The organism is Rhizobium album (assembly GCF_003122325.1).
GTDB classification, from domain to species: domain Bacteria; phylum Pseudomonadota; class Alphaproteobacteria; order Rhizobiales; family Rhizobiaceae; genus Metarhizobium; species Metarhizobium album.
This window is the reverse complement of the sequence record NZ_QFBC01000002.1, coordinates 557,157-671,173: the sequence shown is the minus strand read 5'-3', so window position 1 is coordinate 671,173 and position 114,017 is coordinate 557,157. Positions and strand designations below refer to the sequence as shown.

Here is a 114,017-nt window from a genome sequence, read left to right as displayed (position 1 = left end):
TGACGCAATATGTCTACCGGGTGATGACGCCGTTCACGACGCTGCTCTACAAGACCTGTCCGAATTCCGAGACGCGCCAGGACCTGATCTGCCTCTTCGTCCAGCCGCTCGATCCGGATCGCTGCCGGGCGCATCCGGTGATGTTCCTGATCGACGACGTCTCGACGGTGACGGAGCTGGTCGGCTTCCAGCAGGTCATCTTCCTGCAGGACCGCATCATCCTGGAAAACCAGCGGCCGGTGCTCCTGCCGATGGAACCGCGCACCGAAATCCCGACGCGGGCGGATGCGACCTCGATCGCCTATCGCCGCTGGCTGAAGGAAAAGGGCATTACCTACGGCACGACGGCACAGGCGGCATGAGCATGACACAGGCAGCGGCGGATATCGCCATCGTCAACGCGGTCATCCTGCCGATGGCGGGGCGGCCGAAGATCGAAAGCGGCGCGCTGACGATATCAGGCGATACGATCGCCGCCGTCGGACCGGCCGCCGAGATCGATACGCAGGGGGCGGCCAAGGTGATCGATGCCAGGGGCCGCGTCGTCATGCCGGGTTTCGTCAACTGCCACACCCATATCGCCTCCAACATGCTGCTGCGCGGACTGCTGGAAGACGTGCAGCTCTTCGAATGGCTGAAGACGATGTGGCGGCTCAAGCGCAATTTCGATCCCGACACGCTCTACTGGGCGAGCCTGATGGGCCTGGTCGAGATGGTGAAATCGGGCATGATCACCTTCAACGAACATTTCGACGCCTATGCCGTCAGCCCGGAACTGGAGGCGCTGAAGGTGGTGCCGCTCCGGGCGACGCTCGGTTACGGTTTTGCCGATCGCGGCATCTACGAGCCGATCACTGACTGGTCGTGGAAGGCGCTGGAGACGTTCGGCGATCGCGTCGCGTTATATCACCGCAGCGGCAACGATCGCATCCACCTGGCTCTGTCGCCGCACGCGCCCTATTCCTGCGGTGCCGACATGTATCGGCTGGTGCGGGAAGTGGCGGATGCCGAGGATGTCGTCATCCACACCCATCTCGCCGAGGGGCCGCAGGAAATCGCCCATGTCGCCGAGACCTACGGCACGACGCCGGTGCAATGGCTGCATTCGCTGGGTTTCCTGAAAGGCGACGTCACGGCCGCCCATTGCACCCAGCTCAACGACGACGATATCCACATCATGGCGGAGACGGGCACCAGGATCGCCCATTGCCCCTGCTGCAACGCCAAGCTCAATTCCGGCACGATGCGGCTGCGCTGCATGCAGGAGGCGGGCATCACCGTCGGGCTGGCGACGGACGGGCCGGCCAGCCACAATACGCTGGACATGTTCCAGGAGATGAAATTCGCCGGCATTATCCACAAGGACAAGACTGGCGACGTGGAATTTCTCAAGACCAACGCGCTTCTGGAACTGTCCACCCATGGCGCCGCGAAGGCGATGAACCGGCCGGAGGTCGGTTCGCTGGCCCCGGGCAAGAAGGCGGATGTCATCATCGTCGATCTCGACAAGCCGCATTGCCTGCCGGTCTACGATCATGCGGCCGCGCTCGTCTATTCGGCGCGGGCCGACGATGTCGTCACCACCATCGTCGACGGGCGGGTGATCATGGAGGATCGTATCCTGCCGGGGATCGACGAAGCCGAAATCCGCGCCAGGTTCCGGGAAAAAGCCCTGGCGCTTCGCGATCGCAGCCTTTGACTGGGGCGTGTCCAGCCGAAGCGATGTCGCTTCGGTGTCGGACAATGTGATAAGATCACGGCTTGGGTATATAAGGAGGCCATATTTTGCGGCCAGCCCTCCGGGCAGGCTGATATTGAGGACATGTGCATGACCCACCTGCGGAACAAGGCGATCTGCGCCTCCGGTTTCCACTCCCCGGAACGCGGTCTCATCGATCGTCTCGACGACGTGCTGATTTCGATCGACGAGAACGGAACGATCGCTTCGATCCATCGCCATGGCGATCCGAACTACCGCGCCATCCGCGAAACCCGCGCTGCAGCCGGCGAACTGGTGACGCTGCCGGAAGGCTCTTATCTTCTCCCCGGCTTCGTCGACCTGCATGTGCATGCGCCGCAATTTCCGCAGCTCGGCAATGCGCTCGACGTGCCGCTGGAGGTGTGGCTGCAGAGATACACCTTTCCTCTGGAGGCGCGAGGACCATGCCTTCGCTCGCCGCGCCTACCGTCTCCTCGTCGACGACCTGATCGCCAACGGCACGACGACGGCGCTCTATTTCGCCACCATTCACCAGGATGCGACGCGCATTCTCGCCGATACCTGCCTGGAACGCGGCCAGCGGGCGCTGATCGGCAAGGTGGCGATGGACAATGCCGAGGAGTGCCCAGACTATTATCGCGACGCCTCGGCGGATGCAGCGCTGTCCGGCACGCGCGATCTGATCGACTATATCCGCAGCCATCCCGACAATGCGGAAAAGCGCGTGCTGCCGGTGGTGACGCCGCGCTTCATCCCCTCCTGCACCGATGCGACGCTGGAAGGGCTCGGCACTATTGCCCGTGACTGCGGCTGCCATGTGCAGACCCATTGTTCGGAAAGCGACTGGGCGCATGGCTACGTGCTGTCGCGCCACGGCATGACCGATACGGCAAGCCTCGATCGCTTCCGCCTGCTCGGACGCCACAGCGTGCTGGCGCATGCGAATTTCCTGACGGAAAAGGATGTCGAGACGCTGAAGGCGCGGCAATCGGCGGTGGCACATTGCCCGCTCTCCAACGCCTATTTCGCCAATGCCGTCTTCCCCTTGCGGGCGGCACTGGAGAAGGGGCTGAATGTCGGCCTCGGCACGGATATTTCCGGTGGGCCGAGTGCCTCGATGTTCGAAAACTGCCGGGCGGCGATCATGGTCTCGCGCATGTTGGAAAGCGGCGTCGATCCGCGGCTCGACGCTGCGTCGCGTAGCACCTTCGGCCCGGCGCGCCTCGATTTCCGCGATGCCTTCCATGTGGCCACCGCAGGGGGTGCGAAAGCCCTCGACCTGCCGGTCGGCCAGTTCTCGCCCGGATATCGATTCGATGCGATGGTGGTCGATACCAATGCAGATAAAGGAACGATTCGCCTGTGGGATGATCTCGATGCCGGCGACGACATCCTGCAAAAGATCATTTTCGGTGCATCCCGGGCGAATATAGCCGGCGTATGGGTGGATGGCCGTAAGCTTGCCTGAGCATTCCTGTTTATAGTTGGGGTTTTTTCGTAATTGTGATCGCATCGACATGTGCGTCGCACTATAATGCACTCACAAGTCGTGACCGGATGCAGCGTGAGGAAAAGAAGTCATGCCAATGGCGACGGGCCTTATTGAAACGAGCAGCGCCTTGCGTTTTTTGCAGCAGCTGTCAAAGGATTTTGGCCAGGAACCTGCCGATGGCGGTCGCGAGGCGTGTGCGGAAGCGGCCATGCCCGGAGGCGGCGTCGCCCGCATGAATGCCGATGAGGGCGGATTGACGGTAACGCTTCTCTCCGACGATCCCGCTGTCATTGCCCTGTCGAAGCGCCTCATCGAAGGCTACATCGCCAATTGTCCGTTCCGCGAGCAGCTCGACCACGTCGAATGGGTCGATCGCGACGATCCGGTCGCCAGCTTCAGCGACGCATGAAATCCCCGAAAATATCCTGAAGTTCGCTGATCCGCCGGGTACGCTGGCTTGTCGCCTCTCCGCCGGCCACGATGACGGATGTCAGGAGAAAGTCCAGCAGCGCGGTCAGTGGCGTAAAACTGTCCCACATCCTCGGGCGCGTCGTGGGAAGGACCAGCGTGAGGTCGGCGGCTTCCCGCGACCAGTCGCAATGCGGGTCGGTGATCAGCAGCACCTTGTGGCCGGCTTTTTTCGCCGTGCGGGCCAGCGTGCGCGACTTGGAGGCAAAACGGCGGCAGGTGATGACGATGAGCAGGCTGTTGCCTGCATCGCGGCCGAGCAGTTCGGCATAGGTGCCGTTCTGGCCGTCCATGTAACGAACCTTGTCGCGGGCATAGGTCAACTGTTCGGTGAAGTAGCGTGCAACGCCGCCGATATTGTGGAAGGAGGCCACAAAAACCTCGTCGGCAGAGATGATTGCCTGAACCGCGGCGGCCCAGATCGGCTGGGTTGTCATGGTGTGGAGTTGCTGCAAGGCGTCGATCTGTTTTGCCATCATCTCGGTAAGCAGCTGCCCGTCCTGCATGTCCTTGTGCAGGACGTCGAGGTGATCGTTGACCTGCCATGCGGAGAAGACGGCGTTGTCGTTGCTGTCGGGCCGTATCTCGCCGAGGCCTTGGTAGCCGAGCGTACGCAGGAAACGCCCGACGGTCATCGGGCTGAGATCGAGCTGCACGGCGATCGATGCGGCCGTTTCCACGGAGAGATCGGAGAGGTGATCGGAAAAATACTTGGCAATCTTGCGCTCGGCAGGCGTCCCGCTCCTGGCGTACTGCTGCAGTTTTTCAACGAGGTCTTGCACGCCCCTTCGCCTTTCGCCCGGCGTATCGAGCCCTTGGCCGACACGCATGCCATCCAGACGGACAGGAACAGGAAGCGTCCCGAAAAGAGCCGGAAAATAAGCGGGTTTGCCTGCCACCTCTGCCGTTCTGTTCTTATATTAGGATCATCTTTATTTTCAAGTGTTCGGCGTGGAATATTTCCGCTTGTGGAAGGATCTTCTTTCCGCAGGATTGTAGACGGGTCTCCTTGTCCGGGCCGATGCGCTTTCCTACTTCTAGGCAATCTTGGAAAAAGGACAGTTGCATGATCCTAGACGCTGCCCGGCTCGCCTTCTTCAATCTTTTCGCGCCGCAGACGCGGTCGGTATTCTGGAAGGTACTTGGACTGACCATCCTGGTCCTGGCCGGATTGTGGTTTGCCTTGCGCAGCCTGTTCATCCATTTCGCGCTGCCCTGGATCGACAGTTTCCTGCCGGGAATTCCCGACTGGGCGGGATGGCTCGCATTCGTCTTCGGCATTTTCGCCAGTATCGGCCTGGCCTTGGCGCTCGGCCTGCTTCTGTCGCCCGTCACCGCCGTCATCGCCGGCCTGTTCCTCGACGACGTGGCCGAAGTGGTGGAGAAGCGCGATTATCCGGGCGACGCGCCGGGCCGGGCGCTGCCGCTGGCGGAGGCGATCAGCGGATCGATCAAGTTTCTCGGCGTCGTCATCGTCGGCAACTGCATCGCCCTGCTGCTGCTGTTCATTCCCGGCGTTAACCTGATGGCGTTCTTCCTCGTCAACGGCTACCTGCTCGGGCGGGAATTCTTCGAGTTCGCCGCCATGCGCTTTCGCTCGCCAGCCGATGCGCGGCTGTTCCGTTCACGGCATTCGGGCACGGTTTTCCTTGCCGGCCTGTTGATTGCGGCGTTTCTGGCCGTACCGCTGCTCAACCTGCTGACGCCGCTGTTTGCCGCCGGGCTGATGGTGCATCTGCACAAACTGCTGTCGAAGCGCGATGGGATTGCCGCACCGCGCTGACGACTGCGGTCATTGCGGCAGGGCGGATGCCTCATACATGGCGGCGAATTCCGCGTTGGGCGGGATCGGCTTGATAATGTCGATCAGCACGCCGTTCGGATCGGCGGTGATGAAGTGCCGCTGGCCGAAATCTTCGTCGCGGATCTCCTTGAGGATCGGCAGGCCTGCGCCGCGGCACGCCTCGTAGACGGCGTCGACGTCGTCCACCTCGAAGTTCAGCAGCAGGCCGGAAACCTTGCCGCGGCCTTGCTCGGGAACGGTTTCGTGCGTGCCGTCGAGCACGGCGAGCGTCACATGCTCGTCTTCGCTCGATTGCAGGTGCACGTACCAATCGCTTTCGAACAGCGGCCGGAAGCGGAAATGGGCGCAATAGAAGGCGGCCGTTCCGGCGACGTCGTCGGTCATGATGACGGGGTAATAGCTCGTCGATTTCATCTCTTTTCCTCCGGCGCATATTTGCGTACAATCTGTATGTTTTATTAAATAACATGCATGCAGTTTGTACGTAAAGAGGAAAAATGAGCCGCAGCAATCGTGAACGCACCGAGGCAACCAGGCAGGCGCTGATAACAGCGGGTCGCAGACTGTTCGTCGACCGCGGTTATGCCGAGACGCCGACCCCCGACATCGTGACGGCCGCCGGCGTAACGCGGGGCGCGCTTTATCATCACTTCGAGGACAAGAAGGCGCTGTTTCGCGCTGTCGTCGAGCAGGAGGCGGCAGCCGTGGCGCTGGCAATCGAGGCGGGGTCGGCAGACGTCACCACGCCGCGGCAGGCGCTCCTGGCCGGTGCTTCGGCCTATTTCGATGCCATGGCGGTCGAAGGAAGGACACGGCTTCTGCTGCTGGAGGCGCCGGCGGTGCTTGGCCCTTTCGACATGGCGGCCCTCGACGGCGACCATGCCGAGGCTTCGCTGCGGAGCGGCTTGCTGGATGTGGTGAAGGGATCGCGGTCGGAGGCGCTTCTCGGGCCGCTGACCGCACTGTTGTCCTCCGCCTTCGACCGGGCGGCCCTTGCCATCGCCGGCGGTGGCGATCGCGCCGGATACGAAGCGGCGATCGCTCTCCTACTCGACGGCCTCACCGATGAGCTGCGGCGGTAACTCGACGAGCGGCGCTGGAATATCCACGGTCTTTTCGGGCGATCGACAGAGGTCGGCGATGATGCAATGCTCGCATTCGGGTCGCCGCGCCTTGCAGGTGTAGCGCCCGTGCAGGATCAGCCAGTGATGGGCGTGGTAGAGATAATGTTTCGGAATGGTCCGCAGCAGGTTTTCCTCGACCTCGTCAGGGGTCTTGCCCGGCGCCAGCAGGATGCGGTTGGCGATGCGGAAGATATGGGTATCGACGGCCATCGTCGCCTGTCCGAAAGCCATGGAGAGAACGACGTTGGCGGTTTTGCGGCCCACCCCCGGCAGCATCACAAGTTCATCGCGTGTCTGCGGCACCTCGCCGCCGAAGCGTTCGATCAGCATGCGCGACAGCGCGATGACGTTTTTCGCCTTGTTGCGGTAGAGGCCGATGGTCTTGATGTAAGCGGTGACGCCTTCCTCACCGAGCGCCAGCATCTTTTCCGGCGTGTCGGCCACCTTGAAGAGGCTGCGCGTCGCCTTGTTGACGCCGACGTCGGTGGCCTGCGCCGACAGGGCAACGGCCACGACCAGCGTGAACGGGTTGCTGTGTTCCAGTTCGCCTTTCGGTTCCGGACGCTGCACCGAGAAGCGGCGGAACATCTCCTCCAGCTCCGCCTTGGTATAGGCGGTTTTGGCAAGGCCGGTTTTGGCAGGGCCGGTTTTGCGACGCGGTGCCGCATTTGACTTTTTCAAACTTTGGGTGCTGGATTGCGGCGCAGGTTTTTTCATGGAGAAGCTATATCCAACCGCCATGGCAGAAGGCAACGCCGAGACATTCAACGACCAGCCGGTTTTTGCAGCCGAACTCGTGCCCTACCGTTCGCTGGGGGGCAAGGGGTTTCGAGTGCTGCTGCTGATCACCGGCGTCATCTGTTTTGTGCACGGCCTGTTCTTCTGCATAACGGGCGCCTGGCCGGTCGGCCTGTTCTTCGGCGTGGATTTCCTGCTTCTGTGGGGTGCCTTCGCGATGAACTACCGGGCCGCTAAGGCACGGGAAGAGGTGACGGTCTCGCGCACCAACCTGTCGATCCGCAAGTTTGCGCCGTCCGGCCGAATGGTCGAGCATTGTTTCAATCCCTTTTGGGCGCGCTTCCGCGTCCGCCGGCATTCGGAGATCGGCATCGTCTCGATGCATGTCGCCGGCGAGGGGCGGCGCACCGATATCGGCTCCTTCCTCAATCCGGACGACCGCGAAAGTTTCGCCAAGGCGATGACCGGCGCACTGGCCACCGTGCGCCAAAGGATCTGAAAACCGGCAAGAATCGGGTGGTTTGTCCCGGCCTTTCGTGGTCTTGTCGGGGCCAAGGAGAAAACCGATGAACATGATCGCGAACCTGAAAACCGATATCACGCCTGAAGGCCCGGACTACGAAACCGTCCGCAAGGTGATCGAACTCATCTCGGAGGACTACCGTGACCAGCCGTCGCTGGAGACGATTTCCGCGGCGCTGAACCAGTCGCCGACGCAGCTCCAGAAGACGTTCACGCGCTGGGCCGGACTGTCGCCGAAAGGTTTCCTGCAGGCCGTGACGCTGGACCACGCCAAGCGGCTTTTACGGCAGGAAGAGCTGCCGCTGCTCGAAACGTCGCTGGAGGTGGGACTGTCCGGCCCGGGGCGCCTGCACGACCTTTTCGTCACCCATGAGGCGATGTCGCCGGGCGAATGGAAGGCAAGGGGCGGCGGCCTGACGATCCGCTACGGCTTCCATCCGTCGCCCTTTGGCATTGCGCTGGTGATGGCCACCGATCGCGGCCTTGCCGGGCTTGCCTTTGCCGATGTCGGGCAGGAGCAGCCGTGCCTGGAAGACATGACCTGCCGCTGGCCGAATGCCGAATATATCGAGGACAGCGAAGCGACGCAGTCTTACGCCACGCGTATCTTCCAACCCGGCCAATGGTCGGCGGACCAGCCGCTGCGGGTGGTGCTCATCGGCACGGATTTCCAGGTGCGCGTCTGGGAAAGCCTGCTGAAGATTCCGCTCGGCCGCGCCGTGACCTATTCCGACATCGCCCAAGACATCGGCCAGCCCACCGCCAGCCGCGCCGTCGGTGCCGCCGTCGGCCGCAACCCGATTTCGTTCGTCGTGCCCTGCCACCGCGCGCTCGGCAAGAACGGTGCGCTGACGGGCTATCATTGGGGGCTGACGCGCAAACGCGCCATGCTCGGCTGGGAAGCCGGGCAGATGTAGAGCAATTCCAGCAAAAGTGCTGAACGGTTTTGCGTCCGGAATTGCGTAAAAACAAAAAGCTCCGGACGGCGTCAGGCCGAATGCTGCGTCAGGGGGCTACGGATGTCGGCGGACAGTCCATAAGCTCCAGCAAGGCCCTCGCAGCACTTTCGTCGGTGATCAGCGTGTTGCAGCCGATGCGCTTGATCGTCGCCCGGATCGCCACCGCCCGGTGGGCGCCGCCGGAGGACAGCACGATGTGTTTTGCCTTCTTCAGCGTATCGAGATCCACCGACATCACCCGCTGATTGATCGAGTGGTCGACGGAGTTGCCGTCCTTGTCGAGGAAGTTGAACATCGTGTCGCAGACGCAGCCGGCGTCGATCAGTTCGTTCAGTTCCGCCTTGGAAATCCAGCCTTCCGACAGGGATGTCGAATGCGGGCCGATATCGCCGCAACTGACGATGGCGAGGTCGAGCGTTTCCGCCAGCCGGTAGATCGTGTCCAGGCCGCATTTTTCCACGAGATTGCGTTTGGTCTGGACGGAATCCACCAGCAGCGGCGCCAGGAACATGTAGCATTCGGCGCCGAGCTGGCTGGCCAGCCGCCAGGAATAGTCGATCGGGTTGGTGACGTGCACGGCGACGATGCCGCCGAGCAGCGAGACGACCTTGCAATTGTCGCGCCGCGGCGGGCGGAAGCTGGAAAGCGACGCCGTCATCGTCCGGCCCCAGCCGACGCCGATGGTGCTGTCGTCGGCGATCACCTCCGACAGAAACTGGCCGAGCGCCATGCCGACACCCTTGGCCAGCGTATCGACATCGCTGGAAACCGGCGCCGGCACCACGATCGCCTCGTCGAGTCCGTAGGCGCGTTCCAGCTTCACGGCGAGTTCGACGCAATCGCCGATGCCTTCATTGATGAAGATCTGCACCTCGGAGCGCTTCATCGCCTCGTCGAGCAGGCGGATGACGGTCGTGCGGCTGATGCCGAGTTGCGTCGCCACATCCTTCTGCGTCAGGCCCTGGTTGTAATAGAGCCAGGCGGCCCGCAGGCGCAGCGAAGCGGCCTCTGAATAGGCCGTATGCGTGCCGCGTCTGAGCTTGACCACGAAGCCTCCGGGATTTTCTTCTGGCGACCGTGATCGCCGATGGCTGTGATATTGAGGAGGATGGTACTTATGTCAACTCCAATGCGCAAATGTCCTTGACTTTTCGCCCCGACACTGGCGATAGTCCGGCCACGAAACCAGCCCCATGGTCGCGCGTTTATCTTATGCGCCGCAAGGCGGGTCAGAGGTTCAACAAGGGACAGAGACGATGACTTCCAAGCTTGACCAACTGCGCCAGATGACCACCGTGGTGGCCGATACCGGCGATATCGAGGCGGTTACCCGCCTGAAACCGGTCGATTGCACCACCAACCCGACCATCGTGCTCAAGGCGCTGGGCACCCCGATGTTTGCCGATGCGGTCAAGGAAGCGGTCTCTTGGGGCAAGTCGCAGAACGGCTCCAGCGAGGGCGTCGTTGCCGCCGTCGCCGACCGCCTGGCGATCTCCGTCGGTGCCGCCCTCGTCGGCCTCGTGCCCGGCCGGGTCTCGACCGAAGTCGATGCCGACCTGTCCTTCGATACCGAAGCCTCGATCGCCAAGGCCCGCCAGATCGTCGCCGCCTACAAGGAACGCGGCATCGGCCAGGATCGCATCCTGATCAAGCTCGCCTCCACCTGGGAAGGCATCCGCGCCGCCGAAGTGCTGCAGAAGGAAGGCGTCGACTGCAACCTGACCCTGCTGTTCAGCAAGGCCCAGGCGATTGCCTGCGCCGATGCCAAGGTGTTCCTGATCTCGCCCTTCGTCGGCCGCATCATGGACTGGTACGCCAAGTCCACCGGCAAGACCTACACGGCGGAAGACGATCCGGGCGTGCTTTCGGTCCGCTCGATCTACGACTACTACAAGACCAACGGCATCGACACGATCGTCATGGGCGCCTCGTTCCGCAATGTCGGCGAAATCGAAGCGCTGGCCGGTTGCGACCGCCTGACGATCAGCCCGGCGCTGCTCGAGGAACTCTCCAAGGCCGAAGGCACGCTGGAGCGCAAGCTTTCGCCGGATAAGGCGGAAAAGCAGGAGCCGGTCAAGGTCGACGAAAAGACCTTCCGCTGGATGATGAACGAAGACGCCATGGCGACCGAAAAGCTGTCCGAAGGCATCCGCCTGTTCGGCAAGGATCTCGGCGCGCTGCGCGCCATGGTCCAGAAGGAACTGGCTGCGGCCTGATTTTTCCGCACGACGGTTTGCCCCTTGCCCCTTCCTGCTTGCGCGGGGAGGGGTTTTGTTATGTGATCGCGGCAAGACGGCAGGAGTGAAGGCATGGCGGACAAGAATGGGCTGGAGCGCGGGGGTGGTCCACTGGTTTTCTTCCGCCGGCACCAGAGCCTGACGATCGGTGTTGTCGCCGGCGTAGCGGTGTTCGCCTTCCTCACCTCGGCACAGTTGACGGCCGACAACCTGCTGCTCGGCTGGGTCGTCGGGGCGCTGATCTATATCGGCCTGACATGGTACCGGATGCTGACCACCAACCTGCACCGGCTTCGCCGCCGTGCCGCGGCGCTCGATTTTTCCGATAGCTTGCTGCTTATTCTGGCAAGCGGCGCGGCGCTCGCGAGCATGGCGGGCATCGCGGTGGAGCTTCACGGGCTGAAGGATACCGTGCCTTCGGATATCTGGATTCGCGCCGGTGTGGCGGTGTCGACGATCCTGATCTCATGGGTTTTCCTGCATACCTTGTTCACCGTCCACTATGCGCACCGCTATTATGCCGGTGCGCAGGGCGGAGAGGGTTTGAAGTTTCCCGAAAATCCGCAGGAGCCGGTTTTCTGGGATTTCCTGTATTTCGCCTTCACCATCGGCGTGGCGGCGCAGACGGCGGACGTCTCGATCAGCTCCATGCCGATGCGCCGGCTGGCGCTGCTGCATTCGGTACTGTCGTTCTTCTTCAACACGACCGTGCTGGCGCTGGCGGTGAATGTCGGGGCGAGCTTCGTCTAGAATTATTTGCAGAGCCGAACCTTCTTCACCACCGGATTGCCGTAGGCATCATAGCTGCGCACCTTCTTCACCCAGCAGGTCGGCACCCGGCCGTATCCGTCCGACACCTGCTGATAGGAGGCGACCGAGGAACAGTCCTGATAAGCGGCGAGGCTCGGGGAGGTGGCGGCGAGAAGAGTGATGACGGCAACGGCAAGAGAGGGCAGAAGACGCGACAATGATGTTCTCCTTGCGCCGTTTCGGATCGGTCGGCGCTGCTTCGGTGGAGCGGACGGGCCTGTCCCATCCGTTGAGAACACAATCTCACAGGCTTGCCGCCTGGTCTGTTCCGGCCGGAACAGGCGCCGTCACGCCATATGGAAGACGGTTTGCAGCGGCACGGCCACCGGCTCGTTGTCAGGCCTGGTTTCCATGATGTCGGCCATATGCGCCCACCAGCGCTGCATTACGGCGTGTGCGGGCAGATCGGCCATGCGGTGATCGTCGGTGCGCCAGAGCACGCCGAACAACAGGCCATATTCCTCGTCGAGGTGGATGGAGTAATCGGTAATGCCGGCTTCCTTCAGGAGAGCAACCAACTCCGGCCAGATGGCGTCGTGACGCGCCTTGTATTCCTCCGTCATGCCGGGGTTGAGCCGCATGCGGAACGCGTATTTTTCCATGGTGATCCTCCCTGCCCGCCGGATCTTTGCCGTGCGGGCAAGGGGAAGGCAAGCGGCATCAGGCGCCTACAGGGCGCGAAATCTCGTCGAGATACCAGTTGATGTAGCGCAACTCGTTCTGCTCCATCGGCGCGATCGGGCCGGGTTCGTAGAAATGCGAGCGGACGCCGCGAGATGTATGCTCGATAATCGCCTTGTCCTCGTCGGTGGTCACCGTCCAGAGCCAGGTCAGCTTGTCGAAATCGTAATCGACGCCGGCCTCGGCCTTCTCGTCGACAAGCCAGATCAGTTCCATCTCGCAGGCTTCGACGCCCCGCGGAATGAAGCGGTAGATCATGCCGTGGTCGGCGTAGCAGACGAGGAAGGAAGTGCCGCCGAGATGGATGGAGGTGACGCCGCCGTCGAAATCGCTGAAACGACCCATCAGGGTCGACAGCGGCGAACCATCCTTGCTGCCGGTCTTGACGCCGTCATAAAGCGCATAACGGAAGGCGTGGATGGCTTCCTTGTTGTTGCGCGAGGTCTGCCAGTGATCGCCGGAACCGACGTCGATGCCGAGCGCGCAGGTGCGGGCTTCCATCTTGGCGTTCAGTTCCTCGATCATGTGCAGCGGCTGTTCCAGCGCATGCGTCTCGGAATATTCCGGATGCGCCGGGCCGCAATGGTAACACTCGACATAGTTCTCGACCGCGAGTTTCCAGTTGGCGTCGACCGGATAGGTCTGGCGATGGGCGACCTTGGCCTTGCCCCAGCCATACTGGCCGGCGGTGGCATGCAGCAGGTTTTCCACCTCGGAAAAATCCAGCGGCTCCTTGGCGAAGGAGATGAAGACCAAGCCTTCGACGACGCGCACATGCAGCTTCTTCAGCCCGTGGTCCTCGCGCTTGAAATCCTTCGGCATCAGCCGGGCCGCCTTCAGCGCGCCGTCATTGCCGTAGGTCCAGGCATGGTAGGGGCAGACGAAGGCCTTGGCATTGCCCTTTGGCTTGGTGCAAACCTCGGCGCCGCGGTGGCGGCAGAGGTTCAGCATGGCATGTACGGTGCCGTCCTTGGCGCGCGTCAGGATCACCGCTTCCGAGGCGAGCTTGAAGACTTCGAAATCGCCCGGGTTGGGAATGACGCTTTCATGGGCGAGACAGTGCCAGTGGCGGAAGAACACCCGCTCCAGGTCCCGCTCGTAGATCTCCGGATCCATGTAGAAGGGGCGGGTGAGCGCATAACCCGGACGATGGGCGGCGACCAGCTGGTCGATGCGGTCGAGGGGTTTTTCGCGGGTTTTGATTTCGGGCGCGAGCATGATGTTCATCTCCTTGAAGACAAACCGGAAAATCCGCGTTCCGGCGCGCGTATGGTGTCTGTTGCGGGAGCCTCTTGCTCCCTCTTCTCCCCGCTGGGGAGAAGAGGTTACATCCGCACCCGCTCGGCCTTCGGATCGTACATCGGCGCCAGCGAGGCCTCGGCCTTCACCCGCGTGCCGGCAATCTCGATTTCGTAAGCCGAGCCCAGCACGTCCGCCTCGCTTTCGCCCTTGCACGGCACGTAGCCGAGGCCGATGGCGCCGCCGAGGTGGTGGCCGTAATTGCCCGAGGTGACGATCGAGACGATCTTGCCGTCACGCACCAGCGCCTCGTTGTGGAAGAGCAGCGGCTGCGGATCGGTCAGCTTGAACTGCACCAGCCGGCGGTCGAGCCCGGCCTCCTTCTTGCGCAGCACCGCATCGCGGCCGATGAAATCGCCCTTGCCGGTCCTGACGGCAAAACCGAGGCCGGCTTCGAGGACGTGGTCCTCGTCGGTGATGTCGTGGCCGAAATGGCGGAAGGCCTTTTCGATGCGGCAGGAATCGAGCGTGTGGATGCCGCAGAGTTTCAGGCCGAGATCGCGGCCGGCGTCCTCCAGCGTTTCGAACACATGCGCCGTCTGGTCGGAGGAGACGTAAAGCTCCCAGCCGAGTTCGCCGACATAGGTGACGCGGTGGGCACGGGCGAGACCCATGCCGATCTCGATCTCTCGCACCGAGCCGAAGGGATGGGCGGCATTGGAGAAATCGTTCGGGCTGACCTTCCGCATCAACTCGCGGGCCTTCGGCCCCATGATGCAGAGCACGGATTCCGCCGCCGTCACATCGGTGATGACGACGAATTCTTCCCTCCCGAGGTTGCGCCGCAGCCAGGAGAGGTCGCGCTGCAGCGTCGCGCCGGGCACGACGAGGAGATAAGCGTTTTCCGAAAGGCGGGTGACCGTCAGGTCGCTCTCGATGCCGCCGCGATGGTTGAGCATCTGGGTGTAGACGATCCTGCCCGGCTCGACGTCCATCTGGTTGGCGCAGAGCCGCTGCAGGAAAGCGAGCGCATCGCGGCCCTCGACGCGGATCTTGCCGAAGGAGGTCATGTCGATGAAGCCGACGCCGTTGCGGATCGCCAGATGTTCGGCCTTCTGGTTCTCGAACCAGTTCTGCCGCTGCCAGCTATAGCGGTATTCCTGCTCCTGGCCCGGATTGGCATACCAGTTGGCGCGTTCCCAGCCGGCGACTTCGCCGAAGACGGCGCCACGGGCCTTCAGGTGCTCGTGCAGCGGCGTGCGGCGCACGCCGCGGGCGGTCGCCATCTGGCGGTAGGGGAAATGGTCGGCATAAAGCAGGCCGAGCGTTTCCGTGACGCGTTCCCTGAGGTAGGTGCGGTTCTTCTGGAAGGGCTGGGCGCGGCGGATATCCACTTCCCAGAGGTCGAAGGGCGGCTCGCCGTCGTTCATCCACTGCGCCAGCGCCATGCCGGCGCCGCCGGACGAAACGATGCCGATGGAATTGTAACCGGCCGCGACCCAGTAACCCTTCAGCTCCGGCGCCTCGCCGAGATAATAACGGTCGTCGGGCGTAAAACTTTCCGGGCCGTTGAAGAAGGTGTGGATGCCGGCGGTTTCCAGCATCGGCATGCGGTTGATGGCGTTTTCGAGGATCGGCTGGAAGTGGTCGAAATCCTCCGGCAGCTGGTCGAAGCAGAAATCCTCCGAGATGCCGTCCATGCCCCAGGGCTTGGCTTTCAGCTCGAAAGCGCCGATCAGCATCTTGCCGGCATCCTCCTTATAGTAGGTGCATTCATCGGGCACGCGCAGCACCGGCAGCTGCTTCAGGCCCGATATCGGCTCGGTGACGATGTAGAAATGCTCGCAGGCATGCAGCGGCACGGTGACGCCCGAAAGGTTGCCGAGCTCACGGCCCCACATGCCGGCGGCGTTGACGACGTTTTCGGTCTCGATCGTGTAGGTTTCGCCGTTCTGCTCGCAGGTGACGCCGGTCACCCGGCCGTCTTTCCTGAGCACGGCGGTGACCTTGACGTTCTCGATCACCGTCGCGCCGTTCTGCCGCGCACCCTTCGCCAGCGCCATGGCGATGTTGGCGGGGTCGCACTGGCCGTCGAGCGGCAGATGCACCGCCGCCTTGACATCGGCGGTGTTGAGGTGCGGATACATGCCCTTAACTTCATCGACGGTGATCTCGCGCACATCGACGCCGAAGGCGCGGGCAAGCGAAGCCTGGCGATAGATCTCTTCTTTGCGCTCCTCCGTCAGAGCCACCGTCATCGAGCCGCATTGGCGCATACCGGTGCCGATGCCGGTTTCGGCTTCCAGCTTGACGTAGAGGTCGGCGGAATATTTCGCGAGCCGCGTCATGTTCTGCGAGGCGCGCAGCTGGCCGATCAGGCCGGCGGCATGCCAGGTCGTGCCCGAGGTCAGCTGCTTGCGCTCCAGCAGCACCACGTCCGTCCAGCCGAGCTTGGCCAGGTGATAAGCGACGGAACAGCCCGATACGCCGCCGCCGATGATGACGGCTCTCGCCTTGTTGGGGATCGCCTTCATCTTTAAGCCCTCAGCCTTTCATTCTTCGGATCCCACAGCGGCTGGTCTTCCTGCACCACCGCCGCCCGGCGTTCGCCGTAGATTTCCACCTCCACCTGCGTGCCCGGCACGGCGAGGTCGGCGCGCAGCATGCCAAGCGCGATGGATTTGGCCGTCCGGAAACCCCAGTTGCCGGAGGTCGTCTCGCCGACCACCTGGCCGCCATGCCAGAGCGTCGACATGTAGGGCGCATCACAATCGCCGGCATCGACGGTCAGTGTCACGAAACGTTTCGAAACGCCTTGCTGCTTTTCGCGTTCCAGCGCAGCCTTGCCCTTGAAGTCCGGTTTCGTCCAGTCGACGAAACGTTCCAGCCCGCCCTGCAGCACGGTGTAATCGGTGGAAAGATCGCCTTTCCAGGCGCGATACCCCTTTTCGATGCGCAGGCTGTCGAGCGCCTCCATGCCAAAGGGTTTCAGGCCGTGCTTCTGGCCGGCGGCCCAGACGGCGTCGAAAATCGCAGGTGTATCCTCGACCTTCGAATGGATTTCCCAGCCGAGCTCGCCGGCGAAGGAGACGCGCACCAGCTGGCACCATCGGCCGGCGATCTGTGCCGACTGATGCGTCAGCCAGCCCTTGGACAGATCGGCGTCGGTGACCTCGGCAAAGATGTCACGCGCCTTCGGGCCGGAGAGGATCTGGCAGGAGAAGCCGGTGGGAACGTCGTCGATGGTGAATTTGGCGCCAGCGGGAAGATGCTTCTTCAGCCATTCGAGATCGTGCCACTGGGCGGTGGCGGCGGTGATCAGGAAGAAGAAATCCTCCTCCAGCATCATCACCGACATCTCGGTGACGATGCGGCCCTTGTCGTCGGCGAAATAGGCGAGGCCGATGCGGCCGGGTTTCGGCACCTTGCCGGTGATCAGCGACGACAGCCACTCGGTCGCGCCTTCGCCCTTGACGCGGTAGCGCGAAAAGCCGGGCAGGTCGAGGATGCCGGCGGCATCGCGCACGGCGAGGCATTCCTCTTCGATGCGCGGCGACCACGGCCCCTGCCGATCCCAGGTCTGGGTTGCTGCCTCGGACGTGTCGTCGCCGGGCCTGGCGTACCACATGGCACGTTCCCAGCCGTTATAGGGCTTGAACTGGGCGCCGAGGGCGGCGATGCGGTCGTGGATCGGCGAAAGCTTCCTGTCGCGGCCGGCCGGCCAGTAATGTTTCGGGAAATGCATCGCATATTCATGGCCATAGATTTCCATGCCCTTGGCGATGCAATAGTCCTGGTCGGTGTAATCGGTGTAGCGGCGCGGATCGCAGGACCACATGTCCCACTCCGTTTGGCCCTCCGTCACCCATTCGGCGAGCACCTTGCCGGCGCCGCCGGCCTGGCAGATGCCGAAGGTGAAGACGCAGGCCTCGAAGGCATTCGGCACGCCGGGCATCGGGCCGATCAGCGGATTGCCGTCGGGCGCATAGGGGATCGGGCCGTTGATCATCTTCGACAGGCCGGCGGTGCCGAGAATCGGCACACGCTCGATGGCATCGTTGAGATACCACTCCAGCCGCTCCAGATCGTCCGGGAAGAGCTGGAAGGAAAAATCCTCAGGCATCGGATCGTCCGGGGTGATCCAGTGCGCCTTGCAGTTCTTTTCGTACGGGCCGAGGTTCATGCCCGTCTTTTCCTGGCGCAGGTAATAGGAACTATCGACGTCGCGCAGCAGCGGCAGCTTGTGGCCGACTTCTTTCGTCCAGGCGGCAAGCTCGGGGATTTCCTCGAACAGCATGTATTGATGGCTCATCACCATCATCGGCACGTCGCGGCCGAACATTTTGCCGACCTCGCGAGCATAATAGCCGGCGGCGTTGACGACATATTCGCAGCGGATGTCGCCCTTCGGCGTGGAGATGACCCACTCGTCGTTTTCCCGGCGGGCGCCGGTGACGGGACAGAAGCGGATGACCTTGGCGCCCATGTCGCGCGCGCCCTTGGCGAGCGCCTGGGTGAGCTGCGCCGGGTCGATGTCGCCGTCATAGGGATCGTAGAGGGCGCCGGTCAGGTCGTGGGTTTCGAGGAAGGGATAGCGGCTCTTGATGTCGTCGGGGGTGAGGATATCGAGATCCATGCCCTGGTAACGGCCCATGCCGACGACACGCTTGAACTCCTGCAGCCGCTCCTTCGAATGGGCGAGGCGGATGGAGCCGGTGACATGATAGTTCATCGGGTAATCGGCCAGCGTGCCGAGGTCACGATAGAGCGACGCCGAATAGCGCTGCATGTTCATGATCGACCAGGAGGAGGAGAAGGTCGGCACGTTGCCGGCCGCATGCCAGGTGGAGCCTGCGGTCAGCTCGTTCTTTTCCAGGAGCACGCAATCCGTCCAGCCGGCCTTGGCCAGATGATAGAGCGCCGACGCGCCGACGGCGCCGCCGCCGATGATCACGACACGGGTTGTTGATGGCAATTCCGACATGCAGCGTTCCCTCGTTTTGACGTCAGTCTTCGCAATGAAATTGACGCTCATCAAGCGGTGGGATTTTGTTTTATTGATCGAAGTTTTCGATTAGATTTGCCGAGACTGGATGAGGCTTCATGGAAATACGCGTCAAAAAATGCAGATCGAACTCATCGAAACCTTCCTCGACCTCATGGAAACCCGCAGTTTCAACCGCACTGCCGAGCGGATGAACCTGACGCAATCGACCGTTTCCCACCGCATCAAGGCGCTGGAATCCTCCTTCGACCGCAAGCTCTTCACCCGCAACAAGGGCGGAACGGTGCCGACGGCTTCCGGCCTGCGTTTCCTCGACCATGCCAAGGCTCTCCAGCGCCAGTGGCACGAGGCGGCGCGGGCGGTGGAAAGCGCCGGCACCTATGAGCGGTCCATGCGCATCGGCGTGCAGCACGACGTCGCCGAAAGCCTGGCGGGGCACTGGATGCAGGCGATCCGCCGGGACCTGCCGGCCACCTCCATCTATATGGAGGCGGATTATTCGATCCAGATGAACCGGGATCTCGCCGCCGGCGACCTCGACCTCGCCATCCTCTATACCCCGCAATACCTGCCGGACCTGCATTACGAACGCATCGGCGAGATGACCTATCTGCTGGTCGCCACCGATGCGCAAAGCGTCGCCGATCTCAAGGCCGAGACCTATATCCAGGCGGTCTATTCCCCGGCCTTCGACCGGGCGCACCGGCTGGCGCTGCCGCATCTTTCGGCGCCGCCGCTTGCTTCCGGCCAGAACGTCGCCATCACCGGCCTCTTGCGGACGCTGGGCGGCGCGGCCTATGTGACGGCCGCAACGGCGTCCGCCCTGGTTGCGGAAAACGCGGCGCGGCCGATCGCGGATGCGCCGCCGATCGCCCAGACGGTCTATGCCGCAACCAGCGTCCGCACCCGCCACGCCCACCAGCACCGCCGTATCATCGGCGTGATGGCGGAGCTTCTGGAGCGCGATGCTTTTCCTTTGAAGTGACCAGACCCTGCGAAATGATCAGGCCCTGCGAAATGACCGGGCTTACGCCGCTCGTGGCGAGAGCCGGCGCGGGGCGTTCCACGGCATGCGCTGCAGCAGCATGGCGAGCCCGCACCAGCCGCTCAGCCCGGCAATCGCCAGCATCGTGCCTGCAAGGCCAGCGACGCCGAAGCCGGCGGGGTATCCCGCAAAGCCTGCGAGGGTGGCGAGAAGCACCAGCGTCCCGACGACGATCTGGACCTGGCGGAAGATCGGGATGCCGGTCGAGGCAGCGGACACCCCGCCGGCGACGGGCAGGCCCGCGCCCTTCCAGGCTTCGATGCCGCCGGCAAGATTGTAGACCGGCCGGTTGCCTCGTCCCATCGATGCGATGTCGCAGGCCGCCGCGCCGCGCCCGCCCTTCTGGCATTGAAAGATGACCGGCCTGTCATCCGGCAGCCCGTCGAGCAGGCCTGAAACGGAGGAGAGCGGCATGGACACCGCCAGTGCTATATGTTCGGCCCGGAATTCGTCCGGCTCCCGCACGTCGATCAGCACGGCCTTGCCGGTCCTTATCCATTCGGCTGCAGTTTGTGGTGTTATCGTTTCGGTGGCGGGCATGAGCTTCGGTCCTTTGCACAGAAGTGGCGATAGAGCACGGCCATGATTTCCATCACGGCCGGATGGGCGATGAAGTAATAGAGCGTGCGGTGATCGCGCCGGTAGTCGACCAGCCCCTCGGTTTTAAGCTTGGCGAGATGCTGGGACATCGATGTCTGGGCAAGGCCGGTCGCTTCGATCAGCTCGCCGACGCTGGCTTCGCCCTCCGACAATTTGCAGAGGATCATCAGCCGGTGACCGCTGGCGAACCCCTTGAGGAAGGCCGACACGTCATCCGCCTTGTCAGCCATGTCCGTGAGATCGACCGGAAAATTCATGCTCTCTCCTTTACAATTCATAAAAAAGTAATATCATGAAAATATAAATTGTAAAGGAGAATTCGATGCCCAAGGATTACGTTGCCATAACCCGCGACATTTCCGCCTATTCGGGCGAGATGCGCAAAATCGTGCCGGAGACCATGCAGGCTTTTTACGGCCTGTCGAAATCGGCGTCTGCGGCCGGTCATGTCGATGCGAAGACGAAAGAACTGATCGCGCTGGCGATCGGCGTCACGCAGCGATGCGACGGCTGCATCGGCTTCCATGCCAAGGCGCTGACCCAGATGGGCGCGACGCGCGAGGAAGTGGCCGAAGTGCTGGGCATGTGCGTCTACATGGGCGGCGGTCCCGCTCTGATGTATGCGGCGGATGCGCTGCGCGCCTTCGACCAGTTCGCTGGCGTGGCGGCGGCCTGATTCTGCTGCACGGGGTGCGCTTGTTTCGGCGGCGGCCCCGTGCTCTAACCTCGTCCCATGGCCTTCACCTTCCGACAGCTCCAGTATTTCGTCGCCGTTGCCGAGCAGGGTTCGGTGACGCGGGCGGCGCAGAATCTCTCGATCTCGCAATCCTCGGTCACCGAAGCCTTGAAGGAACTGGAAAGCGATCTCGGAGTGGCCCTGTTCGAGCGGCATCCGCGCGGCCTGTCGATCACCCATAACGGCCACCAGTTCCTGCGGCATGCGACGAAGATCCTCGCCACCGTTTCGGATGCGCGCAACAGCTTTTCCGGCGGCCTCGCCACCCGGGGCGGCAAGCTGAACATCGGCGTCACATCACTGGTCGCCGGTTATGTTCTGTCCGACCTGCTTGCCCGTTTCCGCCGCGCCTGCCCCGAAGTCGATGTGTCGGCGATCGAGGACAATGGCGGTTATCTCGAACACCTGCTGATCGGCGGCGAACTGGATGTCGCCGTCATGGTCATCTCCAACCTGCGCGACCGCATGGCGCTGCAGGCGGAAATCCTCGAAACCTCGCCCTATCGCCTCTGGCTGCCGATGGGGCATTCGCTTGTATCTGCCGACATCATCTCGGTGGCCGATGTGGCGCGCGAGCCGTTGATCATGCTGACCGTCGACGAAATCGAGGAAAACACCGGCAAGCTCCTGTCGGCGCTCGGCGCCCGTCCGCATGTGGCCTTCCGCACCCGCTCCGTCGAAGCGGTGCGCAGCCTCGTCGCCACCGGCGCTGGCGTGGCGCTTCTGCCCGATCTCGTCTACCGCCCCTGGTCGCTGGAAGGCGACCGGATCGAGAGCCGCGACGTCTCCGGTTCGCTGCCGGTGGTGCAGGTCGGCATGGTCTGGCGCAAGGGCTCCAGCCTGCCGCAATCGGCACGCGATTTCATCGGCATCGCCGAGGCTTTGCGATCGGCCCGGCCTCGCTGATCGGGTCGATATCGGAAATTCCGATTTCAACTTTCTGATAAATGAATTTGCGAATACGGCGAAATCGCGTCACTGTCTGCCTGGGAACAAACGCCACGAATGTGGACAGAAGGGAGACTGCCGATGACGACGTTCATGCGATCCTGCACAGCGCTTGTCGCAACTTTAAGCTTTGCTACGCAAGTCATTGCAGCCGAACCGCTCAAGGAACTGGGCAAGGGCGAAGGTGCGGTCAGCATCGTTGCCTGGGCCGGTTACATCGAGCGCGGCGAAACCGACAAGAATTACGACTGGGTGACCAAGTTCGAAGCCGACACCGGCTGCAAGGTCACCGTCAAGACCGCCGCCACTTCCGATGAAATGGTGGCGCTGATGAACGAAGGCGGCTTCGACCTCGTCACTGCTTCGGGCGACGCCTCGTTGCGCCTCGTTGCTGGCAAGCGCGTCCAGCCGATCAACACCGATCTCATCCCGAGCTGGAAGACGATCGACGAGCGGCTGCAGAACGCGGCCTGGCACACGCAGGACGGCGTGCATTACGGCACGCCCTATGTCTGGGGCGCCAACGTGCTGATGTACAATACCGATGCCTTCAAGGACAAGGCGCCGGACAGCTGGAACGTCGTCTTCGAAGAGCAGACCCTGCCGGACGGCAAGTCGAATTCAGGCCGCGTCCAGGCCTATGACGGGCCGATCTACATCGCCGACGCCGCACTCTACCTGATGACCCACAAGCCGGAACTCGGCATCAAGGATCCCTACGAGCTGAACGAGGACCAGTACAAGGCGGCCCTCGACCTGCTGCGCGGCCAGCGCAAGCTGGTCGGCCGTTACTGGCACGACGCGATGATCCAGATTGATGACTTCAAGAACGAAGGCATCGTCGCCTCCGGTTCATGGCCGTTCATGGTCAACCTGCTGACCGCCGAAAAGGCCAAGATCGCCTCCACCTTCCCGAAGGAAGGCATCACCGGCTGGGCCGACACCACCATGCTGCATGTCGACAGCGAACATCCGAACTGCGCCTATATGTGGATGGAGCATTCGCTTTCGCCCAAGGTCCAGGGCGATGTTTCGGCCTGGTTCGGCACCGTTCCGTCCGTTCCGGCGGCCTGCAAGGGCAATGAACTGCTGACCGACAGCGGTTGCGCTACCAACGGTTACGAGCATTTCGACCAGATCAAGTTCTGGAAGACGCCGCGTGCCAAGTGCGAAAGCCAGGGCGAGTGCGTTCCGTATCATCGCTGGGTCTCGGACTACATCGGTGTGATCGGCGGTCGCTGATTTCTTCCTTCTCCCCGGTGGGGAGAAGGTGGCCGAAGGCCGGATGAGGGGGCGACGGCGCGGCATTTTCGCCCGTCGCCGATGCTCCGGCCGTTTGCGGCTTCGCCGCTCACCCCCTCATCGCCTCGCAAGCTCGGTACGTCTCCCCGTTGGGGGGAAGCGGGAATTCGTGTCATCCGGAAGCCTGTTTAAAACCCGATTGAGAGACACGCTCAGTCAATTCGGAGCCCCCCATGACAGCCGCAGTCGAATTCCAGAATGTCTCCCGCCATTTCGGCCAGGTCCGGGCGGTCGATGGCGTCAATCTGACGATTGCGCCCGGCGAGTTCTTCGCCATGCTTGGGCCCTCCGGTTCGGGCAAGACCACCTGCCTGCGGCTGATCGCCGGCTTCGAGCAGCCGACCGGCGGGCATATCGAAATTTTCGGCGAGACGGCCGAAGGCGTGCCGCCCTACCGGCGCAACGTCAACACCGTCTTCCAGGACTACGCGCTTTTCCCGCACCTCAACATCCTCGACAACGTCGCCTACGGGCTGATGGTCAAGGGCGTCGACAAGGCGACGCGTTACCGCGAGGCGGAAGCCGCCCTCGAACTGGTGAAGCTGCCGGGTTACGGCGCCCGCCGGCCCGGCCAGCTTTCCGGCGGCCAGCGGCAGCGCGTGGCGCTCGCCCGCGCCCTCGTCAACAAGCCGCGGGTGCTCCTGCTTGACGAACCGCTCGGCGCACTCGATCTCAAGCTGCGCGAACAGATGCAGGAAGAGCTGAAAAGCCTGCAGCGGGCGCTCGGCATCACCTTCGTCTTCGTCACCCACGACCAGGGCGAGGCCCTGTCGATGGCCGACCGTGTTGCCGTCTTCAACAACGGCAACATCGTGCAGGAAGGCACGCCGGAAGAGATCTACAAGCAGCCGAAGGTGCGTTTCGTCGCCGATTTCGTCGGCTCATCGAATGTGCTCGCCCCAGACGTGATGAAGCGACTGGGCGGCGAGGCCCGCTGGGCGAGCCTCAGGCCGGAGGCGATCCGCCTGAAACCGACCGGCGAGGGCGTACCGGCCAAGGTGCTGCAGGCAAGCTTTCTCGGCGCCTCGAACCGCCTGCTGGTCGAAGCCGGTGGCGCGAAACTGCATGTCATGCTGCCCGCCGACCAGGCGGTTCCCGCCATCGGTTCCGATATCGCCCTCGGCTGGGGCCTGGCCGATGCCCATTACATGGATGATGCGGCATGACCAGCGCAGCCACAACCTCCATCCTGCCCCGCCGCGGCGGCTTTTTCGGCGCCCTGTCGGATGCCTTCTGGCGCCGGCCGAAACTTCTCCTGTTCCTGATGCTGACGCCGCCGCTGCTCTGGCTCGGCATCATCTATATCGGCTCGCTGCTGGCGCTGTTGCTGCAGAGCTTCTTTTCGGTCGACGAATTTTCCGGGCTGATCAATTACGAATTCACGCTGGCCACCTATGCCGAACTGCTGCGGCCGGCGAATTTCGACATCATCCTGCGCACGGTGATCATGGCCGCGGCCGTCACGCTGTTTTCCGCCGCCATCGGCTTCCCGATCGCCTATTATGCGGCGCGTTACGCCAAGGGCAAATGGAAGGCGATCTTCTATCTCGGCATCATGCTGCCCTTGTGGTCGAGCTATCTCGTCAAGATCTATGCCTGGAAGCTGATCCTCGCCAAGGAAGGCATCCTCACCTGGATCTTCGCCAAGCTGCATCTGCTCTGGCTTCTGGACGGCATCCTCGCCTTGCCGGTCATCGGCGGCAACTCGCTGTCGATCAGCTACATCGGCACCTTCCTCGTCTTCGTCTATATCTGGCTGCCCTACATGATCCTGCCCACCCAGGCGGCGCTGGAGCGTGTGCCCGGCAACCTCCTTGAAGCCTCGTCTGATCTCGGCGCCACGCCGCGCCAGACGTTCCGCACCGTGCTCCTGCCGCTGGCGCTGCCCGGCATCATCGCCGGCTCGATCTTCACCTTTTCGCTGACGCTCGGCGATTACATCATCCCGCAGATCATCGGTTCGTCCAGGCTGTTCATCGGCCAGGCGGTCTACAGCCAGCAGGGCACGGCCGGCAACGTGCCGCTGGCCGCCGCCTTCTCGGTGGTTCCGATCGTCATCATGGCCATCTACCTCTGGATCGCCAAACGCCAGGGAGCTTTCGATGCGCTCTGATCGCGGCCACCGCGCCCCGCTTGTCCTGAAAATCGCCGCCGGCGCCGGATTGCTGTTCCTGCACCTGCCGATCCTCTTGATCTTCGTCTACGCCTTCACCACCGAGGAAAAGTCCTACCAGTGGCCGCCGCCGGGCTTTACCACGCAATGGTTCGCGGTCACCTGGAACCGGCCGGATGTCTGGCAGGCGCTCGGTCTCTCGGTGCAGGTCGCGACGATCGCCACCGCCATCGCGCTGCTGCTCGGGACGCTGTGTGCCGCCGCCGTCAGCCAGACGAAGTTTTTCGGCCGGGAGGCGATCTCGCTGCTCGTCATCCTGCCGATCGCGCTGCCCGGGATCATCACCGGCATCGCGTTGCGCTCCGCCTTCAGCCTGTTCGACATCCCGTTTTCCGTCTGGACCATCATCCTCGGCCACGCCACCTTCTGTGTCGTCGTGGTCTACAACAATGCGGTCGCCCGCTTCCGCCGCACCTCGGGTTCGCTGATCGAGGCCTCGATGGACCTTGGCGCCGACGGTTTCCAGACCTTCCGCCATGTGGTGTTGCCGAACATCGGCACGGCGCTGCTGGCCGGCGGCATGCTCGCCTTCGCGCTGTCCTTCGACGAGGTCATCGTCACCACCTTTACCGGCGGCCAGCAATCGACGCTGCCGATCTGGATGCTGGAGGAACTGATCCGGCCGCGTCAGCGCCCGGTTACCAACGTCGTCGCCATGGTTGTCGTGCTCGTCACCTTCCTGCCGATCTTGGCGGCCTATTACCTCACCCGCGACGGCGACCAGGTCGCCGGCAGCGGCAAGTAACGACCATGTCAAGGGAGAACGCCATGGATACCGAGATGCTGATCGGATCCCGCTTTGAAGCGGGCACGGAGGCCGACGAGCACGTCCTCAACCCCAAGACCGGCGAAACCGTGCTGGACCTGCCGGAAGCCTCGCTCGGCCAGATCGACGCGGCGGTGGATGCGGCGGAAAAAGCCTTCCTCTCCTGGTCGCAGACGACGCCCGGCCAGCGCTCGGCCTACCTTCTGAAGATCGCCGATGCCATCGAGGCGGACGCGGAAGCCTTCGCGGCACTTGAATCGCTGAATTGCGGCAAGCCGATCAATGCCGTGCTCAACGACGAGCTGCCGGCCATCGTCGACTGCTGGCGTTTCTTCGCCGGTGCTGTCCGGTCGCTGACGACGCCGGCGGCGGGCGAATACCTGCCGGGCCATACCTCGATGATCCGCCGCGATGCGATCGGCATCGTCGGCTCGATCGCGCCGTGGAACTATCCCTTGATGATGATGGCCTGGAAGCTGGCTCCGGCGATTGCCGGCGGCAACACCGTCGTCTTCAAGCCTTCGGAACAGACGCCGCTGACGGCGCTCAAGCTCGCCAAGGTCTTGGCCGAGGTGTTGCCGGAAGGTGTGGTCAACGTCGTGCTCGGCCGCGGCGAGACGGTCGGCAACGCCTTGATCAACCATCCGAAGATCAACATGGTGTCGATCACCGGCGACATCGCCACCGGCAAGAAGGTGCTGGCGGCGGCGGCGAAAACCGTCAAGCGCACCCATCTGGAACTCGGCGGCAAGGCGCCTGTCATCGTCTATGACGACGCCGATCTCGAAGCCGTGGTCAACGGCATCCGCACCTTCGGTTATTATAACGCCGGCCAGGATTGCACTGCCGCTTGCCGCATCTATGCCGATGCGAAGATCTACGACCGGCTGGTCGCCGACCTGTCTTCGGCCGTCTCGACGATCAAGCTCAACCAGGCCGACGATACCGAAAACGAGATCGGCCCGCTGATCTCCCGCCGCCAGCGCGACCGCGTCGAAAGTTTCGTGACGCGTGCCCGCGAACACAAGCATATCGAGGTGACGGCAGGCGGTTCCGTGCTCGGCGACAAGGGTTTCTTCTTCCAGCCGACGGTAATCGCCGGCGCCACCCAGGACGACGAGATCGTCCGCCGCGAGGTGTTCGGCCCGGTGGTTTCGGTGACACGGTTCGACGAAGCCGAGCAGGCGATCGCCTGGGCGAACGACAGCGACTACGGCCTTGCCTCCTCCATCTGGACCAAGGACATTTCAAGGGCGATGAAGACGGCAGCCCGTCTGCAATACGGCTGCACCTGGATCAACACCCACTTCATGCTCTGCAACGAAATGCCCCACGGCGGCGTCAAGCAGTCCGGCTACGGCAAGGACATGTCGGTCTACGCGCTGGAGGATTACACCGCCGTGCGCCATGTGATGATCGCGCACGGCTGAGGAAGATATGATTTTGGCCCAACCCCTCGTGCATTCAGAGGGGTTGGGAAGGTTTCAGCCCGCCGCCGCCCGGTCCGTCCGGCGCGCCGCAAGCGTTACGCGGATGAAGGCGGCGACGAAGAGGGCGGACATCAGGAGCACGATGGTGGGCGCCGGGGCGCTGTCGATGAAGAAGCTCAGGTAGATGCCGAGGATGGACGTCACCGCGGCGATGATCACCGCGACGATCTGCATGCTGCGGAATGTCCGCGTCAGCAGATAGGCGATCGAGCCCGGCGCCACCAGCAAGGCCACCGACAGGATGATGCCCACCGCCTTCAGGGCGCCGACCACCGCCAGCGACAGCACCGCCAAGAGGCCGTAATGCAGCACCCGTACCGGCAGGCCGATGGCGCGGGCATGCTGCGGGTCGAAGGCATGCACCAAGAGGTCCTTGCGCTTGACGATCAGGAAGGCGGTTGCGGCGAGCGCGATCAGGGCCGTTTCGATCAGGTCGGCGGCGGAAATGCCAAGCATGTCGCCGAACAGGATATGGTCGAGGTGCACGTCGCTCTGCACCTTCACATAGAGCACGACACCCAGGCCGAACATGCCGGAGAAGACGATGCCGAGCACCGTATCTTCCTTGATGCGGCTGTTTTCCTTGAGATAACCGGTGGCGATGGCGCATACCATGCCGGCGACGAAGGCGCCGATCGATAACGGAATGGCGAGGATATAGGCGATGACGACGCCGGGCAGCACCGCGTGCGAGACGGCGTCGCCCATCAGCGACCAGCCCTTGAGCACCAGGATACAGGACAGCAGCGCCATCGGCACGGCAATCGCCAGCGTGATGGCGAAGGCATACAGCATGAAAGGCAACTGGAAGGGCAGGATGGCGAGTTCGACGGTTTCGCTCATGCCGTTTCCTCCAGGGCAAGCCGCGCCCGGCGGCGGTTGGCAAGGATGCCGTGTTTCGGCGCGAAGACGAAGGCAAGCAGGAAAAGTGCGGTCTGCATGACGACGATCACCCCGCCGGTCGCTCCGTCGAGGAAGTAGCTGATATAGGCGCCGAGCGCGCTGGTCACCGCGCCGATCAACAGGCTAAGCGCAATGACGCGGCCGAAGCGGTCGCTGAGCAGATAGGCAGTGGCACCGGGCGTGACGACGAGGGCAATGACGAGGAAGGCGCCGACCGTCTGCAGTGCTGCCACGGTCGAGGCGCTGAGCAGGGTGAAGAACAGGATTTTCAGAAAGGTCGGGCGCAGGCCGATGGTGCGGGCATGGCTCTCATCGAAGAAGGTCACCATGAAATCCTTCCATTCCAGCGCCAGTACGGCCAGGCTGACGCCGCCGATGATGGCGAGCTGCAGCGTGTCTTCCGGGGTGATGGCGAGGATATTGCCGAGCACGATGGTCTGGATGTTCACCGAGGTCGGCGACAGCGACACCATGAACAGGCCGAGGCCGAAGAAGGAGGTGAAGATCAGGCCGATGATCGCATCTTCCTTCAGTCGGGTCTTCTGGTTGAGGAAGAGCATGGCGCCGGCCGCAAGGCCGCCGGAAATGAAGGCGCCGAGGGCGAAGGGCAGGCCGAGCATGTAGGCGCCGGCAACGCCGGGCACGATCGAATGCGAAAGCGCGTCGCCGATCAGCGACCAGCCCTTCAGCATCAGGTAGGCCGACAGGAAACCGCAGACGCCGCCGACAAGGGCGCTGACCCAGATGGCGTTGACCATGTAGTCATACGAGAAGGGTTCAAGAAGCGTGTTCATCGCTTTCCTTCTCCTTGCCGCCATTGCCGTAGATGACGAAGGGTCGTTCGTCGTCGCTGATCACCTTGAGGTGGCGCGGATCCTCGTCGTCGTGCAGGTCGGTGCCGCCGAGGATGAAGTGCCGCAGCACGCGGCCGAAGGCGCGTTCGAGGTTGGCTTCGGTAAAGGTCTCGTCAGTCAGGCCGGCGGCGATCACCGTGCCCTTGACGAAGACGGTGCGATCGCAGAATTCCGGCACGCTGCCGAGATTGTGGGTGGATACCAGCATCACCCGTCCTTCGTCGCGCAGCGCCTTCAGGAGGTCGATGATCTGCTCCTCGGTGGTGACGTCGACGCCGGTAAAGGGTTCGTCGAGCAGGATGATCTGGCCTTCCTGCGCCAGGGCGCGTGCGAGGAACACCCGCTTGCGCTGGCCGCCGGAGAGTTCGCCGATCTGCCGCTTGCGAAACTCCTCCATGCCGACGCGTTTCACGGCGTCGGTCACCATGTCGCGGTCGCGCCGGGAGGGGATGCGCAGCCAGTTCATGTGGCCATAGCGGCCCATCATCACCACGTCCTCGACGAGAACCGGGAAATTCCAGTCGACTTCTTCGCTCTGCGGCACATAGGCGACGAGGTTCTGCTTCAGTGCCTCGCGGGCCGGCATGCCGAGAATGGTGACCGTGCCTTCGGCCAGCGGCACGAACCCCATGATCGACTTGAAAAGCGTCGACTTGCCGCTGCCGTTGACGCCGACAAGCGCGGTAATCGTGCCGCGCGGCACCGAAAAGCTCGCCTTGCGCAGGGCGGTATGACCGTTGCGATAGGTGACGGAGACGTTCTGAACTTCCAGGCCCTGGGAACTATTCTTGGATTTGCCCATCCTCATTGCGAAAGACCTTTGACGATAGTGCCTGTCGTGACGCGCAAAAGGTCGAGATAGGTGGGAACGGGGCCGCTTTCGTCGCTCAGCGAGTCGACATAAAGAAGGCCGCCGTAATGCGCGCCGGTCTCGGAGGCCACCTGCCTGGCCGGTTTGTCGGAAACGGTGCTTTCGCTGAAAATCGCCTTGATGTCGTGGGCGCGCATCGCGTCGATGACGGCGCGCACCTGCTGCGGCGTGCCCTGCTGGTCGGCGTTCACCGGCCAGAGAAAAAGCTCCTTCAGGTTGAAATCCCTGGCGAGATAAGAAAAGGCGCCTTCACTGGTTACAAGCCAGCGTTGATCGTCGTGCAGCCTGGCGAGTTCCTGGCGCATCGGTTCGATCTCGGCCCTGATCTTGTCGGAGTAGGCTTTGGCGTTGGCGGCGTAGGTTGCGGCGTTGGCTGGGTCGATCTGCGTCAGGCCCTTGCGGATGTTCTCGACATAGATGAGCGCATTGTCCGGCGACATCCAGGCATGCGGATTGGGCTTGCCCTCGTAGGGGCCGCCGCCGATGCTCAGCGGCTCCACGCCGTCACTGACGACGACGCTCGGGATGTCCCCAAGATTGGCCAGGAACTTTTCGAACCAGCGTTCGAGATTGAGGCCGTTCCAGAGGACGAGATCGGCATCCCGCGCCTTGAGGATATCGCGCGGCGTCGGCTGGTAGTTGTGAATTTCTGCGCCCGGCTTGGTGATGCTTTCAACATCGGCCGCCTCGCCGGCGACGTTGCGGGCCATGTCGGCAATAATCGTAAAGGTCGTAATTACCTTCGGCTTTTCAGCAGCTTGTGCTGCACCGACGAAGGCGGAAATGGTGAAGAAAAGCACTGTAAGGCAACGGATTCGGGAAAACATGGTTCATCCTGTCATTGCGGATGCGAATGATTTGCATTCTGAATATAGGCCGCTTTTTGCTGCTGTCAACGCTATTGCAAATCATTCGCAAGAGCATTGCGGCGGGAGGGTGAAAAGACTGCGGTGATTTTCTTCAGGTTGCCATGAAGAATAAGAGTTTAGCTGTCGTTTTAAGTATTCAGAAACGTCGTTCCACTAACGTCGATCCGGCCGAGAAATAGGTTTGGAGAAGGTCAATGACGGAGCAGTCGGCGTGAAAGCCAAGCTGCGCATCTTCCGGTTACCCCGGAAACTCGTGTTCTTCATGGGTGGCATCCTGCTGCTCGGTGGAGCCACGGGTGCGTTTGCGCTTTATGCCGGCAAGGATGGGTTACTGGGCTTCGGACCTTCGGAGAAGGTTGCCGATCTCGCGTGCACGACCGTCAAGACGTTCAAGATCAAGAAGAAGGACCGTTTCTGGGTCCGCAAATTCATCAAGACCGAACCGGCGGAAGGTCTGGCTCGGGTGATGACCGCCCTGCGGGTCGCCGAAGCCGTCTATACGCAACAGCAGCCGGATCTCGTCCAGGTCGTGGTTCTCGACCAGAACGGGCCGGAAATGCGTGCCGCCATGCGCGGGCGCGCCGTCGGCGCCGATGTGGTCTACGTGCCGCATCCGGAGAAGATCGCCGAGCTGCAGGACACGCCTGTCTATACCGCAAAATATGTCGATGGTGCCGCCACGGCCGACGGCCAGTTCTATGGCGAAAAGATCCAGCTGCCGCTGGAGCATATCGAAAGCCTGGTGAAACTTCTGGGCGAACGGGCCGATTGCCAGGAGCCGGCGGGCGTCGAGGTGAAGGCCGGTGACCACGGCAAGAAGGAAGAAAAGGGCCATGGCGAGGCGACCGAAGGCCATGGCGCCGAGGCCGAGCAGAGGGATAGCAGCGGCCATGGCGAGGAGCCGGCAGCCGACAGCCCCGTAGCCGAGAGCGGCCATGACGCGGCTCCGGAAGGCGAGGCGGGCGCCAGGCAGGACGAGGCGGTGGTCGAAAACAATCATGCTGCGGAGGATGCCGGCGAAGAGGCGCCTGCCGAGGAAGACCAGGCCGCCGCGGGCACGGATGAAAGCGCCGTCACGGCTGCGACCGGAGACCATGCGACGCCGGCCGACAAGGATCACGCCGTGGCCGAAGAGCCGGCAGATGGCAAGGCGCTCTCGGTAGCGGCGCATGCTGCCGTGCCCGGTGCGGAAGAAAACGACGCGGCAAAGGATGCCGTAAAACACGAGGAAAAGCCGGTTAAGGACCAGAGTTCGGCAAAACCGGTCAAGACGCATGGCGAAAAGGCCGAGGCGCATGACGCACCGGCCGAAGAGGAACACGCCGCGGAGCCCTCGAAGAAACATGCGGAGAAGGCGGCGGAACAGCATGGCGCCGTCGCCGAACAAGAGATGCCGGCCGAAAGCGAAGAGCAGGCCTCGGCCCAGAGCGACGAGTTCATCGACGAGCCGTTCATCAACGAAACCAACTGACCAGCTTTTGCGGCGAATGCCCGTGTGCATGAAAAAACCGGAGGCGATGCTGTCGCCTTCGGTTTTCTTTGACTGGTCGTTGCCGATGGAAAGCGGCCGAAGCCGCCAACCTCAATCGTTCTTGCTGCGGCGCGCCGGGAAGAGGATGACGTCGCGGATCGACGGGGAATTGGTGAGCAGCATCACCAGGCGGTCGACACCGATGCCGAGGCCGCCGGCGGGCGGCATGCCCTGGTCCATGGCATCGAGGAATTCGTCGTCGAGCTGCTTTTCCTTTTCGCCGCGGGCATGGGCCTGATCGAGCTGTTCCACCATGCGGCGGCGCTGCTCTTCCGGATCGTTGAGTTCGGAGAAGGCGTTGCCGAGTTCCCAGGTGTTGCAATAGGTCTCGAAACGTTCGACGAGGCGCGGTTCGCCCGGCACTTCCTTGGCGAAGGGCGAGATGTCCTTCGGGAAATGCGTGACATGGCTCGGCTGGATCAGGGTCGGCTCGACCTTTTCTTCGAAGATGAAGGCCAGGCACTCGCCCCAGGTCCAGTCCTTCTCGACCGCAAAGCCGGCGGCCTTGGCGGCAGTGCGGGCTTCTTCGTCGGTCTTGATCGACAGGAAGTCGATGCCGGTCGCTTCCTTGACGGCATCGGGCATCGGCACGCGCTTGAACGGGCCCTTGAAGGAGAGCTGCTTGTCGCCGAAGGCAAATTCGGTCGTGCCGTGGATTTTCACGGCCAGCTCGGCAAACATCCGCTCGACGAGGTCCATGATGTCCTCGTAGTCGGCATAGGCCCAGTAGCACTCCATCATCGTGAATTCCGGGTTATGCCGGGTGGAGACACCTTCGTTGCGGAAGTTGCGGTTGATCTCGAACACCTTGTCGGTGAGGCCGGACACCAGCGTGCGCTTGAGATATAGCTCCGGCGCGATGCGCAGGAACATGTCGAGCTTCAGCGTGTTGTGATGCGTCTTGAACGGCTCGGCGGTGGCGCCGCCATAGACCGAATGCAGCATCGGCGTCTCGATTTCCATGAAGCCGTCGTTTTCCATGAAACGGCGGATGCCGGAGACGATCTGCGAACGCTGCTGGAAACGCAGCTTCGATTCCTCGTTGGTCATGATGTCGAGGTGGCGCTTGCGGTAACGCAGCTCAATGTCGGAGAGGCCATGCCATTTTTCCGGCATAGGCAGCAGCGACTTCGTCAGCATGGTGATCGCCTGGGCATTGATCGTCAGCTCGCCGCGCTTGGTGCGGCGCACGATGCCGGTGACGCCGATGATGTCGCCGATATCGATCATCGGCAGCAGGGCGCGGGCGTCCTCCGGCGTGGTGTCCTTGTGGCTGAAGATCTGGATCTTGCCGCCGGCATCATGGATGTCCATGAACATGCCGGAATTGCGCGAGGAATAGACGCGGCCGGCGACGGTGACGACGTCCTGCGTCTCGGTATCCGGCTCCAGCGCCTCGTATTTTTCGGCCAGCTCGGCATTGGTCAGCGTGCGGTGGAAATGCGCCGGGTAGACGTCGCCGATCTGCTCGCGCAGCAGCTTCAGCTTCTGGGCGCGGACTTCCGTCGCGTCGGAGGAGAGGGCGGGGGCGATCTTGGTTTCGGTCATTCTGCGATCTTTCTGATTACTTTGCGCCGACCATCGACGCGACGACGGTCGCGGCGGTCTTGAGGCGCTGGCGCACGACGGAGCGGCCGAGCAGCGCCATCGAATCGAACAGCGGCAGCGAGCGGGACGAGCCGGAGACGGCGACGAACAGCGGCGGAGTGACGACGCGCAGCTTCTTGCCCAGCCTGTCGGCCACGGCGCGCAGTTCCGCATCGATCGACTCGACGTTCCATTCGAGCATCTTTTCCAGGTCGACCTGCACGGCGTTGAGGATTTCCAGCGTTTCCTCCGGGCTGGTCTTCAGGCCGGCAAACGAGGCCGGCGTCAGGCCGACGTCGCTGGACAGCAGGAAGCCGGCAAGGCCCGGCAGTTCGCCGAGCTTGGAGACGCGGCTTTGCGACAGCTTCAGGCCTTCGGTCAGCCGGCTGTTCTCCGACGCCCAGGCAAGCGTGCGGGCGATGAAATCCTCCTGCGAAAGCTGCTCGCGGATCCAGCGGCCGTTCAGCCAGTCGAGCTTCTGGATGTCGAAGATCGCGCCGGCCTTGGACAAGTTGTCCGGATCGAACTTTTCGGCGAGCTGATCCATGGTCAGCAGTTCCTCGCCCTCGGCGATCTGGATGAAGAACAGGCCGAGGAAGTTCATCAGCGCTTCCGGCAGGTAGCCGAGCGCCGAATAATAGGAGATCGAGGTCGGGTTCTTGCGTTTCGACAGTTTCGACTTGTCGGCATTGCGCATCAGCGACAGGTGCATGAACACCGGCGCATCCCAGCCGAAATAACGGTAGAGCAGGATGTGCTTCGGCACCGAAGCCAGCCATTCCTCGCCGCGGGCGACATGGGTGATCTTCATCAGATGGTCGTCGATGACGTTGGCCATGTGATAGGTCGGCATGCCATCGGCCTTGATCAGCACCTGCATATCGACCGAATCCCACGGGATCGACACGTCGCCGTAGACGCCGTCGTTGAAGTCGCACGAGCCTTCGGCCGGGATCTTCATGCGGATCACCGAGGCCTCGCCGGACGCGACGCGGGCGGTCACTTCCTCGGCCTTGATGTTGAGGCAGAGACCATCATACTTCGGCGGCTTGCCGGCGGCGCGCTGTGCCTCGCGCATCTGCTCCAGCCGCTCGGGCGTGCAGAAACAGCGGAAGGCATGGCCCTTGTTGAGCAATTCCTGGCCGTAGGGCGTGTACATCGCCTTGCGGTCGCTCTGGCGGTAGGGGCCATGCGGGCCGCCGATATCGGGACCCTCCGACCATTCCAGGCCGCACCATTTCAGCGCATCCAGCACCTTCTGCTCGAATTCGGGGGTCGAGCGGGTGGCATCGGTATCCTCGATGCGCAGGATGAAGGTGCCGCCGTGTTTTTTCGCAAACAGGTAGTTGAACAGCGCGATATAGGCGGTGCCGACATGCGGCTCACCGGTCGGGGAAGGGGCAATGCGTACGCGGACGCCGGAAGTGGTCATAATCGTTGCCTGTGGTGACATGCGGGGGCGCGCACCCGGACGGCAGCGCGCGAAATCGGCCTGCCGGAGGTATGCGGGTTTCATGGCCGGATGATGACGCGGAAAGAAGGCAGAGGCGCCGTTTTCCGGGGCGTTATCCGTTCGCTGGCCTTAGGCCACAATCGCCGGGGAACGTCAAGGAAAACCGCACGTCAGCGAAGCGGCCAGACGAACAGAAGCACCGGAATGCTGACGATGATGATGAGAATCGACAAAGGCAGACCCAGGCGGGGATAATCCGAAAAGCGGTAGCCGCCAGGCCCCATGACCAGCGTGTTGCATTGATGGCCGATGGGCGTGAGGAAATCGCTGCCGGCGCCGATCGCCACCGCCATCAGAAAGGCCTCCGGGCGGTAGCCGAGCGTCGTCGCGAAACTGGCGGCGATCGGTCCCATCACCAGAACGGTGGCGGCGTTGTTGAGGAACGGCGTGATTGCCATGGCGGTGATCAGGATCAATGCCAGGGCGCCGTAGGGTGGCATGTGGGCGGCCGCCTGGCCGAGCCAGGCCGCAATCAGCTCGCTTCCCCCGGTCGTTCTCAGGGAATCGCTGACCGGGATCAGCGCCGCCAGCATCACCAGGATCGGCCCGTCGACGGATTTGTAGACATCCGTCAGCGGCACGGCGTTGAAGGCGACCATGGCAAGGGCAGCGGCGAAGAAGGCGACGGAAACCGGCGCGATGCCGACAGCGGTCGCCGTCATCGCGGCGATCAGGATCGCCAGCGGGATGAAGGCGCGACGCCGCGTGCCGAGCAGCATTTCCCGCTGCGCCAGCGGCAGCAGGCTGAACTCCTGCAGGAAGGCCGGCAGGTTCGTGCGGCTGCCTTGCAGCACGATGACGTCGCCGCCGCGTAGCGTCAGTTCCGACAGTCGTTCACGGATACGCTGGCCCTGGCGGCTGACGGCAATCAGGTTGACGCCGTGGTTGTACGACAGGGCAAGCTCTCGTGCCGACAGGCCGACAAGGCTCGATTGCTGGCTGATGACCACCTCGATGGCCATGACATCGCCCTCGGGCTGGTCGCCGGTCTTCAGCGGCGAACCGGAAAGCTTGAGCTTGCCATTGGAAACGATGCGATCGAGGCCGCCGGGGCTGCCGGCCAGCAGAAGCGTATCACCCGCCTTGAGGCTGAGATCGGGGAAGGGCGGCATGCGGGTGTGGCCGCGCAGCACTGTGGTCGCCACCACTTCACCGTCGCCTAAGCGCAGCAGGTCGCTCAACGGTTTTCCGATGGCGGCGGAGGTGTCGGTCAACGTCGCTTCGGAGGCGTAGTCGGTGATTTCCACGGCTTCGTGCAGGGCGGCGTTCTGCTTGTTGCGCTCCGGCACCAGCCTGTTGAAGACGATCAGGAAGACGACGCCGACCAGTGCCAGCGTGGCGCCGACCGGGGTGAAATCGAACATGGTGAAGCGCTCGCCGGTCAGTTCGGCGCGGATTTCCGAAACCACGATGTTCGGCGAGGTGCCGATCTGCGTCATCAGGCCGCCGAGCAGGGCCGCGAAAGCCATCGGCATGAGGTAACGCGAAGGCGAGGCATTGGATTTGCGGGCAAACTGCAGCGCGACCGGCATCATGATCGCCAATGCGCCGATGTTCTTGATGAAGGCCGAAAGCACGGCAACGGCGACGAGCAGCAGTGCAAGTTGGGTTCGCACCGATGTCAGGTTCGGAAAGAAACGCTTGATCGCCACGTCGACGATCCCCGAGCGGGCGACGCCGGCGCTGACCACGAGCGCGCTGCCGACGATGATGACGATGTCGTTGCTGAAACCGGAAAATGCGTCTGCTGCCGGCACGATCCCGACTGCGACTGCGACGATCAGCGCGACGCAGGCGACGATGTCATAACGGAAGCGGTCGAGAATGAACGCCACCATCATGGCGGCGATAACGGCGAAGGCAAGGATCTGGTCGGTCGACATCTGGCAGCGGGTGTCCTTGTCGGCGGTTGCCACGCGGGGGACCGCGCGGGCGGAGTGGCGAGTCAACACCGGCAAAATCGGAAAGTTCCTGGCGTGAAAAGATAAAGAAGCGGCGATTTCTTCAGTTTTCCGGGAACCTGTCGATCATTCTGGCGTTTGGTGGGCAGGGATGGCGGACTGTGCCAACCGGACATGATGGAGAAGGAGAACACGGAAATTTTTCCGGTTTCTCTCCGTGGCCAACGAAATGGCAGGCGAGCTTCTAACCCATCCGGTCCCCATCCTCGTTCCCTGCCCCATGAACAAAGGCCCGCATCGACGATGCGGGCCTTCCTTCGTTGTCGGATGTCGGGCACATCAATGCATGGTGCCGCCTGGCGCATTTCGCTTGCGCCGGTTGCGGGCCACCATGTTGAGCGCCTCGACGAGGCCGGAGAACGCCATGGCGGCATAGACGTAGCCCTTCGGCACGTGGAAGCCCATGCCTTCGGCGATCAGCGTCGTGCCGATCATCAGCAGGAAGGCGAGCGCCAGCATGACGATGGTCGGGTTCTTCTCGATGAAATTGGCCAGCGGCGTCGCCGCGAGCAGCATGACGGCAACGGCGACGACGACGGCGACGACCATGACCGGCAAGTGCGGCGTCATGCCGACGGCGGTGATGATGCTGTCGACGGAGAAGACCAGGTCGAGCAGCAGGATCTGGCCGATCGCCGCGCCGAAGCTGGTGGCGACGGTGCCGCCCACCATGTCTTCCTTATGGTCGACGGGATCGACATTGTGATGGATTTCCTTGGTTGCCTTCCAGACCAGGAAGAGGCCGCCGGCGATGAGGATCATGTCCTTCCAGGAGTAGCCGTGGTCGAAGAGCTCGAAGACCGGCTGGGTGAGCTGAACGATCCAGGCGACCGTGCCGAGCAGGCCAAGGCGCATGACCAGCGCCAGGCCGATACCGATGCGCCTTGCCTTTTCGCGCATTTCCTGCGGCAGCTTGTTGGTAAGGATGGAAATGAAGATCAGGTTGTCGATCCCAAGCACGACCTCCATGACCACCAGCGTGATCAAGGCGACCCATACGGCGGGATCCGCAGCCAACAGAGCAATGTCCTGCATCCAGTTCTCATCCTTTCAAGAGGGAATACCATGCGGATAGCACACGCGCATGTAAGGATAAAGACTGCAGAGGCAAGCGGGGGCGATCTGGATGGCGGCTATTTGCGGTAAATCGCTGCCGTGTTACTTGGGCGGTTCTCCGCGGTAGGCTGACATGAAGACATGGACGGCGCTTTTGATCACACGTTGTATTTCTTCGAGCGGCGGCATTTCCTTCATGTCGCCGAACAGGCGCAGCTTGAAATAGGTGCCGCTCGACAGCTCGATGAACTGTCGCGCCGCAAGATCGGTATCGTCGATGATCAGCGTGCCGGCGGCAACCTGGCGGTCGAGATATTCCTGCAGCACGGCCCGGACATTGGAGGGCGAGGAAAAGAAACGATGCGCCAGCCCCGGCATGCGGTCGATGACGCCGAGCACGCTGCGCATGGAACAGATGACGTCGCCGCTGGTTAGGTGCCGGCAAAAGGTCGTGCCGAAGTGGAGAAGCGCATCCTCGACACCGTCGCGCTCGGTCAGCGCGTTGCGGATCGAGGCGACGAAACGGCCACGCTCTCGCTCGATCAAAGCGGCGAACAGGTCTTCCTTGTTCTGGAAGTAGACGTAGAGCGTCCCCTTCGAGACGCCGGCTTCGCGGGCGACATCGCTCATGCTCGCCGCATCGAAGTTGGTGCCCATGAAGATCGTCTTGGCGCCGTCGAGGATCTGCTCGCGCTTGACCGGATCTTCGCCCGCCACGCGCCGGCCGCCCACGGGTGTCGGCGTTTCCATTTCTGCAACGGTTGCAGCGTTATGTTGTGCCTTGGTCGACATTGGCAACCTGCTTGTTAACCTCGATCGAACCAGTCGGTTCGATTTACCCTTGATATGCACGCAAAAACGCTCTATGTCAAATCGAACTGAACCGTTCGGTTCGATTTCATCCGCTTTATGAACTGGTGTGAATATGTCAGGCTCGCAAAAATCCAGTGTCGCCCGCGTGGTCGATGTTTCCGAAAATGCCGAGGAAACCTCGGCCCATGGGGCTGCCGTAACCGAGCAGCGAGACACGTCCGCGGAGGCCAAGGTCGAGCAGGCGCCGGTCGCGATCGCGCCGCCGCCGCAGAAGAAAAAGCGCAGTTTCCTGCTGCCCGTCCTCGTGCTCGCCGCCCTTGGCGCTGCCGGCTGGTACGGCTACAACTGGTGGATCGACGGTCGCTTCATGGTGTCCACCGACGACGCCTATATCGAAGGCGATATCGCGATGATTTCGCCGAAGGTTTCCGGTTATGTCGAGAGCGTGCAGGTCGTCGCCAACCAGGCGGTGAAGGCCGGCGATCCGCTGGTGACGCTCGATACCGGCGACTATACGATCGCCGTCGAGCAGGCCAAGGCCCAGATCGTCACCGAGCAGCTGTCGCTGCAGCGCATCGACGCCCAGATCGTTGGCGCCGAGGCGGCCCAGAAGCAGGCCGAAGCCCAGCTTGGCGCGCTGCAGGCGGCCCTGCGCGGCGCCGAGATCAACCAGAAACGCGCCAGCGACCTGCAGCAGAAGGACGTCGGCACGGTCGCGTCGCTGGACAATGCCCAGGTGGCGCTCGACCAGGCGAAGGCCAACCTCGCCGCCGGCGATGCCGCCGTCGCTTCCGCCAAGGCAAACATCATCCTCTTGCAGGCGCAGCGCAAGGAAGCCGAAAGCACGATCCGCTCCTCGGAACTGACCCGCGACAAGGCCGAGCGCGATCTCAGCTTCACGACGCTTCGTGCCCCTTATGACGGCATCATCGGCAACGTCTCGGTGCAGACCGGCGACCTCGTATCGCCCGGCCAGCGGCTTGCGGCGCTCGTGCCGGTGAAGGAACTCTATATCGAGGCGAACTTCAAGGAAACGCAGATCGGCCACCTGAAGACCGGTGAAAAGGTCCGCGTCCATGTCGACGCCTTCGATGACGAAGCGATCGAAGGCGTCGTGCAGTCGATCGCTCCGGCTTCCGGCTCCGTCTTCTCGATGCTGCCGCCGGAAAACGCCACAGGCAACTTCACCAAGGTCATCCAGCGGGTGCCGGTCCGTATCGCCCTGCCGAAGGACGTGCTGGACAGCGGCCGCCTGCGGGCCGGCCTGAGTGTGGTCGTTGACGTCGACACGCGCACCGCTCCGGGCGCTGCCGTCGCCGAGGCGAAGTAACCACGGGATACGAGGCGCACGGCCATGGCCACGGCAACGGTGAATGCGGCAACGGCGCCCCGGGCGCCGGCACAGGATAGTATGGACCCGAAACGGCTGATCGCGTTCTTCGCGATGGTCTTCGGCATGTTCATGTCGATCCTCGACATCCAGATCGTCTCGGCCTCGCTTGCCGAAATCCAGGCCGGCCTCAGCGCCGGTTCGGACGAGGTGGCGTGGGTGCAGACGGCCTATCTGATCGCCGAAGTGGTGATGATCCCGCTGTCGGGCACGCTGGCGCGCATCGTTTCCACCCGCGTGCTGTTCTCGGTTTCGGCGGCCGGCTTCACCCTCGCCAGCGCGCTGGCGGCGACGGCGACGAACATCGACCAGATGATCATCTACCGCGCGCTGCAGGGTTTTATCGGCGGCGGCATGATCCCTTCCGTGTTCGCGGCAGCCTTCACCATCTTCCCGCCGTCGAAGCGCAGCATCGTTTCGCCGATCATCGGCCTCGTCGCCACGCTGGCGCCGACCATCGGCCCGACGGTCGGCGGCTATCTCAGCCATGCCTTCTCCTGGCACTGGCTGTTCCTCATCAACGTCATTCCCGGCATCATCGTCACCCTCGTCACCTGGAATTTCATCGATTTCGACAAGCCGGAACTCAGCCTGTTCAAGAAATTCGACTGGTGGGGGCTGCTCTCCATGGCCGTCTTCCTCGGAGCGCTGGAATATGTGCTCGAAGAGGGCAATGCCAACGACTGGTTCAGCGACGAGGCGATCTGTTACGGCGCCCTCGCCAGCGCCATCGGTGCCGTCGTGTTCTTCTACCGGGCCTTCAAGGTGGAATTCCCGGTGGTGGATCTGCGCGCCTTCTCCGACCGCAATTTCGCCTTCGGCTCGCTGTTCTCCTTCGTGATGGGCATCGGGCTCTACGGCCTGACCTATCTCTACCCGCTCTATCTCGGCCGTATCCGCGGCTATGACAGTCTGATGATCGGCGAGACGATGTTCGTTTCGGGCCTGGCGATGTTCTGCACCGCGCCGATCGCCGGCAAGCTGTCGACCAAGCTCGATCCGCGGGTAATGATGATGATCGGTTTCGGCAGCTTTGCCGCCGGCACCTGGATCATGAGTTCGATGACGGCGGACTGGGATTTCTACGAATTGCTGATTCCGCAGATCCTGCGCGGCTGCGGGCTGATGCTCTGCATGGTGCCGATCAACAACGTTGCGCTCGGCACGCTGCCGCCGGCCAAGATCCGCGGCGCGTCCGGCCTTTTCAACCTGACCCGCAACCTCGGCGGCGCCGTCGGCCTCGCTGCCATCAATACCCTGCTCACACAGCGCGAGCAGGAACATTATGCCCGCCTGTCGGAACATGTCCAATGGGGCAATCCCGAAGCGATGGACAAGCTGAACGCCATCACGTCGAACTATCAGACCTATGGACTGGACGGGACCGCCATCGCCATCAAGAAACTGGCCGGCATGGTGTCGCAGCAGGCGGCGATCATGTCCTTCATCGACATTTTCCTGATTTTGACGGCGCTGTTCACCAGCCTGATCTTCTTCGCCATGCTGATCAAGAAACCCCAGTCCGGGGTCGGCGGAGGTGGCGGCGGGCATTGACCGCCCGCCTGCCTTTCTTATGCCTGCGACCGGTTGCGAATTTCTGATTTACGTACATCAAAAACTCGGCTAACACTCCGATCAGGAGGAGTGATGAGACCGACCGTGCATGACATTGCCGCGAGCGCGGGCGTCAGCCTTGCGACCGTCGACCGGGTTCTGAACCGCCGGCCGGGCGTGCGGGCGGCGACGCGTGCCAAGGTGGAGGCGGCGATCGACCGGCTCGGTTATGTCCGCGATGTCGCGGCTGCCAATCTCGCCAAGGGGCGTGTCTATCCGCTCGTCTTCATTCTCCCAGATAGCAACAATTCCTTCATGCACGGATTGCATGCGGAGGTTCGCGAAGCCATCGCGCGTGCCGCTGCAGAACGCACCGATATCCGGGTGATCGAAATTCCGGCCTTCGATCCTGCTGCACTGGTCGTGGCGCTGGATGCGGCGCGGGCGGAAAGGCCCGCCGGCGTGGCGTTGGTGGCGATCGACGCCGACGAGGTTCGCGATGCCGTGGCGCGGCTGGCGGAAAAAGGCGTTCCCGTTGTCACGCTGGTCTCCGACCTGCCGGGATCGCGCCGCGACCACTATGCCGGGGTCGACAATATTGCCGCCGGGCGCACGGCCGCCAGCCTGCTCGGCCGGTTCCTGGGTGGCAGGGCAGGGCCGGTCGCCGTGCTGGCCGGATCGATGCTGGTGCGCGACCATCGCGAGCGGCTCGAAGGGTTTGCCGCCGTGCTGCAGGCGGAGTTTCCCGACATCACCATCCTGCCGGTGCTCGAGGGCCGCGACGAGCCGCAACGCGCCGAGACGCTGGTTGCCGCAACGCTGGCGGCGCATGCCGATCTGCTCGGCCTCTACAGCCTCGGCGCCGGCAATCGCGGCCTCATCGCTGCGCTGAAAGCGCAGGGCGGCGAGCGGTCGCTGACGGTGATCGCCCATGAGTTGACGGTTCACACGCGGGCGGCGCTGCAGGACGGCATTATCGACGCCGTGCTCAACCAGGATGCCGGTCATGAGGTGCGCAGCGCCATCCGCATCTTGAAAGCGAAGGCCGATGGCCTTGCGGTGGTCGAGGCGCAGGAGCGCATTCGTATCGACATATTCTTGCGAGACAACCTGCCATGACAAAAAGGCAGGCAGAGGAGAAACATCATGTATCTAGGGCTTGATCTCGGCACATCCGGTGTCAAGGCAATGCTGATCGACGGCGACCAGCGCGTCATCGGTTCGGCCAACGGCGCGCTCGAAGTGTCGCGGCCGCATCACGGCTGGTCGGAACAGGCGCCGGCCGACTGGATCCGCGCCACGGAAGAGGCGATCGGCGGTCTCAAGGCGTTGCATCCGGCCGAACTTGCGGCGGTGCGCGGCATCGGCCTGTCCGGCCAGATGCACGGCGCGACGCTGGTGGATGCGGACGACAAGGTTCTCCGCCCCTGCATCCTCTGGAACGACACCCGCAGCCATGTCGAGGCGGCGGCACTCGATGCCGACCCGCGGTTCCGGGCGGTGACGGGCAATATCGTCTTCCCCGGTTTCACCGCGCCAAAACTCGCCTGGGTCGCCAGGCATGAGCCGGATATCTTTGCCAAAATCGCCAAGGTGTTGCTGCCGAAGGACTTTTTGCGCCTCTGGCTGACCGGGGAGCACATTTCGGAAATGTCCGACGCCGCCGGCACCTCCTGGCTCGACACCGGCAAACGCGCCTGGGCGGCAGAGCTTCTGGCGGCAACCGGCCTCGACGAGCGGCAGATGCCGACGCTGGTCGAAGGCACCGATCCCGCCGGTACCCTGCGCAGCGAACTGGCCGGCAAGTGGGGCATGGGCGACGCCGTTGTCGTGGCGGGCGGAGCGGGCGACAATGCCGCCTCGGCCTGCGGCATGGGCACGGTGTCGGAAGGTGCTGCCTTCGTCTCGCTCGGCACCTCGGGCGTGCTGTTTGCCGCCAACGGTTCCTATCTGCCGAAGCCGGAAAGTGCCGTGCACGCCTTCTGCCACGCGCTGCCCAATACGTGGCATCAGATGGGCGTGATCCTCTCGGCCACCGATGCGCTCAACTGGCATTCGCATGTCACCAGCAAATCCGCGGCCGAATTGACGACCGAGCTGGGCGAGGCATTGCGGGCGCCGAGCGGCGTCACCTTCCTGCCCTATCTCTCCGGCGAACGTACGCCGTATAACGATGCCGCCATCCGCGGCGCCTTCATCGGCCTCGGCCACGACACCGGCCGGGTGGCGTTGACGCAGGCGGTGCTGGAGGGCGTCAGCTTCGCCATCCGCGACAGTTTCGAGGCGCTTCGGTCGGCCGGCACGACGATTTCCCGCGTCACGGCGATCGGCGGCGGCTCGCGCTCGCGTTACTGGCTGGCCTCGATCGCCACGGCGCTCGGCGTGCCCGTCGATATTCCCGCCGACGGCGATTTCGGGGCGGCCTTCGGCGCCGCCCGCCTCGGCCTGATCGCGGCGACGGGTGCCGATCCGGTGGCCGTCTGCTCGGCGCCGGAGACGGCCGAGACGATCGATCCGGTCGCGGAATTTTCGAGCGCCTATGCCGACGCCTATGGCCGCTACCGGGCGCTGTATCCGGCGATCAGGCCGCTTTCGGCGCTTTAGCGGCTTGCGGTTTTGCCCCTCGCCCTCTCCCTGCTTTCGGGGAGACGTTGCCGGCAGGCGGATGGGGGGCCTCGTGCCAACACTCAAGACAAGAAACCATCCAAGGAGACCCACCCATGAGCACCGGATTTTTCGGCGACATCCAGAAAATCAAATATGAAGGCCCCGATAGCACCAACCCGCTGGCTTTCCGTTATTATCAGCCCGACGAAATCGTCATGGGCAAGCGCATGGAAGACCACCTGCGTTTCGCCGTCGCCTACTGGCACAGCTTCACCTGGCCGGGCGGCGACCCGTTCGGCGGCCAGACCTTCCTGCGCCCGTGGTTCACCGACGGCATGCAGGCGGCGAAGCTGAAGGCCGACGTCGCCTTCGAATTCTTCTCGCTGCTCGGCGCACCCTATTATTGCTTCCACGATGCCGACGTGCGGCCGGAAGGCGCCAATTTTGCCGAGAACACCAAGAACCTCAACGAGATCGTCGATTATTTCGCGGAAAAGCAGGCGGCGACGGGCGTCAAGCTTTTGTGGGGCACCGCCAACCTGTTCTCGCATCGCCGCTACATGGCGGGTGCCGCAACCAATCCGGATCCGGACGTCTTCGCTTTCGCCGCCGCGACCGTAAAAACCTGCCTGGATGCCACGCAGCGTCTCGGCGGCGAGAACTACGTGCTCTGGGGCGGCCGTGAAGGTTACGAGACGCTGCTCAACACCGATATCGGCCGCGAACTCGACCATATGGGCCGCTTCCTCAACCTCGTCGTCGAATACAAGCACAAGATCGGCTTCAAGGGCACGATCCTCATCGAGCCGAAGCCGCAGGAGCCGACCAAGCACCAGTATGATTACGACGTCGCCACGGTCTACGGCTTCCTCAGGAAGCATGGCCTGGAGAACGAAGTGAAGCTCAACATCGAGCAGGGCCATGCCATCCTGGCCGGCCATACGTTCGAACACGAACTGGCGCTTGCCAATGCGCTCGGCATCTTCGGCTCGATCGACATGAACCGCAACGACTACCAGTCCGGCTGGGATACCGACCAGTTCCCCAACAACGTGCCGGAAATGGCGCTCGCCTATTACCAGGTGCTGCAGGCCGGCGGTTTCACTACGGGCGGCACCAATTTCGACGCCAAGCTGCGCCGTCAGTCGCTCGATCCGGACGATCTGCTGATCGGTCACATCGGCGGCATGGATTGCTGCGCCCGCGGCCTGAAGGCGGCAGCGCGCATGGTCGAGGACGGCGCATTGTCGAAGCCGCTCGATGCCCGTTATGCCGGCTGGAATTCGCCGGAAGCACAGAAGATGCTGCGCGGCGAATATTCGCTCGAACAGATCGCCGCCAATGTCGAGGGCGGCGACATCAATCCGGAACCGAAGTCCGGCCGCCAGGAGCTTCTGGAAAACGTCGTCAACCGCTACGTCTGAGCGCTGATGGTGAAAAACCTTCCCGGCCGGGTTTGATCGGCCGGGAACTCGTGCTAAACCGCAGACCTGCAACGTTACAGGAAATTTCATTGGAGGAGATTTCATGAAAACCATTAAGGGCCCCGCTCTGTTTCTCGGTCAATTCGCGGGAGATCAGGCTCCTTTCAATTCCTGGGACGGCATTACCAAGTGGGCAGCGGAAAAAGGCTATATCGGCGTGCAGGTGCCGACATGGGCGAGCCAGCTGATCGACTTGAAGAAGGCGTCCGAATCCAAGGATTATTGCGACGAATTTGCCGGCAAGGCGCGCGAGAACGGCATCGAGGTGACCGAGCTTTCGACCCACCTGCAGGGCCAGCTTGTCGCCGTCAATCCGGTCTATGACGAAGCCTTCGATGGTTTCGCGGCGCCGGAAGTGCGTGGCAACCCGAAGGCACGGCAGGCCTGGGCGGTCGAGCAGGTGAAGATGGCGCTCACGGCCTCGCGGCATCTCGGCATCAATGCACATGCGACCTTCTCCGGGGCGCTGGCCTGGCCGTTCATCTATCCCTGGCCACAGCGGCCGGCCGGGCTGGTGGAAGCCGCTTTCGACGAGCTTGCCCGCCGCTGGAGACCGATCCTCGACCATGCCGAAGAAAACGGCGTCGATATCTGCTACGAAATCCATCCGGGCGAAGACCTGCATGACGGCATCACCTACGAGATGTTCCTCGAACGCGTCGGCAACCATCCGCGCGCCAACATGCTCTACGATCCGTCGCACTATGTCCTTCAGTGCCTCGATTACCTCGACAACATCGACATCTACAAGGACCGCATCAAGATGTTCCACGTCAAGGATGCGGAGTTCAATCCGACCGGGCGGCAGGGCGTTTATGGCGGCTATCAGGGCTGGGTCAACCGTGCCGGCCGGTTCCGCTCTCTGGGCGATGGCCAGGTGGATTTTGGTGCGGTTTTCTCCAAGCTCACCGCCAATGATTTCGACGGCTGGGCCGTGGTGGAATGGGAGTGCGCCCTCAAGCATCCCGAAGACGGGGCGCGTGAAGGCGCCGAATTCGTGCGTGCCCACATCATCCGCGTCACGGAAAAGGCCTTCGACGACTTCGCTGGCGCCGGCACCGACGATGCCGCCAACCGAAGGATGCTAGGGATCTGATCTGGTTTAAGAGCGTGCTCAAGATCGTCTTCTCCCCGAAGAAGGCAGAAAACGGTCGGCAAGTTGCACGAAGCGGATAGACCAGCGATCAAGCAGTTAAAAGATAAGGAGGAAACACATGGCTATCGAAGGTTCCAAGGAAGAAGGCCGCGCACCGCGCATCCGGTTGGGCATGGTCGGTGGCGGAGCAGGGGCCTTTATCGGTGCGGTGCATCGCATGGCGGCGCGCCTCGACGACCAGTTCGACCTGATCGCCGGTGCCCTGTCGTCGACGCCGGAAAAGGCGATCGCGTCGGGCCGTGATCTCGGGCTCGATCCGTCGCGCACCTATTCTAGCTACAAGGAAATGGCGATCCGTGAGGCGAAGCTGAAGAATGGCATCGAGGCCGTTTCCATCGTCACGCCGAACCACGTGCATTATGACGCAGCCAAGGAATTCCTCAAGCGCGGCATCCATGTGATCTGCGACAAGCCGCTGACCTCGAACCTCGCCGATGCCAAGAAGCTGAAGAAGGTCGCGGATGAGAGCGGTGCGCTTTTCATCCTCACCCACAATTACACCGGCTATCCGATGGTGCGTCAGGCGCGCGAAATGGTGGCCGATGGCGCGCTTGGCGATATCCGTATCGTCCAGGCGGAATATCCGCAGGACTGGCTGACGGAAGCGGTGGAGCAGACCGGCTCCAAGCAGGCCGCCTGGCGCACGGACCCGGCGCAATCCGGCGCCGGCGGCTCGACGGGTGATATCGGCACCCATGCCTACAATCTTGCTTCCTTCATCTCCGGGCTGGAACTCGACAGCCTGGCGGCCGATCTCGACAGTTTCGTCGAAGGCCGGCGGCTGGACGACAATGCCCATGTGATGCTGCGCTTCAAGGCGAATGGCTCCGAAAAGCCGGCCAAGGGCATGTTGTGGTGCAGCCAGGTGGCGCCCGGCCATGAAAACGGCCTCAAGGTGCGCGTCTACGGCACCAAGGGTGGCCTCGAATGGGTGCAGGCCGATCCGAACTATCTCTGGTTCACGCCCTTCGGCGGCGAAAAACGCCTGATCACCCGCGGCGGGGTCGGTGCCGGCGCCGCTGCCGCCCGCGTCACCCGCGTTCCCTCCGGCCATCCGGAAGGTTACCTCGAAGCCTTCGCGACCATCTATTCGGAAGCGGCGCGGGCGATCAATGCTCGCAAGGCCGGCGAGGCGGTGGACCCTGCGGTGATCTATCCGACGGTCGATGACGGCGTGAAGGGCGTTGCCTTCGTCGAGGCGTGTGTTGCTTCCTCCAGGAAGAACGGCGGCTGGATCAAGCTTTAAGCTGTCATTCCGCGAAATAAGCCATGTCTCTTCCGGGAGGCATGTCGTAAAAGATGCCGAATGATGGGTTGCTGCCTTGAATGCGCCGCAGCCCTCACCTAGGTTGGCGCCATCTGCAATACCGACAGGATGTGTGCACCATGGATTTTGACCCGATCGCAATGCCCCACCGCTTTGCCATCCGGGAGTTTTCCATTCGTGCCTGCCTCCATAACCCTGTCCAATCTTACGTGGTCGACGCCTGACGGGCGGCCGCTTTTTTCCCATCTCGACCTGAGCTTCGGCCCCGAGCGCACCGGTCTCGTCGGCCGTAACGGCGTCGGCAAATCGACGATCCTGCGGCTGATCACCGGCGTGTTGCAGCCGCAATCCGGCACGGTGTCCGTCGAAGGCCGCATCGACCTTCTGCGCCAGAGCGTCCAGGTGGAGGCGGAGGAGACCGTTGCCGATCTTTTCGATATCGTCGAACCGCTCGCCGTGCTTGCCCGCGCCGAACGGGGCGAAGCGTCGGCGGAAGACCTTGCCGTCGCCGACTGGACGCTGGAAACGCGTCTGGCCGCTGCCCTGGCCGATATCGGGCTCGATGCAGCCCCGGAGACGCGGCTGGCGGCACTGTCCGGCGGCCAGCGTACGCGGGCGGCACTCGCCGCGCTGATCTTCACCGAACCCGACATGCTCCTGCTCGACGAGCCGACCAACAATCTCGATCGGCCCGGTCGGGAAGCCGTCATCGACCTGCTGGCCCGCTGGCGGGGCGGGGCGATCGTCGTCAGCCATGATCGTGAGCTTTTGGAGACGATGGACGCCATCGTCGAACTCACCGCGCTCGGCGCCAAACGTTATGGCGGCGGCTGGAGCCAGTTCGAGGAGCGTCGGCGCATCGAGCTGGCTGCAGCGGAGCAGGACCTGGCGGGCGCGGAAAAACGTCTGGCGGAACTTGCCCAGAACACCCAGCAGCAGGTCGAGCGTCAGGCGCGTCGCGATGGCGTCGGCAAGCGGAAAGCGGCGCGCGGCGACATGCCCCGCATCATTGCCGGCGGTTTGAAGCGGCGTGCCGAGGAGACCGGCGCGGATAAGGCGCGGCTCGCCGAACGGCGGCGGCAACAGGCGATGGAGGATGCGGCGGCCGCACGCGAGCGCATCGAAATCCTGCAGCCGTTTTCGGCACAGATCGGCACGGCATCGCTGCCGGCGGGCAAGCCGGTGCTGCGTGTCGATGATGTCACCGCGGGCTATCTGCCCGACCGGCCGATCCTGCAGGGTTTTTCCTGCAGCATCACCGGACCGGAGCGGGTGGCCATCGGCGGACCGAACGGATCGGGCAAGACGACGCTGCTGGCGCTGATAACCGGGGCCTTGCAGCCCTGGAGCGGTTCGGTGGCGGTCAGCGTGCCTTTTTCGCTGCTGGACCAGACCGTGAGCCTGCTCGATCCGGCGCTGTCCATCCGTGACAATTTCCGCCGCATCAACCCGCAATCCGACGAAAATGCCTGCCGGGCTGCCCTGGCGCGGTTCATGTTCCGGGCCGACGCTGCGTTGCAGATGGCGTCGACGCTCAGCGGTGGCCAGCTGTTGCGCGCCGGTCTCGCCTGCGTGCTCGGCGGGCCGCGTCCGCCGCAACTGCTGATCCTCGACGAGCCGACCAACCATCTCGACATCGATTCCATCGCCGTGGTCGAGCGTGGCCTGCGTGCCTATGACGGCGCATTGCTGGTGGTCAGCCATGACGCGGTCTTTCTCGAAGAAATCGCCATTTCGCGCCGGGTGCAGCTGGGTGAACCTGCTTCCTGAGCGCTCGGCCGCCTTTTCGTGTCCGCAACGTTACAGGGGTGAGATTTCACTCCTGTAACGTTGCAGATTCGGGTGTAGTGCCCCTGTACAAGCGCATTGCCCTCCGTTACATCGCCTTTGCAGATTAAAGAGCAGCATTTGAAGAGACGAACCGATATGATCGATCCGAAGATCCTTGCCGCCCGTTTCCCCGGTGATTTCCTGTTTGGCGTGGCCACGGCTGCGTTCCAGATCGAAGGGACGTCCAAGGCCGATGGGCGCAAGCCGTCGATCTGGGATGCGTTTTCCAACATGCCGGGACGCGTCCGCAACCGCGACAACGGCGATGTCGCCTGCGATCACTACAACCGGCTGGAGCAGGATCTCGACCTGATCAAGGAGATGGGCGTTTCCGCCTATCGCTTCTCCATCGCCTGGCCGCGCATCGTGCCTGAAGGCACCGGCCCGATCAACGAAAGCGGCCTCGATTTCTACGACCGGCTCGTCGATGGCTGCAAGGCACGCGGCATCAAGACCTTCGCGACGCTGTATCACTGGGACCTGCCGCTGGCGCTGATGGGCGACGGCGGCTGGACGGCGCGTTCGACGGCCTATGCCTTCCAGCGTTATGCCAAGATCGTCATGGGCCGCCTCGGCGACCGGCTGGACGCGGTGGCGACCTTCAACGAGCCCTGGTGTTCGGTCTGGCTCAGCCATCTCTACGGCATCCATGCACCTGGCGAGCGCAACATGCAGGCCGCCCTGTACGCGATGCATCATACCAACCTGGCGCATGGCCTCGGCATCGAGGCGATCCGGGATGCAGCGCCGAAGGTGCCGGCCGGGCTGGTGCTGAACGCCCATTCCGTCCTGCCGGCCAGCGACAGCGCCGAGGACAGGGCGGCGATGCAGCGCGCCTTCGATTTCCACAACGGCGCCTTCTTCGGCCCGGTGTTCAAGGGTGCCTATCCCGGCGCCCTCATCGAAGCCCTGGGGGACCGGATGCCGGCTGTCGAGGCCGACGATCTGCGGATCATCAGCCAGAAGCTCGACTGGTGGGGCCTGAACTATTACACGCCGATGCGTGTCGCCGATGATCCGGCGCCCGGCGCGGAGTTTCCAGCCACCGTCAATGCCGCACCGGTCAGCGACGTCAAGACCGATATCGGCTGGGAAGTCTATTCGCCGGCGCTGAAGTCGCTGGTCGAGGAACTGTATGCCCGCTACGACCTGCCGGCTCTCTACATCACCGAAAACGGTGCCGCCTACAACATGGGCGTGGAAAATGGCGAGGTCGATGACCAGCCGCGCCTCGATTATTACGCCGACCACCTGTCGGTCTGTGCCGACCTGATTTCCGAAGGGTATCCCGTTCACGGCTATTTCGCCTGGAGCCTGATGGACAATTTCGAATGGGCGGAGGGCTACACCATGCGTTTCGGCCTGGTGCATGTCGATTACCAGACGCAGGTGCGCACCGTGAAGAAGAGCGGCAAGTGGTACGGCGAACTCGCGGGTGCGTTTCCGCACGGCAATCATCGGGCCGGATGAGGTCCGGTCCAGGCGGTCGCTGCCTTCGACGTCTTCGGGACGTCTTCAGCGGGCATCGCCCCAGGACTTCGTCTCATGCGCGAATATAGCGGAGCGTGACAGCCCCATTTAACGGAATTTGAAGCTTTTTCGAGAAGACTAGGGAGTGGCTCGTGGAGTGTTCAATGCGTTTTTCCTCGCGGCTTATTCCGCAGACAAGCGAAGGGCGGCGGCAGTTGGCCGTTGCCGGCGTTCTGCTGGCATTTGCCTTCGTCGTCATGGTGGTGACGTCCATCGTGCTGACGGCGATCGGCGAGGTTGCGCGTCATGCCAATATTCTCGATGACGGGCGCTCGCGCGAAACCACGAACGGCGCTCTGAAAACGTTCCGCTTCCAGCTGAAGGCCACCCTCACCGATTATGCCGCCTGGGACGACGCGACGCGATACGTCTATGCGGCCGACGGAGCGGAATGGATCGTCAGCAATTTCGGCGACATGACCTTCGACAGCGATCTTTTCGATACGGCGATGATCATCGATTCCGAGCGCAACGTGCACATGGCCTATCACGATGGCAAGCCGATGCAGGTTTCCATCGACGATTATTTCGGTCCGGCGATCTGGACCTTGTTCGACGAGGCCCGCAAGCCGGATACCGGCAGAGATCCGGATGCGACCGGTTTCGTACGGACGCCGGACGGCATCGCGGCTGTCGGCATATCGTTGATCCGCAAAAAAAGCGGCGAAATCCTCGTCAAGGAGGAGGATTACCGTTACCTGGTTTTCGCCCGGCACCTGGACAACAAGGTGGCGCAGCTGTCGCGGGTCTACGTCATCGACGGGCTGCACCTGGCGCCGCCGGAAGCCGAAAGCGCCTTCTCCGTGCCGATCGTCGATCCGGACGGCCGGACGCTTGCCAGGATGTTGTGGACGTCGCGCGGGCCGGGAGACGCGAGTTTTGCCCAGGTGCGGCCGATGGTGCTGGTCGCGGTCGGCATCGTCGGCTGTTTTTTCCTTGCGCTTCTGCTCATCGGTGTCGTCGCCATGCGCCGTCTCAAGGAGGACGAGACGCGGGCCAGCCAGCTCGCCCTGCAGGACCGCCTCAGCGGGCTTCTCAACCGTGCCGGCCTTTACGCCGGTCTCGAGCAACTGGTCGAAAAGGCGCGGCAGGACAAAAGCGACGTCCTGCTGCTTTATCTCGATCTCGACGGTTTCAAGGAGGTCAACGATGCCTACGGCCATGGTATCGGCGACCAGCTGATTCGCGGCGTTGCCGCCGGGCTGAAAATGCTCGTTCCCCCCGGCGCCATGCTGGCGAGGCTGGGCGGCGACGAGTTTGCCGTGGCGCTCGTCACCCGCCGGATCGACCGGATCGCCGACCGCCTGTCGCAAAACATCCTGGAATTCTTTTCCGAGCCCTTCGTCATCGGCGAGCGCGTCGCCATCGTCGGCGCGAGCATCGGCGCCTCCTCTTCGCCCATGGGGCTGATCGCCAGCGAGGAAGCGCTGCGCCGCGCCGATCTTGCCATGTACAAGGCCAAGGAGAGCGGTCGCGGCCGTTTCGTTCGTTATGAGCCGGATATGGACGTCGACCGGCAGGAGCGCAACGACATGGAAGTCGATCTGCGCCGCGCCATCGAAATGGAGGCGTTGTACGTCGTCTACCAGCCGGTCATCGCCGCGGGCGGCCGCCGGACCATCGGCGTCGAAGCGCTGGTGCGCTGGGACCGGCCGGGCCATGGGCCGGTGTCGCCGGATCGTTTCATCCCGATTGCCGAAACCACCGGTCTGATCGACAGCCTGGGGTTGTTCGTGCTGCGCAAGGCTTGCCTGGAGGTGCTGGACTGGCCCGGTATCAGCATCGCCGTCAACATTTCCCCCGGCCAGTTCCGAAACCCTGCCTTCACCTCCAATATCCAGCGCGTCATCCAGGATAGCGGCATCGATCCCTCGCGCATCGTCCTTGAAGTGACGGAGGGATATTTCATCCAGAATCCCGCACGCGCCCGCTGGACGATCGCCAAACTCAAGCAACTTGGCGTGAAGATTGCCCTCGACGATTTCGGTTCGGGCTTTTCGAGCGTCGGTTACCTGCGCCAGTTCGGTTTCGACCGGATGAAGATCGACCGCTCGCTGGTGGCGGCGCTGGACGAAAGCCCGACGGCCGGCGAGTTGCTGCAGGCGACGGTGTCGATTGCGCGGGCGCTCGGCATTCCCGTCACGGCGGAGGGCATCGAGAAGGAGGAGCAGGCGATCGCGCTGGAACTCTGCGGCTGCGACGAGTTGCAGGGTTTTTATTTCGGCCGTCCGACATCGCCGGAGCAAATTCTGGCCCGCCTTCAAAACGAAGGCGGCAAGGACGATCATACCGCCGCCGCGTGATATTCCTTAACTGCCGAGATGCCGCTGGCCGCGCTTCTTGGCGAGCGCGATCTGCTGCTGCCGGTCGCGGTAACGCTGGCGATCCGCGTCGCTGCGGCGTTCGTAGCAATGCGGGCAGGAGACGCCTTCCTCGAAATGCCGTGATTGCAGGTCCTTGCGCTCCAGCGGCTCGCGGCAGGCATGGCAGAGGATGTGCTCGCCTTCCTTCAGGCCGTGGGTGACGGAGACGCGCTCGTCGAAGACGAAACATGCGCCTTCCCACAGGCTTTCTTCCTGCGGGATTTCCTCCAGATATTTCAGGATGCCGCCCTTGAGGTGGTAGACCTCGTCGAACCCCTGTTCCTTCATGAAGGCGGTGGCCTTTTCGCAACGGATGCCGCCGGTGCAATACATGGCGATCTTCGGCTTGTTGTGCAGGCCGGGATTTTGCCGCACCCAGTCCGGAAATTCGCGGAAGGTGCGGGTCTTCGGATCGACCGCGCCGCGGAAGATGCCGATGGCGGTCTCGTAGTCGTTGCGCGTGTCAATGACCAGCGTATCGGGGTCGCTGATCAGCTCGTTCCACTCTTGCGGTGAAACATAGGTGCCGACCACCTTGTTGGGGTCGATGTCCTCGACGCCCATGGTGACGATCTCTTTCTTCAGCCGCACCTTCATGCGCAGGAAAGGCATCTTCGAAGCGCGGCTTTCCTTGTGCTCGAGGCCGGCAAATTCCGGCTGGACGCGCAGGAAGGCGAGCAGGCGGGCGATGGCGGCATCCGTGCCGGCCACGGTGCCGTTGATGCCTTCATGGGCGATCAGCAGCGTGCCCTTGATGCCGTTTTCGGTGCAGAGGTCCTGCAGCGGCGCGCGAAAACTCTCGAAACGCGGAAACGCCGCGAAATGATAGAGCGCCGCAACGCAGAATGTGCCCTCTGTTTCAGGGCTGAATGTCGTCGATGTGTCCATGGGCAGTGAAATACAGTTTTCGCTCATGCCGCGCAATCCGCTTTGCAACGGGGCGCGGCGGCACTCTGTCGCGTGTCATCCTGCTGCTTTTGCCCAGAGGTGGCCGATGAGGTCCGCTTCCCTGTCCGATGCGTCGGCATAGACATCCTCGGCTGCGGCGAGGCTGTCCTTGCGCAGCTGTTGCAGCCGCCGCCCGACCGCAGCCTTGACCGGCCCTGCCGCAATAGAGGCGGCGAAGTCTTCGTCGGTCTCCAGCAGATCGACGAGAACGCTCAGGTCGTTGCCGTCGCCAAGCAGGTCCGTCAGCGTTTTTGCCGCCTGCTTCTTGGCCATCATCGCCGATGGCCAGAGCGGTTTCAGCAACTGGTTGTACATCCAATAATCCTGGCTGCGCTTGCGCAGGTCATGGAAATCGGCGGCAGCGCCGCCGGCGCGACAACTGGAGAGGGCGGCGATTGCCCGTCCGTGCGTCTTGCGCCAGCCTTTGGCCAGCCGTTTGGCCGTAACCCGCCGGCGATTGTCGAAGTCGAGTTCCTCCAGCGCCTCCATGCCCTGCCGGCAGCTGTCGATGGCGGCCATGGCACGGCCTTCCAGCTCGGCATCGTCGCTTGCCATCGCATCGCGCCGTTTGCCGAGGGCCTTGAGCAGGCCGTCGAGCGCCTGCCGTTCCTTCCTGTTGTCGGCAAGATCGACGAGCTTGCCGGCCGCCTCGATCCGCGCCGTCGCGTCGCGTAGGCCCGAAAGGCTTTTGGCCGCGTGGTGCAGCCGGTCGTTCTCCTGCTTGCGGAAATCCTTGGCGTCGGCGCAAACGAGGCGGTAGAGGCCGCGTAACCGCTTGAAATTCTTGCGGGCGTCGTGGATTGCCTCGTGCAATCCGGCCGGTCGTTCCGCAAGTGCGGCGATGGCCTCCCCGAACTGTTCCCTGCCGATACGGCGGATTTCGGCGGTGAAAGACCGGTCAGGCAGGATGCGATATGCCATAGCCGATCTCCTCGCGCAGGTCCTCGGTCGCCAGCGACTGGTTGGAGTAGCGGTGGTCGCCCGTCACCTCCGGTCCCAGCCAATCGGGAAGGGTGGGATTGTCGGCCTCGTGTTTCATCTCCACCTCGGCGACGGTCAGTCCGCGATAAATTCCATCATAGACGTCGATTTCCCAGGTGAAGCCGTGGTGCACCACCTTGTAGCGCGTCTTCTCGATGACGATGCCGATGGCCTGCTTGATCATGTCGCAGGCGTCCGCCAGCGGGATCTCGTACTCGAATTCTTCCCGGGCCAGCGCATTGCGGCCGATCTTGATGGTCAGCAGCGCTTTTTGCCCTTCGATCACCCGCACCCGCACGGAGCGATCGTCCATCGAGGCGATATAGGCTTGCTGGAACGTGGCACCGGCGGAGGCGAATTCACGCCAATGGGTATCAAGGACGAGGAATTTCCGCTCGATTTCTTTTGCCATAGGTTCCGTCAGATCCGTTGCGCAGTCGGGCGCACCCTAGCGCAGCGATGCCGGTTGATAAAGTCGCAGTCCTCTCATGGTCCTTGCTTTTATCTCGACATCGCCGTGCGGGCGGGGTATTCGAGGGGTAATTCAATCGTTTTAAAGGACGTGCGGTCATGGGTGAAAAAACCGAAAAACTTCTTTCCATCCTCAAGCTGCAACCGGTCGTTCCGGTGCTGATCGTCGAGGATGCCGCCTCTGCCGTGCCGCTTGCCCGGGCGCTCGTCGCCGGTGGCCTGAAGGCGATCGAGATCACCATGCGCACGCCGGCGGCACTGGATGCCGTCCGGGCCGTGGCGGCCGAGGTCGAGGGAGCCGCCGTCGGTGCCGGCACGATCCTGAACGCGGCGCATTTCGAGGCGGCCGTGGCTGCCGGTTCCACCTTCGTCGTCAGCCCCGGCACGACGCAGGAACTGCTGGATGCAGCGCGCCATTCCGACGTGCCGCTGCTGCCGGGTGCTGCGACCGCCAGCGAGGTCATGGCGCTGCGGGAGGAGGGCTACAAGGTGCTGAAATTCTTCCCGGCCGAACAGGCGGGCGGTGCCGCCTACCTCAAGTCGCTGTCCTCGCCGCTCGCCGGCACTTTCTTCTGCCCGACGGGCGGCATCTCGCTGAAGAACGCCAGGGACTATCTGTCGCTGCCGAACGTCGTCTGCGTCGGCGGCTCCTGGGTGGCGCCGAAGGAGATGGTGGCAGCCGGCGACTGGGCGGGCATCACCAGGCTTGCGGCGGAAGCGGCCGCCCTCAAGAGCTGACTTTTTACGGTTTATCGCCGCTGCAGGGCGCTTTTCCGCTGCCTCTCCCTTTGTATTCGCCGGCATCCCTTCCTATCTTGCCGGCGAAGAAGTCAACCACGGAGACGACAGGCATGTTCGACGCGCGCAAGATTTTGGATCAGTTCCTCGGCTCCCAGATCCCCGGTGTCGGCGGTTCCGTCCGCGACCGCGCAGGGCAGGCGACGCAGATGGCCAAGGACAACCCGCTGGCCGCCGGCGCGCTTGCCGCCGCGATCTTCGGCACCAAGACCGGCCGCAACATTGCCGGCAACGCGCTGACCATCGGCGGGCTTGCCGCCATCGCCGGCCTCGGCTACCAGGCCTACAAGAACTACCAGGCCGGCAAGGAGCCGCAGGCAGCGGGCACGACCACAGGCGCCGACACCGGCCCGGTCTTCCTGCCGCCGCCGAGCGACTCCGGTTTCAGCACCGAGCCGCAGGTCTTGCGCAACGATTTCGTTCTGGCGCTGATCCAGGCAATGATCGCCGCCGCCAAGGCCGACGGCCATATCGATGACACCGAACGCGCCCGGATCATCGACAAGGTCAAGCTTTCGGGTTTCGGCAGCGAAGCGGAAGCCTTTTTCCAGAAGGAGCTGAACGAGCCGACCGATCTTGACGCTCTTGTTGCGGCAGCGCAGACGGAGGAGCAGCGTGTCGAGCTCTACACTGCCTCACGGCTCGCCATCGAGCCGGACAGCCGCGCCGAGCGCGGTTATCTCGATCTGCTCGCCGGTCGCCTCGGCCTGCCGGATGCGCTGGTCGACCATATCGAGGCAACGGTGTCGACCGCCAAGGTCTGACCGCCGCGTCGTTCTGGGCGATTGCCTTTCCGTAGCGGCTGGCCTAAGCGTCTTGCCGAGACGAAAAGGAATGCCATGCGCGATCTATCCCAGTTCAAAGGCTGCCCGTCGCCGCGGCCGGTGACGTTGCGGGGTCGCACCGTCACCGTGGAGCCGTACGATCGCGCTGCGCATCCGCAAGCCTTGTGGGATGCGTTGGGCGGCATGGGCACCAATGAGCGGCTGCGGTATTTCTCGGCGCCCGATTTCGGCGGTGTCGAGGATTTTGCGGCCTTGCTCGAAGGCGTGCAGCAAGGCAAGGCCAGCTGGGTCACCCATGTCTTCCGCGACAACGCCACCGGCCGGATCGTCGGCATGGCGAGTTACATGCGCGCCGACCTGGCAAACGGCGCCATCGAAGTCGGCGGCGTGGCGCATGGCGAGGCGATGGCGCGTTCGCCGCTGTCGACGGAAGCGCATTATTTGATGGCAAAACACGTTTTCGAAGATCTCGGCTATTTGCGCTACGAATGGAAATGCCATAGCCGGAACGAGGCAAGCCGCGCTGCGGCCGCCCGCTACGGCTTTTCCTTCGAAGGCATCTTCCGCCAGCACATGATTTCCCGCGGCAAGCTGCGCGACACCGCCTGGTTTTCGATGATCGACCTCGACTGGCCGCTGCTTGACGCGGCCTTCAAGGCCTGGCTGGCGCCGGAAAATTTCGATGCGGACGGCAAACAGAAACGTCGCCTGGAGGATATCCGGCGTGAACTCGGCAAGGAGCAGACGGCATGAGCACGCCGCAGAAAAAAGAACGATCGCCGGCTTTTGCCGCCGCCATCATCCTGCTGGGCGCCGGCCTCCTGTTTTTCGCCATGCCGAAGATCATGCTGTGGCTCGGCGATTTTTCCCCATGGCTGGCGGCCATCTTCGGCACCGCCGCCGTCCTGGCGTTTTTCCTGATCTTCTGGCTGCGGGCGCGGTACCAGCGGCGCCACCTGCGTTGAGGTTTTCTGCCTACGCCTGAAGGGCGGCGCCGAGCAGCAGCAGGCCCATCAGCATCACGAACACCGCGCCGAGGATCTCGATGCCGTTGCCGACCCAGGCAGCGGTCGGTGAGCCGTGGCCGGCAAAACGCAAGGCGACGCTCTTGGCGGTGACGGCGAGCGTCGCCAGCGTCGAAACGGTGATCGCCGTGCCGACCGACATGGCCAGCACCGACAGAACGCCGCCGAGATAAAGCCCGTTCAGCAACGAAAAGGTCATCACCAGCAGCGCGCCGGAGCACGGCCGCAAGCCGACGGCGACGATCGCCGACCAGGCTTCCCGGACATTAAAACGTTCGGCGCGCAGCATTTCCGGGTCCGGCGCATGGGCGTGACCGCAGGTCTCGCACACCACGCCCGCGGCATGGTGGTGGTCGTGATGGCCGTGATGATGGTGGTGATCGTGAGCGTGGCCGTGATGGGCGGTGCGGAGGCTGGCCGCTTCCGGCGGTTCCACGGCAAACATTGTGTTGCCGACGCCGGCAAGTTGCAGCTTCGGTTGCGGCATGGGCAGCCGCAGCGAGCGGATCTTCCGAAACAGCAGCCAGGCGCCAAAAAGCGCGATCATCGCGAAGCTGGCGATTTCGAGCGCCTGGGTCGCCTGCGTCATCGACACCGATGAACCGCGCAGCACAAGATAGGCAGCGCCGACCAGCAGGATGGCGACAAGGCCCTGCATGAAGGCCGACAGGAAGGAAATTATGACGCCGCGCTTCAGTTCCGTCTCGTTGGCGATCATGTAGGAGGAGATCACCGCCTTGCCGTGACCGGGGCCGGCGGCGTGGAACACGCCGTAAGCAAAGGACAGGCCGATCAGCGCGCCGAGCTGCCAGGGATCTTCCCGCATCGCCTTCAGGGCGCCGGTCAGGGCGCGATAAAAAGCCTGCTGGTAGCCGTTCACCCAGGCGAACAGGCCGGCAAAGGGGCCGGAGACCGGGATGCCCGGTTCGGCGCTGCCGATGCCGAGCGGCGATTGCGCATGGGCGAGATCGAGGCCGGCTGCCGCCGCAAATAGCGTGGCGGCGCAGAGGATCCAGAGATTGCGGCGGTTCAGCATGTCAGTTCCAATCTCGTCGCGAAGAGTTTCGACATATTGGTCCCGGTGGGATCGCTAAAGAAGGCGTCGGTCAACGTCGACTGGTTGTCGGCCAGCACCTGGTCGGGGTCGGGACGGACGACGGCGCGCTTGCAGGCCTTCATGCCGTCGCCGACGGTTGCCATGTCCTCGTCGCTGTTGAAGTCGATGGAGGTGTAGAAGGTCGGGTCGTAGACGCCGAAGGCAAGCTTGCCCTTGAGCGGCATCGGTTCGCTCGGCTTGACCGAGAAGAACATCAGCAACTGCCCGTCCTTGTAGTCGACGTTGATGGCATCGGGCTTGGCGACGGGGATGGTTTTGCCGTTTTCGCTGACCGACATGTAATAATTGAAGTCGGCAAGCGAATCGCGAACCGTCTTGCCCACTTCGGCCAGTTCGTCCGGATCGAGCTTCAGGTTGGTGTTCTTGTCGAAATCCATCAGCACGCTGGAGGAAAATATCTCGTCGAATCGCCAGACATTGCGCAATTCCGTGATCATGCCGCTATCGTCGGAGACAACTTCCAGCCGCGCCTCGGCGAAGATATGCGGATGGGCCGTGGCCTGGCCGGCGAGAAGCGCGAGCGGAGCGGCGATGATCATGGAAAGTCGTTTCATGCGGTGGCCATGGCTTTGCAAATCGTTGGGGTCTTTTCGGGCTAAACTTGGACGGAATTTCGGCGCCTTGGCCGCGACTCGATGTCAGTCCCTTTTACGGAACCAGTTTGACAGGAAATCGACGAAGGTCCGAACTTTTGCCGGCAAGTAGCGGCGGTGCGGATAGACGGCATAGATGCCGCGGTCGGCCGGCAGGTATTCGTCGAACAGGCTGACCATCTCGCCGGAGTCGATAACGGCACGGGCGACGAAGTCCGGCACGGCGGCGACGCCGAGCCCGGCGCGGGCCGCCCGCAACGTCGCCAGCGGGCTGTTCACCTCGATCGGCCCGGTGACGGGAACGGAAAACGCCGAGCCGTCACGCTCGACGAAGCGGATGTTGTTGTGCGAGCGGGTGTTGGTATCGATGATGAAGGGGACGCCGGAGAGATCGTTGGGGTGGTTCAGCGGTCCGTGTTTTTCGATGAATTCCGGCGTGGCGCAGACATAGATGCGGAAATCGGCAAGCTTGCGGGCAATCATGCCGGAATCTTCCAGCTTGGTGATGCGGATCGCCACGTCGAAACCTTCCTCGATCAGATCGACGAAGCGGTCTTCCGAAAGGATTTCCAGCGACAGGTCCGGATGGGCCTTGGCGAAATCGATCAAGGAGTGGCCGATATCGTCGTCCATATAGGTGCGCGGCGCCGAAATGCGCAGCCGCCCCTTGAGGTCGGCATTGTTCTCGCGCACGAGGTCGGCGAGGTTGTCGATTTCCTTGAGGATGTCGGAGGCGGTGCGGTAATAGGTGTGGCCGGCCTCGGTCAGCGAGAACTGCCGGGTGGTGCGGTTGAGCAGCAGCGCACCGAGCTCGTCTTCCAGTTCCCGCACATATTTCGACAGCAGCGCCTTCGATCGGCCCATCTTGCGCGCCGCGGCGGAAAAGCCTTCCGCCTCGACGACATCGATGAAGGCGCGGATGCGGGTCAGGGTGTCCATACGAGTCCTCCGATTGGTTAAGGAATAGTGAACAGGAGCGCTGCTTCGTTCAATAAAAAATCTGCCTGCAGCTTAAAAAAATTCTTGATTATGTCGGCGAATATTCTTATCTCCGTTTCAGCCCAAAGTCGCACGTGCCCGTGGGTGTCCGCCGATCCTCGATGTGGTGAGGAAATCGGTAAGGTACCTGGAATTAACCCCTCCAGTCGCTATTCCGGCCAACCGGGAAATGCGAGGACATCTAAAGCAACGACGGTGCGGGCCTTTCTGGTGTCTTCCGGCTTTCCAACAGCCGGGGTTACTGAAGAGGCACACCTTCATTGCCGGAAGTGCGGTTGGGATTCCCCCTCCAATCCATGGCAGACAAAACCGAACTATGCCGTTCCTGCGGCGTTGGTTCATTATCTGCGCTATCCAGCGCTTGCAAAGGTTCCGGGGTCTCCACCGGCTGGTTCCTATGCGGGGCGTTGGCTGCATTTTGTCCTCTGGCCGAGCGCCGGAGCTTGAGAACTTGTAGGGGAATACGACCATGACCACTGCACGCATCCGCGATTTCATCAACACCCGCCGTCCGGAAGGTCCCTGCCTCGTGGTTGACCTCGACGTCGTGCGCGACAATTTCCAGGCTTTCCGTCACGCCATGCCGGACAGCGCGATCTACTACGCCGTCAAGGCAAACCCGGCCCCGGAAATCCTGTCGCTGCTCGCCGCCCACGGCTCGAGCTTCGATTGCGCGTCCGTCGCCGAAATCCAGATGGCGCTCGACGCCGGTGCGACTGCCGACCGGATCTCGTTCGGCAACACCATCAAGAAGGAACGCGACGTTGCCCGCGCGCATGCGCTCGGCGTCGATCTCTTTGCCGTCGACAGCCATGAGGAAGTCGAGAAGATTTCCCGTGCCGCGCCGGGTGCAAAGGTATTCTGCCGCGTCCTGACCGATGGCGAAGGCGCCGAATGGCCGCTGTCGCGCAAGTTCGGCTGCGTGCCGCAGATGGCCGTCGACGTTCTCGTCTACGCACATCAGCTCGGTCTGGAGTCCTACGGCGTTTCCTTCCATGTCGGCTCGCAGATGACGAAGCTCGACGCCTGGGATGCAGCGCTTGCCGACGCAAAGCGTGTCTTCGGCTCGCTTGCCAAGCAGGGCATCCACCTGAAGATGGTCAACATGGGCGGTGGTTTCCCGACCAAGTACCTGCGCGACGTGCCGTCTGCTGAAGCTTACGGCAAGGCGATCTTCGCTGCGCTGCGCAAGCACTTCGGCAACAACCTCCCGAAGACGATCATCGAGCCGGGCCGCGGCATGGTCGGCAATGCCGGCGTGATCAAGGCGGAAGTCGTGCTGATCTCCAAGAAGTCGGACAACGACGATGCGCGCTGGGTCTTCCTCGACATCGGCAAGTTCGGCGGTCTCGCCGAAACGATGGACGAAGCCATCCGTTATCCGATCCGCACCGAGCGCGACGGCGACGCGATGGAGCCCTGCATCATTGCCGGCCCGACCTGCGATTCGGCCGACGTGCTGTACGAAAAGAACCTCTACCCGCTGCCGATCTCCCTTTCGATCGGCGACGAGGTCCTGATCGAAGGCACCGGCGCCTACACGACGACCTACTCGGCCGTCGCCTTCAACGGCTTCGAGCCGCTCAAGGCCTATGTGATCTAAGCATCCCCGGCAGCGACCGCACGAACTTCGGGCGGCAGGCTGTCCTTCGCCGCTCCGCTGATGCCGGGGCGGTTCCACTTATGATGTCCGATGTCCGCTTGTGGCGGCACTTTTTGTTGCAGGAGGCCAAGATGGCCGCTGTTATCGATTCCGTGCGCGCATTTTTTGCGCAGTCCACTTTCACGATCGACCTGGAAAATGCAGGCGATGTCGTTGCGCGCGAAAACCTGCTGGATCGCGCCATGGGCGCCGACCGCCGCAAGAAGTCGTCGGAAAAGATCCGTCGCGGCCGCGTGCCGGCGGAAGGCCTGGCGCTGGTTGCCCGCAATGCCGCCGGCCGGCTGATCGGCACGGTGCGCCTGTGGAACATCGAAGCCGGCGTCAATGCCGAAGGTCGTCCGGTCGATGCGCTGCTGCTCGGCCCGCTGGCGGTCGATTCCGATTACGAGGGCAAAGGGATCGGCTCGGCGCTGATGCGTGCGGCCATTGCCGAAGCCAAGAAGCGCGATCATGGCGCCATCCTTCTGGTCGGGGATGCGCCCTATTACGAACGTTTCGGCTTCTTCGCTGCGAAGACCCGGCATCTCGTGATGCCCGGCCCCTTCGACCGGCAGCGGTTTCTGGCGCTGGAACTGAAGGAAGGCTGGCTCGAAGGGGCCGTCGGCCTTCTGGTGGCAAGCGGCCGGAAGCTCGGCAAGGCGATGATGCGGCGGGCAGCCTGATAGCGGATGCAATCGGGCGCGGCGGGTTCTTCGGAACCCGCCGTTTTTCGTTTGCGGCTGTCAAAACTGTCCGAAGAGCCGCAGTGCGACCTCATGCCCCTGAAAATTCAGGCTGCGGTCGGCTTCGTCGCGGCGGATATGGGCGTATTCGAGCGCGAAGCCCGGACCTTTGGCCGGCGTGAAGGCAAGCTTGCCCGTCCAGCGCTGCGTCCTGGTGTCATAGAGATAATAATAATAGTCGTTCTTCGCCAATTCGTAGCCGACCGTCGCCTTGACCGTTTCCGTGATCGGCGCGGAGACCGCCACGGAGCGGGTGCGGACCCATTCGGCCACGGCATCGTCGAGATCGTCGATGACGACGTTCTGCCGATAGCCGGCGGCCAGCGTCAGGCCCTTGTCGGATTTCCATTCCGCCTGGACGCGCAAATAGGGCTCGACCGGCACCTTGCCGGTGCCGAGCCTGTCGGAGAAGAGCGCCTGGGCGCCGGCATCCGCCAAGAAGGTGAAGCTGCTGCCAATGCTTCGCCCAAAGGCCAGCGAACCGCGCAGCGACCGGGCGGGGTAACGGATGAAACGCTGCTGCTCGTCCTGCGGAACGAAGGTCTGGGCATATTCCGCATATGCGCCGGCCTCGCCGCCGAACAGCGGCCGGACGTGATTGGCCGCCAGCACCATCTGCCCGACATCGGCTTCGAGGCGCGACGGCAAAAGCAGGTCGATGTTGAAATGTGCCCTGCCTTTGTAGACGCGTCCGTATTTGCCGGACACACTGGTCGTGCCGCCCAGCATGGCCGCACGCATCTCGCCGCCGCCCTGGACTCCGTAATCGGTCTCGCGATAGCCGATGACCTGCTGCGGCAGCACCAGGAAGACATCGCCGGTGGCGCTGCGGGTCACCGCCGCTTCGAGTTTCAGCGCCACGCTTTCCAAGAGCTGTCTCTGATAGCCGAGTTTGAGCGCCGTTTCGTGGCTGTTGCCAAATGTATAGGTCTTCACCACTCGCTCCGTCTGCGAAAGCTCGTAGCTGAGCGCTGAACCATCAAGGTCGAGGCTGCCGCGAAGCGACAGCGTCGCTTCGGAAAACGCCCCCGAAAGCCGGTTGGGATCCTGAAAGAGGTTGGAACTGTAGCCCTGCCTGAAAGAAAATTCGACGGGTGGCCGGGCGTCTGCCGGCGTGACGATTGCGATGGAAGCAAGCCAGAAGGCTATAATCAGGGATTGCTTCATGAATTTATTCCCGCAAAAATTTTATTAGGAAATTGTTATATTAAGATGGTTAACAAAGCTTGTAAGGATTGTCCCGCGAGCTTTCGTACAGCCTGAGATTGAGTCGTTAGCGCTTTGGCGGGCCTGAGGATCAATTTTAATAAAACTGCAGATGTTATTGTTAACAGTTCATTATAACATTAGCATATACTTGATTATCTCGATGCAAAACATATCCTCCTGGTTGTGCACATATGATGCACTTAACCACAGGAGGAATTGATATGATGAAACTCAAGTTCGCTGCCATTGCTGCTGCCATCGTCGTTGCAGGTGTTTCCCAGGCATCTGCCGGAGGTCTTTCGCTCAACGTTCTCAACGGCAACGGCGTCAAGACCGGCAGCATCGTCGTGGCACCGAGCGTCGGCATCGGCAACGGCAGCAACATCCTCAGCGGCAATGGCGTACTCAACAACACGCTGCAGGGCGGCCTCAACGGCATCCTGAACAACAACACCACCAACCTCCTCGGTATCCTGTCGGGCGGTGACGGCGGCCGCAAGCCGCGTCACCACTAACCTCCCGAGCCGGCAGGAGAGCCGACGGCAACCGGCTCTCCTGTCCCGACCGTGCCCGGCAGGCGGCGGCGGATGCCGATTCCCCGCGGCATCCGCCGCTCTCGTTTTACCGGGTGTCAGGCACGCCGGGTGAGCAGGACGGTGAAGAGAAGCAGCGCGGCTCCCGTCCCGAGCGGCATGGCGTGTGGCGAAAGGGCTTCCATGACGAAGCCCGACGATACGGAGCCCAGGCCGCTGCCGGCGGCATAAGCGAGCGCAAAGGCGGCGCTTCCGGCGATCAGCAGTCCACCCGAGAAGCCGGCACCGAGAAGGGTAAGCGCGCAGGTGTAGAGCGCGAAGCTCGCCGCGCCCAGGACGCCGAAAACGACGAGAATGAGCGTTTCCGATTCTACGACGGGAATGACGAGGTAGCTGAGAGCTGCAGCCAGGCAGGCGCCGACTGCAACCTTGTAGCGTGATACCTTGTCCAGCAGCATGCCGACGAAAGGCTGGGCGACCGCCGTCGGCAAGGCGAGGATGCTGACGCTGAAGGCGGCGAAGGCTTCGCTATGGCCGGTGCGGGTGAAATAGACCGGCATGCCTGATATGGCGGTGATGTCGCCGAAGCCGAAGGCGAAGACCATCAGGATCAGCAGGGGTGCAGCGGAAAAAAACCGCAGGATGCCGCCGGGAGGTGCCTGTTCCGGCTGTGTCCGGGCAAAACGGCAGATGACCAGCGTCGAAACGGCGACGAAGGCGAGGTAACCCGCCAGGGCGTAAAAAGCCAGCCCGTTTGCGCCGCCGAAAATCGGAATGAACAACGGGCCGGCGGCAAAGCCGGCACACATGCCCGCGCCGTATAGTCCGGAGATCCGGCCGCGCAGGTGATCCGGGCAGGCGGCACTCAGCCAAGCTTCGCTCAGGATGAAGACAAGGCTGACAAAAATGCCGAGCAGGAAACGGGCCAGGAACCAGACGGGGATCGATCCCGACCAGGCGAAGGTCAGAAGGCAGGCGGCGCAGCCAAACAGGCTGAAGATGATCAGGCGGTCGCCCCGGATAAATGCGCCGAGGCGGCCGATCAGCAGCGTTGCGACAGCCTGGCCGATGGCGAAAGTGCCGGCATTGAGGCCGTTGATACTGGACGGCACATGGCGGCTTTCCAGGAGAAGCGAGATCAGCGGATAGGTCAGCCCCTGCGCGACGGAAAAGGCGGTCACGGACAGGATGACGGCAAGAATGGCCGGCCAGTCGGGTGAAAACCCGTCCGCGGCCTGCGCGCCGCCGATCGTCACGGACATCTTGCTCCACCCCGTCATTGTACGACCGCCATGGCCGGCCTTTTTCTTTCGTCTTTAACCGACCTTGGCGACAATACCAACAAGCGCGTCGCTGATTCGGAGACCGTGCGGCCGGGAGATGTTTGTCCCGCTCTTGAAATTTTTTGGAACCGGCTGGGCTGCCGGTACGTTAACGGCAATCAAACTGTGTTCTTCGATCGGGTAAACGGGTTCAGTCTATATATGCAGAGTTCGCCGCGGCGCTTTCAACTCAGGGAGCGTACATCAAAATCCCATGCCAGGGTCGATTCCCTGGTTGGGTCTCTCAGTTCCCTTGCGGATTACCGGCGCTACCTGGATGGCATGCAGGCCTTCAGGCTACCGCTGGAAGCGATGCTGCTGAGCGCGCCTTTGCCCGCCATTCTTTCCCCCTGGTGCCCGAGAAGCATCGGCGCGGAATTGCTGACCGATCTCGCGGATCTGCATGTGCCCATACGGCGTCATGCCACGGCCGGTGCCGAGCGCGATATCTCCCGGCTGTGCGGGATCGGCTACGTTGTCGAAGGCTCCGCCCTCGGGGCGAAGGTGCTTTACCGCCGGGCGCAGGCGCTCGGCTTCGATTCCCGGTTCGGCGCACGGCATCTGGCGCGGCAATCGGAGGATGTCGGAAGCTGGCGTGTGTTCCTTGCCGTCCTCGAAGACCTTGATGAGTTCGACATCGACACCGCAGCCTCGGCTGCCAACGCGACCTTCGCGGCCGCCGAGCATGCCTTTGCGGGACTTCAGATCGATGCAGCCTGACGTCAAGGTCGACCTGACCAATTGCGACCGTGAGCCGATCCATATTCCAGGCAGCATCCAGCCGCATGGCTGCCTGCTGGCCTGCGACAACAGCGTGGCGACTGTGCTGCGCCATTCCGAGAATGCCGCGGCGATGTTGGGTTTCCATGGTCAGCTCAACGGCGCAGTCGTCGAGCGGATCCTCGGCCCGAAGAACGTCCATGACCTGCGCAATGCGATGGGCGCCGTGAAAACGCCGGAGCGGCCGGCGCTGCTGTTCAGCATGGCGCTGCCGCACGGCGGCACGTTCGATGTCTCTGTCCATCGCTTCAAATCGACCGTTATCATCGAATTCGAGCCCTGTGACCCCGATGCCGGTCAGTTGTTGACGCTCGCCCGCGAAATGATCGGGCGGATCAGCGACGTGCCGGATATGGAGCAACTGTTGAGCGTGGCGGCGCGCCTGACGCGCGGCATGCTCGGCTACGACCGGGTGATGATCTATCGTTTCATGCATGACGGAGCCGGCCAGGTCGTCAGCGAGGCGAAACGCAGCGACCTCGAAAGTTTTTCCGGCCAGTATTTTCCGGCAAGCGACATTCCGCAGCAGGCGCGGGCGCTTTACCTGCGCAATACCATTCGCATCATCTCGGATGTCAATTTCGAGCGTATCGCCGTGGTTCCCGAGCGTGATGCATCGGGCGAACCGCTCGATCTTTCCTTTGCGCATCTGCGCAGCGTTTCCCCCATTCACTGCGAATATCTGCGCAACATGGGCGTCTCCGCCTCGATGTCGATTTCAATTATCGTGGATGGCGCCCTGTGGGGGCTGATCGCCTGCCATCATTACGCACCGCGCCGGTTGCCGATGGCGGTTCGCGTCGCTGCCGAAATGTTCGGCGAGTTCTTTTCGCTCAATCTCAATGTCCTGCAGCAGAAACGCAAACTGGATACGGCGCAGCATGCCCGCCGGGCGCTCGATCGTTTCCTGCAACTGGCGTCCCATCATGCCGAGATCGACGATCTGCTGCGCGAACACCTTCGCGATATCGCCGCTATCCTGCCCTGCGACGGCATCGGCCTGTGGATGAACGGAAACTGGAGCGGATTTGGCCATACGCCGCCGCCGGCTTCCATCCCGGCTCTGGCGCGCTTCTCCGGTTCGGTTGCGGAAGGGCGCATCTGGGCGACGCATGCGCTGACGCAACGCCTGCCGGATGCCGAAACTTATCATGCCGACGTCTCCGGCCTGCTGGTCGTGCCGCTGTCGCAGATCCCGCGCGACTATCTGTTCTTTTTCCGCAAGGAAATGGTGCAGACGCTGAACTGGGCCGGCAATCCGGAAAAATCCTATGAAAGCGGCCCGCTCGGCGACCGTCTGACGCCGCGCAAGAGTTTTGCGATCTGGAAAGAACAGGTCCACATGCAGGCGCATCCCTGGAGCGATGCCGACCGCGATATCGCCGAGGCCATCCGCTCCGCCCTTGTGGAGATCGTGCTGCGCCACAACGAATTGCTGACCGAGGAACGCAGCAAGGCGGACGTTCGCCAGCGCATGTTGAACGAGGAACTCAATCACCGCGTCAAGAACATCCTGGCGGTGATCAAGTCGCTGGTCGGCCATCCGGTCCAGGAAAAGCGCGGCATCAAGGATTATGTCGTTTCTCTCAAGGGCCGTATCCAGGCGCTGGCTTTCGCCCACGACCAGGTGGTTCGCGGCGATGGCGGCGGCGCGCTGGTCGATCTGCTCAACGCGGAGCTTCTCCCCTACCGCAACCAGTCGGGGATCATTGCCCTCGACGGCCCGGCGGTCTGGCTCGACGCGCGAGCATTTTCGGTGATGGCGCTGGTGCTGCACGAGCTGTCGACCAATGCGGCCAAATACGGTGCGTTGTCGATCCGCGGCGGGCGGCTGGACGTGACCTGGCGGATGACCTCGGTTCGCGACTGCGAACTGCATTGGCGCGAAAGCGGCGGTCCGCCGGTGTCCCCTCCGGCGCGTCAGGGGTTCGGCACCGTGCTGGTCGACCGCAGCGTGCCCTACGATCTCGGCGGTCGCAGCGAAGTGGTCTATGCGCCGGAAGGTCTGCAGGCGCGTTTCCTGCTGCCGGCCAAACACGCATCCGAAGTGGCGGCGAAAACCCCGCCCGACACTGGTGCAAGCGATGCATCGGTGCCCGGAACGCCGCATTCGCGGCTTGCCGGCCAGACGGTGCTGCTTGTTGAGGACCAGATGCTGATCGCCATGGATGTCGAGGCGATGCTGATCGCTGCCGGTTTCGCCTATGTCGCGACGACCGGATCGGCGGCGGACGCCTTGACCCGGCTGGACAAGCTCGTGCCGGACGTTGCCGTTCTCGACGTCAATCTCGGCACCGGCACATCGCTGCCGGTTGCGGAGGAATTGCGCCGGCGCGGCATTCCTTTCGTCTTCGCCACCGGTTACGGCGAAAGCACGTTGATCCCGGCCAGCCTGGCCGGCATACCGATCATCCGCAAGCCTTATGATGCGGAGGCTCTTTTGCCGTCGCTGGCTGGCCTGCTGGAGAACGCCGACCTGGCGCAGCAGGAGGAGTAATACCTCCTGCTACATTCTCGACGGTGATCAGGCGCTGATATCGACGACGCCGCAATCACCGGCTTCGGAGGCGAAGGCCAAAAGCTTGCCGTTGCCGCTCCAGCCCATAGAGGTGATGGCGCCCTTGCCGGGGCGGCGCAGCAGGGCCTCCTTGCCGTCGGCCAGCCGGGCGCCGAGGATCATGCCGTCGACGAAGCCGATCGCCAGGATTTCTTCGGCCGGATGGAAGGCGACGCTGGTGACCATGATGTTGGCGCGGGTGCCGAGTTCCTGCGGCGCCTTGCCCATGGGGCCGTCCTTGCTGGAAAACGGCCAGACGATGGCGGCCGGTGCGCCTGAGGAGGCCAGCCACTTGCCCTTCGGCGACCAGGACAGCGACTTCACCTTGGCGGGATAGCCGGTCATGCGCATGTGGCGCGTCTCGGAGCCCGGCTTGACGTCGAGCTTCCAGCCGTGCAGGGCGCTTTCCTGCATGGTGGTGACGACGAAGCGGTTGTCGGGGGAGAAGGTGACGGAGGTATGCGCGCCTTTCCATTCGAGTTCCACCGGCTGGCCGGGCGTCGCCACCCAGTGCAGCGAGACGCCGTTGTAGCGCGCCGCGGCAATGCGCAGTCCCTTCGGGGCGAAGGCGATGCCTTCCACCGTGCGGCTTTCGGCAAATTCTTTCGTACTGCCATCCGCCAGCACCACGACGGTGCTCTTGCCGTGGGCGTAAGCCACGGCGTTCTGCGGCCCGGCGGCAAGCTGGGTGATCCACTTGCGCGGCGCTTCGGCGATGATGGTGATGCTGCCATCGGCGGCGATGCGCAGGACCTTGCCGTCTTCGCCGCCGGACAGCAGGCTTTGGCTGTGAGGATCGCGGATGCAGATCAGCAGGCCCTCATGGGCTTCGGTGACCTTCTCGCCGCCGTCGAGGCGGTGGATCGTGCCGTTGGCGTTGGCGAAGAACGGCGTGTCGCCGATGAAGGCAGCGGTGACGATGTGGCCGGTCAGGTCGAGAGGGGCGACGGTGGGCATCAGGCCTTGCCCTCGATGGTCCGCTTGTCCCAGGCGAAAACTAAGGTCTCGTTGATGTCGATCACGCGCATGTCGTCCCCATGTTCATAGCAGAACCAGCGGTCCCAATTGTCCTTCAGCCAGCCGAGATCCAGCGCCCGCGTGCCCTTGAGAAGCGAAGGCAGCGGCAGAAGCGCATAGATCAGTCCCGCCTTGTAGCCGGAGATTACCAGAAGGCCCAGACCGCATTCCGCGTCATTCGGTTCGTAGACGATCAAATCCACAGGCGGAGAGCCCGGGCCGAGGTCGTAATTCTCCGGCAGACGCAGAATGTCGCCGACCCACAGGGCCTCCGCCGCGGTTTCCGTCAGACGGACCATCGCCTCAGGCGGTCGCCTCGCAGGCGTGGAAGCTGCGTTCCAGCTTTTCCCGGTCGAGGTTGCGGCCGATGAAGACGAGGCGGCTTTCGCGCTTTTCGCCGTCTTTCCAGGCCCGCTGGTGGTCGCCTTCGATGATCATGTGCACGCCTTGGACGACATAGCGTTCCTCGTCGCCCTTGAAGGCGATGATGCCCTTGAGGCGCAGGATGTTGGGGCCATCCGTCTGGGTGATCTTCTGGATCCACGGGAAGAAGCGGTCAGGGTTCATCTCGCCGCCGCGCAGCGAAACCGACTGCACCGTCACGTCATGGATCGGCGAGGGGGCATGGTGGTGATGGTCGTGGTCGTGATGATCATGGTGATGATGGTCATGACCATGATCGTGGTGATGATGATGGTGATCGTGGCCGCAGTCCGGGCCGCAGACATGGTCGTGATCATGGTGATCGTGATCGAGGAAATGCGGATCGTTTTCCAGGGCGCGCTCGAGGTTGAAGGCCCCCTGGTCGAGCACGCGGGCGAGATCGACGCCGGAACGGCTCGTCTTGTAGATGCGGGCCGAAGGATTGATGGCGCGGACGACATCCTCGATGCGGGCGATCTCTTCCGGCGAGACGAGGTCGGTCTTGTTGATGACGACGACGTCGGCGAAGGCGATCTGGTCTTCCGCCTCGCGGCTGTCTTTCAGCCGCAGCGGCAGGTGCTTGGCATCGACGAGGGCGACGACGGCATCGAGTTCGGTCTTGGCGCGGACATCGTCATCCATGAAGAAGGTCTGGGCGACGGGAACCGGATCGGCCAGGCCGGTGGTCTCGACAATGATGCCGTCGAAGCGGCCGGGGCGGCGCATCAGGCCCTCGACGACACGGATCAGGTCGCCGCGCACGGTGCAGCAGACGCAGCCGTTGTTCATTTCGTAGATTTCTTCGTCCGACTCGACGATCAGGTCGTTGTCGATGCCGATCTCGCCGAATTCGTTGACGATGACCGCGTATTTCTTGCCGTGGTTTTCGGAGAGGATGCGGTTGAGCAACGTCGTCTTGCCGGCGCCGAGATAGCCGGTGAGGACGGTAACGGGAATGGGCTTGGCGGTGGCGGTTTCGGTCATGGGAGCCTCGAATGGGAGCTTGGGCCTTGTGGGCGTCGCCTTCCATATAAGGACGAGCGCCAGCCAGTTCAAAGCCTTTGTTGCGTTATGCGATACCGTTTCGCGGGAGGCCGCTGCGGGCAGGGATATTATGTCAATATATAGGCATCGAATGCATGCACGTCCCGCAACAATTCGATGATGCCCTTCACCGCATAGGCAACCAGTTCCTCACCCCGCGCGGCGGTGGCGTTTGCGGCGTTGCCGGCGACGCCGTCAGGGTTGAGATCGGACATCTTCCAGCCGAAGGCGTGCGGGCCGTAGGCGCGCAGGTGGTGGAAATTCCGTACAAACTCCGTCTGCCGGGACGGGAAGGCGGCGGCTTTCGACATGTCGACACGGTCGGGATGAAGTGCCAGCATCACCGAGGTTTCGATGTCGCCGCCGTGGATGTCGATTGCCTTGTCTTCGGCCGAGATCCAGCCGTCGGGTTGGCCGAAGCGGGTCCAGCTGGTTGCCACCGCCAGCATGCCGAAGCGCACCCGCGCCTCCGTGGCGACGATGGTCATCAGCGGCGCGTTGCCGCCATGGGCGTTCAGCATCACGAATTTGCGGATGCCCTGGCGGTGCAGCCCCTCGGCGATGCCGAGCCAGCGATGGACGGCTTCGTCGAAGGCCAGCGTGCGTGTGCCGGCGACGTCCATGTGTTCCATCGAATATCCGACCGGCTCCACCGGCAGGAAGGTCGCGGGCAGGCCGGCGGGCAGCGTTTCGGCGACGCGGGCGGCGATACCGGCGGCGATGAGGCTGTCGGTTTCGAACGGCAGATGCGGCCCGTGCTGCTCGTGGGCGCCGAGCGGCAGGACGGCGATCCAGTCCTTGCGCGCCTTCGGTTTCAGCTTCGGATCGTTGTCTGCAAAGTTCGGCATCGGCTGCTGCATCTGGCGAATATCTCTGTCTTTCTATAAGGATGGACCAGGGAAACATAACGTGGGTTTTGAACCGCGAAAAGGAAGGCCGGAAGGCATGGGCAAGAAGAAAGACGCCAAGAAGCACAAATCCGGCAGGAAAAAAGATCATCCGGACGTCGGCGCGGCGGATCTGGCACAGGCCATCACCCAGGCGGCGCGCTCCATGCGCACCACCTTGTCGCGCAATCTTCTCGAAGGCGGGCTTTATGCCGGCCAGGACGGGGTGATCGTGGCGCTGACGGAAGCGGACGGCCTGACCGCCGGCGCTTTGGCGCAACGCCTCGGCGTCAAGGCACCGACCATGACGCGCACCATCGGCCGCATGGAGGTTCAGGGGTTCGTCGAGCGCCGCCCCGACGAAACGGACCAGCGCCTGACCAAGGTCTATCTCACCGAGAACGGCCGGAGCAGCACCGAACTCATCGCCCGTGCCGTGGCGGCGTGCGACGCGCTTGCCCTCAAGGGTTTTTCCGACAAGGAGGTCCGAACGCTGGTCCGGCTGCTCCGAACGTTGGATGCCAACCTGCAGGGCGAAGAAATCGCTGCCGAGGATGAGGAGGAGTAGCCGTTTTATGACGCTTTTTTGAAAGCAGGCGATTGCGGAGAGGGGCTAAACCGTTTAATTAAAATTTTTAATTCGGCGGATAGAGATGTTGCCGGTTGAGCGCGCGTGAGGCGGGGGAGGAACGGTGGCTCAAAAGATCAAACTGTCGACCATTGCGGAAACGCTGGGGATCTCCACCGCAACCGTATCCCTTGCCTTACGCGACAGCCCGCTGGTGGCGACCACCACCCGCGACCGGATCAAGGAACAGGCGCGCGCCCTCGGCTATATCTACAATCGCCGCGCCGCCAGCCTGCGCACCTCGCGCTCCGGCATCATCGGCGTCGTCGTGCACGACATCATGAACCCGTTCTACGGCGAAATCCTCAAGGCGATCGAAAGCGAGCTGGACCGCAGCCAGCATACCTTCATCCTGTCCAACCACTACGATTCGGTGGAGAAGCAGCGCAGCTTCGTCGAGACGCTTTTGCAGCTCGGCGGCGACGGCGTGATCATGTCGCCGGCCATCGGCACGCCCATCGAGGACATGAAGCTGGCCGAGGACAACGGCATGCCGGCCATCCTCGTCGCCCGCTCGATGGAGGGCGTCGACATGCCCACCTATCGCGGCGACGACAGCTACGGCATTTCGCTTGCCACCAATCACCTGATCAGCCTCGGCCATCGCACCATCGCGATGATCGGCGGCACCGACCAGACGTCGACCGGGCGCGACCGTTACCAGGGATATGTCAATGCGCTCCGCAAGGCCGGCATGGAGGTCGATCCCGACCTGCGCATTCCGGGGCCGCGCTCGAAACAGGGCGGTTTCGAGGCCGCCGTGCATTTCCTGTCCCTGCCGCAGAAACCGACGGCCGCCGTCTGCTGGAACGATCTCGTCGCCATCGGCCTGATGAACGGCATCGCCCGCGCCGGCCTCGTACCCGGCCGGGATATTTCGGTGACCGGTTACGACGATCTGGAGGAGGCGGCGATCGCCACGCCGGCGCTGACCACCGTCTGGAATGGCCAGGCCGAGGTTGGGCGGCTCGCGGCGCGGGCGCTGCTCGACAAGCTCATCGGCAGCCATGAGCCGGACGGTATCCACCTCATCAAGCCGGAGATGCGCATCCGCCAGTCCACCGGTCCCATCAGCAATCGCCTGTAAGGCATGTCTGCCTCTCGCCAAGGCGCGGGCATGCTCCATATCATTTGTTTCCCGCAATTCCGCAAACAGACCGTCTTGTTTTACCGCCGGAATCGCTCCTGCCATCCTGGATAGATCCCATGCCGCAATCCGATATCGCCATCCTCATCCCCGGCCAGATCAACCGTCGGGTCACCGAGCGCCTGGAAGCGCGCTACACGGTGATTCCCGTCGAGCGCGGAGCCACCTTGCCGCTGGATGCGGCAACGGCTGCCACCGTTCGCGGGGCGGCGGTGTCCGGCAGCTTTCCGACGGGCTGGTTCGATGCGCTGCCCAACCTGGAAATCATCGGCAATTTCGGTGTCGGTTATGACGGCGTCGACGTGCGCGCCGCTGCGGAGAGAAAGATCGTCGTCACCAATACGCCGGATGTCCTCAATGATGAGGTGGCCGATACCACCATCGGCCTGCTGCTCAACACGCTGCGCCGTCTGCCGCAGGCGGAAAACTACCTCAGGGCCGGACGCTGGGTGGCGGAGGGGGCGTTCCCCCTGTCGCCGTTGTCGTTGCGCAGCCGGCATGTCGGGCTTTTCGGCCTCGGCCGCATCGGCCTCGAAATCGCCCGCCGGCTCGAAGCCTTCAAGGTCAAGGTGAGCTACCATACCCGCACGCCGCGCACCGACGTCGCCTATGACCATTTCGCCTCGCTGGCCGCGCTGGCGGAGGCGGTCGATACGCTGATCTGCATCGTCCCGAAGACGGTGGAGACGCACAAGGCGGTCGATGCCGCTATTTTCCGGGCGCTCGGCGCCAATGGCGTCTTCATCAATGTCGGCCGCGGCTGGAGCGTCGACGAGGAGGCGCTGGCCGCAGCGCTTGCGGACAAGACCATTGCCGCCGCCGGGCTCGATGTCTTTTATGACGAGCCGAATGTGCCGGAAGCCCTGCTCGGCTTCGACAATGTCAGCCTGCTGCCGCATGTCGCCTCGGCATCGGTGCCGACGCGGCAGGCGATGGCGGATCTGGTGGCCGACAACATCCTCGACTGGTTCGACAAGGGTGCGGCGCGCACGCCGGTGCCGGAGACGCCGTTCCGGAGCGGCTGAAGCCGGCCCTTGCCGCAAGGAGGCCGGGGCCCGCACGGTTTTCCCGTCAATTGGAGCGTTGCAATCGCGTCTGTCGGTCTGTATCCTTGTGATCATGTAAGCGAGGACGGCCTCCCCCTTCATCGGGTTAAGTCCGCCCGGGACGGCCCGGGCATTCTGGAGGAAAAATGCGTTCCGTTCCTGATCGTATCCGTCACGCCGTCAGCTTTGAAATCCTGGGCCTGCTGGCCGTGACGCCGCTGGGTGCCCTGGTGTTCAACATGCCGATGCATGACATCGGCGTCGTGAGCCTCGTCAGCGCCACCATCGCGACCGGCTGGAATTTTGCCTATAACTACATGTTCGATTGGGTGCTGCAGCGGACCGCCGGTACGACCGCGAAAAGCGGCCTGGTGCGCGTTTATCATGCCGTCCTGTTCGAGGTGGGCCTGCTGACGGTGCTGATGCCGTTCATCGCCTGGTATCTCGGCGTTTCGCTCTGGCAGGCACTGGTGATGGACGTCTCGTTCTCGCTTTTCTACATGCTGTACGCCTTCGTCTTCAACTGGGCCTATGATCACATCTTTCCGCTGCCCGAGTGGAAGATACAATCTTCTGAAGTGCAATGACCACTCATCACGATACGTCCGTCGGCGGCTCCGGCAGTCTTTCCGATGGCTCTTCCAGCCGCTGGCCGTTGTTCCGCTGGTTTGCGTCCTCCGCGACGCTGAACGTGCCGCAGGCGGCTGGTCCGGTGGCGTTCTCGCTGCTGGCGCTTGGCCTGACCGGCGAAACCAATGGCGGCGCGGCGATGATCCTGGCGATGACGCTGGCCCAGGTGGCCGGCGCCATTCCGTTGACGCGGTTCGGCAAGACCCTGCCCTCGGCAACGATGCTGAAGCTGCTGGTGGCGTTCCGCACCCTGGCGCTGGGCGCAATCGTGGTCTGCGCCGCCTATCAAGTTGCCTTTCCGTGGCTCATCCTGCTCGCGGCCGTCGCAGGCTCGGTCAATGGAGCCGCCTTCGGTTACCTGCGTTCCGTTCTTAACCAGCTTGCGCCGGCATCGAAGTTGCCGCGGGCGCTGGGGATCGCGGCGACGCTCAACGAGGCGACCTTCGTTCTGGCCCCGGTGGCAGCCTCGGGCCTGGGCACGATCTCGCCCGTCTTTGCGCTTCTAGCCATCACGCTTCTGGGCGCCCTGCCGGCATTTCTCGTTCCTCATGTGCGTTCGGCGCATATGGAGGACCTGCCCCATGCCAAAGGCTCGATCCTCAGCCCGGCAATCCTGCTGTGGCTCATCTGTGCCGCTGCAGGCGGCGCCGCCGTCGCAGCCATCGAGATCGGCGCGGTGGCGCTGGCCTTGAACTTCGGTTATGCGCCGGCCCTGGCAATCCTGTTCACGGTTCCCTTGTGTCTGGCCTCGGTCAGCGGCGGCATATGGGTCAGCGTGCGTAACCGCATGGCAACACGCAACGCCGTGCTGGCGCAGCTCTCGGTCATGACGATCGGGTCGGTGATGGCCGCGCTCAATCATTCGATCGGTCTCACCGTTGCCGGCGCCGTGCTGATCGGCTTCGTGCTCGCACCCCTGGCGACCCACTATTCGCTCAGCCTCGACGCGCTGGCGCCGCCGCAGAGGCGACCGGAAGTCTTCGCATTGTTGCGTACGGCCAATGCGCTGGGCGTCATCTCCGCAAGCGCATTGCTGACCGTCGCGTCCCTGCCGGTGGCCTTGGTGGCGATCATGGCCATGATGATCACAGTGACGCTGGCGGTCGCCATCACTCGGCCATCATGACGCATTAATAAACCATTTAGCAAGTTTCACGCGGCATCCTGTCACCAGTCCCAGTGATTCCAGGAGACGGCAGATGAGGATTTTCACAGTTGCGGCAGCGGCCGTCATGGTCGGCGCCATCAGCTGGGTGCTCTTGCCCCAGACCTCCCCGCATGTCGATCCGATCGTTTCGGGTTCCATCCATCGCGATGCGCCGCAGCGGTTTTCGGTCACGAGCAATGCCGGCCAGAGCGCATGCATGGCCGAGCGCGGCGAACCCGTCTCGCGCCGCAGCCGCGAATTCAACGCGCCTGCGGATTGCAATGCCGTCTGGCCGGGTCTGGCGTCGGCGAAAACCTGGACGGAAAACGAGGACGGCACCGTCATCCTGGCCGATGCCAGCGGCGAAGCCGTGCTGATGATCGTGGCGGGCGACGGCCCCGGTTACGAGGCCATCGAACCGGCCGAAGCCGACATCGCCCTGCGCACCGCCGATTGAGCCGGCGCCGCCTTCTCGGCGGCATAGGCCCGCACCGCATCGCCGAATGCCTCGAACAGCTTGCGCGACGGCTGGTCCGTCTCGGCCCAGTATTCCGGATGCCACTGCACGCCGATGGCAAAACCCTTGGCGTCGATCACCGAAACCGCTTCGACGGTGCCGTCTTCGGCGATGGCTTCCACCTGCAGCCGCGGCGCAGTCTTCGAGATCGCCTGCCGGTGCAGCGAGTTGACCTGAACCGAGCCGGTGCCGATGTAGCGCGCGATGCAGGACCCTTCCTTGATGTGCACGTCCTGGCGGATGGCGTAAGCCGCTTCCCGCGGCACGCCGTCGGGCTTGCGGTGGTCCCACATGCCCGGCATGTCCTGGATCTCGGTGGCCAGCGTGCCGCCCAGCGCGACGTTCAGTTCCTGGATACCGCGGCAGATGGCGAGCAACGGAATGCCGCGTTCGAGCGCCCGGCGGATCAGCGGCAGCGACGTCGCGTCACGCGCGGGATCGAACGGTCCGTCGCTTTCGCGCACTTCCGCGCCGTAGAGTGCCGGATGGACGTTGGTGGCGGAGCCCGAAACGAGCAGTCCGTCGACACGGTCGAGCAGGGCATCGGGATCGTTGCCGGTTTCGAGCGCCGGCACGATCATCGCCATGACGCCGGACACCTTGTGGATTGCCCGGATGTATTGCGTCTGGACCGCGTGCCAGGTCGTGCTGTCGAACTCCCTGATGTCGGCGGGAACGGCCACGAAAGGCTTGGACATGGAAACTCCGTTCGAAAATGAAATATCTGATCCGTTGTGAGAAACCAGAAATGGGGGCAAGTCAACGGATTTTCACCCTCTTTCGCAATGGTCTTGCCGGAAAATTGTGGCGGGGCCGCAGCCGGCCGGCGTTCTTGTGCTCCATTGTCGCGAAATGGCCTCAAACGGCGTCGATTCACGCCGTCCGTGCGCCAAAAGAATAACAGTTTCAACGCTTGAAACCGGCAGGGCAACATGTTTAGCTCCTGCCATTGCTGCGTGTCTTCAGAGGAAAAAGGGCAGGCGGCGCCACAAGAGGGAGGCATGTTTATGGATCGTCGTTCATTCATCAAAAAGGCGGGTGTCGCGGGCGCCGGTGCTGCTGCGGCATCGGTCTTGGCAGCACCTGCAATCGCCCAGGAAAACCCGAAGATCACCTGGCGCCTGACGTCATCGTTCCCGAAGAGCCTGGATACGATCTTCGGTGGCGCTGTCGATATCGCCAAGCATGTTTCGGATGCCACGAGCGGCAATTTCACGATCCATCCATTTGCGGCCGGCGAAATCGTCCCGGGCCTGCAGGCGGCCGACGCCGTCAGCGAAGGCTCGGTGGAAATGTGCCATACGTGCTCCTATTATTACGTCGGCAAGGACCCGACCTTCGCGATCGGCACGGCCATTCCCTTCGGTCTCAATGCGCGCCTGACGAACTCCTGGTACTACGAAGGCAACGGCAATACGCTGATGAACGAGTTTTACGCCGGGCATAATCTCTACGGCATGATCTCGGGCAACACCGGTGCCCAGATGGGCGGCTGGTTCCGCAAGGAGATCAACACCGTCGAGGACCTCAAGGGCCTGAAGATGCGTATCGCCGGCCTCGCCGGCAAGGTCGTCGAGAAGCTCGGCGTCATCCCGCAGCAGATCGCCGGCGGCGACATCTACCCGGCGCTGGAAAAGGGCACTATCGACGCCGCCGAATGGGTTGGCCCTTATGACGACCACAAGCTCGGCTTCAACAAGGTGGCGAAATATTACTACTACCCGGCCTTCTGGGAAGGCGGTCCGGTCATCCACTCCTTCGTCAACCTCGCCAAGTGGAATGCCCTGCCGAAGAATTACCAGACGGTGCTTATCGACGCCTGCGCCTTTGCCAACACCAGCATGATGGCGAAATACGACCAGAAGAACCCGCTGGCCGTCAAGCAGCTGGTTGCCGAAGGCACGGTGCTGCGGCCGTTCAGCCAGGAGATCCTTGAGGCCGCCTATGGCGCGGCCCAGAGCGTCTATGCCGAAATCACCGCCGGCAACGCCGCCTTCAAGAAGATCTATGACGATCAGGTCGCCTTCAAGAAGGAAGGTTACCTCTGGATGCAGCTGTCGGAATACACCTTCGATACCTTCATGATGATCCAGCAGCGCGCCGGCAAGCTCTGATCGGGATTCTGCGCCTCCCATTGCTGCACAATGCAAGACCCCGGATCGATGATCCGGGGTCTTTTGATAAGCGAAGAGCGGTCCTTACTGGATGATCGGCGGCTGGCTGAGATCGACCTTCGGCTTCTGTTCCGGTTTCTGCTCGCCGCCGGCCGGTTGTTCGCCGGGCAGGCCGTCCAGCGCCGGCAGGCTGAGGCCCGGCAGCTGTGTGTTGCCCTTGTCGTCGGAGCCGATCGGCGGCAGGCCGAAATTCGGCATCTGGTCGCCGGTGTTCTCGCCGAAGCCCGGCACGATGATGTTGATCGAGTTCGGATCGACCTGCGGCCCCTTGTCCAGCCAATGCGTCACCGATTGCGGCCAGAAGATCACCACGGCCACCAGGATCAGCTGCATCACCAGCCAGGGCAGGGCGCCCATGTAGATGTCCGTCGTCTTCACCTCCCGCGGCGCGATGGAGCGCAGGTAGAAGAGCGCGAAGCCGAATGGCGGGTGCATGAAGCTGGTCTGCATGTTGATGCAGATCAGCACGCCGAACCAGATGAGATCGATGCCGAGCGCCTGCGCCACCGGTGCCAGCATCGGGATGACGATGAAGGCGATTTCGAAGAAATCCAGGAAGAAGGCGAGGATGAAGATGAAGATGTTGACGAAGATCAGGAAGCCGATCGGGCCGCCCGGCAGGCCGGTCAGCAAGTGTTCGATCCACAAGGAGCCATCCATGCCCTGGAAGACCAGGCTGAAGCACGTGGAGCCGATGAGGATGAACACCACCATCGAGGTGATGTGCATCGTCGAGCTCATGCCCTGGCGGATCAGCGGCCAGGTCAGGCGGCGGTGCATGGCGGCGAGCGCCATGGCGCCGACGACGCCGAGCGCGCCGGCTTCCGTCGGCGTGGCAAGCCCCATGAAGATCGTGCCGAGCACCAGGAAGATCAGCACGATCGACGGGATCATGCCGGCCAGCACCTTGAAAAGCAGCTTCATGTCCAGCTCGCCGCGCACCTCCGGCGGCAGCGGCGGCATGTCCTTCGGCCGGACGATCGACAGAATCAGGATGAAAACGAGAAAGATCGCCACCTGCAGCAGCGACGGGCCGATGGCGCCGAGATACATGTCGCCGACCGAACGGCCGAGCTGGTCGGCCAGGACGACGAGCACCAGCGACGGCGGGATGAGCTGGGTGATCGTTCCCGAGGCGGCGATGACGCCGGTCGCCAGTCGCTGGTTGTAGCCGTAACGCAGCATGATCGGCAGCGAGATCACGCCCATGGTGATGACCGAGGCGGCCACCGTGCCGGTGATGGCGCCGAGGATGGCGCCGACGACGATGACGGCATAAGCGAGGCCGCCGGGGATGGCGCCGAACAGCTTGCCGGTTCCTTCGAGCAGGTCCTCGGCCAGGCCGCAGCGTTCGAGGATCGCGCCCATGAAGGTGAAGAAGGGGATGGCCAGCAGCAGGTCGTTGGAGACGATACCGAAGAAGCGATGCGGCAGCGCCTGCAGGAAGACCGGGTCGAAATGTCCGGTCAGGATGCCGATGACGCCGAAAAACAGGCCGACGGCTGCCAGCGAGAAAGCCACCGGGAAGCCGTAAAGCATGAAGAGGATCATGCCCACGAACATCAGGGGCGGCATAATTCCGTAGGTAAACAAGGGTGGTTTCCTTCTGATCCCGGCGGGCGCTTATTGCAGCGGCTTTTCGTATTTGGTGTCGAGCTTGATCCAGCCGCCGAGGGCGGCGATGCGCTTGATCAGTTCGGACAGGCCTTGCGCGGCAAGGAACAGGAAGCCGAGGACCAGCACCAGCTTGACCGGCCAGCGAATGAGGCCGCCGGCATTCGACGACATCTCCCCTTGTGAAAAGGAGGTGACGAAAACCGGCCAGCAGGCCCAGGCGAGATAGAGGCAGGCGGGCAGGAGGAAGACCACGATGCCGATCATGTCCACCAGCAGCCGGGCGCGCTCGGAGATCGCACCGTAAATCAGGTCGACGCGGACATGCTCATTCATGCGCAGCGTGTAGGATGCGCCCATCAGCACGATGAAGGCGAACATATACCACTGGATTTCCAGCCAGGCGTTGGAACTGTAGCTGAAGGTGTAGCGGATGATGGCGTTGGCTGCGCTGACGAGACAGCAGAACAGGACGGCATATTCGCAGAGATAACCCATTGCCTTGTTGAATGCGTCGATGCCGCTGCTGATCTTGAGCAGTACCGTCATCTTGTCCTCCTTCCCCATTTTCATGCCTGCGGTGGGACGGACCGGCGGCATTTTTTATGTGATGCCAAAGCGCTTTGGCATCACGATCTCCTCCTCTCAATGCATAGAGGAAAAACGAAGCCTCGCGCAACACGCCTTTTGGCGGAGATCGGTGGCTGCGCCGCTCCGGCCGGCCAGCCGGAAACGGCCCCAAATATCGAAAAACAGGCGGAGGTATCGTTTCAGCCCGAAATCAAATCTTAAAACGTTTCGCCTATGGTCCGCGGCGCGCATAGGGAACTCATGATGAAGACTCGAAGCCCGAACGGCGTTCCGACAGAGGTGTATCTGTCGTTCGTCGCTTCTTTGTTCGGCAACCGCAAGACCTTGTTTACCGGCATGATCGTTCATGTCGTGACCTATGCTGCCGTCTACGCAAAAAGCGGCGATGCCTTCTACATCTACCTCACCGCGGTCTTCGCCTGCGTCTGCCTGTTCCGCATCTACTGGTTCGGCCGTTTCGACCGCACCGACAAGAACACGCTCGGCCGCAGCGATATCGCAGAATGGGAACTCCGCTACCTCTATGGCGGCGTGGCCACCACCGCCATTCTCGGCATCGGCAGCGGTTATTCGATCTATTTCCTGCGCGATTCATTCTGCGAGCTTGCCTGCATCTCGGTTACCCTGGCCTCGATGGTCTCGGTCGTCGGGCGCAATTACGGGTCCAGCAAGGCGGTCAACCTGCAGACGCTGAGCGCCTGCGTGCCGATCATGATCGGTTTCCTGCTGGTCGGCGATCCGTTCATGGCCGTGCTGGCGGTGCTGCTCGTTCCCTTCCTGCTGACGACGCGGATGATGGCGAACGGCGTGCGCGAATTCCTCTACAATTACGTCATCGCCTCGCGCGAGGTGTCGCTGATCGCCGACCGGTTCGATACGGCGCTGAACAACATGCCGCACGGCCTGTTCATGGTCGACGGCAACAACCGCATCCAGGTGGCCAACCGCAAGGCCTGTGAACTGCTGCATCTCGGCAACCAGGCGAGCCTGAAAGACTGCGATCTCGACGTCGTGCTGCGTTACGGTTCGCGGCAAAGTTTTGTCGACGGCTCGCTGCCGTCATTGATCCAGCGCCAGCTGACGCAACTGACGGACGGCTCCTTGTCCCGCACGCTGGTGGAGTTCTCCGACAACCTGTTCCTGGAGTTCACGGCAAGCCGCCGGCCGGATGGCGTCGTCGTGCTGATCTTCGAGGATGTGACGCCGCGCATTCGCGCCGAGCGGCGCATCCTGCACATGGTGCGCTACGATCCGCTGACGGGCCTTCCCAACCGCGAATTCTTCGTGGAAAGCGTGCAGGACTGGTTCAGGCGGCACGATGGCGGCGGCAAGGTCGGCTTCCTGATCCTCGACGTCGACGAATTCAAGCATGTCAACGACATGAAGGGCCATGTCACCGGCGACCGCCTGCTCTGCCGCGTCGCCGACGAGTTGCAGCGCATTGTCGGCGACGCGACGATCGTCGGCCGCTTGATGGGCGACCAGTTCGTGCTGTTCTTCCCCGACGAGGGCGGGGTCGATCTCGATGCCCGCATCCGGGAGACGCATGAGGCGATCTGCGGTTTCTACGAAGTCGACGGCACGACCTTCCGCGTATCCTTCAGCGCCGGTTACGTCATCCTCGGCAGCGACGAGTTCCGTCAGGAGGAATGGCAGATCAAGGTGGACCTGGCGCTCTTCGAGGCCAAGTCGCGCGCCAAGGGAAGCTGCGTCGCCTTCGAGCAGGAAATGGATGCCCGTTACGTCGAGCGCCAGAAGCTCAAGGTCGATCTCGGAGAGGCCGTCGAGCAGGGTGGCCTGCACGTGGTCTACCAGCCGATGTACAAGCCGAACGGCACCCGCATCGAATGCTGCGAAGCGCTGGTTCGCTGGGTGCATCCCGAGCGCGGCTCCATTCCGCCGAATGTCTTCATCCAGATTGCCGAGGAAATGGGGATCGTCTCCGAGATCACCCGCTTCGTCCTGCAGCAGGCTTGCGCCGACTGTGCCTCGTGGCCCGGCGACATCGGCGTCTCCGTCAACCTGTCGGTCCAGGATCTGCGCAACGAGAACATCCTGGACGTGGTATCGGATGCTCTGGGCGAGGCAGGTCTGCCGGCCTCGCGGCTGCATCTCGAAGTCACCGAAGGCTCGCTGCTGGCCGAGATGGGTGTTGCGCGCAGCATCCTCACGCATTTGCGCAGCCGTGGCGTCACTATTGCCATCGACGATTTCGGCACCGGTTTTTCAAGCCTCAGCTATCTCGATAACCTGCCTGTGGACGTCATCAAGATCGACAGGTCCTTCGTGCGCAACATCAGCGAGGAGGCGCGGGGTTTCAGGCTGCTGCGCGGCATCGTCCACCTGTCACGCGAACTCGACCTGCGCATCGTCGTCGAGGGCGTCGAGACCGAGGAGCAGTTGATGCTGTTGAACAAGTATCAGTGCGCCGATCTCATCCAGGGATACGTCTTCTCGGTTCCGTTGCCCTCCAAGAGCCTGCTCGGGCTGATGGAAGCCCTGGCGAGCAAGTCTGCCGCCATGCTGCGCCAGAAGAAAATGGTCTGAAATTCCCATCTTCATCGGCCGTTTCGTTAACGGCCCCAGCGCGTTAACCATATTGGTTAAGTGGTTGTTAACCTTAATAAATGGTATTTAGTTCAAATTGCAGATACACGTTGTGTCCTGCAGCCTCCCCGTATCATTAAGTGTTTGTTAACGCTGACGGGGATGTATGATGAGCCAAGCGATCGAGACTGGAGTAGAGCCTTCCGGCGGTTTCAACGGCAAACTGATGCGGCTTCTCGACGGGGTCGAATATCGCCGGGTCGAAACCTCCGAGGATATGGAGGATATCGCCCGCATCCGTTACAAGGCCTACAAGATGGCCGACATTCTGCCGCTCAAGGGATCGACGCTGATCGACGACATCGATTTCGATCCCAATGCCTTTGTTTTCGGGGTCTATTATCAGGAACGGCTGATCAGTACCGTGCGGGTGCATCACGTGACGCCGGAGCATCGCGTCAGTTCCTCCGGCAGCGTCTTCCCGGATGAGATCGACGGCTTTCTCGATGCCGGCATGTCGCTGATCGATCCGGTGCGTTTTGCCGCCGATCCCCAGGTGATGCGGGAGATGCCGGCCATCCCTTACCTGACGCTGCGCATCGCCACCATGGCTTCCGACTATTTCGGCACGGATCGGGTGCTGCAGCTCGTCAGCCCGCAGCATGCGGCATTCTATCGCCGCGTCTTCCAGGCCGACGTGCTCGTCGAGCCGCAGAAGAACAGGGGCAAATACAACATCGAGCTCACCCTGATGGCGACGCGCGTCAAGGAGGTGTTGCCGAAACTCTATGTGCGCTATCCGTTCTTCAAATCGGAAGCCTTCGAAAGGCGCATGATGTTTTCCCGCGTTTCCGACACCGGCATCACCCCGCTCACCATCCTGCCGACAGCCCGGTTCGTCACCGCGCATTAACTTTGAGGCGATGGAACGAAAGCGTTGGTCGCGCGTTTACCGCGAGTGATATTATAGCCATTTCCGGAGGAAAATATGGAAGACGCACAGGTCGGGTGGATCGCGGCAATCATCATCGGCGGCATTGCAGGCTGGCTTGCAGAAAAATTCATGAACAGCAACATGGGCTTGTTGATGAATATCCTGCTCGGCATCGTCGGAGCGATCATCGCCAACGCCTTGCTGTCGGTTTTCGGCATCGCGCTCGGCGGCTGGCTGGGCTACCTGATTGCCGGTTTTATCGGCGCCTGCATCCTGATCGCGCTCGGACGGGTGATCCGACGATAGCGGCACGATTTTCCAGATTCTGAACTTGCAAACAGGGCCGGTTTCTTTGGAACCGGCCCTGCTGCGTCATCATCTCCATTGCGCTTTTCCACCGTGTTGTGTAGGGCTGCATTGGACGTGTGTTCGTCGTGGAATGCGCGATCCGAAAGATTCGGCAGGGTGCCGCCGCGGGTCGACGGGGATCCGGCGCACCGGTGGCAGGGAGATTGATTTATGAGCGAGCATCACAACGGTCCGGTAGAAACCGGTGCGCCGATGAACTATCCGGAACACGAGAAGACCTACACGATGTTCATCAACGGTGCGAAGTACGGCACCATGATCATCGTCGTCCTGCTGATCGCCATGGCCGCTGGCTTCTTCACCACGGCCGGCTTCCTCGGCAGCGTGATTCTCTTCATCCTTCTGAACATCGCTGGTTTTTTCTTGCTCCGTTAATTCGCGGGCACGGAAGCAGCTTTGACGAATAGGGCGCGGACGGGGAGACCCGGCCGCGCAATCCCGTTGTCATCGACAGGCGTGAACGGAAGCCGGCAAGATCGTCTGGAAGGCTGGCGGTTTCGTGACGCTGGCATTGGTCTCGCGACGTCGAAGCGTCGGCAATATACGACCTACGTCCCCGCCAATCTTTCAAGATGCGCAAGGATGCCGTAGTGCTTTGAAAGCTGCATAATTCCTGGAATCGATTCCAATTTCAGGAATTATGCAGTCATGCAGATTTTCAGGTGCCGCTGCCGCGCGTGCGCGCCAGGCCATCCTTGGCCGGCGTGTATTTCGGGTCGAGCCGCAATGCGTGCGAATAGGATTTCGCCGCCTTGGCCTTGTCGCCGCGACGCTCGTAGACGAGAGCCTGGTTGGCCCAGGATTCGGCGACGTTTCCGTTCAACTCGATGGCGTGGTTGAAATCGGCGAAGGCATTGTCGTCGTCGTTCAGAGCCAGATAGGAGATGCCGCGGCCGTTATAGGGTTCGGGCGAGTTGGACGACAGCGAGATCGCCTTGGCGAAGTCGTCGATCGCCTTTTCGTGCTGGCCGCGCTTCTGCAGGATCAGGCCGCGATTGTGATAGGCGCGGCCGTCCGTCGTGTCGAGCTGGATGGCACGGTTGAAATCGTTGAACGCCTCGTCCATGCGGCCGGCCTGGCGGTAAAGATTGCCGCGGCCGATATAGGCGACGTCATAATTGGCGTTGATCTGCAGCGCGGCGTTGTAATCCGCCGCAGCTTCGCCGAGCTTGCCCATGTTGCGATAGACCAGCGCGCGGTTGGCGTAGGCCTGGTAGAAGCGCGGGTTGATCTGGATGGCGCGGTTGAAGTCATCGAGGGCCCGGCTGAACTGCCCGGCGCGGCCATAGGCCGATCCGCGGACGTTGTAGCCTTCCGGATCGTTCGGATTGCTGTTGATGACGCCGGACAGGGAAGCGATATTTTCTTCCGACCCCTGTTCCCTCTCGACCTTGATCATGTCGTCGGTCGACGCCGTCTGGCAGCCGGTGAGGGCGCAGGCGGAAAACAACATCATCGCGGCAGCGGAAACGTAGCCGCTGATGGAAAAACGCACCGGGCTCGCCGTCGTGAAAGAAGCAGGTTTGATGGTCATCTCAGCCAATCGTCAGTCTCGCATCGCAATCGGCCGTCAAACGCCTTGCCGATTACCGTCCCCGCGAGAGAACCAAAAAAAGCGGCGGCGAACACATCGCCCCCGCCAGACATGCAATTGGATTACGTCGAAATGACGACGGTTCACCGAGCCGAGGGGCGGCCGCTGACAAGGCCTTCGCGGATGGCGCGTTTGCGCGCCAGCTTGCGAACGCGGCTCAGGGCTTCAGCCTTTTCACGTACACGCTTTTCGGAGGGTTTCTCGAAGTGGTCCCGCATTCTCATTTCGCGGAAAATGCCTTCGCGCTGCATTTTCTTTTTCAGGACGCGGAGCGCCTGATCGACATTGTTATCGCGGACAAGTACCTGCACGTGAAATCCCGTTCCTTCGATCTGGTGGTGTCGGAGCGCAGAAAACGCCAGACAAAAAAATCGTGTTCGCGCAGGCAGAACCTGGCGATTTTGCGATGCAGCTAACAGATCGTGGCCGAAAAGTCCAGAGAGTATGTTGTTTCTCCCAGGATAAAATCCTATTCCTGAGGGCAGGCAAGGCCGCGTGTCGAAAGCCGTGCTTGAATGCGTCGCAAAAGAGCCGTTGTGTCGGCATTGGATTTGCGATTTCTTGTTTCGACCAGTTCAGGCCTGATCCACAGGAGTAAGACGCGAATGCGCAAATATTCGGTTTTTGCCGTCGTCCGCGAGGCGATGCGCGGACATAAGGGCTGGGAGGCGCAATGGGCCTCGCCCGAGCCGCGCAAGGAATACGACGCCATCATCGTCGGCGGCGGCGGGCACGGCCTGGGTGCTGCCTATTATCTGGCCAAGGAGCACGGCATCACCAATGTCGCGGTTCTGGAAAAGGGCTGGATCGGCGGCGGCAACACCGGTCGCAATACGACGATCATCCGTTCGAACTATCTCTACGAAGAGAGCATGGACATCTACGAACATGCCCTCAAGCTGTGGGAAGGCCTGAGCCAGGACCTCAACTACAACGTCATGTATTCGCCGCGCGGCGTGATGATGCTGTCGCACAACATCCACGACCAGCAGTCCTTCAAGCGCCACGTCCACGCCAACCGTCTTTACGGCATCGACAACGAATGGCTGACGCCGGAGCAGGCCAAGGCCTATTGCCCGCCGCTCGACATCGCCAAGACCGCCCGCTACCCGATCAACGGTGCGGCCCTGCAGCGCCGCGGCGGCACCGCCCGCCATGACGCGGTCGCCTGGGGTTATGCCCGCGGCGCTTCCGATCGCGGCGTGCACATCATCCAGAATTGTGAAGTCACCGCCATTCGCCGCGGCCCTGACGGCGTCGTCATCGGCGTCGATACCAACCGCGGTTTCATCGGCGCCAAGAAGATCGGCGTTTCGGCCGCCGGCCACACCTCTGTCATCATGAACATGGCGGATGTGCGGGTACCGCTGCAATCGAGCCCGCTGCAGGCGCTGGTTTCCGAGCCGCTGAAGCCGATCTTCCCCTGCGTCGTCATGTCGAACACCGTGCATGCCTATATTTCGCAGTCCGACAAGGGTGAACTCGTCATCGGCGCCGGCACCGACCAGTATAATTCCTACTCGCAGACCGGCGGCATCCAGATCATCGAGCACACGCTCGATGCCATCTGCGAGCTCTTCCCGATGTTCCGACGCGTCAAGATGATGCGCCAGTGGGGCGGCATCGTCGACAACACGCCGGATCGTTCGGCGATCCAGGGCGTCACGCCGGTTCCGGGCCTGTTCGTCAATTGCGGCTGGGGCACCGGCGGCTTCAAGGCGACGCCGGGTTCGGCGCATCTTTTCGCGCATCTGATCGCCCGCGGCGAGCCGCATCGGCTGGCAGCCGGCCTGACGCTCGATCGTTTCCGCACCGGCCGCCTGATCGACGAGGCGGCAGCAGCGGCGGTCGCGCATTGATGATGGCCTCGCTCCTGCCGATCGCCGCCCTGTCGGTTCTGCCGGCAAGTCCCGTGGGAGACTATCTCCCGGGCGTGGGCGATTTTCGGGCGCAGGAGATCAAGAAGGTCCAGAGCGAGAAGGACTGGCCGTTTACCGCTGATGGCGGCCTGCTGATGTGCGCCTATGTGCTCAAGGAGCCGACGGTCTATTTCGTGCCGGATCATCCGGAAAGCGAGACGCCCAGGCCCTACCACATCAGCTACGACGTGGCGGCGATGGCCTTCGTCAATATCGGCCAGACCGATGTGCTCAGGCCCTACGACTCGCTCGAGCAATTGCTGGACAGGATGACGCCCTATGTCGCGCTGGGGCGGCGCCTGTGTGAACAACCCGCCGGGACGGTGATCCCGGACACCGAACTTTAGAGACAGGTCAGGACGATGCTTCTCATCTATTGCCCCTATTGCGAAGAAGAGCGCTCCGAGCTCGAATTCCGCGGCGCCGGCGACGCTCATATCGCCCGGTCGACCAACATCGCCGCGATCTCCGACGAGGAGTTCGAGGCCTATTTTTTCCTGCGCGAGAACCCGAAGGGGATGATTTTCGAGCGCTGGCGCCACATCCATGGCTGCGGCCGCTTTTTCAATGCGGCGCGCGACACGGTCAGCGATCGTTTCGTGAAGACCTACAAGGCCGGCGAGCCGAAGCCGGATCTGCATCCGGCGCCGGCGACCGCCGCCACCGTCGAAACCTACGAGGCCCTGGAAGGAGACGCCCAATGAGCGGCGCCAATCGTATCGCCGGCAAGGGTCGGCTGACGCCTGCCCGGACCGCCCGTTTTACCTTCGACGGCAAGAGCTACACGGCGCTGCAGGGCGATACCGTCGCCTCGGCGCTCTTGGCCAATGGCGTGCACCTGCTCGGCCGTTCGTTCAAGTATCACCGCCCGCGCGGCATCCTGTCGGCCGGGCCGGAGGAGCCGAACGCGCTGCTCGACGTCTCGCGCGATTCCGCCCGCCGCCAGCCGAACGTGCGTGCCACGGTGCAGGAAGTCTTCGACGGCATGAAGGTCGAATCCCAGAACCGCTGGCCGTCGCTCGCCTTCGATGTCGGCGCGGTCAACGACCTGATGTCGCCGTTCTTTGCCGCTGGCTTCTACTACAAGACCTTCATGTGGCCGAAGAAGGCCTGGCACGGCATCTATGAGCCCTTCATCCGCCGGGCCGCCGGCCTCGGCGTTGCGCCGACGGAAGCGGACCCGGATCATTATGCCAGCCGTTATGCCCATTGCGACGTGCTGGTGGTCGGCGCCGGCGTCGCCGGCCTTGCCGCAGCGCTTGCCGCCGCCGAAGCCGGTGCCCGCGTCATTCTTGTCGACGAGCAGCCGGAAGTCGGCGGTGCGCTGCACTTCGACAGCGGCCTGACGGTCAACGGCCAGCCGGGTTACGACTGGGCGCAGGCGACGGCTGCGCGTCTTGCCGCCATGCCGAACGTGCAGGTACTGACCCGCACCACGGCCTTCGGTTATTACAACCACAATTTCGTGGCACTGGCCGAGCGCGTAACCGACCATATCGCCCAGCCGGACAAGAAGCTGCCGCGCGAGCGGCTGTGGCAGGTCCGTGCCAAGCGGGTGGTGCTGGCGACCGGCGCCATCGAGCGCCACATGGTCTTCCCGAAGAACGACCGCCCGGGCATCATGCTTGCTTCGGCCGGCCGCACCTTCCTCAACCACTTCGGCGTCGCCGTCGGTGCCAAGGTCGGGGTCTATACCGCCCATGATTCGGCTTATGAAGCCGCTTTCGATCTCAAGCGGGCCGGTGTCGCCGTCGCTGCTATCGTCGACTCGCGGCAAAATCCGGGTGCAGAGGTGCTGGCGGAAGCCCGCAGGCTCGGCATCGAGGTGCTGAGCGGCCATTCCGTCATCAACACCGCCGGCCGGCTGCGCATCTCGTCCATGACCGTTGCTCGCAACGGCGGTGGCGCCGCGCAGAAGATCGTCGTCGATGCGCTCCTGGTTTCCGCCGGCTGGACGCCTTCGGTGCATCTGTTCTCGCAGTCACGCGGCAAGCTTTCCTTCGAAGGGGAAAAGCAGCGGTTCCTGCCGGGCACCTATGCCCAGGACAGCCTCTCCGTCGGCGCCTGCAACGGGACCGACCAGCTGCAGGCCGCCATCGAAGAAGCGCTGGCAGCCGGCGAGTTGATGGCGCGGGCCACCGGCGCTGCCGGCGGCAATGCCGTGTCGCTCTCCGGCGAAGCCGCCTTCGAATGGACCGGCGGCATGATCGGCGCCTCGGAAGGGGCAGGGCCGGATACCACGGTCAAGGCTTTCATCGACTTCCAGCACGACGTCTGCGCCAAGGACATTCGTCTGGCGGTGCGCGAAGGCATGCACTCGATCGAGCACATCAAGCGCTTCACCACCAACGGCATGGCGTCCGACCAGGGCAAGCTGTCGAACATGCACGGACTGGCGATCGCGGCCGAAGCGCTCGACCGCCCGATCCCGCAGGTCGGCCTCACCACGTTCCGCCAGCCCTATACGCCGGTCACTTTCGGCACGATCATCAGCCATTCGCGCGGCTCGCTCTTCGATCCCGCCCGCAAGACGCCGATGCATGGCTGGGAAGAGGCGCACGGCGCCGAATTCGAGGATGTCGGCAACTGGAAGCGCGCCTGGTTCTACCCGAAGGCCGGCGAAAACATGCATGAGGCGGTCAATCGCGAGTGCAGGACGGTGCGCACCACCGCCGGCCTGTTCGACGCCTCGACGCTCGGCAAGATCGAGGTCGTCGGCCCGGATGCGGCGACTTTCCTCAACCTGCTCTACACCAACGCGTGGGATACGCTGAAGCCCGGCCGTTGCCGCTACGGCATCATGACCCGTGAAGACGGTTATGTGTACGACGACGGCGTCGTCGGCCGCCTTGCCGAAGATCGCTTCCACGTCACCACCACCACGGGCGGTGCGCCGCGCGTGCTGCATCATATGGAAGACTACCTGCAGACGGAATTCCCGCATCTGAAGGTCTGGCTCACTTCGACCACCGAACAGTGGGCGGTCATTGCCGTCCAGGGTCCGAAGGCGCGCGAGATCATCGCGCCACTGGTCGAAGGTATCGACCTGTCGCCGGATGCCTTCCCGCACATGAGCGTTGCGGAAGGCAAGATCTGCGGCGTGCCGACACGGCTGTTCCGCGTTTCCTTCACCGGCGAGCTCGGCTTCGAAGTCAACGTGCCGGCCGATTACGGCCAGGCCGTCTGGGAGGCGATCTGGGCGCAGGCCGAACCGCTGGGCTCCTGCGCCTACGGCACGGAAACCATGCACGTGCTGCGCGCCGAAAAGGGTTACATCATCGTCGGCCAGGATACGGACGGCACGGTAACCCCCGATGATGCCGGCGTCGCCTGGGCTGTCTCCAAGAAAAAGGCCGATTTCGTCGGCATCCGCGGCCTCAAGCGTCCGGACCTGATGCGGGAAGGCCGCAAGCAGCTCGTCGGCCTGCTCACCAAGGATCCGTCCGTGGTGCTGGAAGAGGGCGCGCAGATCGTCGCCGATCCGAACCAGCCGAAGCCGATGACCATGCTCGGCCACGTCACCTCGTCCTACTGGTCGGAGAATTGCGGCCGTTCCATCGCCTTCGCGCTCGTCGCCGGCGGTCGCGCCCGCGTCGGCCAGACGCTGTACATCCCGATGCCGGACCGCACCATCGCCGCGGAGGTGACCGACACCGTGTTCTTTGACAAGGAAGGAGCCCGTATCAATGGCTGACCTGACGCAAGCTGTCCGCCGCGCGCCCCTCACGGGTCTGCATGGCGGCTCCTCCACGGTGCGCCTGACGCCCGCCGCCCCGGCAAGCCACATTTCACTGCGGGCCGGCCCGGATGCCGTCTTTGCCCTGTCCGGCGCGCTCGGCCTCGATTTGCCGACCCGCCCGAAGGGCTCCGCCTCTGCCAACGGCCGCACCGCCATCTGGCTCGGGCCGGACGAGTGGCTGGTGATCGACGAGAACGGCGCGGACCTCGTTGCCATCGCCGGCTCGTCCGGCGCGCTGCATGCGGCAACCGATGTCTCCCACCGCAACACCGCGATCATCGTCGCCGGCCCCGGCGCCGCGTCGGCGATCAATGCCGGCTGCCCGCAGGACCTGTCGCTTGCCGTCTTCCCGGTCGGCGCCGGCTCGCGTACCATCCTCGGCAAGGCCGAGATCGTGCTGCTGCGCCTCGCCGAGGACACGTTCCGCGTCGAATGCTGGCGGTCGTTTTCGACCTATGTTTTCGGCATGCTGACGGAGGGTGCGGAAGACGCCAGCGCTTGAGAGGTTCAAGTTCGGCCAGGGAGTTTTCTGTTCTGCTGAAGCGATGTAAGTCGCTTCAGCATTCCACGAGATCGAGATAGCCCGTACGGGCTATCTCTTGATCGCTTTATCCCGGGAAAGCAGGGTAAGATTGCGCACCCGTGCCGTGGCGATCAGATAGCAGTCCCCCGGATCTCTGTGGCCGGTGTCATCGACCACATTTGCTGCTTCCAGTGCTATACGTTGATTGATCGAAACGATTTTCGCCTCGGTCGCCCTTCTTGCCTGAGCGAACCATTTCGAGACCGTCGGATCACCCAGTTGGGGTGCATTGTTTGGTTTCTTGAGAGCCAGGGACAGCTCCCAGGCGCTGATGGGGGAGAGATACAGAGTGCGGGCAAGCTGGCTTTCACCGATGGCAAGCAACACATTTTCTGACAATGTCTCTAACCCGCTGACCAGCCAATAAAGAGCATGCGTATCAAGCAGGACGCCGGCCAAGTCAGGTCGCCTTTATTTCCGCTTTTCTTGAAGCGTCTGCGAGGCAATCGGTTTTGTCAGGTCGATGGTTTTGCTGATCGGCAATTCCTTGTCCTTGAGCGCACCAGCGCCTCGAACGATAAAGACCTGCCCGGTTTTGCGGTCGCGCACAGTTACGCGGACTTGTTTTACAGACTTGCTCATCACCTCAATATAGCGCTTTTCTCTCACCGAAGCGAGTTGCCTTTCACACATTCTCCGGCCGGTCCTTCGGGTCGAACTGCACCAGCGTCAGCCAGTTTGCCGTCAGCGCTGGCTTACGTTCCTTCTCGATCTCGACGGTCACGTCGTAGGTGATCATCAGCAGGCCGGCGCCGCGGAAGCGGGCTTCCGCCAGCGAAAAATGTCCGCGCACCCGTGCACCACAGCGGACGGGCGACATGAAGCGCACCTTGTCGAAACCGTAATTGATGCCCATCGTCTGTTCGCGGATTTTTGGCGCACCTTCGTAGCTCATGGTGGACAGCAGCGACAGCGTCAGGAAGCCGTGGGCGATGGTGCCGCCGAAGGGGGTTTCGGCACGGGCCCGTTCGGTATCGACATGAATGAACTGGAAGTCACCGGTCGCCTCGGCGAAGATATCGATCTTTTCCTGGTCGACGGTGATCCAGGAGGACACGCCCAATTCCTTGCCGACCAGGCCGTAGATCTCACACAGCGATATTTCCTGAGGCATAATCGATTTCCGTTCTGGCGGCTTTGGGGCGTTGACAGGGGGAGGCTAACTCTCGACGCAGAAGGTCACTGAGCGGGGCGCGGCCTCGACGTCGGCGATATGGGTCGCAAGACCCGGAGACAGAACCTGCCAGCCGCCTTCGGTGACCGGCAGACGGAATGTCTGCGGTTCGCGATCACGATTGATGAGGATGGCAAGGCGGCAGGGTTGGCCGGTTTCGGCGTCCGGCGTGCGGATCACCATGGTGAGCGTTTTGCCCTGCGCGTTTTCCCAGTCGCCGACCGTCATCGGCGTGCCGTCTTGCGTCAGCCATTCGACATCGCCATCCACGCCGGAGAAGAAACCGGTCGTCCGCAGCGCGGTAAAACGGTTCCGCAATCCTGCCAGGAAAGCCGTATGGTCGATCAGCGTGCCGTCAAGCGTTTTCCAGTCGATCCAGGTGATCTCGTTGTCCTGGCAATAGGCGTTGTTGTTGCCCCGCTGGCTGCGGCCGCCTTCATCGCCGGCGGTCAGCATGATGCTGCCGCGGCTGGCAAACAGCGTGCCGAGCAGGGCCGTCACGTCCTGCCGGCGACGGTCGAGCACCGTCCAGTCGCCCGTGGCGCCTTCCGCGCCGTTGTTCCAGGAGAAATTCTCGTTATGGCCGTCGCGGTTGTCTTCGCCATTGGCCTCGTTGTGCTTGTGGGCATGGGAAACGAGGTCCATGAGGGTGAAGCCGTCATGGGCGGCGAGGAAATTGACGCTGCGGCTGCTCGTGCCGCCGTCGCGGGAGAAGGTATCGGAGGAGCCGGCAAGCACCGTCGCCAGTGCGCCCGTCGTGCCGTCGTCGCCGCGCCAGTAGCGCCTGACGTCATCGCGGGCACGGTCGTTCCATTCCAGGAAGGGCGCCGGGAAGTTGCCGAGCTGGTAGCCGCCGGGACCGATGTCCCAGGGTTCGGCGATCATCACGCGGTCTGCCAGGATCTTGTCGGTGAGGATGGCTTCCAGCGTCCGGCTGTTGCTGTCGAAGCCCGCACCCGTGCGGCCGAGGATCGGCGCGAGGTCGAAGCGGAAGCCATCGACACCGGCGTTCAGTACGAAATGGCGCAGGCTGTCGATGATCAGGCGGTGGATGTAGGGATGATCGCAAGCAACGGTGTTGCCCGTGCCGGTGTCGTTGACCAATTGCCCCGCATGCCGCGGGTCGTGGCGATAGAAGGCGAGGCTGTCGATGCCGCGCAGCGACAGCGTCGTGCCGAAACGGTCGCTCTCGCCGGTGTGGTTGAAGACGAGGTCGAGGATGGTGCCGATGCCTTCCCGTCGCAACGCCGCAACCGTGTCTGCCAGTTCGCGCATGCCGCCCGGTACGAGACGCGGATCGAGTGCCATGAAGGCGACGGGATTGTAACCCCAGCCATTGTGAAGGCCGAGCGGCGGTAGGTGCCGCTCGTCGATCCAGGCGGTGATCGGCATCAGTTCGACGGCATCGACACTGATACGCTTCAGGTGGTCGATGACGGCGGGATGGGCGAGGGCTGCCACCGTGCCGCGTTGCGCTGCGGGAACGTCGGGGTGCAGCATCGTGAAAGGCCGCACGGCGATTTCGTAGATCAGGCCGCCATGCAGGAAAAGCGGCGGCTGGTGGGCGACGGCGGTGTCGCGCCGCACGATGGCCTTCGGCATCAGTTCGGCGGTATCCACGTCGTAGGTGCCGAGCCGCGGATCGTGGCGGAAGGCGCGGTCGAGTTCGGTCGCGTAAGGATCGACCAGAAGTTTCGAAGGGTCGAACCATAGCCCGTTGTCGGGATCGTAGAGCCCGTCGGCGCGGTAGCCGTACCGCGCGCCTTCCTTCAGCCCGTCGATGAAAAGGCGGTGCATGTCACCGTCGCGTTCCATCGGCAGGCGGCAGAATTGCTTCTCGCCTTCGTATAGGCAAAGGTCGATATGCGTGGCGTGGCTGGACCACACGGCGAATTCGACGCCCGTTTCAAAAAGAATGGCACCGCCCTGGCGAGAGAGGCAGTCCTGCATGGGGTCCCCGTTCAGGTGATGACACTCGGCGTATCACGTCCAGTGCGGCTGCGGATGACGGCGATGGTTTCGGCGACGGCGATCAGGTCGGCGAGCGCTTCCTGCGTCTCCAGTCCGTGGCGATTCGGATCGGGTTCGTAACGTTCGATATACACACGCAAGGTTGCGCCGGACGTACCCGTTCCCGAAAGGCGGAAGACGACGCGCGATCCGCCTTCGAACAGGATGCGGATGCCCTGGTTCTTGCTGACCGACTTGTCGACCGGGTCGTGATAGGCAAAATCGTCTGCAGTCGCGACGGTGAGATTGCCGAATTGGGTGCCGGGCAGGCTGTCGAGTTTTCCACGCAACGCCTCGACGAGACCGTTGGCGGCATCGGTATCGACGCCTTCGTAGTCATGGCGCGAATAATAATTGCGGCCGTAGGCGGCCCAGTGCTGATGAACGATGTCGGCGACGCTCTCGCCACGCACGGCGAGAATGTTCAGCCAGAGAAGCACGGCCCACAATCCATCCTTTTCGCGCACATGGTTGGAGCCGGTGCCGGCGCTCTCCTCGCCGCAGATGGTGGCAAGGCCGGCATCCAGCAGGTTGCCGAAGAACTTCCAGCCGGTCGGCGTTTCGTAGCTGCCGATGCCGAGCTTTTCGGCGACGCGATCGGAAGCGCCGCTGGTCGGCATCGAGCGGGCGATGCCGGCAATGCCGGCCGAATAACCGGGCGCCAGGTTGGCATTGGCGGCAAGGATCGCCAGGCTGTCGGACGGGGTGACGAAGATTCCCTTGCCGATGATCAGGTTGCGGTCACCGTCGCCGTCGGAGGCGGCGCCGAAGTCCGGCGCATCCTCGCCCATCATCTCGTCGTAGAGCTCCTTGGCGTGGACGAGGTTGGGATCGGGATGGTGGCCGCCGAAATCCGGCAGCGGCATGAAGTTGCGCACCGAACCGTTGGGCGCGCCCAGGCGGATTTCGAGGATCTCCTTGGCATAGGGGCCGGTCACCGCGCTCATGGCGTCGAAGCAGATGCGGAAGCCGAGGCTGATCATGTTGCGGATGGCGCCGAAGTCGAACAGCTCCTCCATCAGCGCCGCGTAATCCTCCACCGGATCGATGACCGAAACGATCATGCCGGCGATGGTCTGCTTGCCGATGACATCGAGGTTGATGTCGGCGAAATCGGCGATCTTGTAGCTGTCGATCACCTTGGTGCGGGCAAAGATCGCGTCGGTGATCTTTTCCGGCGCCGGGCCGCCATTGCCGATATTGTACTTGATGCCGAAATCTTCGGTCGGGCCGCCGGGATTGTGGCTGGCCGACAAGATGATGCCGCCGAAGGCCTTGTACTTGCGGATGATGTGCGACGCGGCGGGCGTCGAGAGAATGCCGCCCTTGCCGACCATGACCTTGCCGAAGCCATTGGCGGCGGCCATCTTGATCGCCTTCTGGATGACTTCACGGTTGTAGTAGCGACCGTCGCCGCCGATCACCAGCGTCTTGCCGGCAAAACCTTCCAGCGAATCGAAGATCGACTGGATGAAGTTCTCGGCATAGTCCTGCTGCTGGAACACCGGCACTTTCTTGCGAAGGCCCGATGTACCGGGTTTCTGGTCCGGATACGGCTTCGTGGGGACGGTTTTGTTCATGTGGCTATATGCCTTTCGCAACGAGACTGGAATAAAGCGCGGCATATCGCTCGGCGCTCTTCTCCCAGGAGACTTCCGATTTCATGCCTTGCTTTTGCAATTGGGTCCAGAGCTTTTGATCGTAATACAGCCGGAAGGCGCGGCGCAGCGCCTGACGCAGGCCGGCGACGTCGATCGGCGAGAACTGGATGCCCGTTGCCGCATGGTTGTTGATCGCCGCCTCGTTGGCATCGATGACGGTATCGGCCAGTCCACCGGTGCGGCCGACGATCGGCACGCAGCCGTAGCGCAGGCCGTATAGCTGCGTCAGGCCGCAAGGCTCGAAACGGGACGGAATGAGGATGGCGTCGGCGCCGGCCTGCATCTGGTGCGACAGGGCTTCATTATAGCCGATCGTCATGCCGATCCGGCCCGGATGCCGATAGGTGGCGGCGAGCAGCGATCGTTCGAGATCGGGATCGCCGCTGCCGAGGATGGCGAGCTTGCCGCCTTGCGCCACGATCTCGTCGGCGGCTTCGGCGACGAGGTCCATGCCTTTCTGCCAGGTGAGCCGGCTGACGACGCAGAAGATCGGCCCGTCGTCTTCGGCCAGGCTAAAATGCGAAACGATCGCCCGGCGGTTGACGGCGCGTTTGGCCAGGGTGGTTGCCGTGTAGCCGGCGGCGATCAGCGGGTCGGTTTCCGGATTCCAGATCTGCGTATCGATGCCGTTGACGATGCCGTGCAGGTAATCGGCGCGGGCGGCGATGACGCCTTCGAGCCCCATGCCGAAGTCCGGCGTCAGGATTTCCTCGGCATAGGAGGGGCTGACGGTGGTGATCGCATGCGAGGTCTGCAGGCCGCCCTTCAGGAAGCCGATGTCGCCGTAATATTCGACGCCTTCGATGGAAAAGGCATGCGCCGGCAGATCCAGCTGCCCGAAGATCTCCGGTGAGAACTGGCCCTGGAAGGCGATGTTGTGCACGGTCAGCGCGCTCGGCAGCTCCGGCGAAAAACCGTAACGCATGTAGACCGGCGTCATCGCCGCCTGCCAGTCGTGGACATGCACCAGGTCGGGCTGCCAGCCGGGCAGGGCGCCGCTGGCGATCTCGGCGCCGGCCCTGGAGAGGGCGGCGAAGCGCCGCCAGTTGTCGGGATAGTCGAGGCCGTTGGTGTCGAGATAGGGGCCGCCGGCCCGGTCGAACAGCTCCGGCGCGTCGAGAATAAGCAGGCTCAGCCCTTTGTAGTCCGCTTCCAGCACCCGGGCCCTGACGCCGAGGAGATCGTCGAATTCGGCGCGCAGCACCGTATTGCCGACCGCCGCCATCACCGCCGGATAACCGGGGATCAGCGTCTTCGTCGAAATGCCGCGGGCCTTGAGCGCCAGCGGCAGGGCGCCGGTGACATCGGCGAGCCCCCCGGTCTTGACCAGGGGGTAAATCTCGGAAGCGACGGCCAGGACGTGCATGGGTTACAGGTCCAGCCGGTCGATCATCTGCTGGGTGATCAGGCAGATGCCTTCGTCGGTGCGGCGGAAGCGCTTGACATCGAGTTCCGGATCCTCGCCGACCACCAGCCCTTCCGGGATGGTGACGCCATGATCGATGACGACGTTCTTCAGCTGCGCCCGGCGGCCGATGCGCACGGACGGCAGCACGACGGCATTCTCCAGCCGCGAATAGGAATTCGCCCGCACCCCGGTGAACAGCAGGCTGCGGTTCAGCGAGGCGCCGGAGATGATGCAGTCGCCCGAAACCAGCGAGGAGATCGCCGAACCGCGGCGGTTTTCGTCGTCGTGGACGAATTTCGCCGGCGGGTTGATCTCCGCATAGGTCCAGATCGGCCAGGACTTGTCGTAGAGGTCGAGCTCGGGAACGATGTCGGTCAGGTCGATATTGGCCTGCCAGTAGGCGTCGATGGTGCCGACGTCGCGCCAGTAGGGTTCGCGCTCGAAGTCGGAGCGCACGCAGGACTGGGCGAAGCGGTGGGCGATGGCCTTGCCGTTGTTGACGATGTAGGGAATGATGTCCTTGCCGAAGTCGCGGCTGGAGCTCGGGTCGCCGGCGTCGCGGCGCAGGCAATCCAGCAGGAACTTGGTGTGGAAAACGTAGATGCCCATCGAGGCGAGAGCGAAATCCGGCTTGTCGGGAATGCCCGGCGGATCGGCCGGCTTCTCGACGAAGGCGATGATCTCGTCCTTCTCGTTGACATGCATGACGCCGAAGCCGGTTGCCTCCATGCGCGGCACTTCCAGGCAGCCGATGGTGACGTCGGCGCCGGAATCGACGTGCTGCTGCAGCATCAATTCATAGTCCATTTTATAGATATGGTCGCCGGCGAGGATGACCATGTATTCCGGGCCGTAGGGCTCGATGATGTCGATGTTCTGGTAGACGGCATCGGCGGTGCCTTCATACCATTGCGTTTCGGAAACGCGCTGGCTGGCGGGCAGGATGTCGAAGCTTTCGTTTCGTTCCGGGCGGAAGAAGTTCCAGCCGCGCTGCATGTGGCGGATCAGCGAATGCGCCTTGTATTGCGTCGCGACGCCGATGCGGCGGATACCCGAGTTCAGCGCGTTCGACAGCGCGAAATCGATGATGCGTGCCTTGCCGCCGAAATAGACGGCAGGTTTTGCGCGGCGGTCGGTCAGTTCCTTGAGGCGGCTTCCCCGGCCGCCGGCAAGAACATAAGCCATGGCATCGCGGGCCAGCGGTTGGATCCGTTTTTCCATCATTCTTTACTCCTCCCGACTTTCTTCAGTTTTCCCATTCCAGCATCAATGTCGCGAGCGGTGGCAAGGTTATCATTGCTGTCGTCCCCCCGTTTGCCACCTGCACTGCCTGAACACGTCCGCCATTGCCCTTGCCGCTGCCGCCGTAGATTTCGGCATCGGTATTGAGGATCTCGCGCCAGCGCCCGCCGGCCGGCATCGGGATCGTGAAATTCTCGCGATAGACCGGCGTGAAGTTGCACACCACGACGATCGGCTTTTCGCCCGGCGCCTTGCGCTGCCAGACGAAGACGGAGTTTTCGCTGTCGTCGGCGCTCAGCCACTCGAAGCCTTCGCCCTCGCAGTCGCGCGCATGCAGCGCCGGCTTGGAGCGATAGGTGAAGTTGAGGTCGCGCACCAGCCGGCGCATGCCCTCATGCATCGGATACTGCAGCAGGTTCCAATCGAGCGCCTTTGCTTCGCTCCATTCGCTCCACTGCGCAAATTCCTGGCCCATGAACAACAGCTTCTTGCCGGGATATCCCCACATCATGCCGTAATAGGCGCGCAGGTTGGCGAACTTCTGCCAGTCGTCGCCCGACATCTTGGCGATCAGCGATCCCTTGCCGTGCACCACTTCATCATGGGAAAGCGGCAGCACGAAATTTTCCGAGAAGGCGTAGAGCAGCCCGAAGGTGATCTCCTGGTGGTGATGCTTGCGGTGCACCGGCTCGCGCGACATGTAGCTCAGCGTGTCGTGCATGAAGCCCATGTTCCACTTGAAGCCGAAACCGAGCCCGCCCTCGTGCACCGGATGCGACACTTTCGGCCAGGACGTCGATTCCTCCGCCACCATCATCGTGCCCGGATGGCTGCCGTAGACATGCTTGTTGACCGATTGCAGGAAACGCACGGCGTCGAGGTTTTCCCGGCCGCCATATTCGTTCGGCACCCATTCGCCGTGCTTGCGGGAATAGTCGAGATAGAGCATCGAGGCGACGGCATCGACGCGCAGCCCGTCGAGATGGAATTTCTCCGTCCAGTAGAGGGCATTGTTGACGAGGTAGGACAAGACCTCCTGGCGACCGAAATTGTAGATCGCCGTGTTCCAGTCGGGGTGGAAACCCTGGCGCGGGTCTTCGTGCTCGTAAAGTGCTGTGCCGTCGAACCAGGCCAGGCCGTGCTCGTCGGTCGGGAAATGCGCCGGCACCCAGTCGAGGATGACACCGACGCCGACCTTGTGGCAGCCGTTGACGAAGCGGGCAAACCCTTCCGGTTCGCCGAAACGTGCAGTCGGCGCGTAAAGCCCGGTCGTCTGGTATCCCCAGGAAGGATCGTAGGGATGTTCGGTGATGGGCAGGAATTCGATATGGGTGAAGCCCATGTCGGTGCAATAGGGGATGAGCCGGGTTGCCAGCTCGTCCCAGGAGAGCATCGTGCCGTCGTCCTTGCGTTGCCAGGAGCCGGCATGCACCTCGTAGATCGAGATCGGCTGGCGGCGGTGGTCGACGGTTGCCCAGTGCTTGCGGTGCGCCTCGTCGTCCCATTCCTGCACCAGTTCGGCGGTGGTCATCGAGGCGTTTTTCGGGCGCAGTTCGGCACGACGGGCAAAGGGATCGGCCTTCAGCGGCAACGGCACGCCGTTCTGCGCCATGATCTCGAACTTGTAGGTCTGGCCGGCAACAACGTCCGGGGCGAAAATCTCCCAGATGCCGGTGTCGGCCCTCAGCCGCATCACGTGCCGGCGGCCGTCCCAGTTGTTGAAGTCGCCGACAATGGAAACCCGTCTGGCATTCGGCGCCCAGACGGCGAAATGGAAGCCGTTGACGCCTTCATGCTTCAGCGGATGGGCGCCCATCTTGTCGAAGAGTCTGAGGTGCGAGCCTTCGCGGATGTAATAATCGTCCATCGGCCCGAGCACCGGGCCGAAGCTGTAGGGATCGGTGATCATCCACTCCGCATCGCCGCGCCGGGCGCGGTAGCGAAGCGGCTGCAGTTTCGAAAGCTGGATGGGGCCGGCAAAAAAGCCGGCCGGGTCGAGGCTGGTCAGTTCACCGACCACCGTTCCGTCGAGCGCCACAGCCGTGACGGTTTCGGCGCCCGGGATGAAACAGCGCGCCGCGTAGCCGTCCGCCACGCGGTGAACGCCGAGAATGGCAAAGGGATCGGTATGGGTACCGGTGATGATGGCCGCGATGTCGTCGGCGGACACCTCCACCGACTGAACCTCCCCGGGGAGGCGTTTCGACGGCTTTTTCATCCGGCTCTCCAGATCTCTTTCGCATATTGCCGGATCGAACGATCCGACGAGAACCAGCCCATGCGCGCGGTGTTGCGGATGGTCTTGGAATACCAGCGTTCCGGCTCGCTCCAGATTGCATCCACCTCGCGCTGGGCACGGGTGTAGGAATCGAAGTCGGCGGCGACCATGAACCAGTCATGGGTGTAGATGCCGTCCACCAGCCCGGCGAAGCGATTGCGATCGTCCGGCGAAAAGACGCCGGAGGCGATGGCGGCCAGCGCCTGCGACAACTCACGCGAATTCTCGATGGTGGCGCGCGGGTTCGGCGTTTCCGAACGGACCCTTGCGACCTCGTCGGCGGTCATGCCGAAGATGACGATGTTGTCGGCGCCGACATGGTCGCGCATCTCGACATTGGCGCCGTCGAGTGTGCCGATGGTCAGCGCGCCGTTGAGGGCGAACTTCATGTTGCCGGTGCCGGACGCTTCCATACCGGCCGTGGAGATCTGCTCCGAAAGATCGGCCGCCGGCACCATGATTTCCGCCAGGGAGACGTTGTAGTTGGGAATGAAGACCACCTTCAGCAGGCCACGCACCGCGGGATCGTTGTTGATGACGCGGGCTACGTCGTTGGCCAGCTTGATGATCAGCTTGGCGTTGTGATAGCTCGGCGCCGCCTTACCGGCGAAGAGTTTAACGCGCGGCACCCAATCCAGTTCCGGCCGCGAACGAATCTGGTCGTAAAGCGCCACCGCCTCGATGATGTTGAGCAACTGCCGCTTGTATTCGTGGATGCGCTTGATCTGGATGTCGAACATTGCCGACGGATCGAGCCGGATGCCCATGCGTTGCGCCACGAGATTGGACAGCACCTGCTTGTTGGCGCGCTTGATCGCCGCAAATTTTGCCCGGAAATCGGCGTTGTCGGCGTAGGCGTCGAGGGCCTTTAGCGCCTCGGCGTCGTCCATGAAGGCATCGCCGATGGTTTCGCGCAGCAGGCCGGTCAGGCCCGGATTGCACTGCATCAGCCAGCGCCGCGGCGTGATGCCGTTGGTCTTGTTGTTGATGCGCGTCGGATAGAGCTTGTGGAGATCGGCGAAGACCGTCTCCTTCATCAGTTCGGTATGCAGCGCCGAGACGCCGTTGATCGAATGCGAACCGGTGAAGGCGAGGTTGCCCATGCGCACCCGGCGGTCGCCGTTTTCGTCGATCAGCGAGATCGAGCGGATTTCGGCGTCGTTCATCATCTTCGACTTGCGGGCGTCGACAAGAATCTTGGCGTTGATCGCATAGACGATCTGCATGTGGCGCGGCAGAAGCCGCTCGAACAGCGGCACCGGCCAGCTTTCCAGCGCTTCCGGCAGGAGCGTGTGGTTGGTATAGCTGAAGGTGCGCCAGGTGATGTCCCAGGCCTGCTCGAAATCCAGGTTGTGGACGTCGATCAGCAGGCGCATCAGCTCGGCGATCGAGACGGCCGGATGGGTGTCGTTGAGCTGGATCGACACCTTGTCCGGCAGCGAGGTGAAGTCTTCGTACTGCTGCAGGTGGCGGCGCAGGATGTCCTGCAGCGAGGCCGAGCAGAAGAAGAATTCCTGGCGCAGCCGCAGTTCCTGGCCGGCAGGCGTCGCATCGGCCGGATAGAGCACCCGGGCCAGGGCTTCCGCCTTGTTGCTCTCGCGCAGCGCGCCGATATGGTCGCCCGCGTTGAAGGCGTCGAGCAGGATCGGGTCGATCGGCTGCGCGGTCCACAGGCGCAGCGTGTTCACCCGCTTGGCGCGCCATCCGACGACGGGCGTGTCGTAGGCCATGGCGATGACGCGTTCGGCGGGCTTCCAGACGTAACGCGGGGTGTCGTCGTAACCGCCGACCGTTTCCACCGCGCCGCCGAAGCCGATTTCATAGGAGCTTTCGCGGCGTTCGAATTCCCAAGGGTTACCGTGGGCGAGCCAGGTTTCCGGCAGTTCCACCTGCCAGCCGTCGGCCATCTGCTGGCGGAACAGGCCGTGCATGTAGCGGATGCCGTAGCCATAGGCGGGAATGTCGACTGTCGCCATCGATTCCATGAAGCAGGCGGCGAGACGCCCGAGACCGCCGTTGCCGAGCGCCGCATCCGGCTCCAGCCCGGCGATGACGTCGAATTCGACGCCGAGCGAGGTCAGCGCGTCGCGGATTTCCGACATCAGGCCCAGGTTGTTGATGGCGTCGCGCATCAGGCGGCCGATCAGGAATTCCAGCGATAGATAATACACCCGCTTGGCGTTGGTCTTGTAGACCTGCTTGGTGGAGGCCATCCACTTGTCGATGATGCGGTCACGGATGACCAGGATCGTCGCCGTCAGCCAGTCGTGCGGCTTGGCCACCTGGGCATCCTTGCCGATCCTGTAGGTCAGGCGCTCGATAATTTCTTCCGCGAGAACCTCCGGTTGGGAACTGCGCGGGGCGGGAAGGGGGAGGTCTGCCTTGGGGAGATTGTTCATTATGTGGCTCTGTAGGTTTGGATAGTGGTTTGGCAACCGAACGACCAACACAAATCAACTCGCGTGCGGCATCATACGGTCAGTTTATGCACCGATATCATGCACTTGCAACAGAGATTTAAGCGCTGTGAAAAATCATCGGCGGTTGTGCTCCGCAAATGAAAAGGACTTGCGTTTGCCGGAATTTGCGTGTCTGTTCGATGGCCGCGAAACATGAAAAACCCGCCTCCGGCTATTGCGGAAGCGGGTGATTTGTAGCGTTTAGATAAAGGGCCGCGACGTCAGTTGGTCAGGCGTGTCGACAGCTGCGATGCCTTTTCACCGATGGATTTGAAGGCGGCCACAAGCTCGGACATGTTGTCGGCGGCGAAATAGTGGCTTGTGTCGGTGGCGCAATATTGCAGCAGCTGCTGGCCGCGCGACGGCGCCATGAAGGCGACGGTGTAGATCTGGATCTTGGCGGTGCGGGCGGCGTCACACGTGGCCTTTGTCGAGACGTCGTCGCCCGTGTAGTTGTTGTCGCCATCCGTCATGAAGACGATGTATTTGGTCGGAACCTGGCCGTTCTTGCTCTTGTGCTCTTCCTCTTCCTTGTAGCCACCGGATTTCTTCACCTTCATGAGGCTGTCGTAGGCGGTCTGCATGCCTTTCGCGGATGCGGTGCCGCCGAGCGCCTGCAGGGCATCGACATAGGTCGACGTTGCCGCCTTGTCCCAGGAAAGGCTTGTCGCGGCCTGCGTATCGAGATCATAGGAAATAGCGCCGATGCGGACGTAGTCGCCCTTCGGGTCAGCTGTGGTCAACTGCGTCATCAGGCTGCCGACGGCCGTCTTCAGGGCGTTGATCTTCGAGATGTAGCAGGGGCTGGATGCCGCCAGATTGGGGTAATATTTCCAGTTGCTTTCCGTGTAGTTCGGGCAGGACGTGGCGGTCTTGCTCTCGGTATCGGTCTTCCATGCCATCGAGCCGGACTTGTCGAGCACCAGGTACATCGACAAGGCGTTCTTGCTCTCGGTCTGGCTCTCGGAAACGCTCTTCACCGAGACATCCATCGACTTGAAGCCGACAACGTTGCTGAAGCCGGAGAAGGGGACCGTATAGGCTGCCTTGATTTCCACCTTGAAGTTCTTGCCCGCGCCGCCGACCGGCGTTTCGGTGATCTCGACGACCGGATCCGTCGTGAAGGGGCTGTCTTTCGGCACGCCCTTCTCGCTGTCGGGGGTGCTGCCCTCGTTGGCCATCTGGCCGGTCAGGAACTGGATGGCAAGCTGGCGGGCTTCATTTTCGGTGATGCCCTTTTCGGCAAGGGCCGAAGCCGCCGCAAGCGCTGCGGAATCGGCCGCGTCCTGCAACCGGTTTTTTTCCTGCAGCAGATTCGATGTGTCTATCGCCAGCCCGACGAAGCCGAGCAGGACAGGAATGATCAGGGCTGTGGTGATGGCGAAGTTACCGCCCTTGTCCCGCAGCAGATGCCTTAATTTTGCTTCACGACCCAGGAGACCACTCATGACGCATATCCAGTGATTTTTTATCGCTGGACAAGCTTTAGCGCGTTCTCCTTGATGGACGATTGATGAAACGCCTACAATTTTATCGAAGGCGCATGTTTTGTGACAGCGACCGTCAACCGACGGGGACGACATCCACCGCCTGGATGGTCTGCTGCTTGCCGTAACTCTTGAGAACGCCGATCACCGGCGCGACATCGGAATAGTCGCGGCCGTAGGCGACGACGATGTGGTCGGTGCCGGCGGCAATGTTGTTCGTCGGGTCGAGTTCGATCCAACCCATGGCATCGCCGCACCAGACGCGAACCCAGGCATGCATGGCGTCCGCGCCCTCCAGCCGCTCCTTGCCGGGCGGCGGAATCGTGCGCAGGTAGCCGCTGACATAACCGGCGGGGATGCCGAGGCTGCGCAGCGCCGAGATCATGATATGGCTGAAATCCTGGCAGACGCCGCGCTTCAGCAGGAAGGCCTGCTTCGGTGTCGTATCCACCGTCGTCGCTTCCGGATCATAGGTGAAATCCTTGTGGACGCGGGCGCACAAGGCTGTCGCGATCTGGCACACCGTGCGGTCTTCGCCGGCCATGCCGCGCGCATAATCGGCGATAATGGGCTCCTGCGGGATGCGCGGGCTGGTGCCGAAGAAGTGGTGCGGCGAGCCGGGATCGAGCGACCAGCAGTCCGCCAATTCATCGGGCAGTTTGGCCAGCAGCGGCGACAGGTCGGCGGCGATGGGCTGTGCCTCCACCTGCACGCGGGCCTTCATGCGGATATCGAGCCGCTCGTGCGAGGCGCGCACGAACACCGACGAGGCCGGATGCTGGAAGAAATCGGTGAAGGTGGAGCGTTCCCCGGGCGTCGGGCTGACCGTCAACGAACCGGCGACCAGCCTTTGCCGGTCGGGCAGCGACAGTGGCAGCACGCGGATGATGTGCCGCGCATTCGTGGCCGGGGCGTCGTAGAGGTAACCCATGTGCAGGGACAGGTCGTAAAGCATGGCGGACCCTAGCCCAGATAGGTTTGCGCGAGAATGTCGGACAGCCGCTCGATCTCGTTTTCCAGCCGCCGGTAGACGTCGCCGTTCATCGTCTCCGGCGTCATGACGGCGACGCCGGAATGCAGCCGCATCGCTTCACGGTAGAAAGGCGACATCTGGCCGTTGACGAAGGCATTCGGCAGTTGTTCCACTTCGGTGCGGATCTCGTTGAGCTGAAACAGAATGGAACGCGGGTTGAGCGGATCGAGCGCCAGGAGGTCGGTCACCGTCAGCCGCGCGGTGTTGACGTTGTAGCGGCGGCGATGGGTCATGACGTTGTCGCCGATCTCGAGCAGCATGTCGAGCGCCCCGTCCGGCGCGTCCGGCCCGGACATGTGGCCGAGCAGCCGTGTCATGTGCAGCCCGCGCTCGAGGTAGCGGCCGATGGATAGAAAACGCCAGCCGGTGAAGCGATACATGTTTTCGTGCACCAGACCAGCGAAGCCGGCAAGCTTGCGCAAGAGAACGGTCATCGCATGCGTGGCGTCGTCGCCGGGCTTGACGCGCTCGTGAAACCGTCTTGCCGTCTTCGCCAGGTCGTTCAGCGCCAGCCAGCCGTCCGGCGAGAAACGGTCGCGGATGTTGCTGGCGGAGTAGACGGCGCTGTCGATGTTACGCAGCAGGCTTTCCGGCACGGCCTCCGTCGTGTCCATGTCGAGGGCGGCGAGATAATCGCTGACATTGGCGAGCAGCGGCTGCTTCGGATCGGCGGATTCGGCGAAGCGGGCGTTCCAGGCGCGCAGGATGCGCAGCGCCCCTTCCGCCCGCTCGATGTAGCGGCCGAGCCAGAAGAGGTTGTCCGCCGCCCGGCTCGGCAGGCTGCCCGGCATGTTGCGGGTGAAGTTTTCCTCGGCCGGCAGGAGCGTGGTGCGCTCCACCGGCTTGTCGCTGACGATCCAGACGTCGGCGGCGCGGCCGCCGGACTGCATGGCGATCGCCGCCACGTCGTCGCCGGAGCCGATACGGGCAAAACCGCCCGGCATGATCTCCCAGCCGTCGGCGGTGCGGGCGGCGAAGACGCGCAGGCTCATCGGCCGCGGCGTCAGCTTGCCGTTGACGATCGCCGGCGTCGTCGACAGCGTCACGGCCTCCTGGCCGACCAGCTTGGCGCCGTCGGTATTCAGCCAGTCGGCGATCGAGACTTTGGCCGAGCTGCGCAGCGTCGAACCGAGCACCGACTGGCCGTTGTCGTCGAAGAACGGCAGGCGCGAATAGGCAGGGCCGATCACCATCCTGGAAATATTGCTGGCGACATGCTCGCGCTCCGCCTGCTGCCCGCACCACCAGGTGGCGATCGACGGCATCAGCAGGTCCTCGCCGAGCAGGTGGCGGCAGATGGTCGGCATGAAGGACAAAAGCGCCCGCGTTTCGAGGATGCCGGAGCCGAGCGCGTTGACGATCGATACCGAGCCGGCGCGGAGCGCCTCGACCAGGCCGGGCGTGCCGATATGCGACTGCTGGTTCAGCTCCAGCGGATCGGCATAGGAGGCGTCGAGGCGGCGCCACAGCACGCTGACCGGTTTCAGCCCGGCGACGGTGCGCACCATGACGCGGTCGTTGAAGACCGTCAGGTCCTCGCCTTCCAGCAGCATGAAGCCGAGATAGCGGGCGATGTAGGCGTGCTCGAAATAGGTTTCGTTCGCCGGCCCCGGCGTCAGGACGGCGATACGGTCCTCGGCGCTGTGCTTGCCGCCCTGCAGCGTGTTGCGGAAGGCGCCGAAGAAGGAGGCGAGCCGGTGTACATGGGTCTCGGCATAGATGTCGGAAAAGGCGCGGGTGGTGGCGACGCGGTTTTCCAGCGCGAAGCCGGCGCCGGAGGGCGCCTGCGTCCGGTCGGCGAGCACCCACCAGTTGCCGTCCGGCCCGCGGCCGACCTCGAAGGAGCAGAAATGCAGGTAATGGCCGCCCACGGGCTTGATGCCGACCAGCGGCCGCAGATATTCCGGGTTGGCGGCGATCAGCGCCGGCGGCAGGCAGCCGTCGCGCACCAGCCGGTTTTCGCCGTAGATGTCGGCGACGACCTCTTCGAGAACGTTGGCGCGCTGGATCAATCCGGCTTCGAGCGCCTGCCATTCCTTTTCGTCGATCAGAACGGGAATATGGGAGATCGGCCAGCTGCGCTCGCCGCTGCCCTGCGCACCGTAGGCACGGTAGAAGACGCCGGCGTCACGAAGATAGCGGTCGGCGCGGGCAAAACGATCATGCAGTTCCTGCTCCGTCATGCGGCTGATCGCCGAAAGAAGCCCCTGCCAGACGGGACGCACCTGCCCCTGCGTGTCGACCATTTCGTCGGCGATATCGGGCATGGCGCGATAGCCGAAGGCCGGATCGGCTGCCGACCCGGCCTCAGCGCTCAGCTTTCGTCCCGTCGCGGGTTTCTTGCCCATTTAGATCCCTTGCGGCCGCCGCAGATCCAGCGTCAACGGAAACTCCGCCGAGGCGGCTTCCTGCATCAGAGTATACTGTCCGCCGGTGTGCCCCCACGGTTCGAATCGCGCCAGCCGCCGGGCCTCCGCTTCGTTGCCGTTTACCGGGAACGTGTCATAGTTGCGGCCGCCCGGATGGGCAACATGGTAACGGCATCCACCGATCGAACGGCCCGTCCATGTGTCATAAATGTCGAAGGTCAAAGGCGTATCGACCGGCAGCACCGGATGCAGGCCGGATGCCGGCTGCCACGCCTTGAAACGCACGCCGGCGACGGCGACACCCGATTGCCCGGTCGGCTTCAGCGGCACGGCACGGCCGTTGCAGGCGACGGCGTAACGTTCGGGATTGTCGGTGGTGAGCTTCACCTGCAGGCGCTCCACCGAGGAATCGACGTAGCGGACCGTGCCGCCCGGCGCGCCCTGCTCGCCCATCACATGCCACGGCTCCAGCGCCTGGCGCAGTTCCAGCAATGTATCGCCGTACTGCACCTCGCCGCAGAAGGGGAAGCGGAATTCCAGCTGCGCCTCGAACCATTCCGGCCGGAAGGCGAAGCCGTTGTCGCCGAGGTCGGACAGGACGTCGAGGAAATCCTGCCAGATGAAATGCGGCAGCATGAAGCGGTCGTGCAGCGTCGTGCCCCAGCGCACGAACCGGCCGGCGGCCGGGTTCTTCCAGAAACGGGCGATGAGCGCCCGCACCAGGAGCTGCTGGGCGAGGCTCATACGGGCGTTCGGCGGCATCTCGAAGCCGCGGAACTCGATGAGGCCGAGGCGGCCGGTCGGTCCGTCCGGCGAAAACAGCTTGTCGATGCAGATCTCGGCGC

At 62.9% G+C, this 114,017-nt stretch carries 104 protein-coding genes (2 of these 104 cut by a window edge); 54 read left to right on the top strand and 50 right to left on the bottom strand.

The window, feature by feature from the left end; genetic code table 11:
* From DEM27_RS07430 to DEM27_RS07415, 4 genes are all read left to right on the top strand, one after another.
* Window positions 1-362, top strand: the end of a protein-coding gene (locus tag DEM27_RS07430) for an aromatic ring-hydroxylating oxygenase subunit alpha (RefSeq protein ID WP_109457554.1). The gene continues 496 nt to the left of window position 1, outside the view; 362 of the gene's 858 nt are visible here — the last part of the coding sequence; its start codon lies beyond the left edge, outside the window; it ends in the stop codon at window positions 360-362.
* Window positions 363-364: 2 nt separating this feature from the next.
* The gene (locus DEM27_RS07425) at window positions 365-1,699 is read left to right on the top strand and encodes an amidohydrolase family protein (RefSeq protein WP_245445698.1); all 1,335 of its coding nucleotides are present in this window, start codon (window positions 365-367) and stop codon (window positions 1,697-1,699) included.
* A gap of 397 nt (window positions 1,700-2,096) precedes the next feature.
* Complete coding sequence (locus DEM27_RS07420; protein WP_245445696.1) at window positions 2,097-3,188, top strand: amidohydrolase family protein; 1,092 nt, start codon at window positions 2,097-2,099, stop codon at window positions 3,186-3,188.
* A gap of 112 nt (window positions 3,189-3,300) precedes the next feature.
* Window positions 3,301-3,621 (top strand): DUF2218 domain-containing protein, encoded by a 321-nt coding sequence (locus tag DEM27_RS07415; RefSeq protein WP_109457553.1) that lies wholly within the window; start codon window positions 3,301-3,303, stop codon window positions 3,619-3,621.
* Here DEM27_RS07415 and DEM27_RS07410 read toward each other — a convergent pair.
* Window positions 3,608-4,462: a MurR/RpiR family transcriptional regulator gene (locus DEM27_RS07410; RefSeq protein ID WP_165823361.1), complete on the bottom strand. Its 855-nt coding sequence runs from the start codon at window positions 4,460-4,462 to the stop codon at window positions 3,608-3,610. The genes DEM27_RS07415 and DEM27_RS07410 overlap by 14 nt on opposite strands.
* Window positions 4,463-4,746: 284 nt before the next feature.
* Between DEM27_RS07410 and DEM27_RS07405 the strand changes: the two genes are divergently transcribed.
* A complete protein-coding gene (locus tag DEM27_RS07405; protein ID WP_109457551.1) occupies window positions 4,747-5,463 on the top strand; it encodes a sulfate transporter family protein in 717 nt (238 codons plus the stop codon).
* 9 nt (window positions 5,464-5,472) lie between these two features.
* On the opposite strand, the gene DEM27_RS07400 is transcribed toward DEM27_RS07405, so the two are convergent.
* Window positions 5,473-5,898 (bottom strand): VOC family protein, encoded by a 426-nt coding sequence (locus DEM27_RS07400; protein ID WP_109457550.1) that lies wholly within the window; start codon window positions 5,896-5,898, stop codon window positions 5,473-5,475.
* A gap of 83 nt (window positions 5,899-5,981) precedes the next feature.
* Between DEM27_RS07400 and DEM27_RS07395 the strand changes: the two genes are divergently transcribed.
* Window positions 5,982-6,566, top strand: a complete 585-nt coding sequence (locus DEM27_RS07395) for a TetR/AcrR family transcriptional regulator (RefSeq protein ID WP_109457549.1) — start codon at window positions 5,982-5,984, stop codon at window positions 6,564-6,566.
* Here the strand turns inward: DEM27_RS07395 and nth are convergent.
* Window positions 6,531-7,325: an endonuclease III gene (gene nth / locus DEM27_RS07390; protein ID WP_109457548.1), complete on the bottom strand. Its 795-nt coding sequence runs from the start codon at window positions 7,323-7,325 to the stop codon at window positions 6,531-6,533. The genes DEM27_RS07395 and nth overlap by 36 nt on opposite strands.
* 22 nt (window positions 7,326-7,347) lie before the next feature.
* On the opposite strand from nth, the gene DEM27_RS07385 reads away from it, so the two are divergent.
* Entirely contained in the window at window positions 7,348-7,845 is a 498-nt protein-coding gene (locus DEM27_RS07385) for a DUF2244 domain-containing protein (RefSeq protein ID WP_109457547.1), read from the top strand.
* Between the two features lie 67 nt (window positions 7,846-7,912).
* Window positions 7,913-8,785, top strand: coding sequence for a methylated-DNA--[protein]-cysteine S-methyltransferase (locus DEM27_RS07380; protein ID WP_109457546.1), 873 nt, complete (start codon window positions 7,913-7,915; stop codon window positions 8,783-8,785).
* Window positions 8,786-8,873: 88 nt separating this feature from the next.
* Here DEM27_RS07380 and DEM27_RS07375 read toward each other — a convergent pair whose 3' ends face one another.
* Window positions 8,874-9,875: a sugar-binding transcriptional regulator gene (locus tag DEM27_RS07375; RefSeq protein ID WP_109457545.1), complete on the bottom strand. Its 1,002-nt coding sequence runs from the start codon at window positions 9,873-9,875 to the stop codon at window positions 8,874-8,876.
* Between the two features lie 208 nt (window positions 9,876-10,083).
* Here DEM27_RS07375 and tal point away from each other — a divergent pair, with 208 nt between their 5' ends.
* Together tal and DEM27_RS07365 are read left to right on the top strand one after the other, a co-directional pair.
* Window positions 10,084-11,043 carry a transaldolase gene (tal, locus tag DEM27_RS07370; protein ID WP_109457544.1) on the top strand — a complete coding sequence of 320 codons (960 nt, stop codon included), beginning with the start codon at window positions 10,084-10,086 and terminating at the stop codon, window positions 11,041-11,043.
* Between the two features lie 93 nt (window positions 11,044-11,136).
* Window positions 11,137-11,814, top strand: coding sequence for a DUF1345 domain-containing protein (locus tag DEM27_RS07365; protein WP_109457543.1), 678 nt, complete (start codon window positions 11,137-11,139; stop codon window positions 11,812-11,814).
* A gap of 2 nt (window positions 11,815-11,816) precedes the next feature.
* On the opposite strand, the gene DEM27_RS07360 is transcribed toward DEM27_RS07365, so the two are convergent.
* From DEM27_RS07360 to DEM27_RS07340, 5 genes are all read right to left on the bottom strand, one after another.
* Window positions 11,817-12,032 (bottom strand): hypothetical protein, encoded by a 216-nt coding sequence (locus DEM27_RS07360; protein ID WP_109457542.1) that lies wholly within the window; start codon window positions 12,030-12,032, stop codon window positions 11,817-11,819.
* A gap of 129 nt (window positions 12,033-12,161) precedes the next feature.
* Window positions 12,162-12,476, bottom strand: a complete 315-nt coding sequence (gene rhaM, locus DEM27_RS07355) for an L-rhamnose mutarotase (protein ID WP_109457541.1) — start codon at window positions 12,474-12,476, stop codon at window positions 12,162-12,164.
* Window positions 12,477-12,534: 58 nt separating this feature from the next.
* Complete coding sequence (locus DEM27_RS07350) at window positions 12,535-13,773, bottom strand: aromatic ring-hydroxylating oxygenase subunit alpha (protein ID WP_109457713.1); 1,239 nt, start codon at window positions 13,771-13,773, stop codon at window positions 12,535-12,537.
* Window positions 13,774-13,880: 107 nt separating this feature from the next.
* A complete protein-coding gene (locus tag DEM27_RS07345) occupies window positions 13,881-16,328 on the bottom strand; it encodes a GcvT family protein (RefSeq protein WP_109457540.1) in 2,448 nt (815 codons plus the stop codon).
* Between the two features lie 2 nt (window positions 16,329-16,330).
* Window positions 16,331-18,778, bottom strand: a complete 2,448-nt coding sequence (locus DEM27_RS07340) for a GcvT family protein (protein ID WP_109457712.1) — start codon at window positions 18,776-18,778, stop codon at window positions 16,331-16,333.
* 139 nt (window positions 18,779-18,917) lie between these two features.
* On the opposite strand from DEM27_RS07340, the gene DEM27_RS07335 reads away from it, so the two are divergent.
* Window positions 18,918-19,784, top strand: a complete 867-nt coding sequence (locus DEM27_RS07335; protein WP_109457539.1) for a LysR family transcriptional regulator — start codon at window positions 18,918-18,920, stop codon at window positions 19,782-19,784.
* Window positions 19,785-19,826: 42 nt separating this feature from the next.
* Here the strand turns inward: DEM27_RS07335 and DEM27_RS07330 are convergent, their stop codons facing one another.
* Both DEM27_RS07330 and DEM27_RS07325 read right to left on the bottom strand, forming a co-directional pair.
* Complete coding sequence (locus DEM27_RS07330; protein ID WP_109457538.1) at window positions 19,827-20,384, bottom strand: rhodanese-like domain-containing protein; 558 nt, start codon at window positions 20,382-20,384, stop codon at window positions 19,827-19,829.
* Window positions 20,363-20,701, bottom strand: a complete 339-nt coding sequence (locus DEM27_RS07325; RefSeq protein WP_245445694.1) for an ArsR/SmtB family transcription factor — start codon at window positions 20,699-20,701, stop codon at window positions 20,363-20,365. Before DEM27_RS07325 ends, DEM27_RS07330 begins: the two co-directional genes overlap by 22 nt.
* Window positions 20,702-20,766: 65 nt before the next feature.
* On the opposite strand from DEM27_RS07325, the gene DEM27_RS07320 reads away from it, so the two are divergent.
* From DEM27_RS07320 to DEM27_RS07290, 7 genes are all read left to right on the top strand, one after another.
* Window positions 20,767-21,120 carry a carboxymuconolactone decarboxylase family protein gene (locus tag DEM27_RS07320; protein WP_109457537.1) on the top strand — a complete coding sequence of 118 codons (354 nt, stop codon included), beginning with the start codon at window positions 20,767-20,769 and terminating at the stop codon, window positions 21,118-21,120.
* A 57-nt stretch (window positions 21,121-21,177) separates the two neighbouring features.
* Window positions 21,178-22,086, top strand: coding sequence for a LysR family transcriptional regulator (locus DEM27_RS07315; RefSeq protein ID WP_109457536.1), 909 nt, complete (start codon window positions 21,178-21,180; stop codon window positions 22,084-22,086).
* Between the two features lie 123 nt (window positions 22,087-22,209).
* On the top strand, window positions 22,210-23,370 hold the full coding sequence (locus DEM27_RS07310) for an ABC transporter substrate-binding protein (protein WP_109457535.1): 1,161 nt from the start codon (window positions 22,210-22,212) through the stop codon (window positions 23,368-23,370).
* A gap of 233 nt (window positions 23,371-23,603) precedes the next feature.
* Window positions 23,604-24,596: an ABC transporter ATP-binding protein gene (locus DEM27_RS07305; RefSeq protein ID WP_109457534.1), complete on the top strand. Its 993-nt coding sequence runs from the start codon at window positions 23,604-23,606 to the stop codon at window positions 24,594-24,596.
* Window positions 24,593-25,543, top strand: a complete 951-nt coding sequence (locus DEM27_RS07300; protein WP_109457533.1) for an ABC transporter permease — start codon at window positions 24,593-24,595, stop codon at window positions 25,541-25,543. The genes DEM27_RS07305 and DEM27_RS07300 overlap by 4 nt, the downstream gene beginning before the upstream one ends.
* Window positions 25,533-26,348 (top strand): ABC transporter permease, encoded by an 816-nt coding sequence (locus DEM27_RS07295; RefSeq protein WP_109457532.1) that lies wholly within the window; start codon window positions 25,533-25,535, stop codon window positions 26,346-26,348. The genes DEM27_RS07300 and DEM27_RS07295 overlap by 11 nt, the downstream gene beginning before the upstream one ends.
* A 23-nt stretch (window positions 26,349-26,371) precedes the next feature.
* A complete protein-coding gene (locus DEM27_RS07290) occupies window positions 26,372-27,799 on the top strand; it encodes a gamma-aminobutyraldehyde dehydrogenase (RefSeq protein WP_109457531.1) in 1,428 nt (475 codons plus the stop codon).
* 54 nt (window positions 27,800-27,853) lie between these two features.
* On the opposite strand, the gene DEM27_RS07285 is transcribed toward DEM27_RS07290, so the two are convergent.
* The 4 genes from DEM27_RS07285 to DEM27_RS07270 are packed head-to-tail and all read right to left on the bottom strand — an operon-like array spanning window position 27,854 to window position 31,314.
* Window positions 27,854-28,702, bottom strand: a complete 849-nt coding sequence (locus DEM27_RS07285; protein ID WP_109457530.1) for a metal ABC transporter permease — start codon at window positions 28,700-28,702, stop codon at window positions 27,854-27,856.
* A complete protein-coding gene (locus tag DEM27_RS07280; protein WP_109457529.1) occupies window positions 28,699-29,556 on the bottom strand; it encodes a metal ABC transporter permease in 858 nt (285 codons plus the stop codon). Before DEM27_RS07280 ends, DEM27_RS07285 begins: the two co-directional genes overlap by 4 nt.
* On the bottom strand, window positions 29,540-30,424 hold the full coding sequence (locus tag DEM27_RS07275) for a manganese/iron ABC transporter ATP-binding protein (protein ID WP_165823360.1): 885 nt from the start codon (window positions 30,422-30,424) through the stop codon (window positions 29,540-29,542). The genes DEM27_RS07280 and DEM27_RS07275 overlap by 17 nt, the downstream gene beginning before the upstream one ends.
* Entirely contained in the window at window positions 30,421-31,314 is an 894-nt protein-coding gene (locus tag DEM27_RS07270; RefSeq protein ID WP_109457527.1) for a metal ABC transporter substrate-binding protein, read from the bottom strand. Before DEM27_RS07270 ends, DEM27_RS07275 begins: the two co-directional genes overlap by 4 nt.
* Before the next feature lie 253 nt (window positions 31,315-31,567).
* On the opposite strand from DEM27_RS07270, the gene DEM27_RS07265 reads away from it, so the two are divergent.
* Window positions 31,568-32,827, top strand: coding sequence for a prolipoprotein diacylglyceryl transferase (locus DEM27_RS07265; RefSeq protein WP_128755460.1), 1,260 nt, complete (start codon window positions 31,568-31,570; stop codon window positions 32,825-32,827).
* Between the two features lie 111 nt (window positions 32,828-32,938).
* On the opposite strand, the gene lysS is transcribed toward DEM27_RS07265, so the two are convergent.
* The 5 genes from lysS to DEM27_RS07240 form a co-directional block, all read right to left on the bottom strand.
* Window positions 32,939-34,435, bottom strand: a complete 1,497-nt coding sequence (gene lysS / locus DEM27_RS07260; protein WP_109457525.1) for a lysine--tRNA ligase — start codon at window positions 34,433-34,435, stop codon at window positions 32,939-32,941.
* Window positions 34,436-34,451: 16 nt separating this feature from the next.
* Window positions 34,452-35,906, bottom strand: a complete 1,455-nt coding sequence (gltX, locus tag DEM27_RS07255; RefSeq protein ID WP_109457524.1) for a glutamate--tRNA ligase — start codon at window positions 35,904-35,906, stop codon at window positions 34,452-34,454.
* A 191-nt stretch (window positions 35,907-36,097) separates the two neighbouring features.
* Window positions 36,098-37,870 (bottom strand): SLC13 family permease, encoded by a 1,773-nt coding sequence (locus DEM27_RS07250; protein WP_109457523.1) that lies wholly within the window; start codon window positions 37,868-37,870, stop codon window positions 36,098-36,100.
* Between the two features lie 357 nt (window positions 37,871-38,227).
* A complete protein-coding gene (locus DEM27_RS07245; RefSeq protein WP_109457522.1) occupies window positions 38,228-38,983 on the bottom strand; it encodes a TerC family protein in 756 nt (251 codons plus the stop codon).
* Between the two features lie 123 nt (window positions 38,984-39,106).
* The gene (locus DEM27_RS07240; protein ID WP_420028802.1) at window positions 39,107-39,796 is read right to left on the bottom strand and encodes a TetR/AcrR family transcriptional regulator; all 690 of its coding nucleotides are present in this window, start codon (window positions 39,794-39,796) and stop codon (window positions 39,107-39,109) included.
* Window positions 39,797-39,929: 133 nt separating this feature from the next.
* Here DEM27_RS07240 and DEM27_RS07235 point away from each other — a divergent pair, with 133 nt between their 5' ends.
* From DEM27_RS07235 to DEM27_RS07190, 10 genes are all read left to right on the top strand, one after another.
* Complete coding sequence (locus DEM27_RS07235; RefSeq protein WP_109457520.1) at window positions 39,930-41,147, top strand: HlyD family secretion protein; 1,218 nt, start codon at window positions 39,930-39,932, stop codon at window positions 41,145-41,147.
* A gap of 24 nt (window positions 41,148-41,171) precedes the next feature.
* Window positions 41,172-42,761: a DHA2 family efflux MFS transporter permease subunit gene (locus tag DEM27_RS07230; RefSeq protein ID WP_109457519.1), complete on the top strand. Its 1,590-nt coding sequence runs from the start codon at window positions 41,172-41,174 to the stop codon at window positions 42,759-42,761.
* Between the two features lie 93 nt (window positions 42,762-42,854).
* Complete coding sequence (locus tag DEM27_RS07225; protein ID WP_109457518.1) at window positions 42,855-43,880, top strand: LacI family DNA-binding transcriptional regulator; 1,026 nt, start codon at window positions 42,855-42,857, stop codon at window positions 43,878-43,880.
* 27 nt (window positions 43,881-43,907) lie between these two features.
* On the top strand, window positions 43,908-45,365 hold the full coding sequence (gene xylB / locus DEM27_RS07220) for a xylulokinase (RefSeq protein ID WP_109457517.1): 1,458 nt from the start codon (window positions 43,908-43,910) through the stop codon (window positions 45,363-45,365).
* A 116-nt stretch (window positions 45,366-45,481) separates the two neighbouring features.
* The gene (xylA, locus tag DEM27_RS07215) at window positions 45,482-46,792 is read left to right on the top strand and encodes a xylose isomerase (RefSeq protein WP_109457516.1); all 1,311 of its coding nucleotides are present in this window, start codon (window positions 45,482-45,484) and stop codon (window positions 46,790-46,792) included.
* A gap of 103 nt (window positions 46,793-46,895) precedes the next feature.
* Window positions 46,896-47,948 (top strand): sugar phosphate isomerase/epimerase family protein, encoded by a 1,053-nt coding sequence (locus DEM27_RS07210; RefSeq protein WP_109457515.1) that lies wholly within the window; start codon window positions 46,896-46,898, stop codon window positions 47,946-47,948.
* A gap of 118 nt (window positions 47,949-48,066) precedes the next feature.
* Complete coding sequence (locus DEM27_RS07205) at window positions 48,067-49,254, top strand: Gfo/Idh/MocA family protein (protein ID WP_109457514.1); 1,188 nt, start codon at window positions 48,067-48,069, stop codon at window positions 49,252-49,254.
* 198 nt (window positions 49,255-49,452) lie between these two features.
* Window positions 49,453-51,045 (top strand): ABC-F family ATP-binding cassette domain-containing protein, encoded by a 1,593-nt coding sequence (locus DEM27_RS07200; protein WP_109457513.1) that lies wholly within the window; start codon window positions 49,453-49,455, stop codon window positions 51,043-51,045.
* A gap of 156 nt (window positions 51,046-51,201) precedes the next feature.
* Window positions 51,202-52,575, top strand: coding sequence for a GH1 family beta-glucosidase (locus DEM27_RS07195; protein ID WP_109457512.1), 1,374 nt, complete (start codon window positions 51,202-51,204; stop codon window positions 52,573-52,575).
* A 164-nt stretch (window positions 52,576-52,739) separates the two neighbouring features.
* Window positions 52,740-54,938, top strand: a complete 2,199-nt coding sequence (locus DEM27_RS07190; protein ID WP_109457511.1) for a bifunctional diguanylate cyclase/phosphodiesterase — start codon at window positions 52,740-52,742, stop codon at window positions 54,936-54,938.
* 6 nt (window positions 54,939-54,944) lie between these two features.
* Here the strand turns inward: DEM27_RS07190 and trhO are convergent, their stop codons facing one another.
* The 3 genes from trhO to DEM27_RS07175 all read right to left on the bottom strand — a co-directional run bounded on the left by trhO (window position 54,945) and on the right by DEM27_RS07175 (window position 57,339).
* A complete protein-coding gene (gene trhO, locus DEM27_RS07185) occupies window positions 54,945-55,886 on the bottom strand; it encodes an oxygen-dependent tRNA uridine(34) hydroxylase TrhO (RefSeq protein WP_109457510.1) in 942 nt (313 codons plus the stop codon).
* 75 nt (window positions 55,887-55,961) lie between these two features.
* Window positions 55,962-56,867, bottom strand: coding sequence for a CHAD domain-containing protein (locus DEM27_RS07180; RefSeq protein WP_109457509.1), 906 nt, complete (start codon window positions 56,865-56,867; stop codon window positions 55,962-55,964).
* Window positions 56,845-57,339, bottom strand: coding sequence for a CYTH domain-containing protein (locus tag DEM27_RS07175; protein WP_109457508.1), 495 nt, complete (start codon window positions 57,337-57,339; stop codon window positions 56,845-56,847). Before DEM27_RS07175 ends, DEM27_RS07180 begins: the two co-directional genes overlap by 23 nt.
* Before the next feature lie 158 nt (window positions 57,340-57,497).
* Between DEM27_RS07175 and DEM27_RS07170 the strand changes: the two genes are divergently transcribed.
* From DEM27_RS07170 to DEM27_RS07155, 4 genes are all read left to right on the top strand, one after another.
* Window positions 57,498-58,136, top strand: a complete 639-nt coding sequence (locus DEM27_RS07170) for a 2-dehydro-3-deoxy-phosphogluconate aldolase (protein ID WP_109457507.1) — start codon at window positions 57,498-57,500, stop codon at window positions 58,134-58,136.
* 113 nt (window positions 58,137-58,249) lie between these two features.
* Entirely contained in the window at window positions 58,250-58,960 is a 711-nt protein-coding gene (locus DEM27_RS07165) for a tellurite resistance TerB family protein (protein ID WP_109457506.1), read from the top strand.
* A gap of 75 nt (window positions 58,961-59,035) precedes the next feature.
* Entirely contained in the window at window positions 59,036-59,734 is a 699-nt protein-coding gene (locus tag DEM27_RS07160; RefSeq protein ID WP_109457505.1) for a GNAT family N-acetyltransferase, read from the top strand.
* On the top strand, window positions 59,731-59,946 hold the full coding sequence (locus tag DEM27_RS07155) for a hypothetical protein (RefSeq protein ID WP_109457504.1): 216 nt from the start codon (window positions 59,731-59,733) through the stop codon (window positions 59,944-59,946). Before DEM27_RS07160 ends, DEM27_RS07155 begins: the two co-directional genes overlap by 4 nt.
* A gap of 10 nt (window positions 59,947-59,956) precedes the next feature.
* On the opposite strand, the gene DEM27_RS07150 is transcribed toward DEM27_RS07155, so the two are convergent.
* From DEM27_RS07150 to DEM27_RS07140, 3 genes are all read right to left on the bottom strand, one after another.
* The gene (locus tag DEM27_RS07150; RefSeq protein ID WP_109457503.1) at window positions 59,957-61,042 is read right to left on the bottom strand and encodes a nickel/cobalt transporter; all 1,086 of its coding nucleotides are present in this window, start codon (window positions 61,040-61,042) and stop codon (window positions 59,957-59,959) included.
* Entirely contained in the window at window positions 61,036-61,677 is a 642-nt protein-coding gene (locus DEM27_RS07145) for a DUF1007 family protein (protein ID WP_109457502.1), read from the bottom strand. Before DEM27_RS07145 ends, DEM27_RS07150 begins: the two co-directional genes overlap by 7 nt.
* Window positions 61,678-61,761: 84 nt before the next feature.
* Complete coding sequence (locus DEM27_RS07140; RefSeq protein ID WP_109457501.1) at window positions 61,762-62,655, bottom strand: LysR family transcriptional regulator; 894 nt, start codon at window positions 62,653-62,655, stop codon at window positions 61,762-61,764.
* Window positions 62,656-63,184: 529 nt separating this feature from the next.
* Between DEM27_RS07140 and odc2 the strand changes: the two genes are divergently transcribed.
* A complete protein-coding gene (gene odc2 / locus DEM27_RS07135; RefSeq protein WP_109457500.1) occupies window positions 63,185-64,318 on the top strand; it encodes an ornithine/lysine decarboxylase in 1,134 nt (377 codons plus the stop codon).
* Between the two features lie 131 nt (window positions 64,319-64,449).
* Window positions 64,450-65,040, top strand: coding sequence for a GNAT family N-acetyltransferase (locus DEM27_RS07130; RefSeq protein ID WP_109457710.1), 591 nt, complete (start codon window positions 64,450-64,452; stop codon window positions 65,038-65,040).
* A gap of 60 nt (window positions 65,041-65,100) precedes the next feature.
* On the opposite strand, the gene DEM27_RS07125 is transcribed toward DEM27_RS07130, so the two are convergent.
* Window positions 65,101-66,267 (bottom strand): hypothetical protein, encoded by a 1,167-nt coding sequence (locus DEM27_RS07125; RefSeq protein ID WP_109457499.1) that lies wholly within the window; start codon window positions 66,265-66,267, stop codon window positions 65,101-65,103.
* Between the two features lie 263 nt (window positions 66,268-66,530).
* Between DEM27_RS07125 and DEM27_RS07120 the strand changes: the two genes are divergently transcribed.
* A complete protein-coding gene (locus DEM27_RS07120) occupies window positions 66,531-66,824 on the top strand; it encodes a hypothetical protein (RefSeq protein WP_245445692.1) in 294 nt (97 codons plus the stop codon).
* Window positions 66,825-66,940: 116 nt separating this feature from the next.
* Here DEM27_RS07120 and DEM27_RS07115 read toward each other — a convergent pair whose 3' ends face one another.
* Window positions 66,941-68,104, bottom strand: a complete 1,164-nt coding sequence (locus DEM27_RS07115) for an MFS transporter (protein WP_109457498.1) — start codon at window positions 68,102-68,104, stop codon at window positions 66,941-66,943.
* A 30-nt stretch (window positions 68,105-68,134) separates the two neighbouring features.
* On the opposite strand from DEM27_RS07115, the gene DEM27_RS33515 reads away from it, so the two are divergent.
* Together DEM27_RS33515 and DEM27_RS07105 are read left to right on the top strand one after the other, a co-directional pair.
* Window positions 68,135-68,884 carry a biliverdin-producing heme oxygenase gene (locus tag DEM27_RS33515; RefSeq protein ID WP_128755459.1) on the top strand — a complete coding sequence of 250 codons (750 nt, stop codon included), beginning with the start codon at window positions 68,135-68,137 and terminating at the stop codon, window positions 68,882-68,884.
* A complete protein-coding gene (locus DEM27_RS07105) occupies window positions 68,874-71,441 on the top strand; it encodes an HWE histidine kinase domain-containing protein (RefSeq protein ID WP_109457496.1) in 2,568 nt (855 codons plus the stop codon). Before DEM27_RS33515 ends, DEM27_RS07105 begins: the two co-directional genes overlap by 11 nt.
* 27 nt (window positions 71,442-71,468) lie before the next feature.
* Here the strand turns inward: DEM27_RS07105 and DEM27_RS07100 are convergent, their stop codons facing one another.
* The 4 genes from DEM27_RS07100 to DEM27_RS07085 form a co-directional block, all read right to left on the bottom strand.
* Window positions 71,469-72,458 carry a WD40 repeat domain-containing protein gene (locus DEM27_RS07100; RefSeq protein ID WP_109457495.1) on the bottom strand — a complete coding sequence of 330 codons (990 nt, stop codon included), beginning with the start codon at window positions 72,456-72,458 and terminating at the stop codon, window positions 71,469-71,471.
* Window positions 72,458-72,817, bottom strand: a complete 360-nt coding sequence (imm45, locus tag DEM27_RS07095; protein WP_109457494.1) for an Imm45 family immunity protein — start codon at window positions 72,815-72,817, stop codon at window positions 72,458-72,460. Before imm45 ends, DEM27_RS07100 begins: the two co-directional genes overlap by 1 nt.
* Window positions 72,818-72,821: 4 nt before the next feature.
* Window positions 72,822-73,925: a CobW family GTP-binding protein gene (locus DEM27_RS07090; RefSeq protein WP_109457493.1), complete on the bottom strand. Its 1,104-nt coding sequence runs from the start codon at window positions 73,923-73,925 to the stop codon at window positions 72,822-72,824.
* A 128-nt stretch (window positions 73,926-74,053) separates the two neighbouring features.
* A complete protein-coding gene (locus tag DEM27_RS07085) occupies window positions 74,054-74,845 on the bottom strand; it encodes a creatininase family protein (RefSeq protein ID WP_109457492.1) in 792 nt (263 codons plus the stop codon).
* An 85-nt stretch (window positions 74,846-74,930) separates the two neighbouring features.
* Here DEM27_RS07085 and DEM27_RS07080 point away from each other — a divergent pair, with 85 nt between their 5' ends.
* The 6 genes from DEM27_RS07080 (at window position 74,931) to DEM27_RS07055 (ending at window position 79,927) form a co-directional block, all read left to right on the top strand.
* Window positions 74,931-75,440: a MarR family winged helix-turn-helix transcriptional regulator gene (locus DEM27_RS07080; RefSeq protein ID WP_109457491.1), complete on the top strand. Its 510-nt coding sequence runs from the start codon at window positions 74,931-74,933 to the stop codon at window positions 75,438-75,440.
* Between the two features lie 124 nt (window positions 75,441-75,564).
* A complete protein-coding gene (locus tag DEM27_RS07075; RefSeq protein WP_109457490.1) occupies window positions 75,565-76,587 on the top strand; it encodes a LacI family DNA-binding transcriptional regulator in 1,023 nt (340 codons plus the stop codon).
* 119 nt (window positions 76,588-76,706) lie between these two features.
* Window positions 76,707-77,672 (top strand): 2-hydroxyacid dehydrogenase, encoded by a 966-nt coding sequence (locus tag DEM27_RS07070; protein ID WP_109457489.1) that lies wholly within the window; start codon window positions 76,707-76,709, stop codon window positions 77,670-77,672.
* Between the two features lie 167 nt (window positions 77,673-77,839).
* The gene (locus DEM27_RS07065) at window positions 77,840-78,280 is read left to right on the top strand and encodes a PACE efflux transporter (protein ID WP_109457488.1); all 441 of its coding nucleotides are present in this window, start codon (window positions 77,840-77,842) and stop codon (window positions 78,278-78,280) included.
* The gene (locus DEM27_RS07060) at window positions 78,277-79,449 is read left to right on the top strand and encodes an MFS transporter (protein ID WP_109457487.1); all 1,173 of its coding nucleotides are present in this window, start codon (window positions 78,277-78,279) and stop codon (window positions 79,447-79,449) included. The genes DEM27_RS07065 and DEM27_RS07060 overlap by 4 nt, the downstream gene beginning before the upstream one ends.
* A gap of 73 nt (window positions 79,450-79,522) precedes the next feature.
* Complete coding sequence (locus DEM27_RS07055; protein ID WP_109457486.1) at window positions 79,523-79,927, top strand: hypothetical protein; 405 nt, start codon at window positions 79,523-79,525, stop codon at window positions 79,925-79,927.
* Here the strand turns inward: DEM27_RS07055 and DEM27_RS07050 are convergent.
* Window positions 79,873-80,685, bottom strand: coding sequence for a gamma-glutamyl-gamma-aminobutyrate hydrolase family protein (locus DEM27_RS07050; RefSeq protein ID WP_109457485.1), 813 nt, complete (start codon window positions 80,683-80,685; stop codon window positions 79,873-79,875). The two genes, DEM27_RS07055 and DEM27_RS07050, sit on opposite strands and share 55 nt — an antisense overlap.
* A 309-nt stretch (window positions 80,686-80,994) precedes the next feature.
* Between DEM27_RS07050 and DEM27_RS07045 the strand changes: the two genes are divergently transcribed.
* Complete coding sequence (locus tag DEM27_RS07045; RefSeq protein WP_109457484.1) at window positions 80,995-82,101, top strand: TRAP transporter substrate-binding protein; 1,107 nt, start codon at window positions 80,995-80,997, stop codon at window positions 82,099-82,101.
* A gap of 84 nt (window positions 82,102-82,185) precedes the next feature.
* Here the strand turns inward: DEM27_RS07045 and DEM27_RS07040 are convergent, their stop codons facing one another.
* Window positions 82,186-83,754, bottom strand: coding sequence for a TRAP transporter large permease (locus tag DEM27_RS07040; RefSeq protein ID WP_109457483.1), 1,569 nt, complete (start codon window positions 83,752-83,754; stop codon window positions 82,186-82,188).
* A 30-nt stretch (window positions 83,755-83,784) separates the two neighbouring features.
* Window positions 83,785-84,324 carry a TRAP transporter small permease subunit gene (locus DEM27_RS07035; RefSeq protein ID WP_109457708.1) on the bottom strand — a complete coding sequence of 180 codons (540 nt, stop codon included), beginning with the start codon at window positions 84,322-84,324 and terminating at the stop codon, window positions 83,785-83,787.
* A gap of 285 nt (window positions 84,325-84,609) precedes the next feature.
* Here DEM27_RS07035 and DEM27_RS07030 point away from each other — a divergent pair, with 285 nt between their 5' ends.
* The 4 genes from DEM27_RS07030 (at window position 84,610) to DEM27_RS07015 (ending at window position 88,591) form a co-directional block, all read left to right on the top strand.
* Entirely contained in the window at window positions 84,610-86,913 is a 2,304-nt protein-coding gene (locus DEM27_RS07030; protein WP_109457707.1) for a putative bifunctional diguanylate cyclase/phosphodiesterase, read from the top strand.
* A gap of 166 nt (window positions 86,914-87,079) precedes the next feature.
* Window positions 87,080-87,826, top strand: coding sequence for an N-acyl amino acid synthase FeeM domain-containing protein (locus DEM27_RS07025; protein ID WP_420028801.1), 747 nt, complete (start codon window positions 87,080-87,082; stop codon window positions 87,824-87,826).
* Between the two features lie 75 nt (window positions 87,827-87,901).
* Window positions 87,902-88,153, top strand: a complete 252-nt coding sequence (locus DEM27_RS07020; RefSeq protein WP_109457481.1) for a GlsB/YeaQ/YmgE family stress response membrane protein — start codon at window positions 87,902-87,904, stop codon at window positions 88,151-88,153.
* A gap of 213 nt (window positions 88,154-88,366) precedes the next feature.
* On the top strand, window positions 88,367-88,591 hold the full coding sequence (locus DEM27_RS07015; RefSeq protein ID WP_109457480.1) for an aa3-type cytochrome c oxidase subunit IV: 225 nt from the start codon (window positions 88,367-88,369) through the stop codon (window positions 88,589-88,591).
* Window positions 88,592-88,874: 283 nt separating this feature from the next.
* Here the strand turns inward: DEM27_RS07015 and DEM27_RS07010 are convergent, their stop codons facing one another.
* Together DEM27_RS07010 and rpsU are read right to left on the bottom strand one after the other, a co-directional pair.
* Window positions 88,875-89,672, bottom strand: a complete 798-nt coding sequence (locus tag DEM27_RS07010) for a tetratricopeptide repeat protein (RefSeq protein WP_245445724.1) — start codon at window positions 89,670-89,672, stop codon at window positions 88,875-88,877.
* A 221-nt stretch (window positions 89,673-89,893) separates the two neighbouring features.
* Window positions 89,894-90,121 carry a 30S ribosomal protein S21 gene (gene rpsU / locus DEM27_RS07005; RefSeq protein ID WP_109457478.1) on the bottom strand — a complete coding sequence of 76 codons (228 nt, stop codon included), beginning with the start codon at window positions 90,119-90,121 and terminating at the stop codon, window positions 89,894-89,896.
* Window positions 90,122-90,415: 294 nt separating this feature from the next.
* On the opposite strand from rpsU, the gene DEM27_RS07000 reads away from it, so the two are divergent.
* From DEM27_RS07000 to DEM27_RS06980, 5 genes are read left to right on the top strand one after another with little or no spacing between them, the layout of a single operon-like run.
* Window positions 90,416-91,669 (top strand): sarcosine oxidase subunit beta family protein, encoded by a 1,254-nt coding sequence (locus tag DEM27_RS07000; RefSeq protein ID WP_109457477.1) that lies wholly within the window; start codon window positions 90,416-90,418, stop codon window positions 91,667-91,669.
* On the top strand, window positions 91,669-92,076 hold the full coding sequence (locus tag DEM27_RS06995; RefSeq protein ID WP_109457476.1) for a hypothetical protein: 408 nt from the start codon (window positions 91,669-91,671) through the stop codon (window positions 92,074-92,076). The genes DEM27_RS07000 and DEM27_RS06995 overlap by 1 nt, the downstream gene beginning before the upstream one ends.
* 15 nt (window positions 92,077-92,091) lie before the next feature.
* On the top strand, window positions 92,092-92,433 hold the full coding sequence (locus DEM27_RS06990; protein WP_109457475.1) for a sarcosine oxidase subunit delta: 342 nt from the start codon (window positions 92,092-92,094) through the stop codon (window positions 92,431-92,433).
* On the top strand, window positions 92,430-95,423 hold the full coding sequence (locus DEM27_RS06985) for a sarcosine oxidase subunit alpha (protein WP_109457474.1): 2,994 nt from the start codon (window positions 92,430-92,432) through the stop codon (window positions 95,421-95,423). The genes DEM27_RS06990 and DEM27_RS06985 overlap by 4 nt, the downstream gene beginning before the upstream one ends.
* A complete protein-coding gene (locus tag DEM27_RS06980) occupies window positions 95,416-95,970 on the top strand; it encodes a sarcosine oxidase subunit gamma (RefSeq protein ID WP_109457473.1) in 555 nt (184 codons plus the stop codon). Before DEM27_RS06985 ends, DEM27_RS06980 begins: the two co-directional genes overlap by 8 nt.
* 90 nt (window positions 95,971-96,060) lie before the next feature.
* Here the strand turns inward: DEM27_RS06980 and DEM27_RS06975 are convergent, their stop codons facing one another.
* The 13 genes from DEM27_RS06975 to DEM27_RS06920 form a co-directional block, all read right to left on the bottom strand.
* Window positions 96,061-96,450 (bottom strand): type II toxin-antitoxin system VapC family toxin, encoded by a 390-nt coding sequence (locus tag DEM27_RS06975; RefSeq protein WP_109457472.1) that lies wholly within the window; start codon window positions 96,448-96,450, stop codon window positions 96,061-96,063.
* Between the two features lie 12 nt (window positions 96,451-96,462).
* Complete coding sequence (locus DEM27_RS33510) at window positions 96,463-96,684, bottom strand: hypothetical protein (protein WP_128755458.1); 222 nt, start codon at window positions 96,682-96,684, stop codon at window positions 96,463-96,465.
* Window positions 96,677-97,165: a MaoC family dehydratase gene (locus tag DEM27_RS06970; RefSeq protein ID WP_109457471.1), complete on the bottom strand. Its 489-nt coding sequence runs from the start codon at window positions 97,163-97,165 to the stop codon at window positions 96,677-96,679. Before DEM27_RS06970 ends, DEM27_RS33510 begins: the two co-directional genes overlap by 8 nt.
* Before the next feature lie 45 nt (window positions 97,166-97,210).
* The gene (gene glgX, locus DEM27_RS06965; protein WP_109457470.1) at window positions 97,211-99,175 is read right to left on the bottom strand and encodes a glycogen debranching protein GlgX; all 1,965 of its coding nucleotides are present in this window, start codon (window positions 99,173-99,175) and stop codon (window positions 97,211-97,213) included.
* Window positions 99,176-99,186: 11 nt separating this feature from the next.
* Complete coding sequence (locus DEM27_RS06960) at window positions 99,187-100,815, bottom strand: alpha-D-glucose phosphate-specific phosphoglucomutase (protein WP_109457469.1); 1,629 nt, start codon at window positions 100,813-100,815, stop codon at window positions 99,187-99,189.
* A gap of 4 nt (window positions 100,816-100,819) precedes the next feature.
* Window positions 100,820-102,262, bottom strand: a complete 1,443-nt coding sequence (gene glgA / locus DEM27_RS06955) for a glycogen synthase GlgA (RefSeq protein ID WP_109457468.1) — start codon at window positions 102,260-102,262, stop codon at window positions 100,820-100,822.
* Between the two features lie 3 nt (window positions 102,263-102,265).
* The gene (glgC, locus tag DEM27_RS06950) at window positions 102,266-103,528 is read right to left on the bottom strand and encodes a glucose-1-phosphate adenylyltransferase (protein ID WP_109457467.1); all 1,263 of its coding nucleotides are present in this window, start codon (window positions 103,526-103,528) and stop codon (window positions 102,266-102,268) included.
* A gap of 22 nt (window positions 103,529-103,550) precedes the next feature.
* Window positions 103,551-105,764: a 1,4-alpha-glucan branching protein GlgB gene (glgB, locus tag DEM27_RS06945; protein WP_109457466.1), complete on the bottom strand. Its 2,214-nt coding sequence runs from the start codon at window positions 105,762-105,764 to the stop codon at window positions 103,551-103,553.
* Window positions 105,761-108,223 (bottom strand): glycogen/starch/alpha-glucan phosphorylase, encoded by a 2,463-nt coding sequence (locus DEM27_RS06940; protein WP_109457465.1) that lies wholly within the window; start codon window positions 108,221-108,223, stop codon window positions 105,761-105,763. Before DEM27_RS06940 ends, glgB begins: the two co-directional genes overlap by 4 nt.
* A gap of 281 nt (window positions 108,224-108,504) precedes the next feature.
* Window positions 108,505-109,731 carry a vWA domain-containing protein gene (locus tag DEM27_RS06935; RefSeq protein ID WP_109457464.1) on the bottom strand — a complete coding sequence of 409 codons (1,227 nt, stop codon included), beginning with the start codon at window positions 109,729-109,731 and terminating at the stop codon, window positions 108,505-108,507.
* 115 nt (window positions 109,732-109,846) lie between these two features.
* Complete coding sequence (locus tag DEM27_RS06930; RefSeq protein WP_109457463.1) at window positions 109,847-110,725, bottom strand: transglutaminase family protein; 879 nt, start codon at window positions 110,723-110,725, stop codon at window positions 109,847-109,849.
* Between the two features lie 8 nt (window positions 110,726-110,733).
* Window positions 110,734-113,151, bottom strand: a complete 2,418-nt coding sequence (locus tag DEM27_RS06925; RefSeq protein ID WP_109457462.1) for a circularly permuted type 2 ATP-grasp protein — start codon at window positions 113,149-113,151, stop codon at window positions 110,734-110,736.
* Window positions 113,152-114,017, bottom strand: partial view of a transglutaminase family protein gene (locus DEM27_RS06920; protein WP_109457461.1) — the 3' portion only. The gene runs 2,464 nt beyond the window's last position; the window shows 866 of its 3,330 coding nt (coding positions 2,465-3,330); its start codon lies beyond the right edge, outside the window; its stop codon occupies window positions 113,152-113,154.

Coding starts and splice junctions, on each gene's coding strand:
- DEM27_RS07425 (WP_245445698.1), top strand. CDS start 365: ATGACACAGGCAGCGGCGGATATCGCCATCGTCAACGCGGTCATCCTG.
- DEM27_RS07420 (WP_245445696.1), top strand. CDS start 2,097: ATGCGCTCGACGTGCCGCTGGAGGTGTGGCTGCAGAGATACACCTTTC.
- DEM27_RS07415 (WP_109457553.1), top strand. CDS start 3,301: ATGCCAATGGCGACGGGCCTTATTGAAACGAGCAGCGCCTTGCGTTTT.
- DEM27_RS07405 (WP_109457551.1), top strand. CDS start 4,747: ATGATCCTAGACGCTGCCCGGCTCGCCTTCTTCAATCTTTTCGCGCCG.
- DEM27_RS07400 (WP_109457550.1), bottom strand. CDS start 5,898: ATGAAATCGACGAGCTATTACCCCGTCATCATGACCGACGACGTCGCC.
- DEM27_RS07395 (WP_109457549.1), top strand. CDS start 5,982: ATGAGCCGCAGCAATCGTGAACGCACCGAGGCAACCAGGCAGGCGCTG.
- nth (WP_109457548.1), bottom strand. CDS start 7,325: ATGAAAAAACCTGCGCCGCAATCCAGCACCCAAAGTTTGAAAAAGTCA.
- DEM27_RS07385 (WP_109457547.1), top strand. CDS start 7,348: ATGGCAGAAGGCAACGCCGAGACATTCAACGACCAGCCGGTTTTTGCA.
- DEM27_RS07380 (WP_109457546.1), top strand. CDS start 7,913: ATGAACATGATCGCGAACCTGAAAACCGATATCACGCCTGAAGGCCCG.
- tal (WP_109457544.1), top strand. CDS start 10,084: ATGACTTCCAAGCTTGACCAACTGCGCCAGATGACCACCGTGGTGGCC.
- DEM27_RS07365 (WP_109457543.1), top strand. CDS start 11,137: ATGGCGGACAAGAATGGGCTGGAGCGCGGGGGTGGTCCACTGGTTTTC.
- rhaM (WP_109457541.1), bottom strand. CDS start 12,476: ATGGAAAAATACGCGTTCCGCATGCGGCTCAACCCCGGCATGACGGAG.
- DEM27_RS07350 (WP_109457713.1), bottom strand. CDS start 13,773: ATGCTCGCGCCCGAAATCAAAACCCGCGAAAAACCCCTCGACCGCATC.
- DEM27_RS07345 (WP_109457540.1), bottom strand. CDS start 16,328: ATGAAGGCGATCCCCAACAAGGCGAGAGCCGTCATCATCGGCGGCGGC.
- DEM27_RS07340 (WP_109457712.1), bottom strand. CDS start 18,778: ATGTCGGAATTGCCATCAACAACCCGTGTCGTGATCATCGGCGGCGGC.
- DEM27_RS07335 (WP_109457539.1), top strand. CDS start 18,918: ATGCAGATCGAACTCATCGAAACCTTCCTCGACCTCATGGAAACCCGC.
- DEM27_RS07330 (WP_109457538.1), bottom strand. CDS start 20,384: ATGCCCGCCACCGAAACGATAACACCACAAACTGCAGCCGAATGGATA.
- DEM27_RS07325 (WP_245445694.1), bottom strand. CDS start 20,701: ATGAATTTTCCGGTCGATCTCACGGACATGGCTGACAAGGCGGATGAC.
- DEM27_RS07320 (WP_109457537.1), top strand. CDS start 20,767: ATGCCCAAGGATTACGTTGCCATAACCCGCGACATTTCCGCCTATTCG.
- DEM27_RS07315 (WP_109457536.1), top strand. CDS start 21,178: ATGGCCTTCACCTTCCGACAGCTCCAGTATTTCGTCGCCGTTGCCGAG.
- DEM27_RS07310 (WP_109457535.1), top strand. CDS start 22,210: ATGACGACGTTCATGCGATCCTGCACAGCGCTTGTCGCAACTTTAAGC.
- DEM27_RS07305 (WP_109457534.1), top strand. CDS start 23,604: ATGACAGCCGCAGTCGAATTCCAGAATGTCTCCCGCCATTTCGGCCAG.
- DEM27_RS07300 (WP_109457533.1), top strand. CDS start 24,593: ATGACCAGCGCAGCCACAACCTCCATCCTGCCCCGCCGCGGCGGCTTT.
- DEM27_RS07295 (WP_109457532.1), top strand. CDS start 25,533: ATGCGCTCTGATCGCGGCCACCGCGCCCCGCTTGTCCTGAAAATCGCC.
- DEM27_RS07290 (WP_109457531.1), top strand. CDS start 26,372: ATGGATACCGAGATGCTGATCGGATCCCGCTTTGAAGCGGGCACGGAG.
- DEM27_RS07285 (WP_109457530.1), bottom strand. CDS start 28,702: ATGAGCGAAACCGTCGAACTCGCCATCCTGCCCTTCCAGTTGCCTTTC.
- DEM27_RS07280 (WP_109457529.1), bottom strand. CDS start 29,556: ATGAACACGCTTCTTGAACCCTTCTCGTATGACTACATGGTCAACGCC.
- DEM27_RS07275 (WP_165823360.1), bottom strand. CDS start 30,424: ATGAGGATGGGCAAATCCAAGAATAGTTCCCAGGGCCTGGAAGTTCAG.
- DEM27_RS07270 (WP_109457527.1), bottom strand. CDS start 31,314: ATGTTTTCCCGAATCCGTTGCCTTACAGTGCTTTTCTTCACCATTTCC.
- lysS (WP_109457525.1), bottom strand. CDS start 34,435: ATGACCGAAACCAAGATCGCCCCCGCCCTCTCCTCCGACGCGACGGAA.
- gltX (WP_109457524.1), bottom strand. CDS start 35,906: ATGACCACTTCCGGCGTCCGCGTACGCATTGCCCCTTCCCCGACCGGT.
- DEM27_RS07250 (WP_109457523.1), bottom strand. CDS start 37,870: ATGTCGACCGACCAGATCCTTGCCTTCGCCGTTATCGCCGCCATGATG.
- DEM27_RS07245 (WP_109457522.1), bottom strand. CDS start 38,983: ATGCAGGACATTGCTCTGTTGGCTGCGGATCCCGCCGTATGGGTCGCC.
- DEM27_RS07240 (WP_420028802.1), bottom strand. CDS start 39,796: ATGTCGACCAAGGCACAACATAACGCTGCAACCGTTGCAGAAATGGAA.
- DEM27_RS07235 (WP_109457520.1), top strand. CDS start 39,930: ATGTCAGGCTCGCAAAAATCCAGTGTCGCCCGCGTGGTCGATGTTTCC.
- DEM27_RS07230 (WP_109457519.1), top strand. CDS start 41,172: ATGGCCACGGCAACGGTGAATGCGGCAACGGCGCCCCGGGCGCCGGCA.
- DEM27_RS07225 (WP_109457518.1), top strand. CDS start 42,855: ATGAGACCGACCGTGCATGACATTGCCGCGAGCGCGGGCGTCAGCCTT.
- xylB (WP_109457517.1), top strand. CDS start 43,908: ATGTATCTAGGGCTTGATCTCGGCACATCCGGTGTCAAGGCAATGCTG.
- xylA (WP_109457516.1), top strand. CDS start 45,482: ATGAGCACCGGATTTTTCGGCGACATCCAGAAAATCAAATATGAAGGC.
- DEM27_RS07210 (WP_109457515.1), top strand. CDS start 46,896: ATGAAAACCATTAAGGGCCCCGCTCTGTTTCTCGGTCAATTCGCGGGA.
- DEM27_RS07205 (WP_109457514.1), top strand. CDS start 48,067: ATGGCTATCGAAGGTTCCAAGGAAGAAGGCCGCGCACCGCGCATCCGG.
- DEM27_RS07195 (WP_109457512.1), top strand. CDS start 51,202: ATGATCGATCCGAAGATCCTTGCCGCCCGTTTCCCCGGTGATTTCCTG.
- DEM27_RS07190 (WP_109457511.1), top strand. CDS start 52,740: ATGCGTTTTTCCTCGCGGCTTATTCCGCAGACAAGCGAAGGGCGGCGG.
- trhO (WP_109457510.1), bottom strand. CDS start 55,886: ATGGACACATCGACGACATTCAGCCCTGAAACAGAGGGCACATTCTGC.
- DEM27_RS07180 (WP_109457509.1), bottom strand. CDS start 56,867: ATGGCATATCGCATCCTGCCTGACCGGTCTTTCACCGCCGAAATCCGC.
- DEM27_RS07175 (WP_109457508.1), bottom strand. CDS start 57,339: ATGGCAAAAGAAATCGAGCGGAAATTCCTCGTCCTTGATACCCATTGG.
- DEM27_RS07170 (WP_109457507.1), top strand. CDS start 57,498: ATGGGTGAAAAAACCGAAAAACTTCTTTCCATCCTCAAGCTGCAACCG.
- DEM27_RS07165 (WP_109457506.1), top strand. CDS start 58,250: ATGTTCGACGCGCGCAAGATTTTGGATCAGTTCCTCGGCTCCCAGATC.
- DEM27_RS07160 (WP_109457505.1), top strand. CDS start 59,036: ATGCGCGATCTATCCCAGTTCAAAGGCTGCCCGTCGCCGCGGCCGGTG.
- DEM27_RS07155 (WP_109457504.1), top strand. CDS start 59,731: ATGAGCACGCCGCAGAAAAAAGAACGATCGCCGGCTTTTGCCGCCGCC.
- DEM27_RS07150 (WP_109457503.1), bottom strand. CDS start 61,042: ATGCTGAACCGCCGCAATCTCTGGATCCTCTGCGCCGCCACGCTATTT.
- DEM27_RS07145 (WP_109457502.1), bottom strand. CDS start 61,677: ATGAAACGACTTTCCATGATCATCGCCGCTCCGCTCGCGCTTCTCGCC.
- DEM27_RS07140 (WP_109457501.1), bottom strand. CDS start 62,655: ATGGACACCCTGACCCGCATCCGCGCCTTCATCGATGTCGTCGAGGCG.
- odc2 (WP_109457500.1), top strand. CDS start 63,185: ATGACCACTGCACGCATCCGCGATTTCATCAACACCCGCCGTCCGGAA.
- DEM27_RS07130 (WP_109457710.1), top strand. CDS start 64,450: ATGGCCGCTGTTATCGATTCCGTGCGCGCATTTTTTGCGCAGTCCACT.
- DEM27_RS07125 (WP_109457499.1), bottom strand. CDS start 66,267: ATGAAGCAATCCCTGATTATAGCCTTCTGGCTTGCTTCCATCGCAATC.
- DEM27_RS07120 (WP_245445692.1), top strand. CDS start 66,531: ATGATGAAACTCAAGTTCGCTGCCATTGCTGCTGCCATCGTCGTTGCA.
- DEM27_RS07115 (WP_109457498.1), bottom strand. CDS start 68,104: ATGTCCGTGACGATCGGCGGCGCGCAGGCCGCGGACGGGTTTTCACCC.
- DEM27_RS33515 (WP_128755459.1), top strand. CDS start 68,135: ATGGCCGGCCTTTTTCTTTCGTCTTTAACCGACCTTGGCGACAATACC.
- DEM27_RS07105 (WP_109457496.1), top strand. CDS start 68,874: ATGCAGCCTGACGTCAAGGTCGACCTGACCAATTGCGACCGTGAGCCG.
- DEM27_RS07100 (WP_109457495.1), bottom strand. CDS start 72,458: ATGCCCACCGTCGCCCCTCTCGACCTGACCGGCCACATCGTCACCGCT.
- imm45 (WP_109457494.1), bottom strand. CDS start 72,817: ATGGTCCGTCTGACGGAAACCGCGGCGGAGGCCCTGTGGGTCGGCGAC.
- DEM27_RS07090 (WP_109457493.1), bottom strand. CDS start 73,925: ATGACCGAAACCGCCACCGCCAAGCCCATTCCCGTTACCGTCCTCACC.
- DEM27_RS07085 (WP_109457492.1), bottom strand. CDS start 74,845: ATGCAGCAGCCGATGCCGAACTTTGCAGACAACGATCCGAAGCTGAAA.
- DEM27_RS07080 (WP_109457491.1), top strand. CDS start 74,931: ATGGGCAAGAAGAAAGACGCCAAGAAGCACAAATCCGGCAGGAAAAAA.
- DEM27_RS07070 (WP_109457489.1), top strand. CDS start 76,707: ATGCCGCAATCCGATATCGCCATCCTCATCCCCGGCCAGATCAACCGT.
- DEM27_RS07065 (WP_109457488.1), top strand. CDS start 77,840: ATGCGTTCCGTTCCTGATCGTATCCGTCACGCCGTCAGCTTTGAAATC.
- DEM27_RS07060 (WP_109457487.1), top strand. CDS start 78,277: ATGACCACTCATCACGATACGTCCGTCGGCGGCTCCGGCAGTCTTTCC.
- DEM27_RS07055 (WP_109457486.1), top strand. CDS start 79,523: ATGAGGATTTTCACAGTTGCGGCAGCGGCCGTCATGGTCGGCGCCATC.
- DEM27_RS07050 (WP_109457485.1), bottom strand. CDS start 80,685: ATGTCCAAGCCTTTCGTGGCCGTTCCCGCCGACATCAGGGAGTTCGAC.
- DEM27_RS07045 (WP_109457484.1), top strand. CDS start 80,995: ATGGATCGTCGTTCATTCATCAAAAAGGCGGGTGTCGCGGGCGCCGGT.
- DEM27_RS07035 (WP_109457708.1), bottom strand. CDS start 84,324: ATGACGGTACTGCTCAAGATCAGCAGCGGCATCGACGCATTCAACAAG.
- DEM27_RS07030 (WP_109457707.1), top strand. CDS start 84,610: ATGAAGACTCGAAGCCCGAACGGCGTTCCGACAGAGGTGTATCTGTCG.
- DEM27_RS07025 (WP_420028801.1), top strand. CDS start 87,080: ATGATGAGCCAAGCGATCGAGACTGGAGTAGAGCCTTCCGGCGGTTTC.
- DEM27_RS07020 (WP_109457481.1), top strand. CDS start 87,902: ATGGAAGACGCACAGGTCGGGTGGATCGCGGCAATCATCATCGGCGGC.
- DEM27_RS07015 (WP_109457480.1), top strand. CDS start 88,367: ATGAGCGAGCATCACAACGGTCCGGTAGAAACCGGTGCGCCGATGAAC.
- DEM27_RS07010 (WP_245445724.1), bottom strand. CDS start 89,672: ATGATGTTGTTTTCCGCCTGCGCCCTCACCGGCTGCCAGACGGCGTCG.
- DEM27_RS07000 (WP_109457477.1), top strand. CDS start 90,416: ATGCGCAAATATTCGGTTTTTGCCGTCGTCCGCGAGGCGATGCGCGGA.
- DEM27_RS06995 (WP_109457476.1), top strand. CDS start 91,669: ATGATGGCCTCGCTCCTGCCGATCGCCGCCCTGTCGGTTCTGCCGGCA.
- DEM27_RS06990 (WP_109457475.1), top strand. CDS start 92,092: ATGCTTCTCATCTATTGCCCCTATTGCGAAGAAGAGCGCTCCGAGCTC.
- DEM27_RS06985 (WP_109457474.1), top strand. CDS start 92,430: ATGAGCGGCGCCAATCGTATCGCCGGCAAGGGTCGGCTGACGCCTGCC.
- DEM27_RS06980 (WP_109457473.1), top strand. CDS start 95,416: ATGGCTGACCTGACGCAAGCTGTCCGCCGCGCGCCCCTCACGGGTCTG.
- DEM27_RS33510 (WP_128755458.1), bottom strand. CDS start 96,684: ATGTGTGAAAGGCAACTCGCTTCGGTGAGAGAAAAGCGCTATATTGAG.
- DEM27_RS06970 (WP_109457471.1), bottom strand. CDS start 97,165: ATGCCTCAGGAAATATCGCTGTGTGAGATCTACGGCCTGGTCGGCAAG.
- glgX (WP_109457470.1), bottom strand. CDS start 99,175: ATGCAGGACTGCCTCTCTCGCCAGGGCGGTGCCATTCTTTTTGAAACG.
- DEM27_RS06960 (WP_109457469.1), bottom strand. CDS start 100,815: ATGAACAAAACCGTCCCCACGAAGCCGTATCCGGACCAGAAACCCGGT.
- glgA (WP_109457468.1), bottom strand. CDS start 102,262: ATGCACGTCCTGGCCGTCGCTTCCGAGATTTACCCCCTGGTCAAGACC.
- glgC (WP_109457467.1), bottom strand. CDS start 103,528: ATGATGGAAAAACGGATCCAACCGCTGGCCCGCGATGCCATGGCTTAT.
- glgB (WP_109457466.1), bottom strand. CDS start 105,764: ATGAAAAAGCCGTCGAAACGCCTCCCCGGGGAGGTTCAGTCGGTGGAG.
- DEM27_RS06940 (WP_109457465.1), bottom strand. CDS start 108,223: ATGAACAATCTCCCCAAGGCAGACCTCCCCCTTCCCGCCCCGCGCAGT.
- DEM27_RS06935 (WP_109457464.1), bottom strand. CDS start 109,731: ATGAGTGGTCTCCTGGGTCGTGAAGCAAAATTAAGGCATCTGCTGCGG.
- DEM27_RS06930 (WP_109457463.1), bottom strand. CDS start 110,725: ATGCTTTACGACCTGTCCCTGCACATGGGTTACCTCTACGACGCCCCG.
- DEM27_RS06925 (WP_109457462.1), bottom strand. CDS start 113,151: ATGGGCAAGAAACCCGCGACGGGACGAAAGCTGAGCGCTGAGGCCGGG.